This window comes from Streptomyces sp. WM6378 (assembly GCF_001279695.1).
Taxonomy (GTDB): Bacteria; Actinomycetota; Actinomycetes; order Streptomycetales; family Streptomycetaceae; genus Streptomyces.
Genome location: NZ_LGDD01000328.1, coordinates 1 through 115,110 on the forward strand (window position 1 = coordinate 1; position 115,110 = coordinate 115,110).

Sequence of the window (115,110 nt, forward strand, 5' to 3'; positions counted from 1 at the left end):
CATCCGCAGCAGCCAACGGGAGGTGATCTCCTGCATCTGCGGGACGGACTTGGTGGTGGTCGCCAAGTTCCGCGCGGCGGCTGTGCCGAGACTCTGCTGGGCGCGGTTCTCGGGACCTGCCTCGACCGACATGTGACTCCTTCTGAGCTCTTACGATCTTGAAGCTGGACTGCCCTGAGAACACTTCCAGCACGGAGAGTCCCCGCGCCATTACTCAAATGAGTGGGATTAGAACAACAGCGGCCGGGCAGCCGCCCCGAAGCGCTCGAACACGCCCCGCACGCCCCCCGCTTCGCACACCTCGAATACACCGGCCGATAACCGGCCCATTGGGCAACCTTTAATTTGCACACAAGATGCAAGTTATCTACGGTGGGTCTCATGCGGCTGACGAGATTCACCGACCTGGCGCTGCGGGTGCTGATGCGGCTCGCGGTCATCGAGAGCGCGGACGACCAGACCCCGCCCACCACGCGGGAGGTGTCGGACGCGATGCACATCCCGTACACGCACACCGCGAAGGTCGTCGCCCGCCTCCAGCACCTCGGGCTCGTCGAGGCACGGCGCGGCAGGGGCGGCGGACTCACGCTCACCCCGGCGGGCCGTCTCGCCTCCGTGGGCGGCCTGGTGCGCGAGCTCGAAGGGCCGGGCGACGTCGTGGAGTGCGAGGGGTCCACACCGTGCCCGCTCGCCGCGGCCTGCCGGCTGCGCCGGGCGCTGCACCGTGCGCAGGAGGCGTTCTACGACTCCCTCGACGAGGTCACGGTGGACGACCTCGTGGCCTCACCGACCGGCCCGCTGCTGATCGGCCTGACCGGTCGCTGACGATCCGTCAGCTACTCCCCACTTCTTCCGCACACCCTTAAATACGAATACTAAATGCTAATTTAAGGAGCCAGTAGATGCTGTCCGAGAAGTCGACCGCGACCGTACGCGCCACGCTCCCCGCCGTCGGTGCGGCCATCGGCACCATCACCGAGCGCTTCTACGAGCGGCTCTTCGCCGCCCACCCCGAGCTGCTGCGGGACCTGTTCAACCGCGGCAACCAGGCCGCCGGACTCCAGAAGCAGGCGCTCGCGGGCTCCATCGCCGCATTCGCGACGCACCTCGTGAACCACCCCGAGGACCGGCCGGACGTGCTGCTGAACCGCATCGCCCACAAGCACGCCTCGCTGGGCGTCACCGCGGACCAGTACGAGATCGTTCACCAGCACCTCTTCGCCGCGATCGCCGAGGTGCTCGGCGAGGCCGCGACGCCGGAGGCCGCCGAGGCCTGGGACGAGGTGTACTGGCTGATGGCGAACGCGCTGATCGCCATCGAGGCCCGCCTCTACGAGGAGCAGGGCGTGCTCGCCGGGGACGTCTGGCGGGAGTGGACGGTGGCGGGCCGCACCGAGGAGACCGCCGACTGCGCCACCTTCCGGCTGCACCCCGCCGACGGCGCGCCCGCCCCCGCCTTCCGGGCCGGCCAGTACGTCTCCGTCCAGGTCGAACTCTCCGACGGTGCCCGCCAGATACGCCAGTACAGCCTGACCTCGGCGCCGGGCGGCGAGCTCCGCTCGATCACCGTCAAGCGCGTCCAGGGCGACCCGGACGGCGAGGTTTCCGGCCACCTGCACGCCCGCGTCCGCGAGGGCGACCGGCTGCGCGTCTCGGCCCCGTACGGCGATCTCGTCCTCGACGCGGGTCCCCATGCGGGCGGGGCCCCGCTGCTGCTGGCCTCCGCGGGCATCGGCTGCACGCCGATGCTGTCGATGCTCGAACAGCTCGCGGCCACCGGGCACCGCGCCCCGGTGACCGTGGTGCACGCCGACCGCTCCCCCGCCGAGCACCCGCTGCGCGACGCCCACGCGGCGCTCACCGCCAAGCTCCCGGACGCGGCCGCCCACTTCTGGTACGAGACCCCGGAGCCGGGCCACCCGGCCGACCGCACGGGCCGGGTCGACCTGACGACACTGCCGGTGCCGTCGGGCACCCGCGCCTACCTCTGCGGCCCGCTCCCGTTCATGCGCGCGGTCCGCACCCAGCTGCTTGCCAAGGGGGTGGCGGCGGCCGACATCCACTACGAGGTGTTCGGCCCGGATCTGTGGCTGGCCCAGAACTGACGGGCTCGGCCCGGCGGGATGTCCGGATCAACTCGCTCAACAAACCGAACAGTTCACCCCATAGCGTCCAAATAGCACCTTCCTGGGGTGAGTTGGGGTAAAAGCGGTACGACACACATCCGTACCGCTCTGGAAGGAGGCGGCCATGGCCCCTCCCATGTCCGCAGACCAGTTCCTCGCCGCGCTGCGCGCCGAGGGCCTCGCCGTCGTCGAGGTCGACGGGTGGCGCACCCACAACCGGGCCGGTCACGGCGGCTGGGGCCCCATCAACGGCGTCGTGATCCACCACACCGCGACCAGCGGCGCCGACGCGACGGTCCGCATCTGCTACGACGGCTACGACGCCCTGCCGGGCCCGCTCTGCCACGGCGTGATCACCAAGGACGGCACCGTGCACCTCGTCGGCAACGGCCGCGCCAACCACGCGGGCGCGGGCGACGGCGACGTGCTGCGCGCCGCCATCGCCGAGAAACGGCTGCCGCCGCCGGTGAAGAACGACACCGACGGGAACACGCACTTCTACGGTTTCGAATGCGAGAACCTGGGCGACGGCGAGGACCCGTGGCCCGAGGCCCAGCTCGACGCCGTCGAGAAGGCGGCCGCGGCCGTGTGCCGCTTCTACGGCTGGACCGGGCGGTCCGTCATCGGCCACAAGGAGTGGCAGGTGGGCAAGGTGGACCCGCGCGGCTTCACGATGGACTGGCTGCGCGAGCGGGTCGGGGAGCGGCTGAAGTGACACGTGGGGCGTCGCGTGAGGCGCTGCCCGCGGTGACCACGTGACAATGGGGGCATGACCCCCGAAGCGCTCGCCCCCCGCCTCCCCTCCCCCCTGGAGGAGGCGCCGGACGAGCGCTTCGCGCGTCACGGCGTACGCCTGCTCCTGAAACGGGACGATCTGATCCACCCGGATCTGGTCGGCAACAAATGGCGCAAGCTGGTCCTGAACCTGCGGGCCGCCGCCGACCGCCCCGTCCTCACCTTCGGCGGCGCCTATTCCAACCACCTCCGCGCGACGGCCGCCGCCGGGCGGCTGCTCGGCTTCCCCACGATCGGCGTCGTACGGGGCGACGAACTGGCCGGCCGCCCGCTCAACCCGTCCCTCGCGCAGTGCGCGGCGGACGGCATGCGGCTGCACTTCGTGGACCGCTCGACGTACCGCCGCAAGTCCTCGCCGGACGTCCTCGCGGGCCTGTTGGAGCTGCTCTGCTCCGACGCGTACGTCGTGCCGGAGGGCGGCAGCAACTCCCTCGCGGTGCGCGGCTGTACGGCGCTCGGCGAGGAGCTGCGCGGGGCGGCGGACGTGGTGGGCGTGGCCTGCGGCACGGGCGGCACCCTGGCGGGCCTGGCGGCGGGCCTCGCCCCCGGGCAGCGGGCGCTGGGCGTGCCGGTCCTGAAGGGCGGCTTCCTGACCGAGGAGATACGCGCCCTCCAGCGGGCGGCGTTCGGCGAGGTGCGGGGGGCCTGGACCCTGGACGACCGCTTCCACTTCGGGGGCTACGCCCGCGTCCCCGCCGAACTGGACGCCTTCGCGCGGGACTTCGAGGGGCGGCACGGGGTGGGAGTGGAGCGGGTGTACGTGGCGAAGCTGCTGTACGCGCTGCTGAGGTTGACGGAGGAGGGGGCGTTTGCGCGGGGCGCGAAGGTGGCGGCGGTGATCACTGGCCGCCCTTGAATCCCCCCTGGGGCTCCGCCCCCGGACCCCCCTCCTCAAACGCCGGAGGGGCTGGATGTGCGGATGGTTTTTGGCTGCGGGCCGTGGGTGGCTGGTCGCGCAGTTCCCCGCGCCCCTGGCAGCATGCGGTACGGGCAACCCCAGCCCGTCATGGGGGTCCCCCCTGGCCCTTAAGGCCTTGGGGGAGTTTGAGGACGAGCGCCCTCAAGGCGCGAACGGGGTCTGGGGCGGAGCCCCAGGAAACCCGGCTTCCCCCCTTACCAACCCCCGGCGGGTCTCGGGAAAGGGCGGGGTGGGGGTCTCCGGGGCTTGGGGCGGAGACCCAGCACCCGCCCAGCCCTAACCCTCGCCCTCGCGGTACGCCGCCGCCTCCTCCAGATCCAGCCTCCGCAGCAGCGTCCGCATCATTTCGTCATCGATGCGCCGCTCGTCCCGCAGGGACACGAACACCTGCCGCTCCGCGTCGATCATCGCCCGGGACAGCCGCCGGTACGTGTCGTCCGCCGACTCCCCCGTCACCTCGTTCACCGCCCCGAGCCGCTCCCACACCGCGTTCCGCCGCCGTTCGAGGACTGTCCGCAGCCGGTCGGCCAGCGGTGGCGGCAACGCGTTGCGCGAGTCGGTGAGGAGCTCGTCGAGGCGGGCCTCGGCGGCCCGGGACGCCTCGCTCTGGGCCTGCGCCTCGGCCAGCGTCTCGGCCTGCGCGTCCCGTCCCGGGAGCCCCAGCAGCCGGATCAGCGGCGGCAGCGTGAGCCCCTGCACCACCAGCGTGCCGATCACCGTCGTGAACGTGAGGAACAGGACCAGGTTGCGGGCCGGGAAGGCCGAACCGTCCTCCATCGTCAGCGGGATCGAGAACGCGATGGCCAGCGAGACCACGCCCCGCATCCCCGCCCACCCCACGATCACCGGCGCCGTCCAGTCGACCTCCGGCTCGCGGCGCCGGATCCTCTCGGACAGCGCGCGCGGCAGGAACGTGGCCGGGAAGACCCAGACGAAGCGGGCCGCCACCACCAGGACGAACACCCCCACCGCGTACCAGATCGCCTCGCCGACCCCGTACTCCCCAAGTCCCTTGAGCACCACCGGCATCTGGAGTCCGATCAGCGCGAACACCGCCGATTCGAGGACGAAGGCGACCATCTTCCAGACCGCCTCCTCCTGGAGCCGCGTCGCGAAGTCCACCTGCCAGGAGTGGTGGCCGAGATAGAGGGCCACGACCACGACCGCCAGTACGCCCGACGCCCCCACCTGCTCCGCCGCCGCGTACGCCACGAACGGGATGAGCAGCGACAACGTGTTCTGGAGCAGCGCCTCGTGGAGATGGCGGCGCAGCCAGTGGATCGGCAGCATCAGGACGAGCCCCACCCCGATCCCGCCGATCGACGCGAGCGCGAACTCCTTGAGCCCGCCGCCCCAGGTCGCCCCGGCCCCGACGGCCGCCGCGAGCGCCACCTTGTACGCGGTGATCGCGGTCGCGTCGTTCACCAAGGACTCGCCCTGGAGGATGGTGGTGATCCGGCTCGGCAGCCGCAGCCGGCGTGCGATGGCGGTGGCCGCGACCGCGTCCGGCGGCGCGATCACCGCGCCGAGCACGAGCCCCGCGGTCAGCGGGAGATCGGGCACGAGCAGATACGCGAGGTAGCCGACCACCACCGTCGCGAACAGCGTGTAACCGACCGAAAGCAGCGCCACCGGCCGGAGGTTGGCGCGCAGATCGAGGTACGAGCTCTCCAGCGCGGCCGTGTGCAGCAGCGGCGGCAGCACCAGTGGCAGCACGACGTGCGGGTCGAGGGTGTAGTCGGGGACGCCGGGCACGTACGCCCCGATCAGCCCCACCGCCACCAGGAGCAGCGGCGCCGGCACCGGCGTCCTGCGGGCGGCTCCCGCGACCGCCGCGCTCGCCGCGATCAGCGCCACCAGCGGCAATGCATCCATCAGAACCGTCCGTCCCCACTCACCCGCGCCGCGTTCTCCGTCGTAACCTGGCCATCATGAGCGAGTGCCCGCACGTTGCAGAACTGCCGCGCCCCGAGCCGGCCCCGCTGAGCGACACCTGCCCGGAGTGTCTGAAGGACGGCACGCACCCCGTGCAACTGCGCCTGTGTCTGGTCTGCGGGCACGTGGGGTGCTGCGACTCCTCGCCGCACCAGCACGCGACGGGTCACTTCAAGGAGACCGGGCACGCGGTGATGCGGACCTTCGAGCCCGGCGAGAGCTGGCGCTGGTGTTTCGTGGACGGCCTGCTGGTGTGAGAGTGGCACCCCAAGCGCTTCGTCCAGAGCGTGAGGAAAGGTTCGAAGCCCTCGACGCCTGGGTACGTCAACCCGGGCTCGGTTCACAGCAATTGGGCACTGCAAACCTCTAGCCACTGTCCGTACTCATAGGCTTACCATGAGTGACAGCCGCCGGGAGAGCTTCCGGCGACAGGGCACCATGGATCGCGATAGCGTCGCCAGTCCAGGTACGGACCCCGTACCCACGGCCCCGGGACCTCCCCTCTCCCCGGGCCTCGATAGAGCTTGTGCCACCTTGGAGGTGAGGGTGTCCCAGATCGCAGGCGAGCCCGGGAATCAGGACTTCGTGGAAGTCCGGCTGCCGGCTGCGGGTGCCTACCTGTCGGTGCTGCGTACGGCCACGGCCGGACTCGCGGCACGTTTGGACTTCACCCTCGACGAGATCGAGGACCTGCGCATCGCGGTCGACGAGGCCTGCGCGATCCTGCTCCAGCAGGCCGTTCCAGGTTCCGTACTGAGCTGCGTGTTCCGCCTCGTCGACGACTCGCTGGAGGTCACCGTCTCGGCGCCGACCACCGACGGGCGGGCCCCGGAGCGCGACACCTTCGCGTGGACGGTGCTCTCCGCCCTGGCCGGCAAGGTCGACTCCTCGGTGGCCGAGGACCGTACGGTCTCCATCAGCCTGTACAAACAGCGCGGCGCGGGACCCGGACCGGCGTGAGCGGGGAGGGTCCGGTGCGGGACGACAAGCGCATCCCCGAAGCGGTGCGCTCCGCGGGCATCCCGGAGCAGCAGGCCCGGCCGCACCCGGTGGACAGCCCTGTGGATGGCCCAGATGGCGTTTTGTACGCGGCGGAGCAGGCAGAGCGGGCGACCCTTATGAGCGAGCACATCGAGCACAGGCAGCACGATCCACACGATCGCAGCGGGGCGCGGGCGATGTTCATCGAGCTGCGCAAGCTGCCCGACGGATCCCCGGAGAAGTCCGAGCTGCGCAATCAGCTGGTACGGATGCACCTGCCGCTGGTCGAGCACCTGGCGCGGCGCTTCCGCAACCGGGGCGAGCCCCTCGACGACCTGACCCAGGTCGCCACGATCGGTCTGATCAAATCGGTGGACCGGTTCGACCCCGAGCGGGGCGTGGAGTTCTCGACGTACGCGACGCCCACCGTCGTCGGCGAGATCAAGCGGCACTTCCGCGACAAGGGCTGGGCGGTGCGGGTGCCGCGCCGGCTCCAGGAGCTGCGGCTCGCGCTCACCACGGCGACGGCGGAGCTGTCCCAGCAGCACGGCCGCTCGCCGACGGTGCACGAACTGGCCGAGCGGCTCGGCATTTCGGAGGAGGAGGTCCTGGAGGGCCTGGAGTCGGCCAACGCCTATTCCACACTGTCCCTCGACGTGCCGGACACCGACGACGAGTCGCCGGCGGTGGCGGACACCCTGGGTGCGGAGGACGAGGCGCTCGAAGGCGTCGAGTACCGCGAGTCCCTCAAGCCGCTCCTTGAGGACCTGCCGCCGCGGGAGAAGCGGATCCTGCTGCTTCGGTTCTTCGGCAACATGACCCAGTCGCAGATCGCGCAGGAGGTCGGCATCTCGCAGATGCACGTCTCGCGCCTGCTGGCCCGCACGCTGGCCCAGCTCCGCGAGAAGCTGCTCGTCGAGGAGTAGGCCGGGTCCGGGGGCGCGCCTCCGGACCCCTCTCGTTACGCGTCCCGCATCGGCCCGCGGATTCCGAGCGCCTTGGTCGTGGCCGGGTTCACCAGGAGTACGAGGCCGGTGACGGCCACCGCGGCGAGGGCTATGCCCGCCGGGATCCACGGGGCGCCGTCGGAGTTCAGGAACATCCAGGCGACCGGCAGCGCCATGATCTGGGTGATCATCGCGGGGCCCCGGCTCCAGCTGCGGCGGCGCAGCAGGCCGCGGGCGGCGATCAGCGGGATCAGGCCGAGGACGACCAGGGTCAGGCCGCCCGTCTCGGCCTGGGTGGGCCGGTCGGGCTTGCCGGTCAGGCCCATCACGAGCATGTAGAGGCCACCGGCGACCAGGGCGAGGCCTTCCAGCGCGGACAGCGCCGCCGCGGCGGTCAGCCGGCCGGGGCGCGGTTCGGCGGGGGCTTCGGGGGTCTGCTCAGTACTCACCCGGCCAGGGTAGCCCGCGTACGGGGCCCGGCCCGGGCCTGGGCGGTCCGGCCCAAGTACACCCCGATACCACCCGGTAGGTAGTCTGGCGCCCATGCGTGCACTTCTCGTGGTCAATCCGGCGGCTACCACCACCAGTGCGCGCACGCGTGACGTCCTCATCCATGCCCTCGCCAGCGAGATGAAGCTGGAGGCCGTGACCACGGAGTACCGCGGCCATGCCAAGGACCTCGGGCGGCGGGCGGCCGAGAGCAACGACATCGATCTCGTGGTGGCGCTCGGCGGCGACGGCACGGTCAACGAGGTCGTGAACGGTCTGCTGCACAACGGGCCGAGCCCCGAGCTCCCCGAATTCGCCGTGGTTCCCGGCGGTTCGACGAATGTGTTCGCGCGGGCGCTCGGCCTGCCCAATGACGCCGTGGAGTCGACCGGTGTCATTCTCGACGCGCTGCGCGAGAACCGGCACCGCACCGTGAGCCTGGGTCTCGCCTCCGGGGTCCCGGGCAGCGTGGACGAAGGCGTTCCTGAACGCTGGTTCACTTTCTGTGCCGGGTTCGGATTCGACGCGGGTGTGGTCGGCCGGGTCGAACAGCAGCGGGAGCGCGGAAAGCGCTCGACGCACGCGCTCTATTTGCGCCAGGTGGCGCGCCAGTTCTTCGGCGAGCCCCATCGCAGACACGGCCAGATCACGCTGGAGCAGCCCGGCGCCGAGCCCGTCGAGGACCTCGTCCTGTCCATAGTCTGCAACACCTCCCCCTACACCTACCTGGGCAATCGTCCGCTGTACTCGTCCCCCGAGGCCTCCTTCGAGGCGGGCCTTGACGTGCTCGCGCTCACCAAGATGACCGCGCCCTCGGCGACCCGTTACGCGACCCAGCTGCTCACTTCGACCCCTGACCGGGGTCCGCACGGCAAGCACGCCGTATCACTGCACGACCTGACGGACTTCACCTTGCATTCCAAGGCCCCGCTCCCCTTCCAGATGGACGGCGACCACCTGGGCCTGCGTACCAGCGTCGCGTTCACAGGCGTACGCCGTGCACTGCGTGTGATTGTGTGAGTGGAAGGGCCCAAAGTCCTTTCACTCGAACGTTTAGGCTGGCATCCACCCCATGGAAGTACGACTGTGACCCAGTCGACACCGAGGAATCCAAAAAAACTTTCCTGAAGGGGTTGTATCCGCCGCCGAGGTTTGCGAATCTCTACATGGCGATCGGGACGGCCCGCAACACCGGCCTCCACTGAAAGCCAGAACCCCTCCTCAAACCAGGACCACCACCAGTCCAACTGGAAGATGGCCCTTCCCTTGTTGAGGGATTCGTGAAAGCGTTCACATTCACAAGCACCCCCCCTGCACGTAACACCAAGAGAGGTAGCAGCCATGGACTGGCGTCACAACGCCGTTTGTCGTGAGGAAGACCCCGAGCTGTTCTTCCCCATCGGCAACACCGGTCCTGCGCTGCTGCAGATCGAGGAAGCCAAGGCCGTCTGCCGCCGCTGCCCCGTCATGGAGCAGTGCCTGCAGTGGGCGCTTGAGTCCGGCCAGGACTCCGGCGTCTGGGGTGGCCTCAGCGAGGACGAGCGCCGCGCGATGAAGCGCCGTGCCGCTCGCAACCGGGCGCGCAACGCGACCGCCTGAGCCCCCACCTTCTGCCTTAGCACCGCGCGGCGCGTACAGAGCGTACGCACTCACCGCCCCCCGAGCCGCAGCGCGCAGCAGTAACCCACAGCATTCGAGCCCCGAACCGTGACTCACGGTTCGGGGCTCGCTGCTGTTGTGTGCGCCGCCGGGCGCGAAGCACCCGCTACTTCTCGGGGCCCACCGGGATGTCGAGCACGACCTTCGTACCGCGCTCGGGCGCCGGCACCATGTCGAAGCCGCCGCCCAACTCGCCCTCCACCAGGGTCCGTACGATCTGCAGGCCCAGGTTTCCGGTGCGCTGCGGGTCGAAGCCCTCGGGCAGGCCCCGGCCGTCGTCCCGCACCGTGATCAGCAGCCGGGCGTCCTCGCGGGTGCCGCCGCGCAGTGCCGCGACCTCCACCGAACCCTGCTCCCCCGGCGCGAACGCGTGCTCAAGCGCGTTCTGCAGCACCTCGGTCAGGACCATGGACAGCGGGGTGGCGACCTCGGCGTCGAGGATCCCGAAGCGGCCGGTGCGGCGGCAGTTGACCTTGCCGGGCGAGATCTCGGCGACCATGGCGAGCACCCGGTCGGCGATCTCGTCGAACTCGACCCGCTCGTCCAGGTTCTGGGACAGCGTCTCGTGCACGATCGCGATCGAACCGACGCGCCTGACCGCCTCGTTGAGCGCCTCGCGGCCCTGGTCGGAGTCCATCCGGCGGGCCTGGAGCCTGAGCAGCGCCGCGACCGTCTGGAGATTGTTCTTCACCCGGTGGTGGATCTCCCGGATGGTGGCGTCCTTGGTGATCAACTCCCGCTCGCGGCGGCGCAGTTCGGTCACGTCGCGCAGGAGCACCAGCGAGCCGATGCGCGTGCCCTTCGGCTTGAGCGGGATGGCGCGGAGCTGGATCACCCCGTCGTTGCCCTCGACTTCGGCCTCCCTCGGCGCGTACCCGCTGGCGAGCTTGGCGAGGGACTCGTCCACCGGGCCGCGCGGCGGCGCGAGGTCGGCGGTCAGCTGGCCCAGGTGCTGGCCGACGAGGTCGGACGCGAGCCCGAGCCGGTGGTAGGCGGAGAGTGCGTTGGGCGAGGCGTACTGGACGATGCCGTCCGCGTCGAGCCTGATCAGGCCGTCACCCGCGCGCGGCGAGGCGTCCATGTCGACCTGCTGACCGGGGAAGGGAAAGGACCCGGCGGCAATCATCTGGGCGAGGTCGGACGCGGACTGGAGGTAGGTGAGTTCGAGCCGCGAGGGTGTACGCACAGTGAGCAGGTTCGTGTTCCGGGCGATCACGCCCAGGACGCGCCCTTCGCGGCGTACGGGAATGGACTCGACGCGGACCGGGACCTCCTCGCGCCACTCCGGGTCGCCCTCGCGCACGATGCGGCCCTCGTCAAGGGCGGCGTCGAGCAGCGGGCGCCGGCCGCGCGGCACCAGGTGGCCGACCATGTCGTCCTGGTAGGAGGTGGGGCCGGTGTTGGGCCGCATCTGCGCGACCGACACGTAGCGCGTGCCGTCCAGGGTGGGGACCCAGAGCACCAGGTCGGCGAAGGACAGGTCGGAGAGCAGCTGCCACTCCGAGACCAGCAGATGGAGCCACTCGAGGTCGGACTCACTCAGAGCGGTGTGCTGGCGTACGAGGTCGTTCATGGAGGGCACGCTGTTGAGCGTACCCGCGGGCACCGACAGAGAATGACTGCGGGCCGCGGCGCCTGGACGGGACCCTCAGCCCGCCCGGGCACCGCAGCCCGGTTGCCGGCCGACGGGTGTGCGGTCCCCCTCGGCCTTCAATGGAGGTCACGGCGCGGTCAGGGCAGAGAGCGCCGGGGCCTCGGTTCCGCCCGCCTGTGCGGGGTGGGCGGAAGTCTCGGTGTGTTCATTGTGGACTAGACCATTCTGCCATGTCCATCCATCTGCACGGCACAATCTTCCCCGTCCGCAAGGCGACCGCAACCCTCAACGGCCGTCCGGGGGCCAGGCCAGCATGGCCGCCTCGGCGACGGCTTCGAGCTCGGCGCGGGTGGCGCCGTCGCGGGCCTGCTGGGACATGCCCTGGAAGACGGCGCCGCTGAGGCGGGCGAGCGTGCCGGCATCGGCGCTCTTGGGGAGGTGGCCGGCCGCGATGTCCGCGGCGATCCGGCTCTCGATGGCGGCGAGGCTGGCGTTGCGCCGATCGCGCAACGTGGTGCTGACGCACTCGCTGGTGCAGTTGGCCGCAGCGCTGATCACCAGGCAGCCGTAGGGATGCGCCGGGTCGGTGAACTCGGACGCGGCCTCGCGCAGCAGCCGGGCGACCGCGGCCCGTGCGGTCGGCTCCTCGGCGAGCGCCCGCGTCGCGAAGGCGCCATGGGTCGCCCCGTACGTGCGCAGGACCTCCTCGAAGAGGGCCCGCTTGTCGCCGAAGGCGGCGTAGAGGCTGGGCGCGCCGATGCCCATGACCCGGGTCAGATCGGCGACGGAGGTGACCTCGTAGCCGTGGCGCCAGAACTCCATCGTGGCCTGCTCAAGTGCCTTGTCCCGGTCGAAGGAGCGGGGGCGGCCGCGCTGTTTCGTCGCCATGGCGTCGAGTCTACAGGGGTTTCTGTAGCGGCCATTAGAGAATGTGTTACGTTCTTTCCGTAGCGACCGCTACAGAAATCTTCGGGGTGGAAGGGGCGCGGCCATGGGCACGCTCGACGGGAAGACGGCGCTGGTCACGGGCGGCAGCAGGGGCATCGGGCGGGGCATCGCCGAGCGGCTCGGCCGGGACGGGGCGCGGGTCGCCGTGCACTACGGCGCGAACGAGACGGCGGCCAAGGAGACGGTCGCGGCCATCGAGGCGGCGGGCGGCTCGGCGTTCACCGTCGGCCAGGAACTGGGGGTTCCGGGGGATGCGGCCGCCCTCTGGGAAGCCTTCGACCGGCAGGCCGACGGGCTCGACATCCTGGTGAACAACGCGGGGATCGGCTACCCCATACCGTTCGGCGAGGTCTCCGAGGAGGCGTACGACCGGTTCTTCGCCGTCAACGCCAAGGCGCCGTTCTTCGTGACCCAGCTCGGTCTGAGCTGGCTGCGCGACGGCGGGCGCGTCGTCAACATCTCCAGCGGGCTCGCGCGTGCGGCCGTGATGCCCGAGACACTCACGTACGCCATGACCAAGGGCGCGCTCGACGTGTTCACACGGAACCTGTCCAAGGTGCTCGGGCCGCGCGGGATCACGGTCAACTCGGTGGCACCCGGGGTCATCGACACGGACATCAACGCGAGCTGGCTGCGCGCCAGCGACGAGGCCCGGGCCGCGACGGCGGCGAGCTCGCCGCTCGGCCGGGTCGGCGAGCCCTCCGACATCGCGGACGTGGTGGCGTTCCTGGCGTCCGACGACGGCCGCTGGATCACGGGCCAGTGGCTGGACGCCACGGGCGGCGCGCTCCAGTAGGGCCCAGCGCGTCTCGGTCACCTCGGCCAGGGCCCTCGGAGGATCGGGTCCTGGCCGAGGCGACCGAGACGCCGCTCGCTCGAAGAGAAATGCGGCCGCGTCATGTTCCATGCCGCCGAATGGCCGTCTCCGTATGCGTTCCGGCAACCCGTCCGGTCGACGATGGGAGCAGGCGCGACCGCCAGCCGACGGGCCATCGCTCTGCTAGATTGGTCTATACCACGCCCGTTGTAGTTTCACGTCTCCAGATCGGCAGGCCCACGTGGAAGTTGTCATCGTCCCGGACGCCAAGGCAGGCGGCGAGCTCATCGCGGAGTCGATCGCCGCCCTGTGGCGCCGCAAGCCCGACGCCCTGCTCGGCGTGGCCACCGGCTCGACCCCGATCCCGATCTACGACGCGCTGACCGCGAAGGTCGCCGCCGGTGACGTGGACGTCTCGCAGGCCCGCGTGTGCCAGCTCGACGAGTACGTCGGCCTGCCCGCCGGGCACCCCGAGTCCTACCGGGCCACCGTCATCCGCCAGGTCGTCGAGCCGCTCGGGCTCGGCCCGGACTCCTTCATCGGCCCGGACGGTTCCGCCGAGGACGTGCAGGCCGCGTGCGAGGCCTACGACCTGGCGCTGGCCTCGGCCGGCGGCGTGGACCTGCAGATCCTGGGCATCGGCACCGACGGGCACATCGGCTTCAACGAGCCCTGCTCCTCGCTCGCCTCGCGCACCCGGATCAAGACGCTCACCGAGCAGACCCGGGTCGACAACGCGCGCTTCTTCGGCGACGACATCGACCAGGTGCCGCACCATGTGATCACCCAGGGCATCGGCACCATCCTGGAGGCCCGCCACCTGGTGCTGCTCGCCACCGGTGAGGGCAAGGCCGAGGCGGTCGCGCAGACCGTCGAGGGTCCGGTCGCCGCGGTCGTGCCGGCCTCGGCGCTCCAGCTCCACCAGCACGCGACGGTCGTCGTGGACGAGGCGGCCGCGTCCAAGCTGAAGCTGGCCCCGTACTTCCGGCACACCTTCACCAACAAGCCGGTGTGGCAGGGGCTCTAGCTCCACGAAGGGGCGGGGTCTGCTCAAGCGCGGGCCAGCGCCTGAAGGGGCGCGGGGAACTGCGCGGCCGGCCGACCACGGCCCGAGGCCGGACCGCACAGCCACGGGAGCGCACGCGAAAGTGCCGGGCACCTCGGCGAAAGGGTGCCCGGCGCTTTCGTATGCGCAAGCCCTACGCGTCCGCCAGGACCGGGAAGCGGATCCGGGTGCTGCACAGAGACACGACCAGCGCCGAGACGGCCACCGCCCCCATCCCCCACACCAAGCTCGTGCCGTTCGCGATGAAGCCGATCACCGCGGGCCCGGCCAGCAGGCCCGTCGTGCCCATGGCGGCGACCAGCGCCAGCGCGTCCGAACCCTGGCGGGCGGCCGCCACGTACACGCACGGGGTCACCGCCGCGATGCCGAGTCCGACGCAGGCGAACCCGAGCAGCGCCGGGACCACCCCTCCGGCGAGGAGGGCGACGGCCAGGCCCACGCCCGCCAGCGCACTGCCGACCCGGACGACGCGTTCGTCGCCCCACTTGGTGCGCCAGCCGTCGGCGAAGAGGCGGGCAAGCACCATCATCACCGAGACGACGGCGATGCCCAGCGGAGCGAGTTCGGCCGCCGCGCCCGCGCTGTCCTTCAGGTAGAGCGCCGACCAGTCGTTCATGGCGCCCTCGGTCACGGTGCCGAACGCCATCGCGAGGCCCATCCAGATCGTCACGCGGGTGGGGAGGGTCAGCCCACGGGCCTTCTTTCCGGTGGGCTCCACCGGCTCCGCCGCTTTCTGATCCTCCGTCAGCAATCCCGCGCGCGCCGCGAGGACCAGTACCACCAGCAGCACCGTCGCCGTGCCGAAGTGGGCCGGGAGGGCCGAGGACAGCGAGGTGACGCCGGATGCGAGCAGCGCCGCGAACAGCGAACCCGCGCTGAACGTCGCGTGCATCCTGGCCATCGTGGTCCGCTGGTACTTGACCTCAAGGGCGGCCGCCTGCGCGTTCATCGCGACGTTCAGACAGCCGACCGCGACCCCGTCGAAGAACACGATGAGCAGCGTGACCGGATAGTCCGGCGTGACCGACAGGGCAAGCAGGACCACGCCCAGGCCCAGCGCCGAGAGGACGGCGAGGCGCCGCGAGCCGAGCCTCTTCGTCAGGATCGCCACGAGCGGGAAGGAGACCGCCGCGCCCGCCCCGCAAACCATCAGGAGCAAGCCGAGTTCCGCCTCGGACAGGTCGAGCCTCGTCTTCAGTGCGGGAATCCGCGAGACCCAGGTGGCGTACTGGAAGCCGAGGCAGCAGAACAGCGCCGCGATCGCCACTTGTGATCGACGGTATTCATCGGAAGCGCGAAACATGCGCAATTCAGCCTACTTCCATGGACATGTACACCGCGTTCGTGCCGTAGCTCGCCGGCAGTTCGACCTCCGGGTGGGCCCGGTAGCCCAGCTGTGCCCATAGGACGTGGGCGCCCCGGACCGCCACCATGGAGATCCGCTCGTACCCCAACTCCCTCGCGGTGGACAGGAGATGGGTGAGGAGTCGGGGGCCGAGACCCCGGCCGCGCAGGTGCTCGGCTATGACGAGGTCGTGAGCGTGCAGGTTGCGGGAGGGGTGATCCGCATCCTCCGCGCGGCTGAGGTCGGGACTGGCGAAGGGCGGGTAGGGCAGGGCTAGGAGGTAGCCGCCGACGTGCCCCGCGTGCTCCAGGACGAAGCAAGTGCCGGACGAATGGCGGGACTTGAGGGCTTCGCGGCCTTCCGACAGGCCGTCCTGCTCGTAGGCGCCCGCTTCCAGGGCCACGATCGTGTCCCAGTCACGCTCGGCCAGCGGGCGGATGCGGACGTCGGTGTCCAGCAGCGGGTCGGTGTCCAACAGGGGCATCTACTTCGAACCTCCGATGCAGGTGTACGGCAGCGGGTCGAAGCCGTTGAAGCCCTGGGTCGTGTAGCCGACGGCGTACGCGCCGCAGGAGTGGACCCAGACCGGGTCGCCGGACGCCGCGCCCTCAGGGACCTGGACGAGTCCGGCCTCGTAGTCGTACGCGTCGTCGCTGTCGCAGGTGGGGCCCGCGATCACGGCCGGAACGTACCGGCCGCCCGCGTGGCCGGGGAACTCCAGGCGGTACTGCAGCTCGTCCATCTCGTAGAGGCCGTTGAACTTTCCGCAGCTCAGGTACAGCCAGTGCTGCCGCTCGCCGTCGCGCTGACGCCGGGCCGAGAGCCGGGACACGCGGGCCCGGATGGCGCCGTGGTCGGCGACCAGGTGACGGCCGGGCTCCATCAGGAACTCAAGGGGTGACGCCGACTGCTCACCGAGCCGCTGCATGCCTTCGCGCAGGACGGCGAAGATCTTGTCCAGTGGGGGGTCGAGCGGGCGGCCGTGCTTGTCGAGGCATCCGAGCGCGGGCAGGCCGCCGCCGAGATTGACCGTGTCGAGCAGGATGCCCCGTTCGTTCAGGACCGCCACCAGGTCCGCGAGCTCGTCGAGCGCGCTCTGCCAGGCCTCGGACGTCATCTGCTGCGAGCCGACGTGCACGGACAGACCCGACGGAGTCAGGCCCGCGGCCCGCGCCGCCTCCAGGACACGTACGGCGTCGTCGGCCGAGCAGCCGAACTTCTGGCTGAGGCCCCACAGCGCGCCGTCCCCGCTGGTGGCGAGGCGGCAGAACACCCGGGCCCCCGGGGCGAGTCGGGCGATCGCGGCGACGTCTTCGACGCTGTCGGTGGCGAAGTCGCGGATGCCCATGCGGTAGGCGTCGGCGATGTTCTCGTCCGACTTGATCGTGTTGCCGTAGTGGATCCGGTCGAGCGGCACGCCGGTCCTGATGGCCTGCTCGATCTCGCGGGGGCTCGCCGCGTCGAAGCCGGCGCCCCGGCGGGCGAGGCAGTCGAGCACCTCGTCCACCGGGCACGCCTTCATGGCGAACCGGACCTGGATACCCGGCAGTTCGCTGATCAGCTTCGCGTACTGGGCCGCGATTCCGTCGAGGTCGAAGAAGATCCGGTCGTCGGTGGCGTCGGCCAGCGCGGCCCGGATGGCCGTGCCCTCACGCATCGTCGACACCCCGGACCGGAGCCTCGGCTCTGCTCGCCGCCACCAGCGGACCCCACGCCTCGATGAGCAGGGCGAAGTCCTCGATGTCGGCCTGCGCCTCGTCGAGCAGGCGCTCCCGCAGCGGCACCAGATGGTCGGCGAACTCGGCGTACTTTCCGCCCAGTTGGCGATAGCAGCGGTCAATCACGGCCAGCCTGCGGACGTTCTCCGCCCGGTCCGCGCCCGCGCTGCTCGCGGCGAGTTCGGCGATCGTGGCGGCGCGTACGTGGTGCCGCTCGTCGAGCAGGGCTCCGCGCGCCTCCTCCATCGCCGTATAGACCGGGTAGAGGTAGAGCATCGACAGGAGGAACTTGGTGAACCGCAACTGGTAGGCGGTAAAGCCGGGGCCGGTCCGCCGCTCGGGGGTGTAGTAGTTCACGATGTTCCGGTTGTGCACCACGCCGGGCAGTGTCGCGTCGCGCACCAGGTGCAGCAGGAAGTAGTCGCTGCCTATGGTGCTTGTCGCGGGCGGCAGCGGCACGCGCTCGTACACTTCGCGGTCGAGGCCGATGTTGCACATGTCGACCCGCCAGATGTCGGGGGCGCCAAGCGTCGACTCGTCGTGGGTGAACGGGTCGGTGCCCGCCCCGACGAACGAATCCTCGACGAGCTCGCGCCGCTTGTCGGGCGGGGTGCCGGCCTCGGCCCACAGGCCGACCACCTCGTAGTAGATCCCGGGGTCGAGGTCGCGCATCTCGCCGATGTCCACCGACAGCTCGCCCACGAACGAACTGCCCACCATCGCGACCGGCTTGTGGATGTCCGCCGGGTCGAGCCGGGTCCGCGTGACATCGGGAACGGCGTCCACGGCCCGCTTCCCGAGCGAGAGCAGTTCGTGGTGGATGGGGAAGACGGGCTCGCCGTCCAGGATCTGGTAGCTGCTGTCGGAGTCCCTGCGGTGCACGGAGTCGCAGCCGAGCGAGCTCGCGATGAGGAACGCCCGGTTGGTGCAGGCGCCGTACGACACGTCGGCCGGCAGCATGAGGTCGAGCATCAGGTCGGGCTTGGCCGGCGCGGCCCGGGCGATGACCCGCTGGAGGAAGTCCCGCTGCCGCGCCTCGTCGAGGTGGTGCACGAGGACCTTCTCGACCGGCGCCAACTCCCGTACCGCGCGGGCGTGTTCGGCGCGGGCCGGCTCGTCCGAGGAGTCCAGGATCAGCAGCCGCACCTCGACGTCGAAGTGTTCGGCGGCGTACGCGGCCTCCTCGTGCACCGCCGCGATGGTGTCCGCGCAGGCCCGGTTGGTGGGCAGCGTCAGGCAGATGCGTCGCACGCGGGCTCCTCGGTCGGCGTCGCGGACCCGGTGGTGCCCCAGGATTCGAGGCCCAGCAACTTGGCGCCCAGGTCGGTGAGTTCGGCGGTCGGGTACCTGAGGGACTCGTGCCTGCGGGCATCGCCGACCAGCGTCTTGTTCCAGTCCGGGGTGCTGAGGCTGCGCCAGGATTCGACGCGGGACTTCCGCACCTCGTGGTCCGACTCCAGGGCGGGCATCATCGAGAGGTACTGGACCGCGCGGACACCGTTGTCGGAGGTGTTGCGGGCCACGCCGTGCGCGAGCAGCCCGTTCCAGATCAGCAGGTCACCGGCCTTCAGTTCGGGCCGGACGACGGGGAATTCGGCGCGGTCGGTGTTCGGCCTGATCGGGTCACGGCCGGCGGGCTGGGCGACCTTCCACTCCTCGAAGCGGCGGAACAGTTCGGGCGAGCACTGGAAGCCGCCGTGGTCGTCCTGGGTGTCGTTGAGCGCGATGATCCCCTGGACGCGCTGCGGCAGCACGCCGAGCGTGGTGTCGACGTCCCAGTGCAGCTCGATGTCGAAGCCCTTGTCGGTGGGTTCGATGTGCGCGCGGTCACGGTCCTTGATGTTGGGCGGGTTCAGGTTGAGCCGGTCGAGGGTGACCCAGAGCTCCTCGCAGTCCCACACGTCGGCGAACGCGTCGTAGACCCGCTGGGTCTGCCGGCTGTCCCAGAGCAGCTGGTGGTGGTACGCCTCGACGAAGCCGTAGACGTGCAGGTGTTGTTCGAGCTCGGAGGCGAAGTCGCGGTCCTCCGCGTACCAGGTCTCCGGCCGCTCGGGGTCCAGGCCCTGGAAGTCCCAGGTGAAATCGAGGAGGCGCTTGGCGGCCGCGGCCGGGATCGCCTCCTTCACTATGACGTAGCCGTACGTCTGCCAGAACGCGAAGTCGTCCTCGGAAAGGACGCGCAGCGGGCGCGACTTCTCGATGTCCCGCAGCGGGGTGCGGGCCAGGTAGGTCTCGCCGCCGTCGGAGCTGAAATAGGGGATGCCGGAGGCGGCTCGGTAGAGATATCGGTCGGGTGCCGACATGCGATCACTCCAGGGTGCAGATGGCTAGGTGGCTGAGCGGATCCCCTGGGCACAGGGACATGGCCCGGGCGCGGGCGTCCTGTTGGGCGGGGATCGAAGGGTGCGGCGGCCGGAGCGGTGCGCGCGGCCGGCCCGGTGAGATCACGGTCGGCGGCGAAGCGCTGCGGCTGATGGGTTCGGCATACGGTCGTGCTCGCGTCCGGCGTGCACCTTGCGGCCGTCCGGGGCCGGGGATGTGCGGTGTGCCGGGCGATGCGGGGCCCTCGGCGTGGTCCTTGCGCCGACCGGTTCCCAGTCGGGCATTGCTAGGGCAAACAGGCGCGTGGCAACCGGACTTGGCAAGCTCGGCGCGTCCTCGCGCCGGCCGGTCACCCGGTGGAGAACGTACGTCTCCACGAAGACAGGGCCGGGGTTGCCACCTCCTTGCGCTCGGTGCCGCTCATGGGACGGGGGCACCTACACCGATCTTGCGTACCTCCAAGGTGGACTAGACCAACTTCCGGTGTCAAGCCCCAAGTTGGGGCGGTAGCGAGACCCAAAACGGACGGGTTCACGCACCGGACACGGGGAGGACACGTACTGTCAAGTAGACGCCCCCACAGCCGAGTTGACGGGTCCTCAAGGGAAGGACCGGAACGCTCCGCTCCGGCGGACCGTACAAGTTGGCCCTCGCGGACACCGAAAGTCGGCCCCATCGTACATGTGGCCTCGGGCGTGCCCGCACATGCAAACGTGGCGGGTGACGGTCCGCCGACCGTCACCCGCCACGTGGTTCGTTGGCGGTATCAGACCCCCGCGATGGCCTCCGCCGCGGCCCGCCCGCACACCCGGGCCGCGCCGTGCGTGGCGACGTGCAGCGCGCCGCGCGGGGTCGCCCGCGGCACGCCCATCTCGACCACGACCGTGTCCGGACGGGCCGCGAGGAGGGCGTCCAGGGCGGCCGCCATCCAGGGGTGGCGGTGTTCGTCGCGTACGACCGCGACGATGCGCCGCTCGCCCGCGGCCGCCAGCACATCGGCGGCGGCGCTGTCCGTGCCGTAGGTGCCGCTCTCGGTGCCGGGCAGCAGGGCGGCGAGCTCGCCGCCGATGCTCCAGGGGGTCTCGCTGCTCACCGCGATGTTCATGACGGGGGTGAACGTGGCCACATACGGGGCCGCGGTCAGCGGGCGCCAGGACGGCGAGGCGGTGATCCGGGCGGCCCGGCGCGCGGCCACCAGTCCGATGTCGCTGCCGGTGCCGGGCGCGGTCCCCTCCTGCACCGCCGCGCCCGGCGCCGCCACATCCCCCCTGGCCCGCCCGGTCCACGCCGCCAGCGCACGTACCCGCGCGGCGGCGTCGGCCAGGCGTTCCTCGGCGAGGTCGCCGTCCCGTACCGCCTTGACCAGCGCGTCGCGCAGCCGCAGTACGGTGCCCTCGTCGGCCAGGCCGCCGCCGACGCACAGGGCGTCGGCGCCCGCCGCGATCGCGAGGACGGAGCCTCGCTCGATGCCGACCGTCCCGGCGATGGCCTGCATCTCCACCGCGTCCGAGACGATCAGCCCGTCGTAGCCGAGCTCCTCGCGCAGCAGTCCGGTGAGGATGCGCGGGCTGAGCGTGGCGGGACGTGCGGGGTCGAGCGCGGGAAGAAGGATATGCGCACTCATGACCGACTTGGAACCCGCCGCGATCGCGGCGCGGAAAGGCACCAGCTCACGGGCGTGCAACGTGTCGAGGTCCACATCGATGCGGGGCATCGCGTGGTGCGAGTCGACATTGGTGTCGCCGTGGCCGGGGAAGTGCTTGGTGCAGGCGGCGACCCCGGCGGCCTGGAGGCCCTCGATGTAGGCGGCGGTGTGCCGGGCCACCAGGTCGGTCTCGGCCCCGAAGGCCCGTACGCCGATGATCGGGTTGTCCGGGTTGGAGTTCACGTCGGCGGACGGCGCCCAATTGAGGTTGACGCCGCACTCGGCGAGCCGGCGGCCCAGCTCGCGGGCGACCTCGCGGGTCAGGTCCACGTCGTCGACCGCGCCGAGCGCGAGGTTGCCGGGGAAGGACGAGCCGGTGCGGACCTCGATGCGGGTGACGTCACCGCCCTCCTCGTCGATGGCCACCAGGAGGTCGTCCCGCTCGGCCCTCAACTGAGCGGTGAGAGCCGCCACTTGGGGCGCGGAGACGATGTTGCGGCCGAAAAGGCCGACGGAGGCGAGGCCTTCACCGATGCGGCGAAGGAGCCAGTCCGGCGCGCTGGTGCCGGTGAACCCGGGCTGGAGGACGGCGAGGGCGTCGCGGGTCAGCGTGTCGGAACCCGTGGTCATAGTCGTCATGGGGCGGGGTTATCCCTTCACTGCGCCGGCCGTCAGACCCGCGGCCATCTTGCGCTGGACGAGGAGGAAGAGAATCACGATGGGAACGGCCATCATGGTCGATCCGGCCATCATCGGGGCGTACTCGGTGCCGTGCTGGGTGGTGAAGTTGGACAGCCACACCGTGGCCGTCTGGTGGTTCTGGCTCATCAGCATGAGGGCGTAGAGGTACTCGTTCCACGCCTGGATGAAACCGTAGACCGAGGTCGCCACCATGCCGGGCGCGAGCAGCGGGAAGACCACGCGGATGAAGGCGCCGGTGCGGCTGCAGCCGTCGACCATGGCCGCCTCCTCCAGCTCCTTGGGCACGTTGACGATGAATCCGCGCAGCGTCCACACCGTGAAGGGAAGGATGAAGGTCAGGTACGTGATGATCAGGCCCGAGAGCTTGTCGTACTGACCGAGGTCGTTGAGCAGCAGGAAGACCGGGATGATCATGGCGACCAGCGGCACCATCTGGACCGCGAGGATGCCCACGATGACGATCTTGCGGCCGCGGAAGGCGAACCGGGAGATGGCCAGGGCCGCGAGCAGGCCGACCGCGATGCCGATGACGACCACGACGACCGAGACGGTCAGGGAGCGGCCGATCGAACCCCAGAAGTCGCCGATCTGGAGCGCCCGCTTGAAGTTGTCGAGCGTGAAGTTCGTCGGGAACAGGTGCGGATCGGGGTCGATCGCGTCCTTGGCCGGCTTGAACGCGGTGTTCAGCATCCAGTAGACCGGGAAGCCCGCGGTGACGAAGACGAGCAGGCCGAGCAGGTTCCAGCCGAGCTTGGTCTTCTTGCGGGTGGGGCGGGCCGGCGCAACGGTTGAGGCAGCCATCGTTACTCCCCTGTTTTCGTTCGCGATGCTCACTCGACGTCCCCGATCTTGAGCATCTGGCGCATGTACACCGCGATCACACCGAGCAGCAGGAGCACGGTGAGCAGGGCGATCGCGGAGCCCTGCGAGTAGTCGTTGACGACGAAGGCCTTGTCGTACGAGTACGTGGTGAGGAGTTGGTACTCCGGCTCGGGGTGCCCGCCGCGCATCACGAAGACCTGCGGGAAGACACCCATGTCCCAGATCACCGAGAGCGTCGCGAGCATCACGATGATGGGCTTGAGGATCGGCAGCGTGACGTGCCGGAACACGCCCCAGGAGCCGGCGCCGTCGAGCCGGGCGGCCTCTTCCAGCTCCTTGGGGACCTGGGTGAGACCGGCGCTGAGGGTGATGACCACGAACGGCACCGCGCCCCAGACCACGAGCAGCATGATCACGGCGAGGCCCTGGGTGCTGCTGATGAACCAGTTGTGTCCGGTGACGTCGACCCCGGGCAACTGGCTGAGCAGCCAGTTCAGTACGCCGTAGTCGCTGTCGAACATCCACTTGAAGACGGTGATCGCGACGACGATGGGCATGCCCCAACTCGCCACCAGGGCAATGTTGATGAGCGTCTTGACCCACCCCGAGACCCGCTGGAGCAGTAGGGCGATCAGCATGCCGATGACCATGGTCAGGACGACCGCGGTGGCGGCGAAGACGATGGTGCGTACGACGACGCGCCAGAACTCGGCGTCGCCGAGGACGGTGGCGAAGTTGTCGAACCCGACCGACTCGGCGGCCTTGAAGCCCCACAGCTGCGGCTGCCCGAACTTCTGGAAGGACAGGGTGACGAGCCGTACCAGCGGATAGCCGAGGACGAGCGCGAGGACGAGCAGACAGGGCGCGAGCAGTGCCCAGGGCACCGCCGCTCCCCCGCCCGTGCCGCGCTTCTTCCCCGGCTTGCCGGGCTGACCGGATCCAGCACCCGGTAGTGGGTCGCGCCGCGCCGGCGGCACCTTGGCGGTGGTTGTCTCTGCGGCACTCATCGCGCGCTCCTGGTGATCCCTCTCTGGAACTGGCCAGGCAGGGCCCCGTCAGCGTGACGGGGCCCTGCCCAAAGGTCACTTGGTGTTGATGACCTTGTCGATCGCGGCGTCCGCGTCCTTCGCGGCGGCCTCGACCGTCTTCTTACCGGTGCCAATGGCCTGGAGCATGTCCTGGAGGGTCTTGGCCTTCTCGACCTGGCCCCAGCCCGGCGCCATCGGGACGAACCAGCTGGACTCGGCCGCGGTGGCCGGGACGGCCGTCTTCGGGTCCGACTTCAGCGGCGCGAGGTCCGTCTTGTTGTTGGGCAGGTTGCCCTTGGCGATCAGGCCCTTCTGGCCCTGGGTGCCGGTGAACGCGTTGATCCACTCGGCGGCGAGCGCCTGCGCCTTGGACTTGACCGGAACCGCGAGGTCCGAGCCGCCGAGGAAGACCGGCATGGCCTTGCCTGACGGGGCCGGCATCACGAAGCTCTCGATCTTGTCGGCGAGCTTGCCGACCTTGTCGTTCTCCGGCAGGGCGGCGTTGGCGCCCTCCCAGGCCGGGCTGAAGACGAGGGCCGACTTGCCCTGGCCGTAGACGATGGGACGGTCGGACTCGTCCTTCGTCTTGTCGCCCTTCATGTACTTGTCGACGACGTTCTTGAACTCGGTGAGGCCCTTGATGGACTCCGGCGAGGACAGGTTGGCCTTGAACTTGTCGCCGTCCTGCTTGGCGATGGAGCCGCCGGCGTCGTACACGAAGGACATGGCCGCGTACCAGTCACGGGTGGGCTGGTACCAGGCGCTGAACTTGTCGCCCTGCTTCGCCTGGATCTTGTCCAGGTCGGCGGTCAGCTCGGTGTACGTCTTCGGGGTCGCGGTGATGCCCGAGTCGGCGGCGATGTCCTTGCGCCAGGTCGCCGTGCGGCCACCGGCGTAGTAGGGGACGCCGTAGGTCTTGCCGTCGTACGAGACCGAGGCCTTGAGGCCGTCCAGCCAGGCGGCGGAGTTGTCGAACTTCGACGGGTCGATCTCGGCGAACGCGCCCTTGACCGAGTAGGCGAGCATCTCGGTGTTGCCCATCTCCACGACGTCCGGCGCCTTGTCGGTGGCGAGGACGGCGTCGAGCTTGGCGTTCTTGTCCGGCCAGCCGTAGTACTCGTGGTTGATCTTCAGGCCGGGGTGCTTGGCGACGATCGCGTCGTCGGCCGCCTTGACCAGCTCGGGCCAGTTCTTCTGCGCGTCGACCGTCAGCCAGACGGTGAGCTCCTTGGCGTCGCCCCCCGCGGCGCCGTCCTTCTTGTCGCTGCCGCCGCACGCCGCGGCGCCGATCATGATGCCCGCGACGCCGATCGCCGCGATGAGCTTGCGCTTCACGCCACTCTCCTCAGGGATGACTGACCCCGTTGTCTTCTTCGTGGCCCCGCCCACCGCGATGCCGCATACGACGAGTACTGCCCGTGGGGCTGGGTTCTGGTCTTTAATGGTTTAGACCAGTACCGGGAGCTTGGCCTAGACCTTTAGGGGTGTCAAGAGTCGATAAGAACGCTGAGACCGTCCGTTATCGGACCGACACCTCACCGCCCGGCCCGCCCCACAACTCCGCCCCCAGCGGCCCGATCCGGCCTGCGCCGGGCTGCCCGCGGAAGGCCCTCTGGGCTTTAATGGTTTAGACCAACTTGCACACTTCCCCGCACGTCCGCCGCGTGGCGGTGTATAAGAAGGGCTGTCGATCGCGTTACCGGACCGACACCCTGACGGAGGGCGACGACCCGTGACCGGTCCGTGCCACCATGTGAGCCGCGACAGACGGAGGAGCCGGTGACGGCAGCAGCGCAGCACTCGGGAAGGCAGGCCATGGCCGACGGGAGCGGGAGCGAGACAGAGGCGGGCGCCGGCGCCCGTACCGCTCGCGTGCCCAAGTACTACCGCCTCAAGCGTCACTTGCTGGAGATGACGGAGACCCTGCCGCCCGGCACCCCGGTGCCGCCCGAGCGCACCCTCGCCGCGGAGTTCGACACCTCCCGCACCACCGTGCGCCAGGCCCTCCAGGAGCTGGTCGTCGAGGGCCGCCTGGAGCGCATCCAGGGCAAGGGCACGTTCGTCGCCAAGCCGAAGGTCTCCCAGCCGCTCCAACTCTCCTCGTACACCGAGGACATGCGCGCCCAGGGCCTGGAGCCGACCTCCCAGCTCCTCGACATCGGCTACGTCACCGCCGACGACACCCTCGCCGGGCTGCTCGACATCACCGCCGGCGGCCGCGTCCTGCGCATCGAGCGGCTGCGCCTGGCCAGCGGCGAGCCGATGGCCATCGAGACCACCCACCTGTCCGCCAAGCGCTTCCCGGCGCTGCGCCGCTCGCTGGTCAAGTACACCTCCCTCTACACCGCGCTCGCCGAGGTGTACGGGGTGCACCTCGCGGAGGCCGAGGAGACCATCGAGACGTCGCTGGCCACCCCGCGCGAGGCCGGGCTGCTCGGCACCGATGTCGGCCTGCCGATGCTGATGCTGTCGCGGCACTCCCTCGACGGCCAGGGCGAACCCGTGGAGTGGGTGCGGTCGGTGTACCGGGGCGACCGGTACAAGTTCGTCGCCCGCCTCAAGCGGCCGGCCGACTGAGCGCGCCCTCCCGGCCGCCCAGCCGTCCGGAATCCGGACGGGGGTTCCCTTGACCGAATCTCTCCCCTAGATTTCCTGCGCATTACCAAGTGATCCAACGCACAGGTGATCGTGAGGGGACGGAGCCACCCAATGCCGGATTCGACAGAAGTGAGGAGACCGGTGATCACGCCCTTGCGCGTGGTCATCGCGCTCTGCCTGATCGCGCCCTTCGTGGCGATGCTGTGGGTGAGCTCGTACGCCAAGACCGACCCGGCGCTCGGCGGCATCCCGTTCTTCTACTGGTACCAGATGCTCTGGGTGCTGATCTCGACCGCACTCACGATGATCGCGTACAAGCTGTGGCAGCACGACCAGCGCTCGCGCGCCGCCTCCGCCCCGCACACCTCCGACGACGACAAGGGGGGTGCGTCCAAGTGAAGGACGGCGTGAACGGCGTCGCGCTCGGCGTCTTCATCTTCTTCTTCCTGGCCGTCACGGTCATCGGCTTCATGGCGGCCCGCTGGCGCAAGGCCGAGAACGAGGCGAGCCTGGACGAATGGGGCCTGGGCGGGCGGTCGTTCGGCACCTGGGTCACCTGGTTCCTGCTCGGCGGCGACCTCTACACGGCCTATACGTTCGTGGCCGTACCGGCGGCGATCTACGCGGCGGGCGCGGCGGGCTTCTTCGCGGTCCCGTACACGATCCTCGTCTACCCGCTGATCTTCACGTTCCTGCCGCGCCTGTGGTCGGTCTCGCACAAGCACGGCTACGTCACCACCTCGGACTTCGTGCGGGGCCGATTCGGCTCCAAGGGCCTGTCCCTCGCGGTCGCGGTCACCGGCATCCTCGCGACGATGCCGTACATCGCGCTCCAACTCGTCGGCATCCAGGCCGTGTTGGACGTCATGGGCGTGGGCGGCGAGTCCAACAACTGGTTCGTGAAGGACCTGCCGCTGCTCATCGCGTTCGCGGTGCTCGCGGCGTACACGTACTCGTCCGGCCTTCGCGCGCCCGCGCTGATCGCATTCGTGAAGGACGGCCTGATCTACCTGGTGATCGCGGTGGCGATCATCTACATCCCGATCAAGCTGGGCGGCTTCGACGCCATCTTCAGCGCGGCGCAGCACAAGTTCGCGGGTCCGCCCGGCGGCAAGCCGACCGGGGCCATCGCACCCGGCGAGTCGAGCCAGTGGACGTACGCCACGCTCGCGCTCGGCTCGGCGCTGGCGCTGTTCATGTACCCGCACTCGATCACCGCGACGCTGTCCTCGCGCAGCCGCAACGTGATCCGCCGCAACACCACGATCCTGCCGCTGTACTCGCTGATGCTGGGCCTGCTCGCACTGCTCGGCTTCATGGCGATCGCGGCGGGCGTCAAGGTCAGCAACGGGCAGCTCGCCATTCCGCAGCTCTTCGAGGACATGTTCCCCGACTGGTTCGCGGGCGTCGCCTTCGCGGCGATCGGCATCGGCGCGCTGGTCCCGGCGGCCATCATGTCGATCGCGGCCGCGAACCTTTTCACCCGCAACATCTACAAGGACTTCCTCAAGCCGGACGCGTCGCCCGCGCAGGAGGCCAAGGTCTCCAAGCTGGTCTCGCTGGTGGTGAAGGTCGGCGCCCTGGTCTTCGTCCTGACCATGGACAAGACGGTCGCCATCAACTTCCAGCTCCTGGGCGGCATCTGGATCCTGCAGACCTTCCCGGCCCTGGTCGGCGGCCTGTTCACGCGCTGGTTCCACCGCTGGGCGCTGCTCGCGGGCTGGGCGGTCGGCATGGCGTACGGCACGCTCGCCGCGTACGGGGTGGCCTCGCCCACCCAGAAGCACTTCGGCGGCTCCTCGAAGGAGATCCCGGGCATCGGCGAGATCGGCTACATCGGCCTCACCGCGTTCGTCCTGAACGTGGTGGTGACGGTCGTCCTCACGGTCGTCCTGCGCGCCCTGAAGGCCCCCGACGGCGTCGACGAGACCTCGCCCGCCGACTACACGGCGGACGCGGGCGACCCGGGCGTGGCCACGGAACTCCCCCCGGCGACGGCCGGCTCGGCCCACTGAGTTCCCCTGTCGGTACGCGAAAGGGCCGCCGCATCCCGGGAGGGTGCGGCGGCCCTTCTGCGTAGGCCGTCAGTGCGCCCACGTAGGGATCAACGGCGAAGCCGTGCCCCGCGCGACACAACATGTGGGGGGTGCCACGCACAGCGCCCCCCACATGTATGCTCGTCCTCGCTGTCGCCGCAGGGGAATCCGGTTCGAATCCGGAACTGTCCCGCAACGGTATGACCCGTACCCCTTTGTACGGGCCGAGTCCGATGACCTGCCGATGGCGCGTCCGGGTCGACCGAACCGGATGCCAGACGTCCGGGCCTCGCGGTTGGGCCGGTGGACGACGCGCTCAGGGCTGCCCCGACGCGCGCCGACGCCTCCTCCGAAAGGCCCCGTGCCGAGCGAGGGAGTGCCCCCACGTGACCATCGCCCCTGCGGATCCCGCTTCAGCGATCACCGAAGAGTTGGCCGATGCCCCGGGGACCGCGCTGCTGCGGACCCTGACGGACCTCACCGCCGACCTCGCGGACACCGACCCCGGCCGGGTCGCCGCCGCCGCGCTGCGGGGCCGCAACGCCCGTTCCGACGAGGCCGAGCTGCGCGAGCTGGCCACCGAGGCGGCCGCGGGGCTCATCTCCGAGGACCCGGCGTACTCCCGCCTCGCCGCCCGGCTCCTGACCATCACCATCGCCGAAGAGGCCGCGACCCAGGGCGCGGTGTCGTTCTCCGCCTCGGTCGCCGTAGGCCACCGCGAGGGCCTGATCGCCGACCGCACCGCCGACTTCGTCGACGCCCACGCCGACCGCCTCGACGCGCTGGTGGACGCGGCCCTCGCCGACGGCGCCGACGACCGCTTCGGCTACTTCGGCCTGCGCACCCTCTACTCCCGCTACCTGCTGCGCCACCCGATCACCCGCAAGGTCGTCGAGACCCCCCAGCACTTCATGCTGCGCGTGGCGTCCGGCCTCGCCGAGGACGAGTCGGTTCGCGCCCTGGACGAAGTGGCGTCCCTGTACGGCCTGATGAGCCGCCTGGACTACCTGCCGTCCTCCCCCACGCTCTTCAACTCCGGCACCCGGCACCCCCAGATGTCGTCGTGCTATCTGCTCGACTCGCCGCTGGACGAGCTCGACTCGATCTACGACCGCTACCACCAGGTCGCCCGGCTCTCGAAGCATGCGGGCGGCATCGGCCTCTCGTACTCCCGCATCCGCGGCCGCGGTTCGCTGATCCGGGGCACCAACGGCCACTCCAACGGCATCGTCCCGTTCCTCAAGACCCTTGACGCGTCGGTGGCCGCGGTCAACCAGGGCGGCCGGCGCAAGGGCGCGGCCGCGGTGTACCTGGAGACCTGGCACTCCGACATCGAGGAGTTCCTGGAGCTGCGCGACAACACCGGCGAGGACCAGCGCCGTACGCACAACCTGAACCTCGCGCACTGGATCCCCGACGAGTTCATGCGCCGGGTCGACGCCGACGGCCAGTGGTCGCTGTTCTCGCCGGCCGACGTGCCCGAGCTCGTCGACCTGTGGGGCGAGGAGTTCGACGCCGCCTACCGCAAGGCCGAGGCGGCCGGGCTCGCCCAGAAGACCATGCCGGCGCGGGACCTGTACGGCCGCATGATGCGCACCCTCGCGCAGACCGGCAACGGCTGGATGACGTTCAAGGACGCCTCCAACCGCACCGCCAACCAGACGGCCGAGCCGGGACACACCGTCCACTCCTCCAACCTGTGCACCGAGATCCTGGAGGTGACGGACGACGGCGAGACGGCCGTCTGCAACCTCGGCTCGGTCAACCTCGGCGCGTTCGTCGTGGGCGACGGGATCGACTGGGAGCGCCTGGACGAGACCGTCCGCACCGCCGTGACCTTCCTCGACCGGGTCGTCGACATCAACTTCTACCCGACCGAGCAGGCCGGCCGCTCCAACGCCAAGTGGCGCCCGGTGGGCCTGGGCGCGATGGGTCTGCAGGACGTCTTCTTCAAGCTGCGCCTGCCCTTCGACTCCCCCGAGGCGAGGGCGCTTTCCACCCAGCTCTCCGAGCGGATCATGCTCACGGCGTACGAGGCCTCCACGGACCTCGCCGAGCGCAACGGCCCGCTGCCCGCCTGGGACAAGACCCGCACCGCGCGCGGCGTGCTGCACCCCGACCACTACGACGTCGAGCTGACCTGGCCGGAGCGCTGGGCGGCCCTGCGGGAACGTATCGCCAAGGTCGGCATGCGCAACTCGCTGCTCCTCGCGATCGCCCCGACCGCGACCATCGCGTCCATCGCGGGCGTGTACGAGTGCATCGAGCCGCAGGTCTCCAACCTCTTCAAGCGCGAGACGCTGAGTGGCGAATTCCTCCAGGTGAACGGCTACTTGGTGGAGGAGCTCAAGAACCTGGGCGTGTGGGACGCGCAGTCCCGCGAGGCGCTGCGCGAGGCGAGCGGCTCGGTGCAGGACTTCGGGTGGATCCCGGCCGACGTGCGCGCGCTGTACCGCACGGCGTGGGAGATCCCGCAGCGCGGCCTGATCGACATGGCCGCGGCCCGCACCCCCTTCCTCGACCAGTCGCAGTCCCTGAACCTGTTCCTGGAGACGCCCACCATCGGCAAGCTGTCGTCGATGTACGCGTACGCCTGGAAGCAGGGCCTGAAGACGACGTACTACCTGCGCTCGCGCCCGGCGACGAAGATCGCCCGCGCCGCCCAGGCCACCCCCACCATCCTCCCCCGGCCTTCGGCGGGGGGACCCCCAGTCCAGCAGGCGGCCCCCGACGCCGACGCGATCGCCTGCTCGCTCGAAAACCCCGAGTCCTGCGAGGCCTGCCAGTAATGAGCAACACCGAAAAGAACCTTCTCGACCCGGGCTTCGAGCTGACCCTGCGTCCCATGCGCTACCCGGACTTCTACGAGCGCTACCGGGACGCGATCAAGAACACCTGGACCGTCGAGGAGGTCGACCTCCACTCCGACGTCGCCGACCTCGCGAAGCTCACGCCGGGCGAGCAGCACATGATCGGCCGCCTGGTCGCGTTCTTCGCGACGGGCGACTCGATCGTCTCCAACAACCTGGTGCTCACCCTCTACAAGCACATCAACTCCCCCGAAGCGCGGCTCTACTTGAGCCGTCAGCTCTTCGAGGAGGCCGTGCACGTCCAGTTCTATCTGACGCTGCTCGACACCTACCTCCCCGACCCGGAGGACCGCGCGGCCGCGTTCGACGCGGTCGAGGAGATCCCCTCGATCCGCGAGAAGGCGCAGTTCTGCTTCAAGTGGATGGACTCGGTGGAGAAGATCGAGCGCCTGGAGACCAAGGCCGACCGCCGCCGTTTCCTGCTCAACCTGATCTGCTTCGCGGCGTGCATCGAGGGCCTGTTCTTCTACGGCGCCTTCGCCTACGTCTACTGGTTCCGCAGCCGGGGTCTGCTGCACGGCCTCGCGACCGGCACCAACTGGGTGTTCCGCGACGAGACGATGCACATGAACTTCGCCTTCGAGGTCGTGGACACCGTCCGCAAGGAGGAGCCGGACCTCTTCGACGATCTGCTTCAGGAGCAGGTCACCGACATGATCAAGGAGGCGGTCGAGGCGGAGCTCCAGTTCGGCCGCGACCTGTGCGGCGACGGCCTGCCCGGCATGAACACCGAGTCGATGCGCGAGTACCTGGAGTGCGTCGCCGACCAGCGCCTGACCCGGCTCGGCTTCCCGGCGGTGTACGGCTCGTCGAACCCGTTCTCGTTCATGGAGCTCCAGGGCGTCCAGGAGCTGACGAACTTCTTCGAGCGCCGCCCGTCCGCCTACCAGGTGGCGGTCGAGGGCTCGGTGGGCTTCGACGAGGACTTCTAGTCCCCCACATACGTAAGGCGTGAGGCTCCGCTGCCACGGGGGGAGCGGAGCCTCACGCCTTACGGTTTTGCGCCAACTGCCTTACGGGGAACGTCAGTTGTTGGGCACGGTCTCGTAGCGGGCCGCGCCCTCCGCCATCTGCTTCAGCGCGTCCTTGCGGTCGCGCTTGGAGAGGCGGTCGATGTACAGGTACCCGTACAGGTGGTCCGTCTCGTGCTGGAGGCAGCGCGCGAAGTAGCCGGTGCCGCGCACCTTGACCGGGTTGCCCTCGGCGTCCTGGCCGGTGACCACCGCGTAGTCGGGGCGGGCGAGCTCGGCGTACGCGGTCGGCACGGACAGGCAGCCCTCGTTGGACTCGTCCAGGACGCGCAGCTCGGACGGCAGCTCTTCGAGGACCGGGTTGCAGACGACGCCGACGTGCCGGACGCCCTCGTCGTCCATGCAGTCGTAGACGAAGACCTTGAGGTCCACACCGATCTGGTTGGCGGCCAGGCCCACGCCCTCGGCCGCCTTCTGGCTGGCGAACATGTCGTCGATGAGCTTCGCGAGCTCGCCGTCGAACTCGGTGACGTCCTTGCACTCCTTGTGGAGCACCGGGTTGCCGACGACCGTGATCGGGCGGGCGGTGCCGCGCTCGCGGTAGGCCAGCTCGCGCGCCTCGCAGTCCTCCGTGTCCACGACGAACCCGTCGTTCTCGACCTGCTGGTCCGTCTCCTGCTGCGCCATGTCCGCCGTAAGCCTTCCTGAAAACCCGATTCCGATCCCATACAGACTAAGGCGTGGCTCAGCAGACTTCTTCTAGATCCCGCCACTCCCGGCTGTCCGGGTTGTCGGCCACCCAGCCGTCGAGGAGGCCCCGGACCAGACCGGCGGGGGCCGCGATGCCGCATTCGCGCTCCGGCACCCACAGGTCGCCGGAGGTGCGGTGGCCGAGCGGGCCGGGGTGGCCGGGCTCGCTGTGATCGTGCGGGTCGAGGTGCTCGCCGTCGCCCTCGTCGCTGGGCATCTGGGACTCGGAGCAGGCCCGGCACAGCAGGCGTACGGAGGAGGACCAGTCCTCGGCGGCGAAGCCGGCGTCGGCGGCGAGCCGCTCCAGGGCGTCCCGGTCGGCCTCGGTGGCCGCCTCCAGGAGGACCACCCAGGTCGGCACGGGCGAGGGCGCCCACAGCTCGATCTCGTCGAAGACCGGGAAGGACGGGCCGGCGGCGGTGGTGCGCTCGCCGTGCGGGACGCCGTCGTGCAGCACGACCTCGCCCCAGCGCCGCCCCGAGGACGGCAGCGGGATGGACAGGACCTCCATGCGGGCCGGGTCGAGCCGGCGGCCCCACACCACCTCGGCCTCGCCCTCGGGCGAGAGGCGGACGGCGGCACTGCCCAGCTCCATCCCGACGGGTTCGCCGCTGCCGGTGGCCTCGCCCGGCACCTTCAGGCCGTACGCCTGCCAGGCCCGGCGGGCCAGCGGCCAGTCCTGCAGGGCGGTGGCCGCGATGCCGACGTTCCACCAGTCGGGGGCGCCGGTCTCCTTGTCGAGCAGGGCGACGGCGCGCAGCCCGGCGGCCCGCGCCTGCTCCCAGTCGTGCCGGAACTTGTGCAGGAGCGCCAGGTTGAACCAGGACTCGGACAGCCACGGTTCCAGGTCCGCGGCGCGCGTGAGCAACGCCCCGGCGTCCTCGTACCGGCCGTCGCCGATCAGCGTGAACGCACGGTCTGTGGCCTGCCGCCACGAGGCGGAGGGCCGGTGCCGTCCCTTGCCGAAGATCCTCACGATTCCCGCCTGCCCAGACCGGCCCCGACTACCGGGTCGGTCTTACGGTCTCCCAGTTTTCTGGGTTCTTTTCGCATCCAACCATGCCCAGCCGGAAGGCCGCTCATTACTCCTGGGTTACCCAGGCGGCACCCGGGTCAGACAGCCTCGGGCGAGCACGCGTGCCAGGGATTCGACAACCTGGGGATGGTAGTCACGGCCGGTGCCGAGACGCAGCTGTTCGAGTGCGTTCAGCGACCGTCCGGGGCCCGAGGAGCCCTCCGCGAGATCGTCGTAGGCGTTGACCGCGCGGACGATCCTGGCGGGCAGCGGCTGCTCCCGGTACGGGTCGGCCTGGCGCTCGACGACGACCGCCACGTCGGCGGGCACCCCGGTCTGGCGCACGACCGCGCCGCCGAGCAGCGCGATGCGGCGCTGCTCGGCGGCGGGCAGCGTGGCGGTGGCCCCGGCGGGGACCGGGTCGAGCAGGGACAGCTGGCCGATGTCGTGCATGAGCGCCGCGTACTCCAGGACGGTCAGCTCGCTCTCCGAGAGCCCCAGCTCGCGCCCGACGGCCCGGCTGAGCTCGGCGACCCGGCGGGCGTGGCCCGCCTTGGTGTATCCGGCGATCTCGGTGGCGCGGGCCAGTGAGGTGATGGTCTGGCGGTACGTGGTGCGTACGGCCGCGTACCGCCGGAAGGCCAGCTGGGTGAGGAGCAGCGGCACGCAGAACACGGGCAGCGCCCACAGCCCGGCGACGGCGACCGCGAGCGCCATCACGGTGCCGGTGGCGCACACGGCGGACCCGATGCCGACGAGCCCGCGCAGTTCGTCGCGCAGGAGCGGCCCGAACGGGTACCGGGTGCGGGCGTGCAGCAGCAGGGCGGCGACCACCGCGTCGCACAGCGCGGTCAGCACGAGCAGCAGCAGGAGAACGAACGCGAAGTACGCTCCGTGCCCGAACCAGGCGTCGAGGTGCCCCGAGTTGTAGAGCGGCTGAAAACAGACGGCGGCGAAGGCGACGGTGAGCACCCGCCGGGCCGCCTGGTCCAGGCTCGGCCCGCGCCCTACGGCCACATGCGGTACGGACCCGAGCAGCGCCGCGGCCACCACCACGGCGATCACCTGGAGCACCCCGTGCCGGGTGGCGTGCCCGGCGTTCTGCCCGAGCAGCGCGTAGGCCAGCGCCCCGGCCGAGGCGAGCGGCGCCGGGTCCCGCTCGCCGTCCCTGGCCCCCCACCGGGCCAGCTCCCCCAGGGCTATGAGCGCGCCGAACGCGGCGGCGGTGCCGGGTTCGACGAGGCCGTCGTGCAGGGTCGACGCGAGCGCCCAGGCGGTGAGCAGCCCGGCGAGGGCGTAGGCGCCGAGCACGGGGGCGGTGGGCCGGGCGGCCATGTCAGGCGCCTTGGGCGTTCGAGGGGCGGGGGTCGGGGAGCGGCCCCGGTTCGGGGGCGGGCGCCCCGACCGGGGCGGCGGGCGTCCCCACCGGTCTGGACGGAGGCACGTTTCCGCGCGCCCCACCGGCCCCCGGCTCGTCCGCGGTGACCTCGACGTGCCACCCGTACCGGGACAGCGCCCGCACCAGGCCGCCGACCATCCGCGGGTCGAACTGCGCGCCCGCGCACCGCTCCAGCTCGGTGACGGCCGCCGCCACCGGTCTCGCCCGCCGGTAGGAGCGCGTGGACGTCATCGCGTCGAAGGCGTCGGCCACCGCCACCACGCGGGCCGCCTCGGGGATCTGGCCGCCGGCGAGCCCGTAGGGGTAGCCACTCCCGTCGAGCCGCTCGTGGTGGTGCAGGATCGCGGCGCGGGCCTCGCCGAGGAAGCCGATGCCGCGCACCATCTCGTGGCCGTACTCGGGGTGCAGTTCGATCACCGCCCGCTCCTCGGGGGTGAGCGGCCCGTCCTTGCGGAGCACCCGCGTCGGCACCCCGAGTTTGCCGACGTCGTGCAGGATCCCGGCGAACCGGATGACCTCCAGCCGGCCTTCCTCCATGCCGAGTTCGCGCGCGATCATCTCCGAGGCCCGGCCGACCCGTTCGCTGTGGCCGCGCGTGTACCTGTCCTTGATGTCGACGGCCTGGACGAGGGCGCGGATGGTGGCCTGGTGAGCCGCGCGCTCGCGCTGGTACTGGGCGAAGACCCAGCACGAGATGTACATCGGGAGCAGCACGAACAGCGCGGCGGGCGGTCCGAACCGGCTGCGCCACAGCACGGCCATCATCAGCCCCGCGAGGCCGTGCACACAGTGCGGGGCGAGCGAGCGCAGCAGGAGCCCGCGCCAGGCGGTGCGGGGCGGGCGCCGTTCGGCGGTGGCCAGGATGAGGCCGTCGAGCGCGGTCAGGACCAGGCAGAAGACCAGGGCGGTGGCTCCGGCCGGCAGCAGCGCGTACGGGAAGTCGGGGGCACCGGCGCCCCGCCCGCCCAGCGCCTCGCGCCCGCCGAACAGCACATGGACGCCGGCCGCGGCCGACGCCGCGATCGCGAGCTGCGCGGCCCGCCAGATCCGCCGCACCTGGCGCGGCTCTTCCTCGACGTACGCGATGAGCGCGCCCGGCACCGCGACAAGGGCGGCGGCGGCCGGCGGGAGCAGGAAGGCGGCGGCGAGCAGCACCGGGAAGAACGAGCCGGAGGCGATCGGCACGCTCACCCGGCCGGCGAGGACCGGGCAGCGCGGCGGCCATTCGCACAGCGCGTACAGGCCCGCGAGGAGCGCCACGGCCGCCCAGGGCACGCCGGGGCGCAGCACGGGCAGCGCGCATGCCACCGCGCCCACTACGGCGCCCAGGACGGCGATGCGCGCCCCCGCCGGAATGTCCCGCAGTCCCCGCGGCTCCGCCATGGCCCCCACCTCCCCATCCGCCCGGGCAGCCCGTTGCGTACAGCTTGGCGAGGATAGGCCCGTGTGCCGTGGCGGTCAGGCGCATGGTCGGAATAGGGCGTTTCGAGCCGCCCGGATTAGCACCTTCGGGTGACGCCGGGCGCCCCACGGGCGGCCAGACACAGCGGAGCGGCCACGACGCATGGTCGTGGCCGCTCTCAACTGCCCTGCCGCGGGCGGCAGTTCACTTCTGGATCAGCCGGGTCACTCGGGCCGGAGCGTCGGCACCTCTCCGGTGACGACGTCCTGTTCGGGCACCGCCTGGCCGGAGCGGATCAGGTCGATGCGGCCCATCACCTTGGAGCGCAGGTCGCTCGGCACGTCGTCCGAGCCGCAGCAGCGCTTCACCAGCTTCTTCACGGCCTGCTCAAGGCCGTACTTCTCCAGGCACGGCGAGCACTCCTCGAAGTGCACCTCGAACTTGTTGCAGTCCGTAGGGGGCATCTCGTGGTCCAGGAACTCGTAGAGATGGTCCAGGACCTCAGAGCAGTCCGTCTCGTGCGGCTCTCCGCAGCTCATGAGCCCGAGCCTTTCGCTTCGTCCGACTCTCCGGCGCCGGCCGGGACGAGCCCGCGGTCACGGGCGTAGTCCTCCAGCATTCCGCGCAGTTGGCGGCGGCCCCGGTGCAGCCGGGACATCACCGTACCGATGGGTGTACCCATGATGTCCGCGATCTCCTTGTACGCAAAGCCCTCTACGTCCGCGAGATACACGGCGATGCGGAACTCTTCGGGAATGGCCTGAAGGGCCGACTTCACGTCCGAGTCGGGCAGGTGGTCGAGCGCCTGCGACTCGGCGGAGCGCAGGCCCGTCGACATGTGCGACTCGGCGCGCGCGAGCTGCCAGTCCTCGATCTCCTCGGCGGCGCTGCGCTGGGGTTCGCGCTGCTTCTTCCGGTAGGAGTTGATGAAGGTGTTGGTGAGAATCCGGTAGAGCCAAGCCTTCAGGTTGGTGCCCTCGCGGAACTGGTGGAAGGACCCGTACGCCTTGGCATACGTCTCCTGGACCAGGTCTTCCGCATCGGCCGGATTGCGCGTCATGCGCAGTGCGGCCGAGTACATCTGGTCGAGGTAGCCGAGGGCATCCCGCTCGAAGCGCGCATTGCGCTCGGCGGTGGTCTCTTCCACGTGGCCGTCGTCGGTCCCTGTGACCGGACCCACCTCCTCGAACGGTGTGCTGAGCCCGAATGCGGACCCACTCGAATCGGAGGATAGACGACGATCCGCTCCGCCCGCCGCTCGAATAGGAGCGGTCCTGGCCGCGGAAAGCACCGTCCACTCCAGGTCAGAGGCGGCCTTGCGGCTCGGGCAGATGGTCGAACCCATGCGACGGACTCCCTCTCCACAGCTGGTCTGCATATCCCTTACGTCGGCCATAACAGTGGGCCCGCATTCCGCATTCCCGGCGGCATTCCCGGCGTCAGATCTCCAGCGCGCCGAGCCATTCACCGACGGCCGCGGTGATCACGTCCAATGCCTCCTGCTGGGTGAGGGAGGCCCGCTTCGGGACCGCGAACCCGTGGTCGCCGAACGGCACTTCCACGAGCCCGTACGTCCCTTCGGGGAATTCGGCGGGCTTCCCGAAGGGGTCGTTCCCGCCCTGCACCACGAGGGTGGGCACGCCCGCCCCGAGCAGCTCCGGCGCCCTCGACTTCTCCGGCCTGCCCGGCGGGTGCAGCGGGAAGCTCAGGGCGAGGACCCCGGCCGCGCCGAGCTCCGTCGCCGTGCGGCAGGCGACCCGGGCCCCGGCGCTGCGGCCGCCCGCGACGACGGGCAGCCCCTTCTTCGCCACGGCCGGCCACAGGTCGCGCCACCCCGTGTCCAGCGTCTTCGGCGCCGGTGCCACCTTCTTGCCGGCCACCCGCCAGGGCTGCTCCACCAGGGCCACGCTCACTCCGAGCGGCGGCAGCGCCCCGGCCAGCGCCTGAAGGTCCCGGGCCTCGATCCCGCCGCCCGCCCCATGGCTCACGGCCAGCACGAGGCGGGCCTTCCTGGCGGTGTGCCAGGTGATGCGCGCCTCGCCGGCGCCGGTCTGGATGATCTCGCTGTCGCTCACCGGGCCATCCTGCCGCCGGGCAGGGCGGGGAGGGCGAACGACATGGGCGAGGTCACCGTCAGAACAGCGTGCCCTCCTCGGGCCCCTCCAGCTCCGTCAGAAGCTCCGGCCCGTTGTTGCGAACGTTGCTCACCGCCGTCGATACGGGATACGCCCGCATCAGCCCGCCCGGCGGCGGCGCAAGCAGGTCCCGCAGCGACTCGGTGTCCGTGTGGGCCGGGTCGAGCCATGCGCCCCACCGGTCCGGCAGCAGCATCAGCGGCATGCGGGGATGGATGTCCGCGAGCGAGCCTGGGCCCTCCGCCGGGGCCACGCCCAGCGGGCCCGTCTCGGCCTCGGTGGTGACCACCGAGCAGGTCACCCACCAGGCCGAGGGGTGGTCGTCGGGCAGCGTGCGGTCGCGCCAGAACTCGTACAGGCCGGCCATCGCGAAGACCGAGCCGTCCGCCGGGGTCACGAAGTACGGCTGCTTGCGCGGCCGCTTCTTCCTGCCCTCGACCTCCAGCTCGCGCTCGCCGGCGCCGGTGACCCACTCGTAGTAGCCGTCCGCCGGGATGATGCAGCGGCGGGCGGCGAACGCCTTCTTGAAGGAGGGCTTCTCGTGGATCGTCTCGGCGCGCGCGTTGATCATCCGGGCGGCGCCCTCGGGCGATTTCGCCCAGGAGGGGACGAGTCCCCACTTCAACTTGCGCAGCTGCCGAACCGGACGCGGGGAGTCGGCGTCTTTAAGAGGGCGCTCCAGGACGACGTAGACCTCTTTGGTCGGCGCCACGTTCCAGTCGGGCTCCGGAGCCTCCGCCGGATCCCACTTCTCTATCTCAAAGACTCCTGCGAGATCCTCGGGCCTGCGACTCGCTGCATACCTACCGCACATAGGTGCCACACTGCCACGGCGCCCGTACCCCATGAGGAGCCGTCCCAGAAATGTCCGCGCTTGAAGACTTCCAGCTCTTCGGCACCCAGAGCGCGCCAGCCCAGTGGCTGGTCGTCGCGACGGGCATAGCCGCGCTCGCCGTCGTCGTCCCGCACAGCCTCTGGCGCCTCTCGCGCAACGCCATCACCATCGCCCACGAGGGCGGCCACGGCCTGGTCGCACTGCTCACCGGCCGCCGCCTCGACGGCATCCGGCTGCACTCCGACACCAGCGGCCTGACCGTGAGCCGGGGCAAGCCGCACGGCCCCGGCATGATCCTCACGGCCGCCGCCGGATACACCGCTCCCCCTCTGCTCGGCCTCGGCGGCGCCTGGCTCCTCGCCGCCCACCACGTCACGCTCTTCCTGTGGCTGGCCACGGCCCTGCTGGTCGCCATGCTGGTGATGATCCGCAACGCGTACGGCGTCCTCACGGTCGTGGTGACCGGCGCCGCCTTCCTGCTCGTCTCCTGGCTGACCAGCCCGGACGTCCAGTCGGCTTTCGCGTACACGGCCGTGTGGTTCCTGCTGCTCGGCGGCGTGCGCCCCGCGTTCGAGCTGCAGAGCAAGCGCCGCCGCCACAACGACGGCGACTCGGACGCCGACCAGCTCGCCCGGCTCACCCACGTACCACCGGCGCTCTGGCTCTTCCTCTTCCACGCCGTTTCTGTCTGCTCCCTGATCGGCGGCGGCCGCTGGCTGCTCGGCCTCTAGGTGGCGGCCCCACTAAAGTGAGGGCCATGACCGAAACGCCCGTGCACCCCGCCCTCTGGCCCGCCCCCCTCGCGAGCGGAGCCGTCGACGCGACGGTCACCGTGCCCGGATCGAAATCGGTCACCAATCGCGGGCTCGTCCTGGCGGCGCTCGCCGCCGAGCCCGGCTGGCTGCGCCGCCCCCTGCGCTCGCGCGACACCCTGCTGATGGCGGAGGCCCTGCGCACCCTGGGCGTCGGCATCGAGGAGGGCGTGGGTCCGGACGGCTCGGGCGAGGCCTGGCGAGTGATCCCGGCCGGTCTGCACGGCCCGGCCACGGTCGACGTCGGCAACGCCGGTACGGTCATGCGCTTCCTGCCCCCGGTCGCGGCCCTGGCCGACGGCCCGGTCCGCTTCGACGGCGACCCGCGTTCCTACGAGCGCCCGCTCGGCGGCGTGATCAACGGCCTGCGCGCACTGGGCGCCCGCATCGACGACGACAACCGCGGCGCGCTCCCGATGACCGTGCACGGCGCGGGCGCCCTCGAAGGCGGCCGGGTGGAGATCGACGCCTCCTCCAGCTCCCAGTTCGTCTCGGCCCTGCTGCTCTCGGCCCCCCGGTTCAACCAGGGCGTCGAGGTGCGGCACGTGGGCTCCGCGCTGCCGTCCATGCCGCACATCCGGATGACGGTCGACATGCTGCGCTGCGTGGGCGCCCAGGTCGACGAGCCGGAGACGGGCGGCGAGCCGAACGTGTGGCGGGTCTCGCACTCGGCACTGCTCGGCCGCGACCTGACCGTCGAGCCGGATCTGTCCAACGCCCAGCCGTTCCTGGCGGCCGCCCTCATCACGGGCGGCACGGTCGTCATCCCCGACTGGCCGGTCCGCACCACCCAGCCCGGCGACCAGCTGCGGCAGATCTTCACGGAGATGGGCGGCACCTGCCAACTGACCGACCGCGGGCTCGTGTTCAACGGCTCCGGCCGCATCCACGGCATCGACGTGGACCTGAGCGAGGTCGGCGAGCTGACCCCCGGCATCGCGGCCGTCGCGGCGCTCGCCGACTCCCCGTCCACGCTGCGCGGCGTCGCGCACCTGCGGCTGCACGAGACGGACCGCCTGGCCGCGCTCACCAAGGAGATCAACGAGCTCGGCGGCGACGTCACGGAGACCGCCGACGGCCTGCACATCCGCCCGCGCCCGCTGCACGGCGGCGTCTTCCACACCTACGACGACCACCGGATGGCCACCGCCGGCGCGATCATCGGCCTCGCCGTGGACGGCGTGCGGATCGAGAACGTGGCGACGACGGCCAAGACGCTGCCCGACTTCCCGGACATGTGGAGTTCGATGCTGGCAGGGTCCGGAAGCTGAGCGGGGCTTAGATCATGCGCCGCTACGGCAAGAACCCCGACGAGGACGACATCCGCGTCCGCCCCAACCCCAAGGGCAACCGCCCCCGCACCAGCATCCGCCCCAAGCACGAGGACGCCGCCGAAGGCATGGTCCTCACGGTCGACCGGGGCCGCCTCACCTGCCTGGTCGGGGATCGCACGATCCACGCCATGAAGGCCCGCGAACTGGGCCGCAAGGCGGCCGTGGTGGGCGACCGGGTCGACATCGTGGGCGACCTGTCCGGCAAGAAGGACACGCTCGCGCGGATCGTACGGATCGGCAAGCGCAGCTCGGTCCTGCGGCGCACGGCCGACGACGACGACCCGTACGAGCGCGTGGTCGTCGCCAACGCCGACCAGCTCGCCATCGTCACCGCCCTCGCCGACCCCGAGCCGCGGCCCCGCCTCATCGACCGCTGCCTGGTGGCGGCGTACGACGGTGGCCTGGAACCGCTCCTGGTCCTGACGAAGTCGGACCTCGCCCCGGCCAACGAACTCCTGGAGATGTACGGCGCGTTGGGCGTCCCGTTCGTGGTCACCTCGCGCGAGGAGCTGTACGAGGGCAACGCGGCGGACCGGGTGCGCGAGCAACTGCACGGCCGGGTCACCGCGTTCGTCGGCCACTCCGGCGTCGGCAAGACGACCCTGGTCAACGCGCTGGTCCCGGAGGCCCAGCGGCGTATCACCGGGCATGTGAACGCGGTCACCGGACGCGGCCGCCACACCACCACCTCGGCGCTCGCGCTGCCTCTGGACAGCGCGGACGGCGGCTGGGTCATCGACACCCCGGGCGTACGGTCCTTCGGCCTTCACCACGTCGACCCGTCAAGGGTGATTCTGGCCTTCCCCGATCTCGTACCGGGCACCGAGAACTGCCCGCGCGCGTGCAGCCACGACGAGGCGGAGTGCGCGCTGGACCAGTGGGTGGCGGACGGGCACGCCGATCCGGCCCGGCTCTACTCGTTGCGCCGACTGCTCGCGACGAGGGAGCGACGCGAGGGCGACTGACCTGTTTCCACGGGCGTGTGCATGCCCTCCGTTGCATAATCGCACCAAGTGTTGACCATGCAGTCAGCGACGACGATGCGTTGTGGGAGGCCCTGGACATGGCGTGGCTGCTGGTCGTGGTGGCGGGAATCCTCGAAACGGGCTTCGCCGTCTGCCTGAAGCTGTCGCACGGTTTCACCCGGCTCTGGCCGACGGTCGCCTTCGCCGCGTTCGCACTGGGCTCGTTCGGCCTCCTCACGCTGTCGCTGAAGAAGCTGGACGTGGGTCCGGCGTACGCGGTGTGGACGGGCATCGGGGCGGCCGGCACCGCGATCTACGGCATGGTCTTCCTCGGTGACGTGGTCTCCACCCTCAAGCTGGTGTCGATCTCACTGGTCATCGTGGGTGTGATCGGCCTGCAGATCTCCGGCTCGGCCCACTGACCCACGCCCCGAGCCCTTTTGGCGGACCGTCACGCAACGGTCCCGGCTACCCCACCGCGCGCACCGGCAGCCGGGCGAGCACCGAGCGGATGTACCCGGCCTGCCCCTCGCCCCTCCCCGGCGGCGCCACCACGCAGGACAGGCCGAGCCGCACCGCCGTCTCGCAGTACCGCCCCAGCTCCACCGGATCCGCGCCCGGCACCTCCTTCTCCAGCGCGGCGAGCGCCCGGTCCCGTACGGCGGCGACGAGTTCGGCGGGCCCGGGCACCCCGGCGTCGGCGCGGCGCTGGGCGGGCACGGCCGAGACGGCGGCGGTGGTACGGATCGAAGGCGCGGGCAGGCGTTCGCTCCAGCAGCCCGTGAGCAGGGCCCGCACCAGGGCGCTGGAGCGGGCCGAGCCGACCATCCACTCCGCGACGCGGACCAGGCGGTCGGCCGGGCCGATGGGGGCCCCCGCTGCATCGGCGCCTGTCGGAGATGCCTGGGGGCGCTCGGCGAGCGCTCTGTCGACGCCCCGCAGATAAACATCGGCCTCCCGGCGCACGAGCGCGCGGGCGAGGCCGTCTTTGCTTCCGAACTCGTTGTAGAGGGTCTGCCGCGAGACCCCGGCGGCGGATGCCACGTCCACCATCCGGACCCCCGACCAGGGCAGTCCCGCGAGCGCCGAGAGAGCGGCGTCCAGTAAGGATTCCCGCGCTGTGGGCATGGTCGCCTCCCGAGCCCCCGAGACCTTGCGAGCGGCTCCGAGTTCAGAGTTGACGCGCTCGAAGGGACTGTCAATAGCCACCGTGGGCGGCGCGCGGGGCGTCCGGAGTGCGGGCACTGTGGTCCGCACCGCGGGCGATCGCTACGGTGGTGACCATGCCCGACTATCACGATGACCTCCGCCTCGCCCACGTCCTCGCGGACGCCGCCGACGCGGCCACCATGGACCGGTTCAAGGCCCTCGACCTGAAGGTCGAGACCAAGCCGGACATGACGCCGGTGAGCGAGGCCGACAAGGCGGCCGAGGAGGTCATCCGGGGGCATCTGCAGCGGGCGCGGCCGCGCGACGCGATCCTCGGCGAGGAGTACGGCCTGGAGGGCACGGGCCCGCGCCGCTGGGTGGTCGACCCGATCGACGGCACCAAGAACTACGTCCGCGGCGTGCCGGTGTGGGCGACCCTGATCTCGCTGATGGAGGCGGGCGAGCACGGCTTCCAGCCGGTGGTCGGCGTCGTCTCGGCGCCCGCCCTGAACCGGCGCTGGTGGGCGGCGAAGGGCCACGGCGCGTTCACCGGCCGCAGCCTGACCTCGGCGACCCGCCTGAAGGTCTCCAGCGTCTCGAAGCTGGCCGACGCGTCGTTCTCGTACTCCTCGCTGAGCGGCTGGGAGGAGCGGGGCAAGCTGGACGACTTCCTGGACCTGACCCGGGAGTGCTGGCGCACCCGCGCGTACGGCGACTTCTGGCCGTACATGATGGTCGCCGAGGGTTCGGTGGACTTCTGCGCGGAGCCGGAGCTGTCCATGTGGGACATGGCGGCGAACGTGATCGTGGTGCAGGAGGCCGGCGGCGTCTTCACCGGCCTCGACGGGCGGCCGGGCCCGCACAGCGGCAACGCGGCGGCCTCCAACGGCCTGCTCCACGAGGAGCTGCTCGGCTACCTCGGCGACAGCGCGCAGGCGTAAGCAGCGCCGGGAGGGCCGCGCCTGAGGCTCACGATGGGCGTGAGTCGTACTTTTACGCGCCCCTCGACTGACCTCTACCAGCCCCTTGTTGACGGGCGGTCCGGATGCGACTCTAGGAGTCCCCCCACTTGTGAACTTGTGAATTCTTTCCGGAGCGGGCTGCGTCAGCCGTGCCGGGAACCGAATCCACCAAGGAGGTGGCTCCATCCATGCTCGTCCGTGACGCCATGAGCACGATGGTCCTCACCATCGGACCTGCCCACACCCTCCGCCAGGCGGCCCGGCTGATGTCCGCACGCCGGGTCGGCGCGGCCATCGTCCTCGACCCCGACACCAGCGGCATCGGCATCCTCACCGAGCGCGACATCCTCAACTCCGTCGGCCTGGGCCAGAACCCGGACCACGAGACGGCGAGCAAGCACACGACCACCGACGTCGTCTTCGCGGCGCCGTCCTGGACTCTCCTGGAAGCCGCCGAGGCCATGACGCACGGCGGCTTCCGGCACCTGATCGTGCTCGACGGCCACGGCCCGGTCGGCGTCGTCTCGGTCCGCGACATCATCCGCTGCTGGGCCCCGGCGCGGCGCGAGGCCGCGATGGCCGGCTGACCACCGGGCTCCGGCCCCGGAACGCCAGAAGGCCGGACTCCCCGCAGGGAGTCCGGCCTTCTGTTCATCTTCGGCCCGCGGGCCCGAATCAGCCGCGAAGGGCCTGGACCGCGGCTTCGAGCCGCTTGCCGAAGTCACCGTCCGCCTGGCGGAAGTTGTTGATCGCACGCTCTGCGATGTCGTCGCGCGAAACCTTGGCGATGAAGCCCGCCAGGTTGTCGATCAGCCGGGCCTTCTCGTCCTCCGAGTACAGCCGGTAGAGGTTTCCGGCCTGCACGAAGTCGTTGTCCTCGGCGTGGGAGGGCGCCTCGGTGCTGCCGGTGACACCGGCGACCGGGCTGCCCTGCCACAGCGGGCGGTCGGTCTGGAAGGGGCCGCCGAAGCTGTTGGGCTCGTAGTTCTTCGCGCCCTTGTGGCGGCCGTCGTACAGGTAGCCGTCACGGGAGTTGGTACGCGCCTCGGTGGCGTGCGGGCGGTTCACCGGCAGGTGGTCGGCGTTGATGCCGACGCGGTAGCGGTGCGCGTCGCCGTACGCGAACAGGCGGCCCTGGAGCATCTTGTCCGGCGAGGGACCGATGCCCGGCACGAAGTGCGCGGGGCTGAAGATGGACTGCTCGACCTCGGCGAAGATGTTCTCCGGGTTGCGGTTGAGCTCCAGCTTGCCGATCTCGATCGGCGGGTAGTCCTCGTGCGGCCACACCTTGGTGAGGTCGAACGGGTTGAAGCGGTAGGTCGCCGCGTCCGCGTCCGGCATGATCTGCACCTGCACGGTCCAGGACGGGAAGTCGCCGCGCTCGATGGCCTCGCGCAGGTCGCGCTGGTGGCTGTCCGGGTCCTCACCGGCGAGCTTGTTGGCCTCGTCCTGGGTGAGGTTCTTGATCCCCTGGTCGGTCTTGAAGTGGTACTTGACCCAGAAGACCTCGCCGGCCTCGTTGTTCCACTGGAACGTGTGCGAGCCGTAGCCGTTCATGTGGCGCAGGGTCGCCGGGATGCCGCGGTCACCGAAGAGCCACGTCACCTGGTGGGTGCTCTCGGGGCTCAGGCCCCAGAAGTCCCAGACGTTGTCGGCTTCCTGGCTGCCCGAGTACGGGTCGCGCTTCTGGGTGTGGATGAAGTCGGGGAACTTGATGGCGTCCTTGATGAAGAAGACGGGCGTGTTGTTCCCGACCAGGTCGTAGTTCCCCTCCTCCGTGTAGAACTTCAGCGCGAAGCCGCGGGGGTCGCGCACGGCGTCGGCGGAGCCGAGGTTGCCGGCCACGGTGGAGAAGCGCAGGAAGGTCTCCGTCTGCTTGCCGACCTCGGAGAGGAACTTGGCACGCGTCCACTGCGAGACGTCACGGGTGAGCGTGAAGGTGCCGTACGCGCCCGCACCCCGCGCGTGGACGATGCGCTCCGGGATGCGCTCGCGGTTGAAGTGGGCGAGCTTCTCCAGGAGCGACTGGTCCTGGACCAGGACCGGACCGCCCGCGCCCGCGGTCGCGCTGTTCTGGTTGTCGGCCACCGGTGCGCCGGCCTCCGTGGTGAGCGGTCCCTGTGTCACGTGCGCCTCCTGCGTCATGTCCTGCAAGTCCTGTCCCTTGGTGTCTGCCTGACCCGATCCTACAATGGACATTGTCTAAGTCAAGCAAGGTTCCAAAGCCACACCTGTTCGGAACTGGGCCCCCTACCCTGTTAGGCTGGTCCTTATGAGTGACCTGTTGGAGCGACTGCGCGGCCGCGGCTGGCGCATGACCGCACAGCGGCGCGTCGTGGCCGAGGTCCTCGACGGCGACCACGTCCACCTGACGGCGGACGAAGTGCACGCACGCGCGGTGGAACGGCTGCCCGAGATCTCCCGGGCGACGGTGTACAACACCCTGGGCGAGCTGGTGACGCTCGGCGAGATCCTGGAGGTCTCCACGGACCGCCGCGCCAAGCGCTACGACCCGAACGCGCACCGACCGCACCAGCACCTGGTCTGCGCCCAGTGCGGCGCGATCCGTGACGTCCACCCGCAGGGCAACCCGCTGGCCGACCTCCCCGACACCGAGCGCTTCGGCTTCACGATCGCGGCCGTCGAGGTCACCTACCGCGGCACGTGCCCGAACTGCGCGGCGGCCTGATCCGGCACCCCGGAACACGAAGAAGCCCTCCGGCCACTACTTGGCTGGAGGGCTTCACTTCTGTCTACAAGGGCTCAGAAAACGACTGAGGCCCGAATCCCCCAAAGGATTCGGGCCTCAGCCTGCAAGTAGCGGGGACAGGATTTGAACCTGCGACCTCTGGGTTATGAGCCCAGCGAGCTACCGAGCTGCTCCACCCCGCGTCGGTGAACACAACCTTACGGGACGACCCCGACCAGCGCAAATCTGTTCCAGACCTGCGGAAACGCCCGGGGTCACTAGGCCGTGAGCTCCTGGTGGAGTGCCTCGCGCAGCCGGGCGGCCCGCTCGGCGACCTCCGCCGGGCCCAGCTCGACCGCCTTCGCGCACCAGCGCTGTCCCTCGGCCAGCTCGCCGTGGCGGGCGGCGAGCAGGGCGAGGCGCAGCGCGGCCCGGCCGTGTCCGGCGTGGGCGGCACGGGTCCACCACAGGGCGGCCTCGCGCTCGCGGCCCTCGCGGGCGAGCAGCAGCCCGAGGTTGAAGGCGCCGTTGCGGCTGCCCGCCTCGGCCGCCTCCCCGTACCAGCGTGCGGCCGCCACCAGGTCGCCCCGGGCCGCGGCCAGCATGCCGACCCGGACCTGGGCGCGGCGGTGGCCCTGCTGCGCGGCCCGCTCGTACCACTCCTCGCACTCGGTCTTCTCCGCCATCGGCTCGCCGAGCGCGGGCGGGCCCGGCGGGGGCTGACGCGCGTCGAGGAGGGTGGCCAGGCGGAAGGCGGCCTCGGCGCTGCCGCCGCCCGCCGCGCACCGCAGATGACGCTCGGCGGCCTGCTCCTCACCGTCCCGCAGCAGCGCGATGCCGACCTGGAGGGCCGCGTCGGTGTGCCCGGCCGCGGCGGCCCGCTCGTACCACTTCAGGGCCGTACGGTCCTCGTCGCGGCCGGCGAAGAGGATGCCGAGGTTGAAGGCGGCGTCCACGCTGCCGGCCTCGGCGGCCTTGGAGAACCAGGGCTCGGCGCCGGTCGCATCCCCGGCCTGGAGCAGCAGGATGGCGAGCGCGTTGGCCGCCTCGCGGTGTCCGGAGTAGGCGGCCCTGCGGTACCACTGCTCGGCCTGGGCGGTGCGGTTCTGGGCGGCGCAGAGCAGCCCGAGGTTGTACGCCCCGTTCACGTCCCCGGCGCCCATCGCCTCGCGGTACCAGCGCTCGGCGGTCTGCTGCTCGCCCCGCGCCGCGTGCAGCGCGCCGAGGGCGTTGGCCGCGTTGCCGTCGCCGTCCTGGGCGGCGCGCAGCCACCACACGGCGGCGCTCTCCTCGTCGCCCGCGTCGCGCAGCAGGAAGCCGAGCGCGCAGGCGGCCTTGGCCTCGCCGTCCTTGGCGGACGTCAGGTACCAGCGGCCGGCCTCCTTGAGTTCGCCGCGCTTCTCCAGGATCGCGCCGAGGTGCAGGGCGGCCCGGCGGTGGCCGCGGGCGGCGGCCTGCCGGTACCAGGGCTCGGCCTCGTCGGCCGCCCCTTCACCTTCTGGCGCCTGGTCGACAGCGATGTCACCGGGGCCTTCGCCGGCGGCCTCGCCGTCACCACGCCCGTCGAGGAGGCGGGCAAGACGGTAGGCGGCCTCGCGGTGCCCCTGTTCGGCGGCGGCGCGCAGCCAGCGCTCGGCGCCGACGTCGCTGCGGTGTTCCAGGAGGTCGGCGAGCGCGTACGCACCCAGCGCGTGGCCCTGTTCGGCGGACTGGCGCAGCCAGTACTCGGCGGCGGGCTCGTCGCCGCGCTCGCGGTAGTGCCGGCCGAGCGCGTGCGCGGCGGCGGCGGATCCGGCGACGGCGGCGATGCGCCACCAGCCGGCCGCCTCGTCCGCGTAGCCGCGCTGGTGGAGCAGGACGCCCAGGTTGTTGGCGGCGGCCCGGTCGCCCTCGGCGGTGGCGCCGCGCAGATAGGGCTCGGCGCTGTCGAGGTCGCCGCGGCGCAGCAACAGGGAGCCGAGCACGCTCATCGACTCGGCGTCGCCGCCGTCGGCGGCACGCCGGTGCCGCGCCTCGGTCTCGGCGTCAGCGGTGTCAGCATCCTCATCGGAGCGTGTCTGCACAAACCGCCCTGTCTCCAACAGAGTTGCCCTGTCCCCCATAAATACCATCGTCGCACCACCCGCAACCCGCGTACACCTGGTATACCGCAGCCAGTGAGGTCACTTCAGCGTTTTGTCGACATGCCCACAGAGAGACAAGCCAAACCCGTTGTACCCAACTCCCCCCGGGAAGACCAGTTTTCACACCGGAAGGTTCCGGCCACCGGTAATCGGACAAGCTCGGCGGACCCCGGCGCACACACAACGAGGGCCCGGATCCTTGAAAGGATCCGGGCCCTCGTCAGTGAGTAGCGGGGACAGGATTTGAACCTGCGACCTCTGGGTTATGAGCCCAGCGAGCTACCGAGCTGCTCCACCCCGCGTCGGTGAACACAACGCTACCACGGTGCGGGGTACCCCCCTGACCAGCGCGGACCGGAGCCGACCCGGTCTGTCCGGGTCGGCTCCGGTCCCGCCGGGTCAGCTCTTCGGCTGAGTCGCCTTCGCCTCCGCGTCGGCCGCCTGCTGCAGGGCGTTCTGAAGCGCCTTCTGGGCGTCGCCGTAGGCCTTCCAGTCACCCTTGGCGAGCGCCTTCTGGCCGTCGTCGTACGCCTTCTGCGCGTCCTTGATGGCCTGGTCCACCGTCGCGTTGCCGGAGGCCGGCGGCGTGGTGGTGGGTGGTGTGGTCGGCGGTGTCGTCGTGGGCGGCGGGGTGGCCCCGTCGGCTCCGAAGACCGCGCTGAGCGCGTCCGCCAGGTTGTCCTTGAAGACGGTCTTGTCGCCGTAGGAGACGCCGACCTTCTTCAGGAGCGGGTAGTTGGCGCTGCCACCGCGTGCGTACACCGGCTCGATGTAGAGGAAGCCCCCGCCGAGCGGCACGGTCAGCAGATTGCCGTAGTCGATCTCGGAGTCGGTGCCTCTCAGGTTCCGTACGAACTCGGCGACTTCGGGCAGGCCGTTCAGCTTGCTCTGCACCTGCTGCGGGCCCTGCACGTTGTCGGTGACCCGGAGCAGCCTGATCTTGCCGTAGTCCTTGCTCGCGGCATCGGCGTCGACCGCCATGAACCCGCCCAGGTTGGGCCGGCCGTTGGGCGTGAACGTCGTGGTCAGCGAGAACTTCTTCCCCTCGGCCTCGGCGCCCGGCATCTTCATGGACAGGTAGTACGGCGGAACCGCGCTGTTGTCCTTGTTGGTCGGGTCGTCCGGCACCTGCCAGGCGTCACTGCCGCTGTAGAACTGCGCGGGGTTGGTGACGTGGTAGCGGGTGAGCAGCTCGCGCTGGACCTTGAACATGTCCTGCGGGTAGCGCAGGTGCGCCTTGAGGTCCTCGGGGATCTGGGACTTGGCCTTCACCGTGCCGGGGAACGCCTTCATCCACGTCTTGAGGACCGGGTCCTTGTCGTCCCACTGGTACAGCGTGACCGTGCCGTCGTACGCGTCGACGGTCGCCTTCACCGAGTTGCGGATGTAGTTGACCTGGTTCTGCTGGGCCATCACCGCGCGCTGGTTGTCGGTCAGCGAGTCGGTGGTCGTCTCGCCGAGCGTGGTGCGCGAGGCGTAGGGGTAGCCGTTGGTCGTCGTGTACGCGTCAACGACCCACTGGATGCGCTTGCCGACGACCGCCGGGTAGGCGTCGCCGTCGATGGTCAGCCACGGGGCGACCGCCTCGACGCGCTCCTTGGGGGTGCGGTTGTAGAGGATCTTCGAGCCCTTGCCGATGGCTCCCGAGTACAGGATCTGCGGCTCGCTGAAGGTGACGGCGTACGCGGCCCGGTTGAACGGGTTGGACAGGCTCACCCCGCCCTTGCCCTCGAAGCTCGTCGTGACCTGGCCCTTGCCCTCGCTCTCGTAGTCGAGCTCCTTCTGGGGCCCGCCGACGATCGAGTACTGGTCGGTCTTCTCTCCGTAGTAGATGCGCTGCTCGTAGCCGGAGGCGAGCTGGCCGCTGGTGGGCAGCCCGGACTCGGTGAAGTCGGGCGCGCCGTTGACGTCCACGCTGGTGCCCTTGGCCGCGATCGCGCCGAAGCCGTGGGTGTAGGTGAAGTGGTCGTTGATCCAGTTGCGCTTGTCGATGCCCTTGAGGTTGAGCTCGCGCAGCCCGATGACGGTGTCCTGCTCCTTGCCGTCCTTGTCGGTGTAGCGGTCCACGTCCAGGGTCGAGGGAAACTGGTAGTACTTGCGCTCCTGCTGGAGCTGCTGGAAGGCGGGCGAGACGACGTTGGGGTCGATGATCCGGTAGCTGGCCGCCGTGTCGGCCGCCGAGCGCAGCTTCGGGTTGTCCTTGGCGTCGGTGGTGCCCTTGTAGTCCTGCACGTCCGCGTTGTCGATGCCGTACGCCTTGCGGGTGGCGTCGATGTTCTTCTGGATGTACGGCGCTTCCTTGGCCTGCTCGTTGGGCTGGACCTGGAACTTCTGCACGATCGCCGGGTAGAGCCCGCCGATCAGGATCGCCGAGAGCACCATCAGGCCGAAGCCGATGACGGGCAGCTGCCAGGTGCGGCGCCACAGGGTCGCGAAGAACAGCACGGCGCAGATGACCGCGATGCAGAACAGGATGGTCTTCGCCGGGAGGTAGGCGTTGGCGTCGACGTACCGAAGGCCCGTCCAGTTGTTGGTCGCCTTGAAGTCACTGGACTTGACCGCGAGCCCGTACCGGTCCAGCCAGTACGCCACGGCCTTGAGGACCACGAAGACGCCGAGCAGCACCGAAAGGTGCCCGGTGGCCGCTCCCGTGGCGCGCGCGCCGGGGCTGGTGATGCGCAGGCCGCCGTACAGGTAGTGCGTCAGAGCGGCGGCGATGAGCGACAGGACGGCGGCGGCGAAGCCGAAGCCGAGCATGAAGCGGTACCAGGGCAGGTCGAAGGCGTAGAACGACACGTCCAGATGGAACTGCGGGTCCTTCTGGCCGAACGGCACCCCGTTGACCCACATCAGCCAGGTGCGCCACTGACCGGAGGCGGAGGCGCCGGCGATGAGGCCGACCAGCGCGGTGATCCCGAGCAGCATCCACTTCTTGTACGGGGCGATGCCCATCCGGTAGCGGTCGAGGCTCTGCTGCTCCAGGGACATCGCGCTGAGCGGCGGCCGCAGCCGGTGCGCCAGCCAGATGTTCAGGCCGACGGCCACCGCCATCAGCAGCCCGAAGACGCAGAAGAGTCCGATCTTGGTCCACAGCTGGGTGGTGAAGACCGACGAGTAGTGGACCGAGCGGTACCAGAGCCAGTCGGTCCAGAACCCAGCGAACATGACGAAGGCCATGGCAAGCACGGCCAGGATGCCCAGTGTCATGAGCAGGGTCCGGACGCGGCGGGACGGCCGGCCGACTCTGATCCGTGGCCCGGACGGGCCTGAGCCGCGGTCCGGCATCTGGAAAGCCAAGGTGCGCACCTCGAAGTTCGCTGTCGTATGGGCGGGCCCCGCGATCGTAGGGCCCACTCATGCAACTTACTGAGGCTTTACTCAGTTCCCGGTCGAGGGGTGAAAGAGGGCAGGATGTTGTTCATGTCCAACGTTTCCCCCTCCGGCCCTCCGATGGCCGCGAGCCCGCTCACCCGCGCGGTGCTCGAAATCGACGAGTACGCATCCGGTCTGGGCTGGGACAAGCCGGCCCGCCTTTTCGCACTCGTCGACACCGCGAAGCTCCGTGCCCAGGCGCCGGGCCTGGTCTCCACCGCCGACGACGCCCAGGTCTCCGGACTGACCCCGATCGAGCAGGAGGAGATCCCGCGGAACAAGCCGCTGGACAAGTTCCTCGGCACCATCGCCTGGCCCGACTCCGTGGCCGGCTGCGCGCTCACGGTGGAGCGCCTGATGCTCCCGCCGTCCGCCGAGACCTCCGTGCCGGAGGGCCTCGGCGACAAGGAGCTCGCCAAGTGGGTGGCCACGCACCCGGACCGTCAGGAGGTCCGGATGACGGTGGCGGTGCTGCGCGGAGGCGCCCGCGAGTCCGCCATCCGGCTCCGCGAGAAGGACTCTCCTACGGAGGTCCTGACCGGCCCCGACCTGGTGCCGGGCCTCGCCGAGGCGCTGGCCGCGACCTTCGCCTAGCGGCCGGGCCCCTCAGGGGCGCGGCCGGCGTCACTTGGCCGAGCAGCTCGGCAGTCCGGCCGTGTCCCCCGCGCGGATCTTGTCCAGGGACTGCCGGGCGTCGTGGATGGTGTCGACCTTCACCAGCGTGAGGCCCGAGGGGATGTCGGAGGCGGCGGCCTGGCAGTTGTCCTTGGGCGTCAGGAAGTAGCGGGCGCCCGCCTGGCGCGCGCCGATCAGCTTCATCTCGATGCCGCCGATCGGGCCGACCTTGCCGGTGTCGTCGATCGTTCCGGTGCCGGCGACGAACTTTCCGCCGGTCAGATCCTCGGGCGTCAGCTTGTCGACGATGCCGAGCGAGAACATGAGCCCCGCGCTGGGCCCGCCGACGTCGGCGAGCTTGATGTCGACGGTGAACGGGAAGGCGTGGTCGGTCCCGGCCTGGATGCCGACGATGGCACGGTCGCCGTCCGACGCCTTCTCGGTGGCGATGGTGATCTTCTCGCCGCCCTCGGGCGCCTTGCCCGCCTTCTTGGCGGCCGCCGCCTCCTTGGCGGGGATGATCGTGAAGACCACGTTCTGGCCGGGCTTGTGCTTGGTGACGAGGGTCGCGACGTCGGCCGGCTTGGTGACCGGGGCGCCGTCGACGGCCTTGATGGCGTCACCGGCGTGCAGCTTGCCCTCGGCCGGGCTGCCCTTGACCACCGAGGAGACGATGACCCAGCTCTTGACCGGGATGGACAGCTCGTTCAGGGCCGCCACCTTGGCGCTCTCCTGGGACTGGCTGAACTCCTCGGCGTTCTCCTGGTTGGACTGCTCGTCGGTCTTGCCGTCCGGGTAGAGCGTGTCGTGCGGGACGACCACGCTGTCGTGCGCCAGCCAGCCGTAGACGGCCTCGAAGATGTTCATCCGGTAGTCCGCACCGGTGACCCTGACCGTCGTCATGTTGAGGTGACCGGTCGTCGGGTAGGTCTTGTGACCGGAGATCTGCAGCACCGGCTCGCCGCCGGAGTCGCCGAGCGTGTTCACGGTGGGCCCGGGAGACATCTCGGAGTACGGCACTTTGATGAGCACCCCGGCGCAGAGCAGCGCGATCAGCACGAGGGTGGAGGCGAGCATCGTCGCGGTGCGGCGTGGCATGGAACGACAGTACGGGACCGATCTGTGCGCCCACCCCTGGGGCCGGTCCGTACGGGGGCCGTTGGCGATCGCGTACGAAACGAAGGCGCCTCGCGCCGGTCGGGAACGCTCAGACGGCGTCGGTTCCGGAGTGCGATTTCGCCATCGCTTCACGGAACCGGCTGTACCCGGCGAGTTCGGCAACATCGCCGGACGTGCGATCACGGGCTGCCCAGCTCGCCCATATCGCCGCGCCGACAGCAGCGAAAAGCGGAATCAGCAGCCACAGGAGTGCAGCCATTCCGTCCTCCCGTCCCCAATGAGCGACCGCAACTGACAGATCAGCAGATTAGTCATCTGCCAGTCCAACGCTCACGCCAGGGGTGCGGTTACGCAAATCGGGGCGCAAGGCACCCGACAGGGTTTCAGACGAGGAGACCGCGTCAGCAGGCGCGCGCGAGCCCCTCAGCAGGCCCCTACCCACTCCTCCGTGCCGTCCGAGAACTTCTGGTGCTTCCAGATCGGAACCTCGTGCTTGAGGTCGTCGATCAGCTTGCGGCAGGCCTCGAAGGCCTCCCCGCGGTGCGGGCAGGAGACCGCGACGACGACCGCGATATCGCCGACGGCCAGATCGCCCACACGGTGGACGGCGGCCAGCGCGCGGACCGGATAGTCGGCGACGACCTTCTCGGCCACCCGGCGCATCTCCGCCTCGGCGCTGGGGTGGCAGGAATACCCGAGCGTGTCGACGTCCGAGCCGCCGTCGTGGTTGCGCACGGTGCCGACGAAGAGCGTGGTGCCGCCCGCCGCGAAGTCGCCCGAAGCCGCGAAGACCTCGTCGACGGAGATCGGGGTGTCGCGGATCGCGAGCAGCCGGATCGGGTCCTGCGCCGCCTGCTCACCGGGGTGGTCGGGGTACGTGCGTGCCATGTTCCCATCGTGCCGTACGGCACCGACATCCCGGAATAGCTCTTTCGACCGGGTGCCGTGCGCCTGGATAGGAGGGTCCTACAGCCCCCGGCGCTTGCGGGCCCTGCGCACCACCGCGGCCGCGCCGAGGAGCGCGACCGTGGCGCCCGCGGCACCCGCGGCGGTGGCGTCCTTGCGGCCGAGCCTGCGGCCGGCGACCGTGTGCCGGCCGGCGACCTCTTCGAGGAGCTCGGCGAGCACCTCCTCGTTGGTCCAGCGCGGCCGCCAGCCCGCTTCGTGCAGGCGCCCGACGCTCACGACCCACGGGTGCATCGTGTACGCGAGATCTCCGGCGGGCGACGGGGTGAGGCCGATCCGGTGCAGCCTGGCGGCCGCGCCCAGGGCGACCGCCGAGGGCAGCTCCATGCGGCGGATGCCGCTGAGCTCCTCGACCTCCTCCTGCTCCAGCCACCCGTCGCAGCCGACCGCGAACTCTCCGTCGACCTTCTCCAGGGCCGCGTACTCCAGCGCGCTGCACAGGTCGTCGACATGGCAGAACTGCCAGGTGGGACGGGATCCGGCGACGACCAGGAGGCGGGGCGACTCGAAGTACCGGGTGAGCGCGGTGTCGGTGCCGCCCACCAGGACGGCGGGCCTCACCACCGTGACGTTGAGCCCGGGGTGGGCGCGGGGTGCGCGCCGCCCCAGGCGTTCGATCTCCAGGAGGTCGCCGACGCCGGTCGCCTCGGCGGTGGCCCGCAGCTCGGCGTCCTCGGAGAGCGGGATGTCGTTGTCGGGCAGCGCCCCGTAGACCATCGCCGAGGTGCACAGGACGACCCGGTGGACGCCGGCCGCGGCCGCGGCGGTCAGCACGGTCTGGGTGCCGCGCACGTTGTAGGCGGTGCGGGCCGCCGAGTCGGTCTCCAGGTCGAGGTCGAGCGCCAGGTGCACGACGACGTCGGCGCCCCGCAGCTTCTCGGCGATCGCCGGGTCCCGTACGTCCAGGATGTGCCAGGTCGCCTCGGAGACGTCCCCTCGGCGCTCGTCGATGGCGACGACCTGCTTGACCTCGTCGGACGCGGCGAGCCGCGAGGTCAGCAGGGCGCCGATCCCGGACGCCGCACCGGTCACGGCGACGACGGGACCGCGCGATGTTGAGGTTGAGAGGTTTCGCGCTGCGCGAACCTGTGGATCTGGGGAACTCACCGGGCGTCTCCAGCGGTTGTCTTCAGTACGTACGTTAATGACGCGTACGTACCAGGTGGCGTCCATCCTGCCGCAGGCCGCGAGGCTGCGGAGCACCGAGCCCTTATCCGGTTCGGATGTCTACGCTGGTCTTGTTGTGGGGAAGCCGCCGTCGGCAGTAGCCGGCGGCCTGACGAGCCGAGGAAACCCGTGAGTGACACCCCATTCGGATTCGGCCTTCCGCCGGAGGAGCCGGACAACGGCGACGGCAAGAAGAAGGACCCTGCCGGAGGTGGTCAGGGTGCCGGCGGCCAGGGCGGCATCCCCTTCGGCTTCCCGAGCGCGGGCGGCGGGGACAACCCGTTCGCCGCGATGTTCGGTTCGATGAACCCGAACGATCTGGGCGCCGCCTTCCAGCAGCTGGGCCAGATGCTCAGCTACGAGGGCGGTCCCGTGAACTGGGACATGGCCAAGCAGATCGCCCGCCAGACGGTCGCCCAGGGCACTGCGGACGGCACCAAGGACGAGAGCGTGGGCCCCGCCGAGCGCGCCGCCGTCGAAGAGGCCGTGCGCCTCGCCGACCTGTGGCTGGACGACGCGACGTCGCTGCCCTCGGGCTCCACCACCGCCGTGGCGTGGAGCCGCGCGGAGTGGGTCGAGGCCACCCAGCCCGCCTGGAAGGAGCTGGTCGACCCGGTCGCCGAGCGCGTCGGCGCGGCCATGGGCGGCGTCCTTCCCGAGGAGATGCAGGCCATGGCGGGCCCGCTGATCGGCATGATGCGCTCCATGGGCGGCGCCATGTTCGGCCAGCAGATCGGGCAGGCCGTCGGCACGCTCGCGGGCGAGGTCGTCGGCTCGACCGACATCGGGTTGCCGCTCGGCCCGGCCGGAAAGGCCGCGCTGCTGCCGCTGAACATCGAGGCGTTCGGCAAGGACCTGGGCGTCCCCAAGGACGAGATCCGGCTCTACCTGGCCCTGCGCGAGGCCGCCCACCAGCGGCTCTTCGCCCATGTGCCGTGGCTGCGCTCGCATCTGTTCGGCGCGGTCGAGGGCTATGCGCGCGGCATCAAGGTCGACACCGCGAAGCTGGAGGACGCCGTCGGCCAGCTCGACGTGTCGAACCCCGAGCAGTTGCAGGAGGCCCTTCAGCAGGGCATGTTCCAGCCCGAGGACACCCCCGAGCAGAAGGCCGCTCTGGCCCGTCTGGAGACGGCCCTCGCGCTGGTCGAGGGCTGGGTGGACGCGGTGGTCCACGCCGCCGCCAAGCCCCGGCTGACCTCGGCCGACGCGCTGCGCGAGATGCTGCGCAGGCGCCGGGCGACCGGCGGCCCCGCCGAGCAGACCTTCGCCACGCTGATCGGCCTGGAGCTGCGGCCGCGCCGGCTGCGCGACGCCTCGCGCCTGTGGGCCTCGCTCACCGACGCGCGGGGTGTGGACGGCCGGGACGACCTGTGGGAGCACCCGGACATGCTGCCGACCGCCTCCGACCTGGACGACCCGGACGGCTTCGTGCACCGCGAGCACCTCGACTTCTCGGAGCTCGACAAGATGCTGGGCGAAGCCGCCGAGCAGAACGGCCCTTCCCTGAAGAAGGACAAGGACGCCGAGACCGACGAGAAGACCGACGGCTCCGACGATGGCAAGGGCGATTCCGACAAGTGAGCCTGCATGACGACGCGGTCCTCGTACTGAAGGCGTACGAGGGCCAGCCCGAGCTGCGCCAGGCCTACCTGGACCATCTGTCCGCACACCCCGACGGCATGTGGAAGGCCTGCGAGGCGGGCCACCTCACGGCCAGCGCCCTGGTCATCGACCCGGAGCGGGGCCGGGTGCTGCTCACGCTGCACAAGAAGCTGAACATGTGGCTCCAGATGGGCGGCCACTGCGAGCCGGGCGACACCACGGTGGCGGCCGCCGCGCTGCGCGAGGCCGAGGAGGAGTCCGGCGTCGCCGGTCTCACCCTGCTCGCGGGCGGCCCGGTCCGCCTCGACCGGCATCCGATCCCGGCGCCCTGTCACTGGCACCTGGACGTCCAGTACGCGGCGCTCGCCCCGGCCGGCGCGGTCGAGGCGATCAGCGACGAGTCCCTGGACCTGCGCTGGTTCGGCTACGACGAGGTGGCCACGGTCGCCGATGCGTCCGTGGTCAACCTGCTGGAAGCGACCCGCGCGCGGTTGTAGCCGGAGACAGGCCCGGCTACAACTGGCGTAAAAGTAAGGGGCGTTCGCCATGGCGAGCGCCCCTTACCGCGAAGCGCCTAGCTCCAGGCGTTGCCCTGGTTCTGTGCGTGGACGCCCTGTTGGCCCATGCCGTACTGGGCGCGCATGCCCTGCCCGATCACCGCGTTCTGCGGCGGCAGCACCTCGCTCGGCTGGACGAGGGCGAAACCCTGGCCCAGGAAGCTCAGTTCCCAGCCCTCGCCCGTGCTGCCGCGACGGCGCCAGACGCCCGTGGAGTGCGTCTGCGCCTGCATCTGGACGCGCAGCGACGTCGACCAAGCCACGATCGCGTCCGCGTCCGCGTTGACGTACTTGTCGGGCGTGACCTGGAGCATCAGCGGCTGGCCCGAGGTCATCAGGACGACCTTGCCGGTGCCGGTGATGTTGAGCTGGTACTTGCCGGTGCCGGAGACCCCGTACTGGCTGTCCACGGCGATGACCTCGTAGTGCAGCGAGGAGTCCATCGCGAGGACGTAGCCGCTGTCGACGGTCAGCCCGTCCCGGTCGACGTCCACCACGTGGACGTGCTGGGCCAGGTTGGCGAGGTAGACCGTGCCCTGGCCCGAGACGCGCATCAGGTCCAGGCCCTCGCCGGTGTGGGCGCGGGCGCGCTGCTGGCCGTTCGACTGGTACTCGCCGTCGAACTCCATCAGCCCCTGGTAGGCGACCATCGAACCCTTGCGGGCCAGCAGGTCGTCGTGGCCGGTGAGCACGGCCCGCAGCAGCTGCGGGTTCTGCGCCGTGTACCGCTCCTGGGACTGCTGCTCGGTGTAGCTGAAAAGCGGGCTCTGCATGGTGTCTCTCCCCCTAGCCCCGGGCCCGCAGGCGGTCCGTGCTGTCCTCACTCGGCTGTACGACGACGATGCCCTGGCCCGAGAAGGCCATCTGGAACGCCTCCCCGCTGCCCCGGCCGATCAGCGAGGACGCCTTGAAGCTGCGCTTGCCCTTCACCTTCAGGTTCGGGGACCAGGCGACAAGCGCGTCCGGGTCGACGTACGTCTCGTCCTCGCCGCTCCCGCAGTCGACGACGACCGGGGTGCCGCGCGAGGTCAGGGCGACCCAGCCGGTGCCGGAGATCTTCACGTTGAACAGGCCCTGGCCCGCGAACTTGGCGAGCCCCTTGACCCGTTCGACGCCCCACTGGAGGCTCGCGTCGAAGGCGAGCACATTGGTGCCGTTGACGGAGATCGCGTCGTTGTTGAGGTTGACGATCACGACGTTGGCGCCGTAGTCGGCCAGGTAGAGCAGCCCGTCGCCGGTGCACTTCATGAGGGGCGCGCCCTCGCCGGTGATCCAGTCCCGGGCCATCTGGCGCACGGCGGGCGGGTTGGGCTCGTACTGGATGAAGCCCTCGTAGGCGACCATCGAGCCGACCCGGGCGAGCAGGTCCTGGCCGGTGGCCATGGCCACCTTGAGCATGGCGCTGCCGTGGTTCTCCATCCGGGCCGCGACGGGGGTCGGGGCGTAGCCCGCGAGTTGCTGGTTCATTGTTCGGGCTCCCTCAGACCTCGTACGGCTGAACGACGATGAAGTTGCCGGGGGCGCCCCGGAACTGGAGATTGACGGACTCGCCGCTGTGCCCGGGATAGGCGTTGCGGCGCAGCCGGACCTGGCTGGAGACGATCACCTGGGACGCGGCGGACCAGGCGACGATCGCGTCGCTGTCGGCGAACGTGGTCGGCGTGACCGGCAGCACCACCGGGGTGCCGTGCGTCATGACGACGACGGTGCCGGTGCCCTGGAAGAGCATGGTGAACAGGGCACCTCCGGGGATGCCGTGCCCCTCGATGCGGCGGACCTCGTACTGGAGCGACTCGTCGAAGGCGAGGACGTTCTCGGCGGAGACGCAGATGCCGTCGCCCTGGAGCTCGATGGGGTGCAGATAGGCGCTGTTCTCGGCGAGGAAGACCTGGCCGCGGCCGGAGCAGCGCATCAACTGCATTTCCTGGCCGGTCGCGTTGCCGACGATCCGGCCCGCGAAGCCTGCTCCCTTGTAGCCGAAGTCGACCTTGCCCTGGTACATGACCATGCTGCCCTGGCGGGCGAGGACCGGCTGGCCGCCGGCGCCGAGGTCGACCCGGACCAGCTGCTTGTTCTGCGACGTCCAGCGCTGGCCGGTGGGCAGTTCCTTGTACATCTGGATGGCGGCGTGGAGGCCGCCACCGCCCTGGGGCACGGCCTGCGGCTGCCCATAGGGCGCGGGCTGCCCATAGGGCGACGGCTGACCGTACGGGGCGGGGGCGCCCGGCGGCGGGACCTGGCCCGGAACGTGACCGGGCTGCTGGCCGAACTGCGGCTGCTGCGGCGGCCGTCCGTACTGGGGCTGGGGCGGCTGCCCGTACGGAGAAGGCGCGGGCGGCGGCGGCACGGTGCCGGGCACCAGGTGCATGGGCGCGGCGATGGTGGGGGCCGCATGGATCTGCGGGCTGGGCGCGGGAGGCGGCGGCGGAGGAGTGGATCCCTGCGGCGGCGGCGCGTAGTGCTGCGGGGCGGCCGGGGCAGGCGCGGGCGCCGGCACCGGTGCCCCGAAGGAGGGCGCGGGCTGCGGGGCAGGCACCGGGGTGCCGAACTGTGGGGCCGGGGCGGCGGCTTGGGGCGGCGGCGCGAAACCGGGCGTCGCACCCTGCGGCTCGGGCTGCGGCGGGGCCGCGGGCTCCTCCTCCAGGACCTCGCCGCCGAAGTTCTTCAGGAGGGCTTCGAGGCCACCGTCGAAACCCTGGCCGACGGCGGCGAAGCGCCAGACGTCCTTCAGGTAGAAGTCGCCGAGCATCACGGCCCGCTCGGTGCTGAACTCCGCGCCGGTGAAGGCGTACCGGACGACTTCCTCGCCGCCGGCGACGACCCGGATGTAGCCCGGGCCCACCTGCGACATCTGGCCCGCGCCGTCGAGCGTCGCAGTGAAGGAGAGCTTGTGGATGTTCGCCGGGACGCGGTCCAGGGTGACGCGGAACGACTCGGTGTCACCGGACTGGGCGCCGAGGAGCTGGATCGACTCCTCAGGGGATTTCGGCTGGTTGAAGAAGACGAAGTAACGGTCGTCGGACAGCTGCTCGTTGGCGTCGAGCCCGAAGCAGCTGATGTCGAAGGCCAGCCCGGGACCGCCGATCTGCACGCCTACGTACAGATCCGTCCCTGCCGTGAGATCACTGACCTTGGCCTTGTGGCCGCGCTGGAATTCCCTGGCCATGCGTACCGACCGTCCCCCATCCCGAGGTGATTGCGTCGCGCCAGGCTAACGGCTGCCTCGGACAATCGGCGAAGCCGCTACACATTCGGTACAGAACAGCCGACGCTCACTCTCCGCGAGCGGCGGGCAGGTGCGGAAGGCGGTCGGCGGCCACCACGCCTTCGAGGTAGCCGCGGGCCCGTTCGGTGCGCGGATAGGCGTCAAGGAGCCGCCAGAACCGGGGTCCGTGGCCGGGCACCAGCAGGTGGGCCAGCTCGTGGACGAGCACATAGTCGACGACGTACTCGGGCATGCCCTGGAGCCGGTGCGAGAGGCGGATGCTGCCCTCGGCCGGGGTGCACGAGCCCCAGCGGGTGTTCTGATTGGTCACCCAGCGCACCGACGCGGGGCGGGCCCGGCCCTCGAAGTACTGCTCGGAAAGACGCTCGGCGCGCTCGGTGAGTTCCGCGTCGCCCAGCATGCGCTTGCTCTCCTGCGCGGCCAGTTTGTCCAGCATCACCGTGACCCAGCGCTGCTCCTCCGCCTCGGACATCCGGGCCGGGATCAGCACGATGGTGCGGTCGCCCTCGCGGTACGCGGAGACCGTTCTGCTGCGCCGGGTGCTGCGGCGGACCTCGACCGCGCTCGTCGCCGAACCGCGTGGCGGCAGGCTGGTGGGGCTGCGCGGCGGGCTTCCGGCACTCTGGAGTGGGTCGGCGGGCACGCCCCGACGTTACCCGCTGTCAGTGGAGGAAGTCCCGCCTCCGGGACGGTTGAGCCATGATCCATCCGCCGGGGTGCAGCATTTGAATGACTAATACCCCTCGCCTGTGGACAACTTTTCACGCCCTTCACCGCAGCGGTGCATTCTGGCCCCATGCCGCGCGACGGCCTGCGATCGGGCAGGTTCCGGGGACGCGCGGAAGTGCGGGACAACGGGGGTTCGACCATGCATCCGATGCTGAAGCCGGCACTGCGCCGGGCCTGGCGGGACCGGCAGACCGTGCAGTTCGGGATCACGCCCGCGCAGGCGGTGGTCGTGTCTCCGGTGGACCCGGCGACGGGCCATTTCCTGGAACTGCTCGACGGCACCCAGGGCCTGCCGCTCCTGTACGAGCGGGCGCGTGCCCTCAATCTGCCACCGGGTCAAGTGGACGAGCTGGTGGCCCGGTTGACGGCGGCGGGCGTCGTGGACGATCCGACGGCGGGCGGCCCGGCGGCCGATGCGTTACGGATTCGGTCGGATGCGCTGGAGCGACTACGGCCGGATCTGGCTTCCCTCTCCCTCGTCCACCCGGAGCCGGGCGACGCGGCGCGCAGGCTGGCGGCCCGCAGGGCCATACGGGTTCAGGTGCGCGGCGCCGGGCGGGTCGGCGCGACCATCGCCGCGGTGCTGTCGGGGTCCGGGGTGGGCCGGGTCGACGTCCTCGACGGGGGCGTCGCGCAGCCGGGCGACGTGGCGCCGGGCGGGCTGCCCGAACGGGCCCTCGGCGAGCGGCGGGCGACGGCGGCGGGACAGCTGGTGCGACGGACCGCGCCGGGCGTGCCGCCGCGCCAGGGGCGGGACGCGGAGCAGGTCCCGCTCTCCCTGATCGTGGTCGCCCCGCGCGAGGCACTCGATGTGTACGCGCCGAACGCGGCGGACGCCGAGGACTGGATCGGCGCCGGAATTCCCCATCTGTACGCGGGAGTTGTGGAGACGACGGGGGTGGTGGGGCCGCTGGTGCTGCCCGGCGGCACCGGGTGCGCGGGATGTCTCTCGCTCGGCCGCACGGAGCGCGACCCGGGCTGGCCGCGGCTGCTCGCGCAGTGGCGCTCGGGGCGGCGGCGCACCGCCGTGCCGGCCTGCGACCTGGCGCTCGCGACGGCGGTCGCGGGTCTCGCCGCCGGGCACGCGCTGGCGTTTCTCGACGGTGATCTTCCGGCGAGCGCGGGCAGCCGCTGGGAGGCCTCGCTGCCCGGGCTCGACTGGCGGTCCGCACCGATCGAGCCACACCACGACTGCTTCTGCGGCGCGGTCGGGAACACTCAGGGGGAGCAGGTCTCAAAGGCGGTGGGGCCACACGACACAATGTCCCGGTAACGCCTCCGAGGGCGCTGCTGTCTGGGATTTGGAGGGGCGCATGTCTGATCTTCCCCGGAAGGCGGTCACCCGGACCGCCAAGCTGGCCGCGCTGCCACTTGGCTTCGCCGGCCGGGCCACCTGGGGCCTGGGCAAGCGGATCGGCGGGAAGTCCGCCGAGCTGGTGGCGCGCGAGCTCCAGCAGCGCACCGCCGAGCAGCTCTTCAAGGTCCTGGGCGAGCTGAAGGGGGGCGCGATGAAGTTCGGGCAGGCGCTGTCCGTCTTCGAGTCGGCTCTCCCGGAGGAGGTCGCAGGGCCCTACCGGGCCGCCCTGACCAAGCTCCAGGAAGCGGCGCCGCCGATGCCCACCCGCACGGTCCACGCCGTACTGGAGGAGCGGATCGGCGCCGACTGGCGGGAGTTGTTCCTGGAGTTCGAGGAGAAGCCGGCGGCGGCCGCCTCGATCGGGCAGGTGCACCGGGCGGTGTGGCACGACGGGCGCGAGGTGGCCGTCAAGGTGCAGTACCCGGGGGCGGGCGAGGCGCTGCTCTCGGACCTGACGCAGCTCAGCCGGTTCGCCCGGCTGCTCGGCCCGCTGATTCCGGGGATGGACATCAAGCCGCTCATCACCGAGCTGCGCGACCGGGTCTCGGAGGAGCTGGACTACGAGCTGGAGGCGCGGGCCCAGCGGGAGCACGCCGCGGAGTTCACGGGCGACGGGGATGTGCTGGTGCCCGATGTGGTGCACCAGTGCGACCAGGTCCTGGTGACCGAGTGGATCGAGGGGATACCGCTCTCGGACGTGATCAAGGACGGCACGCCGGAACAGCGGGACCGGGCCGGGCAGTTGCTGACCCGGTTCCTGTTCTCGGGCCCGGCCAGGACCGGGCTGCTGCACGCCGATCCCCACCCGGGCAACTTCCGGCTGCTGCCGCCCGAGAAGGCGGGCGGTCAATGGCGGCTCGGCGTCATGGACTTCGGCACGGTGGACCGGCTCCCCGGCGGGCTGCCCGCGACGATCGGCGAGTCCCTGCGGATGACGCTGGAGGGCGAGGCCGAGGCCGTGTACGAGCTGCTGCGCGGGGAGGGCTTCGTCAAGGAGTCCATCGACCTCGACCCGGACGCCGTCCTCGACTATCTGCTGCCGATCATCGAGCCGGCCCAGGCCGAGGAGTTCACCTTCAGCCGGGGCTGGATGCGCGGGCAGGCGGCCCGGATCGCCGATCCCCGCTCCCCCGCCCACCAGTTGGGCAAGCAGCTCAACCTGCCGCCGTCGTATCTGCTGATACACCGCGTGACGCTGTCCACCATCGGCGTGCTGTGCCAGTTGGACGCGACGGTGCGCATGCGGGACGAGCTGGAGGAGTGGATGCCCGGGTTCCTGGCGGAGGCCCCGGGCGAGTCAGAGCCGGAGGCTGCCGAGGAGGCGTGAGAACGGGGCCGGGAGGCCTGGGGGCGGGCTCGGGCGCTACCACCAGGAGGCGTCGAGCCTGCCTTCGATGGCCCTGATGTTGGCGCGGGAGCAGTCGTCGCAGTAGTAGCGTCCGGTGCCGTTCTCGACCGAGTAGGTCCAGGTCGGCGGTGGGCCCTCGGCAGGAGCCGGGGTCCCGCAGTGGGAGCACACGATGGTTTCGGCCACCGGCCGATTCTGGTCGTCCACCTCGCGACGATACCGCCGTGCCCGGCCCTTTGAGGCCACAACGCACCGCGGGGGCCGGTCCGTTCGGACCGGCCCCCGCGTCTGATTGCTTACTTCCTGGTCGCGCGACCTGGCGCCGACCGTCAGTGCATGACGGCCATGGCGAGGGCACGGCGGGCGCGCATCGACGCGCGCTCGGCGCGCCGCTGCATCCGCCGGGCGGCGACCATGCGTACCGCCTGGCGCTCCACCTCGGCTTCCTGCAGCCGCTGGTTCATATGCGCACGGGCCAGGGCTTCTGGCATGAGTTGCATTTCGAGGGTCCTGTTCTGGCGCGACTCGTTCGCGCCGGTGGTGGTGAAGTCTGGGGTCGCGGAGCCGGTGGGCTCGCTGGCGGACGTCGTCATCGGGGCCTGCTTCTGGGGGTCGTTCGTTCGGGGGTGGTCGATGGTTCCCGGGCGGTTCATGCCGCGACCGGGTTCTTGCGCGGGCGACCACGCGGCCGCTTGCGGGCAACGACCACACCCTGGACGAAGAGCTCGCCGCCCCAGACGCCCCACGGCTCGCGCCGCTCCTTGGCGCCCGCGAGGCACGCGGCCATCAGGGGGCAGGTCTGGCAGAGCGACTTGGCGTACTCGACATCGGCCGGCGACTCGGCGAAGAAGACCTCCGGGTCGAAGGAACGGCAGGGGACGGGTACGCCGAGGTTCTCGATGGCGTCGTCGAGCGCGGTGAGCGCAGTGAGGGGAGTCAAGGCGGGGTCCTCCGTGAGACCGGGCGGGGGGAGAGTCGGGGCGGGCGGTACGGACGGGGCGTGCGCTTCGAGTTGCACGGTGATTTCTTCCTCGTCTTGTTCGGCTGTGTCGGTCCGGCCGGTTGGCCGGGTTTCGGCTGGCACCGAGGCCCCCTTCACTCCGTCCGTCCCGTTCGGGACAAACAGAAGGGCCGCGGATCCCTGATGGGGTTCCGCGGCCCTGAAGGCGCCTGCCTGATCTGGATCAGGCTGGATCACTCCAGGGTTCGAGCCCACGGAAGGCCCACATCGTGTGGTGCTGGTAGTGCTTCGTCTGCTTTTCGGCTCCGGCACCGGTCGCCGCAAAGGCGTGGGCCTGAGCCCGTCCCTTCGCTACTGCTGCTCCCGGCGCCTGGATCGGTCGCTCATTGCGCTCATCACGCACGGGGAGGCTCGCCAGGGAGGCCGGAACGACGGCGGAGATGCCGACGAGACCGAAGGCGCCGGCGGACAGACCGGTGCCCTGGAACGAAGAGCCGAGCGTGCAGGTGGCGGCGACCGAGCGGTCCGTCACTTTGGTGCTGATGAAGCTGGTGGTGATCTCGATGTAGCTGGCCACTGGTCTCGCCTCCTCTCGGCGTCTCGGGGACTTCGGCCTCGCGGCCTGATCCCATGCGTATTCGGATAAGTACAGCTAAGTACAGCACGGAGACCGGGCTTCGGAGAAGCTCTCGTTTCCGTGGTTAAGAACCTATGGGGATTCCTGGGGCGGGCGCAAACTATTTTTTCGACGAGTTTTCATGAACCTGTCTCGTCGCCTCCTCCAGGCTCCTCACCTGCGCAGATGGCCAGGACGTCGGTGCCGAACCGATCCAGCTTGCGGGCACCCACGCCGGAGATCACCGCGAGCTCGTGCCCGTTGGACGGCACGGCCTCCGCGATCGCCATGAGCGTCTTGTCGGTGAAGACGACGTACGGGGGCATGCCCAGCTCCTTCGCCTGATGGGAGCGCCAGTCGCGGAGCCGCTCGTACAGCGCCTCGTCCATGTCCGAGGGGCAGTCCTCGCAGCGCATCAGCTTCATCTCACCGGCTTCGGTGAGTGTTTTCCCGCACACCCGGCACAGCACCGGTCCCCGGCGCACGCGCTTGCGGACGGCGGGGCCGCGCTCGATGCCACCCGCGCCACCCGCCGCCGCCCGGGCGGCGCGGGATCCGGAGCCCGGTCGCAGACCGTCCAGGAACTGGCTGGCGCGACGGTGGGCCCGGCCGCCGGGAGAGCGCGACAGCGACCAGGAGAGCCCGAGGTGGAGCCGGGCGCGCGTGACGCCGACGTACAGCAGCCGGCGCTCCTCCTCGATCTGCTCGTCCGTCTTGGCGTACGTGATCGGCAGCATGCCCTCGGTGAGGCCGACCAGGAACACGGCGTCCCACTCCAGGCCCTTGGCCGCGTGCAGCGAGGCGAGGGTGACGCCCTGCACGGTCGGGGCGTGCTGGGCCTCTTCCCGGGCGCGGAGCTCGGCCGCCAGGTCGGACAGCTCGGCGTCGGGCTTCGCCCGCGCGTAGTCCTCGGCGAGGCGGACGATGGCGGCCAGCGACTCCCACTTGTCGCGCATCGCTCCGGAGCCCTTCGGGGGCACGGCCGTCCAGCCCTTGGTGCCGAGCACGGCCCGCACTTGGGAGGGCAGGTCCACGGCGTCGTCGAGCAGCGAGTCGTTGCGGCCGGCCACGGAAGCGCCTCGGATGGCGGTCGTCGCCTCGCGGACCTCGGGGCGCTCGAAGAACCGCTCGGCGCCGCGCAGCTGGTACGGCACGTCGAGGTCCGCCAGGGCCTGCTCGTAGATCTCGGACTGGGCGTTGATCCGGTACAGCACCGCGATCTCCCCGGCCGGAACCCCGGAGCGGATCAGGTCGCGGATGCGCCGGGCGACGCCCTCGGCCTCGGCGGGCTCGTCCCCGTACTCCGTGTAGACGGGCTCGGGGCCCTTCTCGCGCTGCGAGACCAGTTCGAGCCGGTGCTCGGCGGCGCGGCCGGTGGCCTGGTTGAGCAGCCCGTTGGCGAGGTGCACGACCTGGGGGGTGGAGCGGTAGTCCCGGACCAGCTTGACCACCGTCGCGTTCGGGTGGCGGGTGCGGAAGTCGAGGAGGTAGTCGGGGGTGGCGCCGGTGAAGGAGTAGATGGTCTGGCTCGCGTCGCCGACCACGCACACGTTGCCGCTGTCGCCCACCCACAGGTCGAGCAGGCGCTGCTGGAGTGGGCTGACGTCCTGGTACTCGTCCACCACGAAGTGCTGGTACTGGCGGCGCACCTGCTGTGCGATGTCCTCCCGGTACTGCAGGATGCCGACCAGGAGCAGCAGCACGTCCTCGAAGTCGATCACCACCCGGTCCTGCTTGAGCTGCTCGTACGTCCGGTAGATCTGGGCGATCTCGGCCGGGTCGCGGGGCGGTTCGCGGTGCGACTTGGCGACGGCCGCCGCGTAGTCGTCGGGCACCCGCTGGGTGACCTTCGCCCACTCGATCTCGCCGGTCACGTCGCGCAGCTCGTTGCGGTCGAGGCGGAGACCGCTGCGGGCGGCCGCCTCGGCGACCAGCTGGACCTTGCGCTCGACGAGCCGGGGCGGGTACTCGCCGCCGACGGCTCCCCGCCAGAAGAACTGGAGCTGGCGCAGGGCCGCCGAGTGGAAGGTCCGGGCCTGGACGCTGCCGACGCCGAGCTCACGCAGCCGGCCGCGCATCTCGGCGGCTGCCCGGTTGGTGAACGTGACGGCCAGCACGCCCGACTGCGGGAGGATCCCCGAGCGCACCCCGTACGCGATCCGGTGGGTGATCGCGCGGGTCTTGCCCGTGCCCGCGCCGGCCAGCACGCACACCGGGCCGTGCAGGGCCGTCGCGACCTCGCGCTGCTCGGGGTCGAGCCCGTCGAGCACCGCGTCGGCCGTGTCCGGGACCGGCGGGAAGAGAGTGGAGTGCGTTGCTGATGTCACCCCGCCATGCTGCCAGGTCGCCCGGGGCCGGTGCGCCGCGTTGTCCACAGGGGGCGCCCGCAGTCGTACTAATGCGGGCCGCGCCGCCTCCACCGTGCGCCGGGCACCTGGCCGAACAGCCACGAGGGCGGCCGTGGTGGCGATTCGGTCACATACCGGCCCGGTGCGGGAATGGTGATCGGCCCTCGTACGTTCCAGAGCGTGCGGAACCGCATTCGGCGGGGCGCGCACGCCAGTCAGCGATACAGAGGAGCGCGAAGACATGCCGGGCACTGTGACGATGTACAGCACCACTTGGTGCGGCTACTGCCAGCGGCTGAAGAAGCAGATGGACCGCGAGGGCATCGCGTACACCGAGGTCAACATCGAGCACGACCCGGCGTCGGCGGAGTTCGTGGAGAAGGCCAACGGCGGCAACCAGACGGTCCCGACCGTGCTCTTCGGCGACGGCTCGACGCTGACCAACCCGTCGCTCGCGCAGGTCAAGCAGAAGATCGGCGTCTGAGAGCGCCGTACCCGCAGCTGAACCGGAAGGCCCCCGTCCTGCCTCGGACGGGGGCCTTCCGTATATAGACATAGGGATACCGCAGACGGATCCGGGTCAGTGCGTCGGCTTCGGCAGGGGCTTGCCGTACCAGAGCTCGATCAGGCGGGCCGCGATCGAGATGCCGTACGGGGGCAGGACCTCGCCGGACTCGAAGGCGGCGGCCAGGTCCTCGCGGGAGAACCAGCGGGCCTCGTGGATCTCCTCGCCGTCCACGTTGATCTCGGACGAGGTGGCCTTCGCCATGAAGCCGAGCATCAGGCTGGACGGGAACGGCCAGGGCTGGCTGGCGACGTACTCGACCGGGCCGACCGTGACGCCGGCCTCCTCGAAGACCTCGCGGCGCACCGACTGCTCGATGGACTCGCCGGGCTCCACGAAGCCCGCCAGGGTGGAGAAGCGGCCCTCGGGCCAGTGCACCTGGCGGCCGAGCAGCGCCCGGTCGTGCTCGTCGGTGACCAGCATGATCACGGCCGGGTCGGTGCGCGGGTAGTGCTCGGCTCCGCACGCGGGGCAGCGGCGGATGTGGCCGGCCGCCGCGATCACGGTGCGCTCGCCGCAGCGGGAGCAGAAGCGGTGCAGGCGCTGCCAGTTCTCCAGGGCGACGGCGTGCGTCATCAGGCTCGCGTCGCGCGGGGACAGCAGGAGGCCGGCCTCGCGCAGTCCGGCCGGCCGGGCCGACTGGTCCATGCGGCCGGGCAGGGCGTCCTTCTGGAGCGCGAAGTAGCTGACGCCGTCCTCGTCGGTGCCCAGGAAGTAGCGGTGGGTCTCAGTGACCGGGGCCTCGAAGGCCGGGGTCATGACGAGCTCCGTACGCCCGTCCGGGGCGTCGTCGATCAGCACTTGGCCGCCGGAGACCACGAAGACCCGGGTCGACGGGTGGCTCCAGGCGGCCGCCAGCCACGCCTCGTCGAGGCGGTGGTGGGCCGCCCGGTCGATGCCGCTGGGCGCGGTGAGACCGATCGGTGTGGCGAGCCCGATCGGCTGGTCCGTGATGGCTTCACTGCTGGTGGTGCTCACAGGTGCTTCCAACTCCCCCGGGTGGATGGTGTGTTCAGCGATTTCTGTCAGCCGGTGGTCAGGCTGGCGGATCAGGCTGTCGTGGCGGCGAGGTCGCTCCACAGGTGGGCCGTGGTCTCGACGCCCTTGAACAGCAGATCCAGTTCGACCTTCTCGTTCGGCGCGTGCCAGCCGTCGGAGGGGACCGAGATGCCCAGGAACAGGACGGGCGCCGCGAGTACGTCCTGGAGGTCGGCGGCGGGTCCCGAGCCGCCCTCGCGGGTGAAGCGGACCTTCGTGCCGAACGCCTCGCCCATCGCCCGCACGACGGACTGGAGCGCCGGGTGGCCGAGCGGCGTCAGGCACGGCCGGGTGCCCGCGCTCCAGGTGATCTCGTGCCGGATCCCGGCGGGGATCCGCTCGGCGGCCCAGTCGGTGACGAGCTTCTCGATGCGCTGGGGGTCCTGGCCCGCGACCAGGCGGAAGGACAGCTTCACCATGGCCGACGACGGGATGATCGTCTTGCCGCCGGGGCCCTGGTAGCCGCCGCCGATGCCGTTGACCTCGGCGGTCGGGCGGGCCCAGATCCGCTCCAGCGTGGAGAACCCGGCCTCGCCCTGGGTCGCCCGCGACTTGGCGGTGCCCAGCCACTCGGCCTCGTCGAAGGGCAGCTCGGCGAAGAGCTCGCGCTCGGCGTCGGTGAGCTCCGCGATGCCGTCGTAGAAGCCGGGGACCGTGACGTGCTCGTCGGCGTCGTGCAGGGCCGCCACCAGGCGGGCCGCGGCCGTCGCCGGGTTGGGGACGGCACCGCCGAAGGAGCCGGAGTGGATGTCCTGGCCGGGTCCGTACAGCTGGATCTCGCACTCGGCGAGGCCGCGCATGCCCGTGCACACGGTGGGGGTGTCCTCGGACCACATGCCGGTGTCGGAGACGATCACGGCGTCGGCCGCGAGGCGCTCGGCGTGCTGCTCCACGAGGGCCCGGAAGTGCGGCGAACCCGACTCCTCCTCGCCCTCGATCAGGAGCTTCAGGTTGACGGCGGGGGCGGTGCGGCCGGTGGCCGCGAGGTGCGCGCGGACACCGAGGGTGTGGAAGAACACCTGGCCCTTGTCGTCGGCGGCGCCGCGCCCGTACATCCGCCCGTCGGTGATCACCGGTTCGAACGGGTCGGTGTCCCAGCCGTCCTCGCGGGCCGCGGGCTGTACGTCGTGGTGGCCGTAGACCAGCACGGTCGGGGCGGCCGCCTCGCCCGAGGGCCATTCGGCGTAGACGGCCGGGGCGCCCGGGGTGTCCAGGATCTCGGCGACCGGGAAGCCGGTCTCACGGAGCTTGGCGGCGAGCCAGTCGGCGCTGCGCCGTACGTCGGCGTCGCGGTCGGGCTGGGCCGACACGGACGGGATGCGCAGCCACTCCGCGAGGTCGTCGAGGAAGGCGGCGCGGTGCTGCTCGATGTACGTGCGCACCGTCTCGGTGGCGGTCTGGACGGCGCTGTCCGGGGTCTCGCTCATGTCCTTGAGCCTATCCGGCCGGGGGCGGTGGCCGGTCCGCCGGTCCGCCCTGCGGACGCTGCCCGAGCAGGATCGCCTCCAGCTCGGCGCGGTCCGGCAGCCGGGCCGGGCGGACCGTCTCACCTGTGCGTACGTACACGAACGCGGCCTCGACCGACTTCAGCGGGACGCCGAGCTGCTCGGCCCAGGCGACCCGGTAGACCGCCAGCTGGAGCGGGTCGGCGGTGGCCTGCCGGCCGGTCTTCCAGTCGACGATCTCGTACGTGGCGAGGGCGCCGTCGCCCTCCTTGTAGACGGCGTCGATCCGGCCCCGGATCACCCGGCCCGCCAGCGTCAGCTGGATGGGGGCCTCGGTGCGGTACGGCGTGCGGGCCGCGTAGGGGGTGCGCTCGAAGGCCTCCTTGAGGACGGCCAGATCGCGCTCGTCCGCGATGTCGGCGTCGGTGTCGTCCGCCCCGGGCAGCTCGTCCGGGCCCAGCATGGGCAGCGGGAGTTCCTCGAAGCGGGACTCCACCCAGGCGTGGAACCGGGTGCCCCGGCGGGCGGCCGGCTGCGGGCGGCGCGGCATGGGGCGGGCCAGGTCCCGGGCGAAGCCGTCGGGGTCGGCGGCCAGCCTGAGCAGCTCGGACGCGGTGAGCGAGGCCGGCACCTCGACCTCGCGGGTGGTGGCGCGGGCCCGGCGGAGTTCGGTGGTGAGCGCCTCCAGGTCGCGGTCCCAGGAGTGCAGGGTGCGGCGGTCCTCGGGGGTGAGGCGGGGGGCGGGGATGCCGGCCGGGGTCCGGGCCAGGGTGTGGTCGCGGGCTCCGGTGTCGGTGCGGGGGGCGCTGCGGGTGTGCTCGGCGTGGTCGACGGGTGCGGGCTCGGCCGGCGCGGGCTGGATCTCGGTGTCGGCGGACGGCGGGGTGGTGACCGGGCGCTCCGTGGGCAGCAGGTCCCAGTCCTCGGCCAGGTCGAGGGGACCGCCCAACTCCCCTTCTCCGTAAGGCTCTCCGTAAGGCTCATCGTAAGTTTCTCCGTAAGGAGGGAACGCCTCGTCCGAAGGGAACGGCTCGTCCTCGTACGGCTCGCTCTCGTAAGGCGCGTCTTCGTAGGGCGCGTCCTCATAAAAGGAGGACGCTTCGTCGTGGGGAGGAGCCTCTGCGACCGGGGTCGCCATGTGGGCCAGGACGCGTTCCGCGGCGGCTCGGCGGCGGGCCAGGGAGTCCGGGTCCAGCGGGAGCGGCCAGGCGCGGGTGGTGGCGGACTCGTGGAGGGCGGGGTTCTCGGCGTCCTCGTCCGGTTCGTCCGCCCACGCCTCGATCTCGCCGTGGCCCGCCGCGCAGTGCTCGTACAGCGCGTGCAGGAAGGCGGAGGGGCCCCGGGGCTTCTTCTGGCTCGGGCCCCACCAGTGACCGGAGCCGAGCAGCAAGGTGCGGGGGCGGGTGAACGTGACGTACCCCAGGCGCAGTTCCTCGGTGTGCTGGTGGTCCTTCATCGCCTCCTTGAAGGACTTGAGGCCCTTCGCGTCCCACTCCTCGACGACCGGCAGCGTCGGGGCGTCGCCGCGCAGCGCGTGCGGCAGGACCTTCGCCTGGGACGTCCAGGACTCCCTCGACTGGGTGGAGGGGAACGTTCCGGTGACCAGGCCCGGGACGGCGACGACGTCCCACTCCAGGCCCTTGGACTTGTGCGCGGTGAGCACCTTCACCGTGTTCTCGCCGCCGGGCAGCGCGTTGTCCAGGCCCTTCTCGTACTGGGCGGCGGTGCGCAGGAAGCCGAGGAAGGCGAGGAGCGAGGCCTCGCCGTCGAGCGCCGCGAAGCTCGCCGCGGTGTCGAGGAAGCCGGAGAGCGTCTCGCGGCGGCGGGCGGCCAGGGCGTGCGGGGAGGCGGAGAGTTCGACTTCGAGGCCGGTGACGCTCAGGACGCGGTGCAGTACGTCCATGAGCGGATCGGCGAGCGAGCGGCGCAGGTCGCGCAGTTCGGCGGCGAGGCGGGCGAAGCGGACGCGGGCCTCGGCGGAGAAGGGCAGCTCGTCGTCCTCGGCGCCTTCGAGGAAGGTGTCCAGGGCGTCGGCGAGCGAGATCACCTCGGCCGGGTCGACCCCTTCGACGGCGTCGGCGAGGCGCTGGTCGGGGTCGTCGGCTCCGCCGGTGACGCGGCGTACGAGATTGCGGGCGCGGCGGCCCAGCAGCGCCAGGTCCCGGGGGCCGATGCGCCAGCGCGGGCCGGTCAGGATCCGTACCAGCGAGGCGTTGGCGCCCGGGTCCTGGAGGACTTCGCAGACCGCCACGAGGTCGGCGACCTCGGGCAGGTGGAGCAGCCCGGAGAGGCCGACGACCTCGACCGGGATGTCGCGGGCCACCAGGGCGCCCTGGATCTGCGGGAAGTCGCCCGCCGTACGGCACAGGACGGCGATCTCGCCGGGTGCCTTGCCGGTGCGCACGAGGTGGGCGATCGAGTCGGCGAGCCATTCGATCTCCTCCTGGTGGGTGTCGAGCAGGGCTATGCGCACGCTTCCGTCGCGCTCGGCGCCGGGGGCCGGGCGCAGCGCCTCCACCCCTTCGTGCATCGAACGCAGCGGCGCGGCAAGGGAGTTGGCGAGGTCGAGGAGGCGGCCGCCGCTGCGGCGGTTCTCGGAAAGCGCGTAGCGGGTGGCGGGGCGGCCGTCGGCGTACGGGAAGTGGCGGGGGAAGTCGTCGAGGTTGGCGACCGAGGCGCCGCGCCAGCCGTAGATGGCCTGGCAGGGGTCGCCGACGGCGGTCACGGCATGGCCGGTGCCGCCGCCGAAGAGCGCGGCGAGGAGGCGGCGCTGGGCGACGGAGGTGTCCTGGTACTCGTCGAGGAGCACCACCTTGAACTCCTCGCGCAGGATCCGGCCGACCTCGGGGTGGGTGAGGGCGAGCTCGGCGGACAGCGCGATCTGGTCGCCGAAGTCCAGCAGGTCGCGGCTCTTCTTGGCGGCGCGGTAGCGAGTGGTCAGGTCGAGCAGTTCGAGCCGGGCGGCAACGGCCTCGGGCACCTTGCGCAGCTCGGCGTTGCTGAGCTTGGCGCCCTCCAGGGCCCGCAGCAGGTCCCGGTCGTACGCGGCGAGGCGCTCGGGTCGTACGAGGTGTTCCGCGAGCTCGGCGTCGAGCGCGAGCAGGTCGCTGACCAGGGAGGCGAACGACTTGGTGAGCGTCGGGTACGGCCCGGGGGCCTCGCGCAGCACGCGGGCGGCGAGCTGGAAGCGGGTGGCGTCGGCGAGCAGCCGTGATGTGGGCTCCAGGCCTATGCGCAGGCCGTGGTCGGTGAGCAGCCGCCCCGCGAAGGCGTGGTACGTGGAGATCCCGGGCTCGCCCTGCTCCGGCTCGGGGGCGTCCGGGTCGGTGATGCCCGCCCTGATCAGCGCGGTGCGCACGCGCTCGGCGAGCTCGCCGGCCGCCTTGTTGGTGAAGGTCAGGCCCAGGACCTGCTCGGGTGCGACCTGGCCGGTGCCCACCAGCCACACGACCCGGGCGGCCATGACGGTCGTCTTCCCGGACCCGGCCCCGGCCACGATGACCTGCGGGGCGGGCGGCGCGGTGATGCAGGCCGTCTGCTCCGGGGTGAACGGGATGCCGAGGAGCTCTTTGAGCTGCTCGGGGTCGCTGAGGGGGGTGGGCACGGTTGAAAGGGTAGTGGGGGGTGCTGACAGTGGCGCTGCCGTGCAGGTGGGGGCGGCTGCGGCGGGCTCTGCCTCTCGTAAACCCGGGGTTACTCCACCACCTGCCGACCCTCCGGCTGGGCCGTGCACGACGCCCGGAACGTGCAGTGCGTGCAATGCGTGCCCGCGGTCGGGGTGAACTGTTCGTCCAGGACTCGGCCTGCCGCCGTGGCCAGTAGGTCGCCGACCCACTCGCCCGTCAAGGGCTGCTGGGACTGGACCTTCGGGTACGCCTCGCCGCCCTCGCGTTTGGGGGCGGGCTGGCGCAGGTGGACCAGCTCGGCGCCGCCGGGGTCGGGGCGGCGGCCGTCGAAGGCCTCGTCCAGGGCGCCCTCTCGCACCGCCAGCTGGTAGACGGCCAGCTGCGGGTGGGCGGCCACCTCCGCGGCCGTGGGCGACTGCTTGCCCGTCTTGAAGTCGACCACGTACGCGCGGCCTTCGACGTCCTGCTCGACGCGGTCCATGGAGCCCCGGATGCGCACCTCGTACTCCCCGGCCTCCAGGGTCACGTCGAAGCCGTGTTCCGTGGCGACGGGGGTGCGGCCCGCGCGGTCCAGGGTGTGCCACTGGAGGAAGCGTTCCAGGGCGGCGCGCGCGTTCTGCTTCTCCTGGACCGACTTCCAGGGTGCGTCGAAGGCGAGCGCGTCCCAGACCGAGTCCAGGCGTTCCATCAGGACGGCCAGGTCGGCCGGGGTGCGGCCGGAGGCGACCTCGTCGGCCAGGACGTGGACCACGTTGCCGAACCCCTGGGCGGCCGTCGCGGGCGCGTCCGCCTTGACCTCGCGGCCCAGGAACCATTGCAGGGCGCAGGTGTTGGCCAGCTGGTCCAGGGCGCTGCCCGACAGCGCGACGGGGACGGCGCGGTCGCGCAGCGGGACCTCCGAGCGGGTCGGCTCGTACAGGCCCCACCAGCGGTGTGGATGCGCCGCCGGGACCAGCGGCTGGCCCTCGTCGTCGGCCAGCGCGGCCAGTCGGCCCAGGCGTTCGGCGGCGGCCTCGCGCAGCGCGTCGGAGGCCGCCGGGTCGACGGTCGTGGCGCGCAGCTCGGCGACCAGCGCGGCGACGGCCAGGGGGCGGCGGGGGCGGCCCGTCGTGTCCCGGGGCTCGACGCCCAGCTCGGTGAGGAAGCGGGACGGCTGGTCGCCGTCGTCGGCCGGGGCCTTGACGGCGGTCACCACGAGGCGGTCTCGGGCTCGGGTCGCCGCGACATAGAAGAGGCGTCGTTCTTCGGCGAGCAGCGCGCCCGGAGTGAGCGGTTCGGCCAGGCCGTCGCGGCCGATCCGGTCGGCTTCGAGGAGCGAGCCCCGGCGGCGCAGGTCGGGCCAGAGTCCTTCCTGTACCCCGGCGACCACGACGAGGCTCCACTCCAGGCCCTTGGAGCGGTGGGCGGTCATGACGCGCACCGCGTCGGGGCGGGCGGCCCGGCGGGTCAGGGTGTCGGCCGCTATGTCCTGCGCGTCGACCTCTTCGAGGAAGTTGAGCGCGCCCCGGCCGCCGGTGCGTTCCTCGGCGCGGGCCGCGGTGTCGAACAGGGCGCAGACGGCGTCCAGATCGCGGTCGGCGGCCCGCCCGCCGGCCCCGCCGCGCAGCGCCGCGCGTTCCAGGCGCTGCGGCCACGGGGTGCCGTTCCACAGCTCCCACAGCGCCTCGGCGGCGGTGCCGCCACCGGCCAGGAGCTCGTGGGCCTTGCGCAGCAGCGCGCCGAGCCGCTGGGCGCCGCGGGCGTACGAGGGGTCGTGCGCGACGAGCCGCTCGGGCTCGGTCAGGGCCCGGGCCAGCAGAACGTCCGAGGGGGCCGGGACGCGGTTGCCCGCGGCCCGCTCCTCGTCGCGCAGGGCCCGCCCGAGGCGCCGCAGGTCGGCGGTGTCCATGCCGCCCAGCGGCGAGGTGAGCAGGGTGTGCGCGGTCTCGGGGTCGAGCCGGGCGGGGGATGCGGCGGGGCTGTTCGCCGTGTCCCTGCCAGGGTGGACGAGGCTGACGGGCGCGGAACCCCCGGCACCCGCCCCGTCCTTCTCACCACCCTCGCCTGCGGCCCCCTTCCCCGCGGGCGCGGGCACCCCGCCCCCCGTAGAGCCCTTCAACGCCGCCTCCGCCACCACCCGCAGCGCCGTCAACAGCGGCGACACCGCCGGCTCGTCGCGCAGCGGCGTGTCGGCGCCCGACGTGTCCACGGGGATGCCCGCCGTCGTCAGGGCGCGGCGCAGGGCCGGGATCGTGCGGGTGCCCGCACGGACCAGGACCGCCATCTCCTGCCAGGGGACGCCCTCTTCGAGGTGGGCGCGGCGCAGCAGGTCCGCGATGTTGTCCAGCTCGGTGGAGGCCGTGGGGTATGTGTACGTCTCCACGCGGCCGCCGGTACGGGTCGGCGACAGGTCCCGGTGCGCGCGGACCCGCTCGGCGGGCAGCCGCGGCAGCGGCATGCGGCGGGTCAGCAGCCGGGTGGCGGCCAGCAGGGCCGTGCCCGAGCGGCGGGACGTGGTGAGGACCTCGACCGGCGCCGGGCTGCCGTCCGTACGCGCGAACGTGTCGGGGAAGTCGAGGATGCCGTTGATGTCGGCACCCCGGAACGTGTAGATCGACTGGTCCGGGTCGCCGAAGGCGACGAGCGTGCGGCCACCCCCCGCCAGCGCCTTCAGGAGCCGTACCTGCGCCGGGTCGGTGTCCTGGTACTCGTCGACGAACACCGCCTCATAAGAGGGCAGCTCGATGCGTTCGGCGAGCAGCACCGCGCGGTGCACGAGTTCGGCGTAGTCCAGGACGCCCTGGAGGTCGAGGACGTCGAGGTACTCGGCGAGGAACGCCGAGGCCGCCTTCCAGTCCGGGCGGCCGGCGCGCTCGGCGAAGCGGGCCAGGGCGTCGGGGCCGAGGCCCAGTTCCCGGCTGCGGGCGAGCACCGCGCGCACCTCGTCGGCGAAGCCGCGCGTGGTCAGGCAGGCCCGCAGCTCGTCGGGCCAGCTCACGTGCGCGAGGCCGGTGCGCTGGAGGTCGATCTGCCCGGCAAGCAGGTCGCGTACGGCCACGTCCTGTTCGGGGCCGGACAGCAGGCGCAGGGGCTCGCGGAACAGCTCGGCATCCTGGTGCGCGCGGACCAGCGCGTAGCAGTACGAGTGGAACGTGGTGGCCTGCGGGCTCTTCGCGCCGGCGCCCAGGCGCAGCGCCATCCGGTCGCGGAGCTCGACCGCCGCCTTGCGGCTGAAGGTGAGGACCAGGACGCGTTCGGGGTCCGTGCCGGCCGCCACCTTGGCCGCGACCGCCTCCACCAGGGTGGTCGTCTTGCCGGTGCCGGGCCCCGCGAGCACGAGAAGCGGACCCGAGCGGTGGTCAACCACCCTGCGCTGGGGTGCGTCAAGGAGGGGGGGATCCACCGGGTCCGGCGGGGTACGCACCAGTCGGTACGCGCCGGGGGACCGCCGACGTACCTGTTGGTACGTCTGACGCCCGGTGGAAGAGGAGGAGCTCACGTGGATCGCCGGTCCTGGTGGGTGTGCTGGTCGTGATGGTGGTTACGAGGCCTGCGCGGCCGGCGCAGACCCTCGACGGTACGCCGAACCGCGCCCGGAACGCAGCGAGTCATCCGTACGGTCCTCAGGCCGCCCCCGGCATTGCCGGATGGCGGAAGCTGTCAGGTATGAGCCGCCCCGCCGCCGAGCCCGCCGACCGCGCCGCCTTCGGCGCCGTCCCAGCGTGCCCGCCGCATGTCGAGGCGCGGCAGGTGGCCCGCGGCGGACCGGCCCGCCTCGCGCAGCGGGGTGGCCTCGTCTCGGTAGTGCGCCAGGGCCCGCAGCTCGTGGCCGGGCAGCAGCGCGCCGTCCGACCGCACCACGCGCCACCACGGCACCGCGCCGCCGTAGAGCGCCATGACCCGGCCGACCTGGCGCGGCCCGCCCTCGCCGAGCCATTCGGCGACGTCCCCGTACGTCATCACCCGGCCCGGCGGGATGTGCTCGGCGACCTCAAGGACCCGTTCCGCGTATGCGGGGATCTCGGGCAGCACCTCGCCCGCCCGGTCCCGCTGCTCCTCGCTCATCCGCTCCATCCTGCCGTACGCCACCGACAGCCGCCCCGGGTCGGGCCGTATCCGGTCGCAGCCCGGTCTCGGAGCGACAAAGGGGCGCAACTCACACAGCGCACGCCCTGGCAATGCACCCTGATGCCCCCCTGGGATCTCTGGACATGCCACCATCATGCGGGCGGTGAGCGGTGATACGAGACAGAGACAAGTCGGACGAGGCAGCGAAGGAGCGGGGCGTGCAGCCACCCGAGGCGGCGGCGAGCAGCACCCCTGAAACGGGGCGGCAGCCCGCCGCACCCGAAGCTTCCGGGCCGACGGGCGACGGCTCGGCACCCGGCGCGGAGTCCCACCCAGGAACCCGGCCCGAAGGCTCCGCGGGCCACGCGGACGGCGAGCGCTACGAGGCCGCCGAAGACGCCGCGGACCACGAAAACCCGGAGAGCCACAAGGGCCCCGACCGCCCCGCAGGCCACGAGCGCTCCGAAGGATCCGGCGCCCGCGAGGGCTCCCCGAGCCCCGAAGGCGACCGGCGCCCCGAAGGCTCCGACGGCACGGACTCCGGCCGGTGCGACAAGGGCGGCAAGGGCGGCGGCGCCCTGTGCGACGACGCCTCGGGCTCCATCGAGCGCGTCTCCGTGGACGAGCCTCTGCTGCCCGCCCGCGTGCACCGCCCCTCGGACCTGCTCCGGCTGCTCACCGGTGTGCTCGCGATCGCCGTCGTCCTCGCCATCGCCGCGTTCGCGCACGGCACGACGTCCGGCCTGGAAAACGACATCACCAACGGCACCACCGGCACCCCCGACGTCCTGATCCGCCTCGCCGGGCTCGCCTCCAGCATCGCCGTCCTCGTACTGCCCGTCGCCTTCGCCATCGAGCGGCTGATCAAACGTGACGGACTGCGGATCGCGGACGGCGTACTCGCCGCGGTGCTCGCGCACGGCGTCGCCCTCGCCACCGACCTGTGGGTCGCCAAGTCCGCCCCGGGCTCGATCACCGAGGCGCTGACCCGGATGTCGCCCTCGGGCTCCCTCACCGACCCCGTGCACGGCTATCTCGCCCCCGTCATCGCCTATATGACGGCCGTGGGAATGGCCCGCAGACCCAGGTGGCGGGTCGCGCTGTGGGCGGTGCTGCTGCTCAACTCCTTCGCCGTACTGGTCGGCGAACAGACCACCCCGTTCTCGATCATCGTGACGATCCTGATCGGCTGGACGGTCGCCTACGGCACGCTCTACGCGGTCGGCTCTCCCAATGTGCGGCCCACCGGGCAGACCCTGCTCGCGGGGCTCCGCCACGTCGGCTTCAACCCGGTGACCGCGCTGCGCGCCGAGGACGTACCGGACTCGATGGAGCAGGGCGAGCGCGGCCGGCGGTATCTGGTCACGCTGCAGGACGGCCCGCCGCTCGACGTCACGGTGGTCGACCGCGAGCAGCAGGCGCAGGGCTTCTTCTACCGGGTGTGGCGCCGCCTGACGCTGCGCTCCATCACCACCCGCCGATCGATCCAGTCGCTCAGACAGGCCCTGGAGCAGGAGGCGCTCCTCGCGTACGCGGCGATCGCGGCCGGGGCGAACGCGCCCAAGCTGATCGCCACCTCCGAGCTCGGCCCGGACGCCGTGATGCTGGTGTACGAGCACACCGGCGGCCGTTCCCTGGACTCCCTGGAGGACGCGGAGCTCACCGACGACCTGCTGCGCGAGACGTGGCGGCAGGTCGAGGCGCTCCAGTCGCGGCGGATCGCGCACCGCAGGCTGGCGGGCGACGCGATCCTGGTGGATCGTTCCGGCAAGGTGATCGTGACCGATCTGCGCGGCGGCGAGATCGCGGCCGGCGACATCGTGCTCCGCATGGACGTCGCCCAGCTCCTGACCACCCTCGGCCTGCGCGTCGGCGCCGAGCGCTCGGTCGCCTCCGCCCTCGACGTGCTCGGCCCGGACGCGGTCGCCGACAGCCTCCCGCTGCTCCAGCCCATCGCGCTGAGCCGCTCCACCCGTGCGACCCTGCGCAAGCTCGGCCGCGAGCAGGCGCAACGCGAGCGCGAGGCGGTTCTGGAGGCGTCGGACGCGGCGAAGGAGGCGAAGGCCGCGGAGGCCGCCGCCGCCAAGGAGGCCGCGGCGCACCCCGAAGCGGTCCCGGTGCTTGACGACCGCAAGGCCGTCAAGGCCGAGAAGAAGGCCGAGAAGCTGGCCATCGACGAGGCCCTGGACGAGGCGAAAGAGGACGATCTGCTCACCCAGATCCGCCACCAGGTGCTGCTGATCCGCCCGCAGGCCCCGGTCGAGCCGGTACGCCTCGAACGCATCAAGGTGAAGACCTTGATCAGTTTCGTGGCGGGGGCCTTCGCCGCGTACTTCCTCCTGGTGCAGCTCACCAACATCAAGTTCGGCGACCTGATCGCGAACGCACAGTGGGGCTGGGTCGCGGCGGCCGTGCTGTTCTCGGCGCTGTCCTACCCGGCCGCGGCGGCCAGCCTGCTCGGCTTCGTGCCGGAGCGGGTGCCGTTCTGGCGGGCCGTGATCGCCCAGGTGGCGGGCTCGTTCGTGAAGCTGGTGGCGCCGGCGGCGGTCGGCGGTGTCGCCCTCAACACGCGGTTCCTCCAGCGCGCGGGGGTACGCCCGGGGCTCGCGGTGGCGAGCGTCGGCGCGTCGCAGCTGTTCGGGCTCGCCTCGCACATCTCGCTGTTGCTGATCTTCGGCTACGTGACCGGCACCGAGCAGACCTCGGAACTCTCGCCGTCCCGCACGGTGATCGCGGGTCTGCTCACGGCGGCCGTCCTGATCCTGGTGGTCACCGCGGTCCCGTTCCTGCGGAAGTTCGTGGTCAGCCGGGTCCGCTCGCTGTTCGCCGGGGTGGTGCCGCGCATGCTGGACGTGCTCCAGCGGCCGCAGAAGCTGATCACCGGGATCGGCGGCATGCTGCTCCTGACCGGCGTGTTCGTGATGTGCCTGGACGCGTCGATCCGTGCCTTCGGTACGGGCAGCGAGCACACGCTGAGCTACGCGAGCGTGGCGGTGGTCTTCCTGACCGCCAACGCGCTGGGCTCCGCGGCGCCGACGCCGGGCGGTGTGGGTGCGGTCGAGTTGGCCCTGTCAACGGCGTTGACAATCGCCGGCATGACGGCGGAGACGGCCACCTCTGCGGTGCTGCTGTACCGCCTCCTCACCTTCTGGCTCCCTGTCCTGCCGGGCTGGCTGTGCTTCAACTACCTCACGCGCAAGGGGCAGTTGTAGGGGGCTGCGCTTCGACTTCCGGTAGTCGGTGGCTGATCGCGCAGTTCCCCGCGCCCCTAGCAGGATGCGGAACGCTCAGAACGCGGCCAGCACCGTCCCCAGCAGCGCCAGCGAGCACAGGATCTCCAGCGCTCCCACCACCCCCACCTTCAGGCCCCGGCCGGGCAGTACCGCCGCTCGTAGCAAGTAGACGGCGAACGGGGCTGCCAGCCACGGGGTCAGCAGCGCCGTCGGCACCACCGCCACCCCGTGGTACCCCACCGAACCCCCGTAATACGCCCGCGAGTCCCGCTCCCTGATCATCGTCTTCACGTACGGGACCGTCCCCGCGAAGTACAAGAGACAGGCCAGCATCGGGGCCAGGCCGGCGCTCCACGACCCGCCCCCCAGCCGCAGCGTCACGAGCAGCATGCCGCACGCCGGGATCACCGCTGCGAGGCCGTTCCACAGCGCCCGCTCCCGATTGGCGTACGCGTAAAGGAAGTTGACCAGGACGAACGGTGCCGCGCACGCCGCGGCGATGAGCAGCCACGGGTGCGGCACGGCCGGCGGAAGGCCGAACAGCGCGGCCCCCGCACCGAAGCACACCGCCGGGCGGACATGGCGGCGCGGGGCCTTCGGGTTGCGGGAGAGCCGGTTCAGGCGCAGCCACTGCTGGGCGTGGTACGCCGCGAGGTAGCCGAGGAGCCAGGCCGCGAGCAGCGGCAGATGCGCCCAGCGCGGGTGGCCCAGGAACGTACCGGCGAGGAACGGGACGGCGAGCATCGCCCATGCCCCGTGCTGGTTCGGCAGCCAGCGGTTCCGGCTCACTGCGGCCCACCTCTCCGATGCCGTGAAGCTTCCCTGGCGCCTACTCGAAATATGCGAAATACCCGAAAGTACTAGACGGCATACGAACGCGGCGCCTTTCCAGTTTCTCAGCCCACCCCCGGGACATTTGCGGAATTTGGTCACCGCCCACCGGGACCAAAGTCCCCGGGTTCCAAGAAATGGCGGGCGTAAGGTCGTTGATGGCCGTCCGGAGGCGTCCGCATTTCCCGACACCTCGTCCGGAAAGGCCCGCTCACATTCTTTTTCCGGGCCACAGGAGTTTCCGTTGCAAGAGAAGGCGCGACAGAAGGCGCAGCACCCTCGCGGCGTTGCCGACGCACTCGTGCGGGCGGGCAGCTTCTTCACCCGCGCCGAGGTCTCCGACGATCTGCGCACCGTGCACCGCACCGGCGGCCGGCAGGCCGAGTCCTTCTACCGGGACCGCTGGAGCCACGACAAGGTCGTGTACTCGACGCACGGCGTGAACTGCACCGGCTCGTGCCGCTGGAAGGTGTACGTCAAGGACGGGATCATCACCTGGGAGACCCAGGCGACCGACTACCCCTCCGTCGGCCCCGACCGCCCCGAGTACGAGCCCCGCGGCTGCCCCCGCGGCGCCTCCTTCTCCTGGTACAGCTACTCGCCGACCCGGGTCCGCCACCCGCACGTACGCGGCGAGCTCCTCAAGATGTACCGGGAGGCCAAGGCGCGCCTGGGCGATCCGGTGCTCGCCTGGGCCGACATCCAGAGCGACCCCGAGCGGCGCCGCACGTACCAGAAGGCGCGCGGCAAGGGCGGTCTGGTGCGGGCGAGTTGGGAGGAGGCCGTCGAGATCGTCGCGGCCGCCCACGTCCACACCATCAAGGAGCACGGCCCCGACCGGGTCGCCGGGTTCTCCCCCATCCCCGCGATGTCGATGGCCTCGCACGCGGCCGGCGCCCGCTTCCACTCCCTCATCGGCGCGCCGATGCTCTCCTTCTACGACTGGTACGCCGACCTGCCGGTCGCATCCCCACAGGTCTTCGGCGACCAGACCGACGTACCGGAGTCCGGCGACTGGTGGGACGCGGCCTATTTGATGATGTGGGGCTCCAACGTCCCCGTCACGCGCACCCCCGACGCACACTGGATGACCGAGGCGCGGTACCGCGGGCAGAAGGTCGTCACCGTTTCCCCGGATTTCGCGGACAACACCAAGTTCGCCGACGAATGGATGCATCCGCACCCGGGCACGGACGGCGCCCTCGCCCTCGCCATGGGCCATGTCATCCTCAAGGAATTCTTCGTAGAACGCGAGACTCCTTTCTTTGTCGACTACGTCCGCACGTACACCGACCTGCCCTTCCTCGTCTCCCTCAAGGAAACCGAGGACGGGCTCGTGCCGCACAAGTTCGTCACCGCGGCCGACCTCGGCGAGGACACCGAGAACGCCCGGTGGAAGACCGTCCTCATCGACGACGCCACCGGTGAACCCACCGTCCCGGGCGGGACGTTGGGCCACCGCTGGGGCACGACGCCCGAGTGGAACCTGGACCTGGGCGACACCGTGCCCCGGCTCAGCATGCTCGGCTCGGGCGAGAGCGCCGAGGTCGTGCTGCCCCGCTTCGAGGAGACCTCCGAGAACGCGGAGGGCGTCGTACGCCGTGGCGTTCCGGTCCGCCGCGTCGGCGGGCGCCGCGTCACCACCGTGTACGACCTGATGCTCGCCCAGTACGGAGTCGGCCGCGAGGGCCTGCCCGGGGCGTGGCCGACGTCGTACGAGGATGCTCGGACGCCGGGCACGCCCGGCTGGCAGGAGACGCTCACGTCCGTACCGGCGGCCCAAGTGACGCGGGTGGCACGGGAGTTCGCGGAGACGGCCGAGAAGTCCAAGGGCCGTTGCATGATCCTGATGGGCGCCGGCACCAACCACTGGTTCCACTCCGAGACCATCTACCGGGCCTTCCTCGCGCTGCTCACCCTGACCGGCTGCCAGGGCCGTAACGGCGGCGGCTGGGGGCACTACGTCGGGCAGGAGAAGTGCCGCCCGGTCACCGGCTGGGCGACACTCGCGAGCGCGTCCGACTGGACCCGGCCGCCCCGGCACATGATCGGCGCGGGCTGGTTCTACCTGCACACCGACCAGTGGCGCTACGACACGCTGCCCACCGAGGCGCTGGCCTCGCCGCTCGGCGACGGCCGCTTCGAGGGCATGACCGGCGCCGACTGCCTGGCCGCCTCGGCCCGCATGGGCTGGATGCCGTCGTACCCGACCTTCGACCGCAACCCGCTGGAGCTCGGCGAGGCCGAGGACCCCGTCCAGCACGTGGTCGACGAGCTCAAGGCGGGGCGGCTCGGCTTCGCGGGCGAGGACCCGGACGCGCCGCGGAACTGGCCGCGCGTACTGAACGTATGGCGCGCCAACCTGCTCGGATCGTCCTCCAAGGGCAACGAGTACTTCCTCAAGCACCTGCTCGGCACGCACTCCAACCTGCCCGAGGACGGCCCGCGTTGTGCGCCGCGCGATGTGGCCTGGCACCAGGAGGACGTCGAGGGCAAGCTCGACCTGCTGCTCGCGATGGACTTCCGCATGACGTCGACGACACTGCTCAGCGATGTCGTGCTGCCCGCCGCCACCTGGTACGAGAAGCACGACCTGTCCTCGACCGACATGCACCGGTTCCTGCACGCCTTCACCCCGGCCGTCGATCCGCCGTGGCAGGCCCGCTCCGACTACGACGCCTTCCGCGCGATGGCCGAGCGGTTCGGCGAACTGGCCAAGGAGCACCTCGGGGTGCGCAGGGACGTGGTGGCGACCGCGCTCCAGCACGACACCCCGGGCGGCGAGATGGCCCAGCCCGGCGGGGTCGCGCTCGACTGGTCGAAGGGCGAGTGCGAGCCCGTGCCGGGACGCACCATGTACAACCTGACCGTCGTCGAGCGGGACTACGGCGCCGTCGGCGAGAAGTTCGCGGCGCTCGGCCCGCTGGTGGACAGGCTCGGCGTCACCACGAAGGCGATCACCTTCGACGCCGCCGAGGAAATCACGTATCTGGGTGAGAAGAACGGTCTCGTACGAGGAGGAGTGGCCAAGGGGCGGCCTCGTCTCGACACCGCCCAGCGCGCCTGCGAGGCGATCCTCGCGCTGTCCGGCACCTCCAACGGGCGCCTGGCCACCCAGGGTTTCGAGACCCTGGAGAAGAAGACCGGGCAGCGCATGGCCCACCTCGCCGCCGAGGCCGAGGGCAAGCGCATCACGTTCGCGGACACCCAGGCCCGGCCCGTACCGGTGATCACCTCGCCGGAGTGGTCGGGCAGCGAGTCCGGCGGGCGGCGCTACACCGCCTTCACCGTCAACACCGAGCACCTCAAGCCCTGGCACACCCTCACAGGGCGCCAGCACTTCTTCCTGGACCACGACTGGATCCACGAGGTCGGCGAGGCGCTGCCCGTGTACAAGCCTCCGCTCGACATGCACCGCCTGTACGGGGAGCCCGAGCTCGGCTCCACCGACGGCAAGCAGGTCGCGGTCCGCTATCTCACCCCGCACAACAAGTGGGCGATCCACAGCCAGTACCAGGACAACCTGTACATGATGACGCTGGGCCGGGGCGGCCAGACCATCTGGATGTCCCCGCAGGACGCCGAGTCGATCGGTGTGCGGGACAACGACTGGATCGAGGCGGTCAACCGCAACGGCGTGGTCACCGCCCGCGCGATCGTCTCGCACAAGATGCCCGCCGGCACGGTCTACATGAACCACGCGCAGGAACGCACGGTCGGCGTGCCCAGGACCGAGAAGACCGGGAAGCGCGGCGGCATCCACAACTCGCTGACCCGGATCATGCTCAAGCCCACCCATCTGGTGGGCGGCTACGCCCAGTTGACCTGGGCGTTCAACTACCTCGGCCCGACCGGCAACCAGCGCGACGAAGTCGCCGTCATCCGCCGCCGCGACCAGAAGGTGGAGTACTGACATGCGCGTCATGGCCCAAGTCGCCATGGTCATGAACCTCGACAAGTGCATCGGCTGCCACACCTGCTCGGTCACCTGCAAGCAGGCGTGGACCAACCGGCAGGGCACCGAGTACGTCTGGTTCAACAACGTCGAGACCCTCCCCGGCCAGGGCTACCCGCGCCGCTGGGAGGACCAGGAGAAGTGGAGGGGCGGCTGGGAGCGCACCCGGTCCGGCAAGCTGCGCCTGCGGGCGGGCGGCCGCCTCAAGCGCCTCGGCCGGGTCTTCGCCAACCCCGAACTCCCCGAGATCGACGACTACTACCAGCCCTGGACCTACGAGTACAAGAACCTGATCGACGCCCCCGCGGGCGACGACCTGCCCGTCGCGCGGCCCGTGTCCAGCCTCACCGGCGAGCCCGTCGACAAGATCGAGTGGGGCCCGAACTGGGACGACAACCTGGGCGGCGCGCCCCAGAACGCCCCGCTCGACCCCATCGTCGAGAAGATCCGCGACGAGGTCGGCGAGAAGATCCGCTTCGAGTTCGAGCAGAGCTTCATGTTCTACCTGCCGCGCGTCTGCGAGCACTGCCTCAACCCCGCGTGCGTCTCGTCGTGCCCGTCGGGGGCGATGTACAAGCGCGAAGAGGACGGCATCGTCCTGGTCGACCAGGACGACTGCCGCGGCTGGCGGATGTGTGTGACGGGCTGCCCGTACAAGAAGGTCTACTTCAACCACTCCACCGGCAAGGCCGAGAAGTGCACGTTCTGCTTCCCGCGCATCGAGGTGGGTCTGCCGACCGTCTGCTCGGAGACCTGCGTCGGCCGCATGCGCTACCTCGGCGTCATGCTGTACGACGCCGACAAGGTGGCCGACGCGGCGGCCGTCGAGGACGAACACGACCTGTATCCAAGCCAGTTGGAGTGCTTCCTCGACCCGGACGACCCGGCCGTGGTCGCGGCCGCGAAGGCCTCGGGCCTCACCCACGAGTGGATCGAGGCGGCCCGCCGCTCCCCCGTGTACGACCTGATCGCCACCTACCAGGTCGCCCTTCCGCTGCATCCGGAGTACCGCACGATGCCGATGGTCTGGTACGTGCCGCCGCTGTCGCCGGTCGTCGAGGCGGTCGCCGCGAGCGGCCGCGACGGCGAGGACGCCGGGAACCTGTTCGGCGCGATCGACGCCCTGAGGATCCCGGTGGAGTACCTGGCCGAGCTGCTCACGGCGGGCGACACCTACCCCGTGGCGGCGGTCCTGCGCCGGATGGCCGCGATGCGCTCGTACATGCGGCGCGTCAACCTCGGCGAGCCCCGTGACGAGTCCATCGCCGGGGCCGTGGGGCTCACCGGCACCGAGATGGAGGACCTGTTCCGGCTGCTCGCGATCGCCAAGTACGAGGACCGCTACGTCGTGCCGAGCGCGGCCCGCGCCGACGCCGACGCCCTCGCCGGAGCCCACCCGCTCGACGACGCGTGCCCCGTCGGCGAAGTGGCCCAGAGCCGTGTCCTGTTGAACCTCTCCCCCACCCGGAGGAGCGCATGACCCCCGAGAGCTCAGCCGTCCTGCGCTTGGTGGCGGCCCGCTGCCTGCACTACCCGAACGACGCCTTCTACGCCCAACTCCCTTTGCTGCGCGAGGCGTTGCGAGAGCACCCGGGTTCCGCGGCCGAGCGGCTCCAGGACTTCGTGGACGTGGCGGCGGCCACCGATCCGCTGGACCTGGCCGCGCATTACACCTCCACGTTCGACACCCGCAACCGCCGCTGTCTGTATCTGACGTGGTGGACCGACGGCGACACCCGGCGCCGGGGCCTCTCGCTGGTCCGCCTCAAGCGGATCTACCGCGACCACGGCCTGGAGTTCAGCCACGAGGAGCTCCCCGACTTCCTGCCGGCCGCGCTCGAATTCGCCGGGCGCCACGAGGAGTCCGGCACCGAGCTGCTCCAGGAGCACCGCGCGGGCCTCGAACTGCTGCGGCTCTCCCTGACCGAGACCGCCACCCCGTACGCCGAGGTCCTCGAAGCGGTCTGCGCGACCCTGCCCGGCGCCTCCCCCACGACGAAGGCCGAGGCGAAGGCGCTGGCCAAGGCGGGCCCGCCGCGGGAGACCGTCGGCCTTGAGCCGTTCGGGCCCGGCGTCGAACTCCCCTGGCCCGGCTTCCCCGAGCGGAAGGCATCCTGATGGACCTGCTCCTGTGGGGCGTGCTGCCCTACGTCTCGATCGCCCTCCTGATCGCGGGCACCCTCTGGCGGGCCCGCTACGACCGGTTCGGCTGGACCACCCACTCCACCCAGGTCCACGAATCGCGGCTGCTCCGCATCGGCTCGCCGCTCTTCCACTTCGGGATGCTCTTCGTCGTGCTCGGCCATGTGGTCGGCCTGGTGATCCCGCGGAGCTGGACGGACGCGGTCGGGGTGAGCGACCACACCTACCACCTGCTCGCCGTGTCGACGGGCGCGGTCGCGGGCGTCGCGGCGGCGGCCGGCATCGCCATCCTGGTCTTCCGCCGCTTCAAGGTCCCGGCGGTGCGGAAGGCGACGCTGCGCGGCGACCACCTGATGTACACGTTCCTGCTCGGCGCGATGGCGCTCGGCCTGACGGCGACGATCCTCAACTCCACAGGCGCGACCGGGGATTACAACTACCGCGAGGGCATCTCGATCTGGTTCCGCTCGCTGTTCACCTTCCGGCCGGACTACCACCTGATGGGCGCGGCCCCGCTCGCCTTCCGGCTGCACATCCTGTTCGGCTTCACGCTGTTCGCGCTGATCCCGTACTCGCGTCTGGTCCACATGTTCAGCGCGCCGGTCCAGTACCTGTTCCGCCCGTACGTCGTCTACCGGCGCCGCGATCCGGAGCCGACCGCCAACCGCGAGGACCGGCGCGGCTGGGAGCGGGTGCGATGAGCGGGCGGACCCTGGTGCGCAGGCCCCGGCACGCCGTGGCGGAGCGGCCCTTCATCGTCATCTTGGAGGCCACCCGGGCCTGCCCGCTCGCCTGCCTGCACTGCCGCGCCGAGGCGCGCCCGGACCGCGACCCGGGCGAGCTCGACGGGGTGGACGCCCGGCGTCTGACTACCGTGACCCGCACCAGCCTGCCTGCACCACGCGGCCGGCCCGATCGGCGAACCGGTCGCGGCCCGCGTCACCCGCTGGGACCGCGGCCTCCCCCAGTACACGGTGGGCCACGCCGCCCGCCTTGCCCGCATCCGCGAGGACGTCGCGCGCCCGCCCGGCCTGGAGGTGTGCGGCGCCGCGTACGAGGGCGTGGGGATCGCGGCGTGCGTGGCGACGGGGCTCGCGGCGGCGGAGCGGGTGCTTGAGGTGGAGCGGGCGGGCGTTCCGGGCTGAGCGGGTGGCGGGAGCCGGGCGGGGCGCCACCCTGATGGGCCGCTCCGCCCGCGCGCGCTCCCTCTTCCCGACGCAGGATGGAGGGATGGAACACCACCGCGCCCCGCGCAAGCGGACCCGGGCCGCCGCGTTCAGCGCCGCCGCCGTACTGCTCGCCGCCGTCGGCTGTTCCAGCGGGGCCAAGGACGACGGCGGGCTCACCGCAGGCACCGCCGACGCGGCCGATCTCGCCACCCAGAAGCTGAACTGGAAGGCGTGCTCGGCGCCCACCGCGGCCGAGGGCACCGGCTCCGCGCCCTCCCCGCTGCCCGGCGGCGCCCAGTGGAAGTGCGCCACCATGAAGGTGCCGCTGGACTACGCGAACCCCAAGGCCGGCACGCTCGACCTCGCCCTCATCCGCACCGAGGCCACCGACAAGGCGCACCGCATCGGCTCGCTCGTCTTCAACTTCGGCGGCCCGGGCGGCTCCGGCGTGACCACCCTGCCCGCCGCGGCCAAGGACTACGAGGCCCTGCGCGGCCGCTACGACCTGGTCGGCTTCGACCCGCGCGGGGTCGGCGCCAGCGCGCCCGTGCAGTGCGAGAACGACTCCCAGCTCGACACCTACTTCGCCCAGGACGCCACCCCCGACGACCCCGCCAAGGAGCAGACGTACATCGAGGGCCTCAAGTCGTTCGCCACCGCCTGCCAGGACAACTCCGGCAGGGTCCTCCCCCACGTCGGCACCACCGAGGCCGCCCGCGACATGGACCTGCTGCGCCAGGTCCTCGGCGACCAGAAGCTGCACTACATGGGCATCTCCTACGGGACGGAGCTCGGCGGCGTCTACGCCCATCTGTTCCCCAAGAACGTCGGGCGGGCCGTCTTCGACGGCGTCGTCGACCCCACCAACGACGTCGAGCAGGGCGCGATCGGCCAGGCCAAGGGCTTCCAGCTCGCTCTCGACAACTTCGCGCAGGACTGCGTGAACCGCGGCGACAAGTGCCTCCTTCGCGGCGCGAACGTGAAGGAGGTCGAGGACGTCATCGTCAAGCTGCTCGCCCAGCTCAACACGAAGCCCATCCCGGCCGGCAACAGCGGCCGCCAGCTCACCCGGACCCAGGCCACCAACGGCATCGCCCAGGCGCTGTACTCCAAGGAGTACTGGCAGCTCCTGGAGCAGGGTGTCGACGAGGCGGAGGGCGGCCAGGGCGCGCTGCTCCTTGCCCTGTCGGACGCCATGAACGGGCGCGGCAAGGACGGCACGTACAGCAACCTTCAGGCCGCCAACGTGGCCATCAACTGTGCTGATTTCAAAGAGCGTTACTCACTGGAGCAAACGAAGGCCAAGCTCCCCGAGTTCCGCAGGGCCTCGCCCGTCTTCGGCGACTTCATGGCCTGGGGCCTCATGGGCTGCACCGAGTGGCCGGTCGCCGGCCAGTGGACCACTCCGGACGTGAGCGCACCGGGCGCCGCCCCGATCGTGGTCGTCGGCAACACCGGCGACCCGGCGACGCCTTACGCGGGCGCGAAGAACATGGTGGACAAACTGGGCCCGGGGGTGGGCGTGGAGCTCACGTACAAGGGCCAGGGGCACGGGGCGTACGACAGCGGCGACAAGTGTGTGCAGAACACGGTGAACGCTTACCTCTTGGACGGAAAGGTTCCCTCTGCGGGGGCGGTTTGCCAGTAGCGCGGCGCCGTTTGGGAAGTGCTGACATTCGACTGCGGGCCCGTCGTGGCTGGTCGCGCAGTTCCCCGCGCCCCTTAAAGGCCAATGGGGTCGGCCCGCACTTCTCGTGCGGGCCGACCCCTTCGAAGTACCCGGCGCTTAATAAATGGGCTTCTCCGGCTCGATCTGGTTGACCCAGCCGATCACGCCGCCGCCCACGTGCACCGCGTCGGCGAACCCCGCCGACTTGAGGACCGCGAGGACCTCCGCCGAGCGCACGCCCGTCTTGCAGTGCAGGACGATGCGCTTGTCCTGGGGCAGGTCCTGGAGGGCGCTGCCCATCAGGAACTCGTTCTTCGGGATCAGCTTGGCGCCCGGGATCGAGACGATCTCGTACTCGTTCGGCTCGCGGACGTCGATGATCTCGATCTTCTCGTCGGCGTCGATCCACTCCTTGAGCTGCTTGGGAGTGATCGTCGAGCCCATGGCCGCTTCCTGGGCCTCCTCGGACACGACGCCGCAGAAGGCTTCGTAGTCGATGAGCTCGGTGACCGTCGCGTTCGGACCGCAGACCGCGCAGTCGGGGTCCTTGCGGACCTTGACCTGGCGGTACTGCATCTCCAGGGCGTCGTAGATCATCAGGCGGCCGACCAGCGGCTCGCCGACACCCGTGAGGACCTTGATCGCCTCGGTGACCTGGATCGAGCCGATCGACGCGCAAAGCACGCCCAGCACGCCGCCCTCGGCGCAGCTCGGGACCATGCCCGGCGGCGGGGGCTCCGGGTAGAGGCAGCGGTAGCAGGGGCCGTGCTCGGACCAGAAGACCGAGGCCTGGCCGTCGAAGCGGTAGATCGAACCCCATACGTACGGCTTGTTCAGGAGCACGCACGCGTCGTTCACCAGGTAGCGCGTCGCGAAGTTGTCCGTGCCGTCGACGATCAAGTCGTACTGGCTGAAGATCTCCATCACGTTCTCGGCTTCGAGCCGCTCTTCGTGCAGGACGACGTTCACGTACGGGTTGATGCCGAGGACGGAGTCGCGCGCGGACTCCGCCTTGGAGCGGCCGATGTCGGCCTGGCTGTGGATGATCTGGCGCTGGAGGTTCGACTCGTCGACCTCGTCGAACTCCACGATGCCGAGCGTGCCGACACCGGCGGCGGCCAGGTACATCAGGGCCGGGGAGCCGAGGCCGCCGGCGCCCACGGCGAGCACCTTCGCGTTCTTCAGCCGCTTCTGCCCGTCCATCCCGACGTCGGGGATGATCAGGTGGCGCGAATACCTGCGGACCTCGTCTACGGTGAGCTCAGCTGCTGGCTCGACCAGGGGTGGCAGCGACACGGAAACTCCGTCGGTCGGTATGTCAGTACGGTTGTTCTCTCCGTAACACTGCCACGCGCCCCCTCATTCCGAGATACCGGGTCCGATCCGCGAGACGATTTCATCCCAGTAGCCGGGCAGCGTTTCAAATGGGTCGGTATGCCCGTTTCCCTGCCGGGACCTGGCGCGGTCCGTGAAGTAGATCGTGCCCGCGCCCTGCCACCGGGCGATCCGCAGCGCCTCCTCCAGATGCGTCCTGGGCACCCCGTGCACCAGGTGGCAGAAGCGCTCCGGCGGGTAGTCGGCGGTCCATTCGGCCACCTGCGACCAGCGGTAGTCGGTCCACGGGCCGGTGTACGTGATCAGCTGGTCGGCGGCCTCCGCATAGCCGGGGTACGGGTGCGTCCCGTGCCCGAAGACCAGGTGGGCGCCGTCACGCAGGGCCCGCAGCGTGTCGGTGGTGCGCCGCATTTCGGGAAGCGCGTCTCGCTCTGTGGGACAGCGGTCGAGCAGGAAGCCGTCGACGCGGTACCAGTCGAGGTAGCGGTGCGCCTCGGAGATCTGCTCGCCGAAGGGGCGGGTGCCGTACGCCGTGTCGAGGTGGCCGAGCACCCGGATGCCGGCGTTGCGGAGTCTGCCGACGGCTTCGAGGCAGTGCGGGTCGGGCCGGCTGCCGGGGCCGCCGGGAGTTCCGCCGGACACATTGAGCACGGCCCAGTGCAACGGCGTTCCGGGGCGGGTGAGTTCGGCCCATTCGACGGGGGCGACGAGCGGGTGGGCGTAGCCGGGGACGCCGAGGCCGAGCCGGTCGGCGCCGGTCGCCGCGCGCTGCCCGAGGAGCCGGGTCAGATTCGGCATGCCGCCTCCATCCAGATGTCGGCGAGGGATTCCTCCAGGTTGATCCGGGGCCGCCAGCCGAGCCGGTCGCGGGCGGTGCGCACGTCGGCCTGCTGCCAGCTGCCGCAGCCGTCGGGGTACGGGGCCGGCGTGGCGAGGTGTTCGAGGCCCTCGCCGTTGCGCGGGGAGCCGATGAGGCCGGGGCGCATGACGGGCGGGCCGTCGAGTTCGTGCAGGGCGCCCGCGTAGCCCGCGACCCTGGCGAGGACGGCGGCCGCGTCGCGGAGCTTCACCGAGCGTCCGGTGCCGATGTTGACCACGCCCTGGGCGGCGGAGAGCGAGGCGGCGTGTACGGCCCGCGCCACATCGCGTACGTCCACGAAGTCCCGCTGCACGCCGAGCCCGCCGAGCTTCAGCTCGCCGTCGCCGGACTGCATGGCGCGCCGCATCGCCTCGGCGAGGCGGCCGAGCGGGGAGCCGGCGGGGGTGCCGGGGCCGACGGGCGAGAAGACGCGCAGCACGATCGCGTCGAGTCCGGAGCCGAGGACGAGCTCGGTCGCGGCGAGCTTGGAGACGCCGTACGGCCCGCCGGGGCGCGGCACGGCGTCCTCGGCGGTGGAGGAGCCGGGCTGCGAGGGCCCGTACTCCGAGGCGCAGCCGATCTGGACGAGGCGGGCGCCGCAGCCGCTGCGCCGCAGGGCCTCGCAGACGGTGGCGACGGCGACGGTGTTGTGCCGGGTCAGCTCGCGGGCGCCGCCCCGGGTGGCCCCGGCGCAGTTGACGACGACTCCGGGGTGCACGGCGTCGAGGAAGCGGGTCAGGGCTCCCGGGCTGCCGGTGGCGAGGTCGAACCGTACGTCCGCGTCGTCGCCGCGCCCGAGGGCGGTGAGCTGCACGGCGGGGTCGGCGAGCAGGCGGTCGGCGACGAACCGGCCGAGGTATCCGTTGGCTCCGAGCAGCAGCACCCTCATCGCGCGGTCCTTCCGTGCGGGCGGCGGGAGGCCGATGGCAGGGCGGTCATGTGTCGTTCTCCTTCAATGCCGTGTCGCCCGCTCCGTGAGGTGGCCGGGCGATCGCGGCGCTTCGGTGGGGTGGGCGCGTCGGTCGTCGGGCGCCTCACTGGTCACAGTGGGCCGAGGCGCGGGCCAGCACGGCGGCGGCTCGGGCGAGCAGGGCGAGGGCGGCGGCGCCGCACACGGCGGCGGGCAGCGCCCCGGCGCCCCAGGTCTGGACGGCGGCTTCGACGGGGTGGCCGAGGGCGGCGCAGCCGGGCAGCCGACCGGCGAACACGGAGGCGAGCGCGAGCAGTTCGGCGCCCGCGGCGGCGGCGAGCATCTTCGTGGCGGCGCCGGCGAAGCCGTGCGCGGCGAGCAGCCGGCCGAGCCAGAGCAGCGCCCCGAGCGCGGTGCCGGCCGCGAACACATCGGTTCCGTAGGCGAGTTGAGCAACCGTCAGACAGGCGGCGAGGCAGCCGAGGAACAGGGCCACGGTGGCCAGGAGCAGCGGGCGGGAGCGCCCGGCGAACTCGGCGAGGCCCCGGCTGGAGGCGAGCTTGCGGCGGGCCCCTACGGAGAAGAGGTGCGCGCACCACATCGCGGGGGCGACGGCGAACGCGAGGCCGGTGGCGGCCGCCGGGTCGAGCGGCCAGCCTCCGTCGGGGCCGCCGCGCACGGCGTCGGCGAGTAGCCCGTCGCCGCCGATCGCGTACGCCATGAGCCAGGCGGCGCAGAGGCGGGCGACGGGCCGGGTGCGGTGGTCGGCGCGCAGGGGGCCGCGCCGCAGGGACAGGGTGAGCGCCACCGCGAAGGCGACCGCCCCGACCGCGCCGGCCACCAACCGGATCCCGCCAGGGGCGAGCCGAACGCCCTCGACGACGAGTGCGCAGACGACGCCGGGCAGCAGCGCCCAGAGCGCCCATCCGGCGGGCTGTGGGGTCAACTCCCTTGTGGCGGATGGGGTTTCGGTGTCGCGTGGCACTCGGGCGTAGAGCTCTTCGGCGAGCGAGAAGACGTCGCGGTGGCGGAAGCGGGCGGCGGTGCGGTCGGTGACGCCGTGCGCCTCAAGGCCTGCCGCGATCTCCAGCGGGTCGACGGCGCGCTCGCAGAGTTCGCGGTGGCGGTGCATGAGGGCTTTGACGGGGTCGGCGGGGCCGCGCCGGGGGGTGGCGGTGCGGCCCGCGCCGCTCTGGGCGGGCGTCGAGGAGAGGGCGCCCTCGGAGCGGGTGTCCCAGGCGGCGCCGGTGGCCGGGGCGGAGGGGGTGTCGGTCACGCGCCCGCCCCTTCCGCTTCGGCTTCGAGGCGTTGCTGCAACAGGACCGCGATCGGGCTGCCTGCCCAACTGGGCCCGCTCGACGGCGAGTTGGACGGCATGCGAGCTGCGGTCGGGGCCGCCCAGCGGCCCGGCACATGGGCTTCGGCGGGGTGCGCGAAGGGCTGCGGGGCGGCCGTCTCGTCGGCGTTCTCGCGATGGACCGGGTTGTGCGACATGAGCTCCAGGTAAATGCCGCGAAATGCCGCGAGGTTCTGCTCGACGGTGAACAGTTCGAGGGCGCGGGCGCGGGCGGCGGCGCCCAGGCGCGAGCGCCGCTCGGGGTCGCGAAGGAGCGCGACGCAGGCGTCGGCGAGCGCTCGGGGATTGCGCGGCGGCACCACCAGGCCGGTGCCGCCGATGACTTCGACGACCGCGCCGGTGTCGGTGGACACGGTGGCCCGGCCGCAGAACATGGCCTCGACGAGGCTGATCGGGAAGCCCTCGACGACGCTGGACAGGACGACGACGCTGCCGGCGGCGTAGGCGTCGGCGGGTTCGGGCGCCTCGGGGCCGCCGATCTCCTCGAACGAGACGGGGTTGTCGCCGACCGCATGGGCGTCGGCGGCCTCGTCGGGGAAGAGCTGGGCGGCGAGCGCCCGGCAGTGCGCGAGGTAGGTGACGGCGTCGGGGCCTTCGGCGGGCGCGGCGATCAAGCGCAGCCGTGCCTCGGGCTCGGCCTTGCGGACCTCGGCGAAGGCGTGCAGCAGGGCGATGAGGTCCTTGGCGGGCTCGATCCGCCCGACCCACACCAGGGTGTTGGGGTCCCCGCCGTACGCGCCTTCCCCGACCGCGTGGAACCGGTCGGCGGACATGCCGGGATAGACGGTGCGCAGCTTGGCGCGGTCGGCTCCGCAGCGTTCCTGCCAGCGGCGGGTGTGGGTGTTGCCCGGGGTGACGAGCTCGGCCTGCCCATACACCTCGGCAGCGAGCCGACGCTGAAACCCTGCCTGCAACGCCCTTACCGGGACGGAGAGTTGGGCGTTGGCGAGGTACTGGGCGCGGAGCTGGACGCCGTATTCGGTGACCAGGAGCGGGACCCCGCAGAAGCGTTTGGCCAGGAGCCCGGGCAGGGCGGCGCGGCCGCCGGAAGCGGCGTGGGCGAGGTCGACCGCGCCGAGCGCGTCGTCGCCGTACCAGTCGAGGGAGAGCGGGCGCAGGGCGCGTTCCAGGAGGCTCGCGAAGGCGAGATGGTCGGGCACCCGGGCGGCCTGGACGGCGCGGTTGGCGCCGGGGGTGCGACAGGCGGCTTCCAGAATGCGGACGGCCGTCTCGGAACGGAGCTCGCCCGCGATCCCGCCGTGCTCGCGGGCGAGGGAGGCGAGCCCGTACAGCCCCTCGGCGAAACTGTCGCCGTCGGCCCGTTCGCTGCAGATCGAGGCGGCCAGGCGCCCGAAGTGGAGGGCGAACTCCCGGCGTTCACGGCGCCCGTACCCGCGCTCGGTACGCCTGCGGCCGGTGTAGTGGGTTTCGGGCGCGGCCCGGAGCGGCGCGGTACGCACCTGACGCACGTGGGGAGGCAGGGCGAGCAACCCCTGTTGTTCCTGCTCGGCACTGCGGCTGAGCGCGAATATGTCGAACTCGTGCCGCGCGAGCCCGCGCACGAGCCGGTCGCACCACAGCCTGGCCTCACCGGTCGTGTACGGATAACCGCCATCCGTGAGCAGTCCGATCCGCATGTGCGCACCCCCGATCTCCCTTGTGGGCGGCCACCGTTGGCAACGGCGACTCGCAGCGGGACGAACGTAAGCGGTCATGCCGGTGGCGCGACGGACGGTTGTCCATCGCGCCACCGGAAGGGGTGAATGCACGTAACTTTCCCGACCCGGTGGCGTTCGGTCGCGCTACGGGTCGGTCCGGTCACCCACGGCTACGCTACGGCCACCTCCTCGCGGGCGGTCTCCCGGGATGCCTCGCGCAGCTCGCGGCGGGCCGCGCGGCGGGTGGCGGCCAGCGCCGGGTCCAGCGAGGGCACTGCGGCGAGCAGCTGCCGGGTGTACGGGTCCTTGGGCGCCCCGTACACGACGTCGACCTCGCCCTCCTCCACGATCCGCCCCTGCCGCATCACGGCGACCCGGTCGCTGACCTGCCGCACCACGGCGAGGTCGTGCGCGACGAAGACGAGCGCGAGGCCGAGCTCGCGCTGCAACTGGCCGAGCAGCGCGGTGACTTGAGCCTGTGTCGTCACATCGAGCGCGGACACGGGCTCATCGCACACGATGAGTGTCGGCTCGGCGGCCAGCGCGCGGGCGATCCCCACGCGCTGGCGCTGACCGCCGCTGAACTCGTGCGGGTAGCTGTCGTAGCGGTCCGGGTCGAGGCCGACCCTGCGGAGCAGCTCGCCGACCCTGGTCCGGATGCGGCTGTCGTCGCGCTCCCCTCTCGCCCTCAGCGGGTCGGCGACGGATTCGCCGATGGACCGGCGGGGGTTGAGGGAGGAGACGGGGTCCTGGAAGACCATCTGGACGTCGCCGGTGCGGGTCACGGTGCCTTCACTGGGCTCCAGCAACCCGACCAGCATGCGGCCGAGGGTGGTCTTGCCGCTCCCGCTCTCGCCGACGATGCCGAGGGTTTCACCGCGGTGGACTTTCAGGGAGACCCCATCCACGGCGGTGAACGCGGCTCTGCCACGCCCGAAGGTGTGGCGGAGGTCGCTGGCCTGGAGCACGAGGCCGCCTTCGGTGGAGGTCTCCCCCACCCCGCCCCTTCCCGCAACCCTCCGGGGGTGGGCATGCGGCCGAGGTCCGTTCGCGGACCCCCGCTCCTCAAACGCCGGAGAGGCTGAGAGCGGCTGAGGCTCGGAGGGCCCGCCTACGACCGCGGACCGTGCGTGGCCGATCGCGCAGTTCCCCGCGCCCCTGGCAGGACCGGACACCGCAGCATGGCCACCCTGTGGCCCGCTCGCGGTCCGCGAACCGCCCTCGGCGGCATCCCCAGCCGGCCCGGCACTTGCGCTTCGCGCCCCGCCCTCGCCCGCATCCCCAGCCCGTCCGGCGTTTGAGGACGAGCGCCCTTCAGGCGCGAACGGGGTCTGGGGCGGAGCCCCAGCAGTGTCTGCCGGGTCGCAGCCGGGCGCGCTCCCCCGGAGGGTCTTGGGGAGGGGCGGGGTGGGGGAGATCCTCGGGACCGCCGACAGCAGCGCCCGCGTGTACGGCTCCCGCGGAGCGCCAAGGACCGCCCCCACCGGACCCCGCTCCACCGCCCTCCCCGCCCGCATCACCAGCACCTCGTCCACGCTCTCCGCCGCGACCCCCACGTCGTGGGTGACCAGCACCAACCCCAGCCCCGTCTCGCGGCGCAGATCGTGCAGCAGGTCCAGGATCTGCGCCTGGACGGTCACGTCCAGCGCCGTCGTCGGCTCGTCCGCGATGAGCAGGCGCGGCTCGCACGCCAGCGCCATGGCGATAAGGGCCCGCTGTCGCATGCCCCCGCTGAACTCGTGCGGACGGGAGCGGGATTTGCGGGCCGCGTCGGGAATGCCCACCCGGTCCAGGACCGAGACCGCGCGGGCCCGCGCGGCCCGCCGGGAGCCACCCTTGTGCACCCGGTACACCTCCGCGATCTGGTCGCCGATCGTGTAGTACGGGTCGAGCGAGGACAGCGGGTCCTGGAAGACCATCGCCGCCAACCCGCCACGCAGGGAGCGGAGTTCGGCGTCGGAGGCGGCCATCACATCCACCCCCGCCACCCTGATCGCGCCGGTGACCCGCGCCCCCGTACCCCGGTGCAACCCCAGCAACGCGTACGCCGACGCGCTCTTGCCCGAGCCGGATTCGCCGACGACACCCAGCGCCGCGCCGGGCCGGAGCGTGAAGGAGAGGCTGTCCACGGCGCGCACCTCGCCGAAGGAGATGCCGAGGTCGGCGACCTCGACCAGCGGCGCCTCTGCAGGAACCAGCGTCATGAAAGGACCACCCGTCGATCCGCCATCGCGTACAGGACGTCCGCGACCGCATTGGCAAGCACCACGAAGAATCCGGTGGTCAGGACCACCCCGACCACCACCGGCAGGTCGACCGTGCGCACCGACTGCACGAGCTGCTGGCCGATGCCCGGGATGCCGAAGAGCGTCTCGGTGAGCACCGCGCTGCCGAACATGGTCCCCGCGTCGAGCGCGCTGAGCGCGATGACCGGGGCGACCGCGCCGCGCAGCGCATGGCGCCCGACGATGGCCCGCTCGGTCAGCCCGTATGCCCGGAACGTCCGTACATGGTCCTCGGCGAGCGTCTCCAGCATCGAACTCCGCGTCAGGCGCGCGTACTTGGCCGATTCGATCAGGGCGAGGGAGAACCAGGGCAGCAGCAGACCCCAGAACCACTGCTCCGGGTCGTCCGTGAACGGCACGTACTGCGGGAACGGCAGCCATTGCAGCGTCGAGCACAGGATGATGATCAGCAGCAGGCCGATGACGAACACCGGCGTGGACGTGCCCGCCAGGGTCAGCCAGGTCAGCAGCCGTTCGATCATCCCGCCGCGCTTCCACGCGGAGAGCACCCCGGTGCCGACGCCGATGAGCAGCCACAGCGCGAACGCGCCGACCACCAGCGAACCCGTGACCGGGAGCTTGCCGAGGATGAGGGCGGTGACCTGCTCGTCGGTGCGGTAGGACTGGCCGAGGCAGGGCGCCGAGCAGTGCACCACTCCCGTGCCGGACGAGAAGTCGCGGCCGGCGAAGATGCCCTGGATGAAGTGGCCGTACTGGAGGTACAGCGGGTCGCCGAGCCCCAACTTGTCGTGGACCAGGGCGACTTGCTGCGGTGAGCAGCGTTCGCCGCAGACGATCTGGGCGACGTTGCCGGGGGCCACGTAGAAGACGGCGTACACGATGACGGAGAGGGCGAGGAGCACGAACACGGCTCCGGCGATCCGCCTCAGCAGAAAGCCCGTAAAGCCTGTCAACTTGCCTTCTCCTTACGGGACTTGCTCGTGCCCACCCGCAGCCTTGACGCCGCTCGCGGGTCCAGGGCCGTGCGCACGCCCTCGCCGATCACCGTCAGCGAGAGGACCGTGATGAAGAGCAGGCCGGCCGGCAGGAGCAGATAGGTCGGGGCCGCCTGGTACCAGGTGTTGGCGTCGGTGAGCATCTGGCCCCAGGACGGGGTCGGCGGCTTGATGCCCACGCCGAGGAAGGACAGCGCCGCCTCGGCCACCACGTTGGTGGGGACGAGCAGGACCGCGTACGTGATCACGGGTGCGGCGAGCGCGGGCAGCAGCTCGCGGCGGGCGATCGCCCAGGTGCCCCAGCCGCTGAGCCGTGCCGCCGAGACGTGGTCGAGCGTCTTGAGCGAGAGGGCGCCCGCCCGCACGATCTTCGACGTGCCGAACCAGCCGAGCCCGGCGATGATCAGCGTGATCAGGACCGGCCGCGGGATCGAGGCGGGGGCCACCGCGAGCAGTCCGAGCGTGATGACGAGCATCGGCAGGGCGGCCGCGACATCGGTGACGCGGCTGACGATCTGGTCGGCCCAGCGGCCGCCGAGCGCGGCGAACAGGCCGAGGGCGACGCCGAGCGCGACCTGGATGAGGGTGGCGACGAAGGCGACGCCGAGCGAGACTCGGGCGCCGTAGACGATCCGGGCGAACAGGTCACGGCCGGTCTGCGGTTCGACGCCGAGCCAGTGCTCGCCGCTGATCCCGCCGAACGAGCCGATGGGGACGCCGCCGCTGGCGGAGTCGACGAGCGTGGGGTGGAAGGCGTTGGGGTCCTGGCCCTCCAGGGCGGTGAGCAGCGGGGCCGCGAGCGCGACCAGGACGAGCAGGGCGAAGACGGCCGCCGCGGCGGTGACCGCGCGCTGGGCGCGCAGCCGCCGCCAGAAGAGGCGGCCGCCGGGGGCGGGCGCGGCGACGCCCGCCCCGGTGGTCAACAGGGCTTCGGACATGGCTACTTGACCGCGACCTGCGAGATGTCGAGCACACCGGTCCAGTCGCTGATGACGACGTTCTTGACGTCCTTGCCGACGAGCCGCTTGTAGACGGGGTGGAACAGCGGCACGACCACGGCCTGCTCGCCGATCTTCTTGTCGAGCGCGCCCCAGCGCGGGGCGGCCGCGGTCAGGTCGGTCAGCTTGTTGATCTCGTCGATCTCGCTGTTGACGGAGGGGTCGTTCAGGAAGCCGGTGTTGAAGTTGGCGCCGTCCTGGACGATCTGCCGGCCGTCGAAGATCGGCGCGAGGAACGGGCCGCCGGAGGGCCAGTCGGCGCCCCAGCCGCGCAGGAAGAAGCCGGGCTCCTTCTTGGCGCTGGCCACGGTGTCGTTGTAGTCGTTGCCTTCCAGGCCCTGGAGCTTGACGGTGATGCCCGCCTTCTTCAGGGCGTCCTGGAGGGCGGTGGCGACCTCGGGTCCCTTGGGGCCGCCCTTGGCGTTGGAGTGGGTGAGCGTGACGGTGAGCCCGTCGGCGTAGCCCGCCTCCTTCAGGAGCTCCTTGGCCTTGGCCGCGTTGCCGGAGGCGCCCGCCGGGAACGGGTCGTACGGGGTGTACCCGAAGGCCTTCTGGTTGGGCAGGAAGGTGGTGGCGGGCTCGGCGAGCGAGGAGCCGCCCACCGCGTTGACGGCCGAGGTGCGGTCGACGGCGTACGCGATGGCCTGGCGGACCTTGGGGTTGTCGAAGGGCTTCACGTTCGGGTTGAACGCGATGTAGTTGGTGTAGCCGAAGTGCCCGGTGCCGACGCGCGCGGCGAGCTGCTTGTCGCTGGTGACCTTGGCGAGTTCGGCCGGGCCCAGGTTGGTGTCGGTGGTGACGGCGGCCGCGTCCGGGCCCTGGGAGGCGGAGAGCCGCTGGTTGATGACGGCCTGGTCGAGCCCGGAGCGCACGTCGATGGTGTCGGGGTAGGCCTTGCGCTCGCTGTCGGTCGCCTCGGACCAGTTGGGGTTGCGCGCCAGGACCAGGTGCTCGCCGTCGTTCTCGTTCTTGACGACCTTGTACGGGCCCGAGGACACGGGGTGCTCCTCGTACTTGGTGCCGTCGTCCTTGGCCTTGGGGACCGGCGCGAACTGCGTCTGGGTGGCCAGGAACGGGAACTCGCCCTCGGGCTTGTTCAGGTGGAACACGATGGTCTTGGCGTCGGGCGTCTCGATCGAGGCGAGGCCCTTGCCGCCGTCCTTGTACGGGCCCGGATACTGCGCGCCGCCGACCAGCCAGTCCCTCAAGTACGGTGCCCCGCCGGAGAGTTCGGCCGCGAAGGAGCGCTCGATGCCGTACTTGATGTCGGCGGTGGTGATGGGGCTGCCGTCCTCGTACTTGAGGCCGTCCTTGAGCGTGTACGTCCATACGGTGGCGTCCGCGTTGGGCTTGCCCGTGTCGGTCGCGAGGTCGGGCACCACCTTCGTGCCCTCGGCGCCGTTCTCGCGGTTGCGGGTGGTCAGGGTGCGGAAGACGAGCGAGGGGACGTTTCCGCCTCCGGAGGTGTAGAGCCGCGCGGGGTCGAAGTCGGTCTGCGCCTCGTTGTTGAGCACGCTGAGCGCGCCGCCCTTGTGGGGCGTGCCGGACGCGCCGGACCCGGCGTCCTTGGCGCCGCTGCCCTCGGGGCCGCAGGCGACGGCGCCCACGGCGAGAACCACGGCTATCGCTGCCGCTCTGGCGACATTCCCCGACGAAATGGACGTGTGACGCATCGGAAGTAGACCTCTCGGTGACTGCTGGGCAGGGCGGGAAATGCGGGCGCCCACAGCACCAAAAGGGAAAAGGGGTGGCTGCGCCCGCATGCGGAAACCGTGCGAAAGCACGGAAATGCCCGGGCGCAAAAAGGGAAAAGGGAAAGTCGAACGCGCTCGGGACGGCGTCAGCTACAGAGAATGTCGGCCACGCTGTGCCCGGTCACGCCGATGAGCGCCAGCTCGATGGCGGCGCGTTCGGGGGTGGCGTGACGGTGCGACATGCCGAGAAATATGAACGACCCGCCGTTCACTGTCAATCGAGAACGAGACGGTCGTCCCACATCGTGGACATGTCGCACCGTGTCCGGATCAACCCTGGGGATACACCCACGGGTTGGGCAGGCACTTGATCCCGTCGATGTCCAGGGACTTGGTCTGCTGCTGCATCACCGGGGCGAGCGCGCCGGGCGTGCGGCAGCTCACATGGTTGTGGCCGAGCCGGTGGCCGACCTCGTGGTTGATGAGCATCTGCCGGTACGCGAGCATCGCCTTGCCCCAGCCGAAGGTCACGGAGCCCTGCGCCCAGCGGTAGGCGTTGATCATCACGCGGTCGGTGGCGGCCGAGTCGCAGGAGACGTTGTCCTCATTGGTGTCGAGCCCGGACTTGGCGCACCAGGTGCCGGTGGTCCCGGGGCTGGCCAGCGTGATGATGAAGTCCGGCTGGCCCGACGAGATCCGCTCGAAGGTCATCGTGCCGCCGTGGCCCCAGCTGCGGTCGTCGTTGAGGGTCTTCTGCACGGCCTCGGCGAACAGGGCGCCGTCCAGGCCGAGCCCCTGCTCGACGTCCACCCGGTAGCGGTACTTGCGCCCCTTGCCGGGCGCCGCTTCGAACCCGGGCACGGCGTCGAACTTGCCGGACGCGGTGAGCTTGGGGTCCAGCGGGAACTGCTGGGCCATCTTCTGGTCGTACGTCTGGACCGCGGGGGCCGCCTGCGGGGTGGCCCGCCCGCTGCCCCGGGAGGCCGAACTCCCGTCGGTGTCACGGTCGTTGTCGCCGGTGGACCGGCCGGCGACGTCGTGCTTGTCGCCGTCGGAGGTGACCTGCCCGGCGACGACGACCGCGAGCACGGTGGTCACCGCGGCCGCCGCGATCCCGGTGAACGTCCGCCCCTTGGACCCCTTGGACTCTTTGGCCCCCTTGGACCCGGTGTCGGGTTCGGGCGCCGATGGCCCGTCCCGCAGCGGGGCCGGGGCGGCGACGGTGCGGTTCGCCCCGGTGTCGGCCGGCCCGGGTCCGTCGAAGGCCTCGGTGTAGGAGCGGCGGGGGCCCGGAATGCGGGCCGCGGCGCCGTAAGGATTCTGCTGGACGGTGTGCGGCCTGCCCGGCCAGTCGCCGTGGCGGACCGAGGCGTCGCGTCCGCCCTCGGAGTGCTGCGGGTGCCCGCCGCGCACCTGCGGGGTGCCGAAGGCCGGGGTGCCGCCGCCGTGGTGCGGGGCGGGGCCGTCGTCGCCCGGGGCCTGCCGTCTGCGTCGGCCGCCGCCGGAGGCGACGGCCGGCTCGGCCTGCGGGGCCGGGGGCGCTTCGGATATCGGCGCCTCTCCGCTGGAGCCCTTGGGTCGGCTGTGTCGTCCCACGCCCCGGATCAGCTCCTGTTTTCTCGGTCGTCGGTTTCCCGGTCGGCGCGGTGTCCGTCGGCGCTCTCGTCGATCAGTTCCCGCACGGCCTGGGCGACCGTCTCGGGGTACTCCATCATCGCCACGTGCCCGGCATCGGGCAGCGTGAGGAGCCGCGAGTCACGGAAGGCGGCCGCGGCCCGGCGGGCCATCCGGTACGAGACGAGCTGGTCGCGCTGTCCGTAGACGAGCAGCGTCGGCGCGAGCACCCGCTCCGCCTGCCGCCACAGTCCGTGCTGGCCGCCCAGCGTGTACGCGTCCACGATGCCGCGCGCCGAGCGGGTCATCGCGTCCCAGAAATACGGGAGCTGGAGGCGTCGCTCCATCTCCTGGACCGCGGCCTCGAACCCCTCGGGGCTCACCCGCCCGGGGTCGCCGTAACAGAGCGCCATCACGCCCCGGGTGCGGTCCTCCGCAGTCCAGTCCCGGCTCAGCTTCGCGAACAGGGAGGCGACGCCGGGCAGCGCTATCAGCGCGGTCGGCCAGGCGCTGCGCTGCACGCGGATCTCCGGCAGCGCGGGCGAGATGAGGGTGAGGGTGCGCACCAGGTCGGGGCGTACGGCCGCGACGCGGGTCGAGACGGCGCCGCCCAGCGAGTTGGCGATGAGGTGGACCGGGCCGCGGCCCGCCGAGTCGAGCAGGCGGATCACGGCGCGGGCGTGGCCGGTGACCGAGTAGTTGCCGTCGTCCGGTGGCGGGGAGTCCCCGAACCCGGGCAGATCGAGCGCCTCGCCGTCCAGGCGGTCGGCGAGCAGCGGCATCAGCGTCGACCAGTTCTGCGAGGAACCGCCGAGCCCGTGGACGTACAGCGCGGGTTCGAGGCCAGGGCCGGTGCCGGGACGCGACCGGATGGTCAGGGTGAGGCCGGGCAGGCTCACGGAGCGCAGCTCCTCGCCCTCAGCGACCCTGACCGCGCCCACCCGTGGTGCCAGGGAGGCGGCGGCGAGGGTTTCCGGCAGCTCGGTCGAAGACATGCGGCAATGTTACGAGACGATCACACCGTGGTTCATGTGTTCGCCGTCACAGGCCGTATAGCGCCTTCCCCGGGGAACTCCTAGGCTCATAAGGGAGCCCCCGAATCACTCGAAGTGTAGGAAAAGGGAGCAGCCATGTCCGTCGATCCCAGCGATCCGGAAACCTTCCAGGACGAAGACGACGACACCGCGGAACTGTCCGAGGAGACCAACGAGGCGGACGCGGCCGAACAGCACAAGGACGTACGGCAGGACCACGACGACCCGCTGACCCGCGTCGACCCCGGCGCCGCCAACGAGGCCGACGCCGTCGAACAGGCGCGCGTGGTCGCCCTCGACGAGGACGACTACCGATGATTTGTTCGGTTTCCCGCGGGTATCTCCGGCTACCCAGCGCGTCCGGTCCGTGAAATTCTGCGTTCGCACCGCGCACAGCCGGGTTACCCAAAAGTACGATGGCGGCGCGCGTACATCGCGCACCAGAACAACTTTGGGAGGCGGCGTGACAGCCATCGAGCAGACCGAGGCGGCGCGCCCGCGAGGCACGCGCCTGCCGCGCCGGGCCCGCCGCAATCAGCTTCTGGGCGCGGCCCAGGAGGTTTTCGTCGCACAGGGTTACCACGCGGCCGCGATGGACGACATCGCGGAGCGCGCGGGCGTCTCCAAGCCGGTGCTCTACCAGCACTTCCCCGGCAAGCTGGAGCTCTACCTGGCCCTGCTTGACCAGCACTGCGAGTCACTCCTGCACGCGGTCCGCACCGCTCTGGCGTCGACCTCGGACAACAAGCTCCGCGTCGCCGCGACCATGGACGCCTATTTCGCGTACGTCGAGGACGAGGGCGGCGCGTTCCGGCTCGTCTTCGAGTCGGACCTGACCAACGAGCCCGCCGTGCGCGAGCGCGTGGACCGGGTCAGCCTCCAGTGCGCCGAGGCCATCTCGGACGTCATCGCCGAGGACACCGGCCTCTCCAAGGACGAGTCGATGCTGCTCGCCGTGGGTCTGGGCGGGGTTTCCCAGGTGGTGGCCCGCTACTGGCTCTCCAGCGAGTCGGCCATCCCCCGCGACCAGGCGGTCCAGCTCCTCACCTCGCTCGCCTGGCGCGGTATCGCGGGCTTCCCGCTGCACGGCACCGAGGGCCACTGAGCGGCCGGCGCGCGTTCATTCCTGAATTCTGTTCGCTCCTGGCGTTCTGCGACCGGCCATTTCCTGTCGCCTCCCCGGGCTAATGTGTGCAGCGTACGGCGCGGCTGACCGCGCACCGCACGAGGTCGGAGGGACATAGCCGTGGAGGTCAAGATCGGCGTGCAGCACGCACCCCGGGAGATCGTTCTGGAGAGCGGGCAGTCCGCCGAAGAAGTCGAGAGCGCGGTATCCGACGCCCTCGGCGGCAAGGCGCAGCTGCTCAGCCTCACGGACGACAAGGGCCGCAAGGTCCTGGTACCGGCCGACAAGATCGCATACGTGGAAATCGGCGAGCCGGCGGTCCGCCGCGTGGGCTTCGGCGCGCTGTAGTACACAAGGACACCGAAGAAGGGGTGTCACCAGTGATCACTGGTGACACCCCTTCTTTTTCCTTTTCGAAGGATCTTGCTCAGTGGACCCCCGCACCGTGCAGGGGCCGCCGCTCTTCGGGAGCCCCCGGAAGCGAGGGCCCCGGCCGGTCCTGCCGACGGGCCGGAGAGTTGAGGCGTACGTCTTGGATGCCGCGCTTCATGGAATCGCGGACCCACTTGCCGACGGGGCGCTCCACATGGCGGTGGATGAGCCAGGCGGTGGCCGTCATCAGCGCGATCACCGAAGCCACCAGGACCGGGGCGGGGAGCCGGTCGCGGAAATGGTGGATCAGCGTCATGCCGATGAACATGTGGATCAAATACAGCGGATAAGTGATCGCTCCGGCGATGGAGAGCCACCTCCACCGCACCTTGTCGAAGACGCCGAGGGCGATAGCACCGACCACCGCGAACCCGGCGATGATGATCAGCCGGACCGGCCAGGTCGGCAGGTGCTCGGCGGCGACGTGCCCGAGGTTGCTGGCCATGCGGTAGCCGATGTACCGCTGCGCGAGCAGCAGTTGGAACAGGACGATGCCCCAGAGCAGCGCGTTCGGCCCGAAACGGCGCATCAGGTAGAAGGCGATGCCCGCGATGAAGAACGGCGCGTACTGCGGCATCGCGAACGCCGCGAGCGCCGGGAAGCCGAGGCTGGGGGCCAGGGCCGCCGCCACCGTCCACACCCCGCAGAAGACGAGCAGGTTGCGATAGGTGACCCCGCAGAGCACCACGATCGCCATCAGGACGTAGAACTTGAGCTCCACGAAGAGCGTCCAGTACACGTCGTCGACGTTGGTTGACGATCACGTCGTCCCAGCCACGTATCGACGTGATCTCCGGCCATTCGTCGACGACCAGCGCGGTCAGCGGTACCGCGACCCAGTAGGCCGGAAACAGCCGGGAAACCCGCGATACGGCGAAGTCGCCGAGGCTGCGGCCCCACACGCTCATACAGATGACGAAGCCGCTGACCAGGAAGAAAACCTCGACACCGAGCCAGCCGAACTCGGCGAACCTGTGCAGCGTCGGGAAGACCGTCACCGGGTCGTGTCCCCAGGGTCTGCTCAGCGCGAGGTAGTGGTAGCAGACCACCATCAGGGCGGCGACGAGCCGGAGCCCGTCCAACGCTGCGAGTCTGGGCACCGGCCGACGCTGGCTCATGGTGTGACCGTAAGCACATAAAAATCGGGTCCGGCCAAGGACACGCCCGCGTTGCTTCCTCCCAGTGAGGGGAGGGTTGCGTTCCGCGAGGCTCGGGTAGGACGGCTGTGACTGGATCCGCCCTGGCCGACCCATGGGAGGCGACGCACATGCTCCTTGAAGCCCTTGGCTCCGTACTGCTGGGATTCGCCCTCGCGTGGGCCGCCGCGGCCCGGCTGTCCCACCGGCTGCCCGACCGCCGCATCGTTCTGTCCGTCGGCCCGCTCGCCGGTCTTTTCGGCGCGTTCCTGACCCACTCGGCGATCGGCCCGGGGCACGGGGTGACGACGGTGCTCGGCGCGACCTTCGTCGCGTCCGTCCTGCTCTCGCTGCTGCTGCGGCCGACGCGCCGCCTGCGCCGGTCAGCGGCGTAGGCGGCGGTTCGGCGACTCGTCGGGCGTCGGCTCGTCAGGCAGGTGACCCTTCGGCGCTACGGATCAGGCCGCGAGACCCAGCGCCGCCATCCGCTTGGTGTGGGCCTTGGTGATCCGGGTGAACATCTCGCCGACCGCCGCGAGGTCGAAGCCCGCGGCCACCCCGTCGACCCCGCCGACCAGCATCGTCGAGAGCGCGTCGCGCTCGGCGACCACGCGCTGGGCCTGCGAAAGGGCCTCGCCCATCAGACGCCGCGCCCACAGCGCGAGCCGGCCGCCGACCCGCGGGTCCGCTTCGATCGCGGCCCGCACCTTCTCCACGGCGAAGTTGCCGTGCCCGGTGTCATCGAGGACCGACAGGACCAGGGAGCGGGTGTCGGAGTCCAGGTGATTGGCGACCTCGCGGTAGAAGTCACTCGCGATCGAGTCGCCCACATACGCCTTGACCAGGCCTTCCAGCCAGTCCGACGGGGCGGTCTGGTGGTGGAAGTCGTCGAGCGCCTTGGCGAACGGCTCCATCGCGGCCGTCGGCTCGGCGTCGATCTGCGCGAGCCGGTCCCGCAGCCGCTCGAAGTGGTGGAACTCCGCGGAAGCCATCTTCGCCAGCTCCGCCTTGTCCGCCAGGGACGGCGCCAGCTTCGCGTCGTCCGCGAGCCGCTCGAAGGCCGCGAGCTCTCCGTAGGCGAGGGCGCCGAGGAGGTCCACGACCGCGGCGCGGTACTGGGGAACCGCGGAGGCCGTCGCCCAGTCCTGGGCGGCGATCCCGGTGCGCTCGGGCTCCGGGGTGGTTTCTTCGGCTGCAGTGGCGTTGTCAGACGTCTCCATAAACCGCACAATAGCCCGCCGGGGACGGGCTGTAAGGGCCTCCTTGCTCACACCCGTCGCACCGGTCCCGCGAATTCTCCCAACACACATGCGCGAATCCGGGGTACAGTGGTAATGCGCCCGCCGAGTATTTCGACGGGCTGCACGAATGAGGATGCCCGGTCGGTTGCTCCGGTCGGCTCCGACCCGACAGCCCTCCGCCGGGCACGTTTCAGTACGTGCCACAGAAGAGGGATCCCTCAGCGGCACGAGCGCTTGAGCGACGGCAGTGGTCCCGCGCCACCCGGCAACACGATCGAATCTGATCCCCGCCGGACGAAATGGGCACGGTACGACCCGCCGCGTTCGCCTCCGTACCGCGTCTCACAGAAGAGGCAGCACCCTGACTACGTTCCGAGAGCTCGGGATCCTCCCCGAGACCGCCGAAGCCCTTGAAGCCGTCGGCATCGTGTCCCCGTTCCCCATCCAGGAGATGACGCTCCCCGTAGCGCTCTCCGGCACCGACATCATCGGGCAGGCCAAGACCGGCACCGGCAAGACGCTCGGCTTCGGTCTGCCGATCCTTGAGCGGGTCACCGTCCCCGCCGACGTCGAGGCGGGCCGGGCCACGCCCGAGCGGCTCACCAACACCCCGCAGGCCCTCGTCGTCGTACCGACGCGCGAGCTGTGCCAGCAGGTCACCAACGACCTCCTCACCGCGGGCAAGGTCCGCAACGTGCGCGTGCTCGCCATCTACGGCGGCCGGGCGTACGAGCCCCAGGTCGAGGCGCTCAAGAAGGGCGTCGACGTGATCGTCGGCACCCCGGGCCGCCTGCTCGACCTCGCCGGGCAGAAGAAGCTCGACCTCTCCCACGTCAAGGCGCTCGTCCTCGACGAGGCCGACGAGATGCTCGACCTCGGCTTCCTGCCCGACGTCGAGAAGATCATCCAGCTGCTTCCGCCGAAGCGGCAGACGATGCTTTTCTCCGCGACCATGCCGGGCGCCGTCATCGGCCTCGCCCGCCGCTACATGTCGCAGCCGACGCACATCCGCGCCACCTCGCCGGACGACGAGGGCACGACCGTCGCCAACACCGAGCAGTTCGTCTACCGCGCCCACTCCATGGACAAGCCGGAGATGGTCGCGCGCATACTGCAGGCCGAGGGCCGCGGGCTCGCGATGATCTTCTGCCGTACGAAGCGGACCGCCGCGGACATCGCCGAGCAGCTCGCCAAGCGCGGCTTCGCCTCCGGCGCGGTCCACGGCGACCTCGGCCAGGGCGCCCGCGAGCAGGCGCTGCGCGCCTTCCGCAACGGCAAGGTCGACGTGCTGGTCTGCACCGATGTCGCGGCCCGCGGCATCGACGTCGACGGTGTCACGCACGTCATCAACTACCAGTCGCCGGAGGAGGAGAAGACCTACCTCCACCGCATCGGCCGCACCGGCCGCGCGGGCAAGAAGGGCATCGCGATCACGCTGGTCGACTGGGACGACATCCCGCGCTGGCAGCTGATCAACAAGGCGCTCGACCTGAAGTTCCCCGACCCGGTCGAGACGTACTCCACGTCGCCGCACCTGTTCGAGGAGCTGAAGATCCCGGCGGGCACGAAGGGCGTACTGCCCCGGGGCGAGCGCACCCGCGCGGGCCTCGCGGCCGAAGAGGTCGAGGACCTCGGCGAGACCGGTGGGCGCGGACGCAGGTCCGCCGCCGCGGCTCCCGTCGTCACCGAGGAGCGCCCGGCCCGTACGCGTACGCCGCGTCAGCGTCGCCGCACCCGCGGCGGCTCGCAGGCGGACGGCGTCGAGACCGCGGCCACAGCTCCCGTCGCGGCTCCGGTCGCCGAGGCCGCCGCAGCCACCGAGACGGTGGCCGAGCCGCGCACGCCGCGTCGTCGTCGCCGTACCCGTGTGGGTGCGCCGTCGGCCGTGCCGCAGGCCGCTGCCGCCGCGCCGGTGATCGAGACGGCTCCGGTCGCGGTGGTCGCCGAGCCCGCCACCGTCGTCAAGGCCGAGCCGCGCCGTCGTTCCGCGCCGGTCGCCGCCGCGCCCGTCGTCGAGCCGGTCCAGGCCAAGGCGCGCCGTCGCCCGGTGCGCAAGGTCAAGCCGGCCTCCGAGGTCGGTTTCGTGACGCCGGAGTCGGCCGCGCTGGAGCTGGCCAGGGCCGCGAAGGCCAAGACCACCGCCGCGATCACCGAGGTCGCCGCGGCTCCGGCCGCCGCGGTCGCGGTCGAGGAAGCGCCGGTCAAGCCGCGCCGTACGCGGGCGAAGAAGGCGGCGGAGATCGTCGCCGAGACGGTCGAGGCCGCTGCGGTCGTCGAGACCGAGGCCCCGGTCAAGCCCCGCCGCACCCGCGCCAAGAAGGTCGCCGAGGTCGCCCCCGAGGCGGTCGTCGAAGCGGCCGTCGAGGCGGAGGCTCCGGTGAAGCCGCGCCGCACGCGCAAGAAGGCGGCGGAGGCCGTCGTCGAGACGGTCGAGGCCGTCGTCGAGGTCGAGGCACCCGCCAAGCCCCGCCGCACCCGGGCCAAGAAGGTCGCCGAGGCTGCCCCCGAGGCAGCCGAGGCTCCGGCCGCGCCGCGTCGGACCCGGGCCAAGAAGGTCGCCGAGGTCGCCCCCGAGGCGGCCGTCGAGGCGGAGGCTCCGGTGAAGCCGCGCCGCACGCGCAAGAAGGCCGCCGAGCCCGTGGTCGAGGCCGTCGAGACCGAGGCCCCGGCGAAGCCGCGCCGCACCCGCGCGAAGAAGGCGGCGGTCGCGCCCGAGGCGTAACCAGCACCACCCGAAACGGCCCGGTTCCCCTGTGGGGGTGCCGGGCCGTTCGCGCTGCCTTGAACAGGTTGGCGAACCAGGCTCTCGGAGGCAGGCCGGATACGCTCTACTCATGAGTAAGCCGCGCTCCCTCGACCTTCCGGCGCG

The 115,110-nt window shown here is 71.1% G+C and carries 100 protein-coding genes, 2 tRNA genes, 1 pseudogene and 1 riboswitch (1 of these 104 only partly in view); of the genes and pseudogenes, 42 read left to right on the top strand and 61 right to left on the bottom strand.

The window, feature by feature from the left end; translation table 11 throughout:
• Window positions 1-381: 381 nt before the first annotated feature.
• From ADK54_RS35085 to ADK54_RS35100, 4 genes are all read left to right on the top strand, one after another.
• A complete protein-coding gene (locus tag ADK54_RS35085; RefSeq protein ID WP_053729841.1) occupies window positions 382-825 on the top strand; it encodes an RrF2 family transcriptional regulator in 444 nt (147 codons plus the stop codon).
• Window positions 826-902: 77 nt separating this feature from the next.
• Window positions 903-2,105 (top strand): globin domain-containing protein, encoded by a 1,203-nt coding sequence (locus tag ADK54_RS35090; RefSeq protein WP_053729842.1) that lies wholly within the window; start codon window positions 903-905, stop codon window positions 2,103-2,105.
• 145 nt (window positions 2,106-2,250) lie between these two features.
• Window positions 2,251-2,841 (top strand): N-acetylmuramoyl-L-alanine amidase, encoded by a 591-nt coding sequence (locus ADK54_RS35095; protein WP_053729843.1) that lies wholly within the window; start codon window positions 2,251-2,253, stop codon window positions 2,839-2,841.
• A 54-nt stretch (window positions 2,842-2,895) separates the two neighbouring features.
• A complete protein-coding gene (locus tag ADK54_RS35100) occupies window positions 2,896-3,777 on the top strand; it encodes a 1-aminocyclopropane-1-carboxylate deaminase/D-cysteine desulfhydrase (RefSeq protein ID WP_053729844.1) in 882 nt (293 codons plus the stop codon).
• A gap of 339 nt (window positions 3,778-4,116) precedes the next feature.
• On the opposite strand, the gene ADK54_RS35105 is transcribed toward ADK54_RS35100, so the two are convergent.
• A complete protein-coding gene (locus ADK54_RS35105) occupies window positions 4,117-5,715 on the bottom strand; it encodes a Na+/H+ antiporter (protein WP_053729845.1) in 1,599 nt (532 codons plus the stop codon).
• 56 nt (window positions 5,716-5,771) lie between these two features.
• On the opposite strand from ADK54_RS35105, the gene ADK54_RS35110 reads away from it, so the two are divergent.
• The 3 genes from ADK54_RS35110 (at window position 5,772) to ADK54_RS35120 (ending at window position 7,682) form a co-directional block, all read left to right on the top strand.
• A complete protein-coding gene (locus ADK54_RS35110) occupies window positions 5,772-6,032 on the top strand; it encodes a UBP-type zinc finger domain-containing protein (protein WP_053729846.1) in 261 nt (86 codons plus the stop codon).
• A gap of 289 nt (window positions 6,033-6,321) precedes the next feature.
• Complete coding sequence (locus ADK54_RS35115) at window positions 6,322-6,735, top strand: anti-sigma regulatory factor (protein ID WP_053729847.1); 414 nt, start codon at window positions 6,322-6,324, stop codon at window positions 6,733-6,735.
• A gap of 14 nt (window positions 6,736-6,749) precedes the next feature.
• Window positions 6,750-7,682 (top strand): RNA polymerase sigma factor SigF, encoded by a 933-nt coding sequence (locus tag ADK54_RS35120; protein ID WP_053729848.1) that lies wholly within the window; start codon window positions 6,750-6,752, stop codon window positions 7,680-7,682.
• 35 nt (window positions 7,683-7,717) lie between these two features.
• Here the strand turns inward: ADK54_RS35120 and ADK54_RS35125 are convergent, their stop codons facing one another.
• A complete protein-coding gene (locus tag ADK54_RS35125) occupies window positions 7,718-8,152 on the bottom strand; it encodes a hypothetical protein (RefSeq protein WP_053729849.1) in 435 nt (144 codons plus the stop codon).
• A 94-nt stretch (window positions 8,153-8,246) separates the two neighbouring features.
• Between ADK54_RS35125 and ADK54_RS35130 the strand changes: the two genes are divergently transcribed.
• A complete protein-coding gene (locus tag ADK54_RS35130; protein WP_053729850.1) occupies window positions 8,247-9,212 on the top strand; it encodes a diacylglycerol/lipid kinase family protein in 966 nt (321 codons plus the stop codon).
• Window positions 9,213-9,533: 321 nt separating this feature from the next.
• Entirely contained in the window at window positions 9,534-9,791 is a 258-nt protein-coding gene (locus ADK54_RS35135) for a WhiB family transcriptional regulator (protein WP_004937597.1), read from the top strand.
• A 166-nt stretch (window positions 9,792-9,957) separates the two neighbouring features.
• Here the strand turns inward: ADK54_RS35135 and ADK54_RS35140 are convergent, their stop codons facing one another.
• Both ADK54_RS35140 and ADK54_RS35145 read right to left on the bottom strand, forming a co-directional pair.
• Complete coding sequence (locus ADK54_RS35140) at window positions 9,958-11,424, bottom strand: sensor histidine kinase (RefSeq protein WP_053729851.1); 1,467 nt, start codon at window positions 11,422-11,424, stop codon at window positions 9,958-9,960.
• A 306-nt stretch (window positions 11,425-11,730) separates the two neighbouring features.
• Window positions 11,731-12,333, bottom strand: coding sequence for a TetR/AcrR family transcriptional regulator (locus ADK54_RS35145; protein ID WP_053729852.1), 603 nt, complete (start codon window positions 12,331-12,333; stop codon window positions 11,731-11,733).
• A gap of 103 nt (window positions 12,334-12,436) precedes the next feature.
• Here ADK54_RS35145 and ADK54_RS35150 point away from each other — a divergent pair, with 103 nt between their 5' ends.
• Window positions 12,437-13,189, top strand: coding sequence for an SDR family oxidoreductase (locus ADK54_RS35150; RefSeq protein WP_053729853.1), 753 nt, complete (start codon window positions 12,437-12,439; stop codon window positions 13,187-13,189).
• 262 nt (window positions 13,190-13,451) lie between these two features.
• A complete protein-coding gene (gene nagB / locus ADK54_RS35155) occupies window positions 13,452-14,237 on the top strand; it encodes a glucosamine-6-phosphate deaminase (protein ID WP_053729854.1) in 786 nt (261 codons plus the stop codon).
• Window positions 14,238-14,409: 172 nt separating this feature from the next.
• Here the strand turns inward: nagB and ADK54_RS35160 are convergent, their stop codons facing one another.
• From ADK54_RS35160 to ADK54_RS35200, 9 genes are all read right to left on the bottom strand, one after another.
• Window positions 14,410-15,579 carry an MFS transporter gene (locus ADK54_RS35160; protein WP_053730035.1) on the bottom strand — a complete coding sequence of 390 codons (1,170 nt, stop codon included), beginning with the start codon at window positions 15,577-15,579 and terminating at the stop codon, window positions 14,410-14,412.
• A 7-nt stretch (window positions 15,580-15,586) separates the two neighbouring features.
• The gene (locus ADK54_RS35165; protein ID WP_053729855.1) at window positions 15,587-16,105 is read right to left on the bottom strand and encodes a GNAT family N-acetyltransferase; all 519 of its coding nucleotides are present in this window, start codon (window positions 16,103-16,105) and stop codon (window positions 15,587-15,589) included.
• Window positions 16,106-17,278 carry a type III PLP-dependent enzyme gene (locus ADK54_RS35170; RefSeq protein WP_053729856.1) on the bottom strand — a complete coding sequence of 391 codons (1,173 nt, stop codon included), beginning with the start codon at window positions 17,276-17,278 and terminating at the stop codon, window positions 16,106-16,108.
• Window positions 17,271-18,590 carry a DUF6271 family protein gene (locus ADK54_RS35175; RefSeq protein WP_053729857.1) on the bottom strand — a complete coding sequence of 440 codons (1,320 nt, stop codon included), beginning with the start codon at window positions 18,588-18,590 and terminating at the stop codon, window positions 17,271-17,273. The genes ADK54_RS35170 and ADK54_RS35175 overlap by 8 nt, the downstream gene beginning before the upstream one ends.
• A complete protein-coding gene (locus tag ADK54_RS35180) occupies window positions 18,572-19,642 on the bottom strand; it encodes a phytanoyl-CoA dioxygenase family protein (RefSeq protein ID WP_053729858.1) in 1,071 nt (356 codons plus the stop codon). The genes ADK54_RS35175 and ADK54_RS35180 overlap by 19 nt, the downstream gene beginning before the upstream one ends.
• 785 nt (window positions 19,643-20,427) lie before the next feature.
• Window positions 20,428-21,945, bottom strand: coding sequence for a glycoside hydrolase family 3 protein (locus ADK54_RS35185; protein WP_053729859.1), 1,518 nt, complete (start codon window positions 21,943-21,945; stop codon window positions 20,428-20,430).
• 9 nt (window positions 21,946-21,954) lie between these two features.
• Window positions 21,955-22,809: a carbohydrate ABC transporter permease gene (locus ADK54_RS35190; protein WP_053729860.1), complete on the bottom strand. Its 855-nt coding sequence runs from the start codon at window positions 22,807-22,809 to the stop codon at window positions 21,955-21,957.
• A 29-nt stretch (window positions 22,810-22,838) separates the two neighbouring features.
• A complete protein-coding gene (locus ADK54_RS35195) occupies window positions 22,839-23,837 on the bottom strand; it encodes a carbohydrate ABC transporter permease (protein WP_053729861.1) in 999 nt (332 codons plus the stop codon).
• Between the two features lie 75 nt (window positions 23,838-23,912).
• Window positions 23,913-25,193: an extracellular solute-binding protein gene (locus tag ADK54_RS35200; RefSeq protein ID WP_053729862.1), complete on the bottom strand. Its 1,281-nt coding sequence runs from the start codon at window positions 25,191-25,193 to the stop codon at window positions 23,913-23,915.
• A gap of 480 nt (window positions 25,194-25,673) precedes the next feature.
• Here ADK54_RS35200 and ADK54_RS35205 point away from each other — a divergent pair, with 480 nt between their 5' ends.
• From ADK54_RS35205 to ADK54_RS35225, 5 genes are all read left to right on the top strand, one after another.
• Window positions 25,674-26,435: a GntR family transcriptional regulator gene (locus ADK54_RS35205; RefSeq protein WP_053729863.1), complete on the top strand. Its 762-nt coding sequence runs from the start codon at window positions 25,674-25,676 to the stop codon at window positions 26,433-26,435.
• 132 nt (window positions 26,436-26,567) lie between these two features.
• Window positions 26,568-26,855 carry a DUF3311 domain-containing protein gene (locus tag ADK54_RS35210; protein ID WP_107090692.1) on the top strand — a complete coding sequence of 96 codons (288 nt, stop codon included), beginning with the start codon at window positions 26,568-26,570 and terminating at the stop codon, window positions 26,853-26,855.
• Window positions 26,852-28,471, top strand: a complete 1,620-nt coding sequence (gene mctP / locus ADK54_RS35215) for a monocarboxylate uptake permease MctP (protein ID WP_053729865.1) — start codon at window positions 26,852-26,854, stop codon at window positions 28,469-28,471. Before ADK54_RS35210 ends, mctP begins: the two co-directional genes overlap by 4 nt.
• A gap of 183 nt (window positions 28,472-28,654) precedes the next feature.
• A riboswitch (cobalamin riboswitch) is annotated at window positions 28,655-28,731 on the top strand.
• 147 nt (window positions 28,732-28,878) lie between these two features.
• Window positions 28,879-31,281 carry a ribonucleoside-diphosphate reductase subunit alpha gene (locus ADK54_RS35220; RefSeq protein WP_053729866.1) on the top strand — a complete coding sequence of 801 codons (2,403 nt, stop codon included), beginning with the start codon at window positions 28,879-28,881 and terminating at the stop codon, window positions 31,279-31,281.
• Entirely contained in the window at window positions 31,281-32,294 is a 1,014-nt protein-coding gene (locus tag ADK54_RS35225; protein WP_053729867.1) for a ribonucleotide-diphosphate reductase subunit beta, read from the top strand. Before ADK54_RS35220 ends, ADK54_RS35225 begins: the two co-directional genes overlap by 1 nt.
• Before the next feature lie 93 nt (window positions 32,295-32,387).
• On the opposite strand, the gene def is transcribed toward ADK54_RS35225, so the two are convergent.
• The 8 genes from def to ADK54_RS35265 all read right to left on the bottom strand — a co-directional run bounded on the left by def (window position 32,388) and on the right by ADK54_RS35265 (window position 39,848).
• Window positions 32,388-33,020, bottom strand: a complete 633-nt coding sequence (gene def, locus ADK54_RS35230) for a peptide deformylase (protein WP_053729868.1) — start codon at window positions 33,018-33,020, stop codon at window positions 32,388-32,390.
• A gap of 58 nt (window positions 33,021-33,078) precedes the next feature.
• Complete coding sequence (locus ADK54_RS35235) at window positions 33,079-34,059, bottom strand: tetratricopeptide repeat protein (protein ID WP_053729869.1); 981 nt, start codon at window positions 34,057-34,059, stop codon at window positions 33,079-33,081.
• Window positions 34,060-34,176: 117 nt separating this feature from the next.
• Window positions 34,177-35,433: an HD-GYP domain-containing protein gene (locus ADK54_RS35240; protein WP_053729870.1), complete on the bottom strand. Its 1,257-nt coding sequence runs from the start codon at window positions 35,431-35,433 to the stop codon at window positions 34,177-34,179.
• 1 nt (window position 35,434) lies between these two features.
• Window positions 35,435-36,862, bottom strand: coding sequence for an HD-GYP domain-containing protein (locus ADK54_RS35245; protein WP_420717464.1), 1,428 nt, complete (start codon window positions 36,860-36,862; stop codon window positions 35,435-35,437).
• Window positions 36,863-37,123: 261 nt separating this feature from the next.
• Window positions 37,124-37,438, bottom strand: coding sequence for a mycothiol system anti-sigma-R factor (gene rsrA / locus ADK54_RS35250; protein WP_053729872.1), 315 nt, complete (start codon window positions 37,436-37,438; stop codon window positions 37,124-37,126).
• A complete protein-coding gene (locus ADK54_RS35255) occupies window positions 37,435-38,079 on the bottom strand; it encodes a sigma-70 family RNA polymerase sigma factor (protein ID WP_053729873.1) in 645 nt (214 codons plus the stop codon). Before ADK54_RS35255 ends, rsrA begins: the two co-directional genes overlap by 4 nt.
• 259 nt (window positions 38,080-38,338) lie before the next feature.
• A complete protein-coding gene (locus ADK54_RS35260; RefSeq protein WP_053729874.1) occupies window positions 38,339-38,974 on the bottom strand; it encodes an alpha/beta family hydrolase in 636 nt (211 codons plus the stop codon).
• 58 nt (window positions 38,975-39,032) lie between these two features.
• The gene (locus ADK54_RS35265) at window positions 39,033-39,848 is read right to left on the bottom strand and encodes an SOS response-associated peptidase (protein ID WP_053729875.1); all 816 of its coding nucleotides are present in this window, start codon (window positions 39,846-39,848) and stop codon (window positions 39,033-39,035) included.
• A 50-nt stretch (window positions 39,849-39,898) separates the two neighbouring features.
• On the opposite strand from ADK54_RS35265, the gene ADK54_RS35270 reads away from it, so the two are divergent.
• The 4 genes from ADK54_RS35270 to ADK54_RS35285 all read left to right on the top strand — a co-directional run bounded on the left by ADK54_RS35270 (window position 39,899) and on the right by ADK54_RS35285 (window position 43,402).
• Window positions 39,899-40,600, top strand: coding sequence for a M50 family metallopeptidase (locus tag ADK54_RS35270; RefSeq protein ID WP_053729876.1), 702 nt, complete (start codon window positions 39,899-39,901; stop codon window positions 40,598-40,600).
• Window positions 40,601-40,626: 26 nt separating this feature from the next.
• On the top strand, window positions 40,627-41,952 hold the full coding sequence (gene aroA, locus ADK54_RS35275; protein WP_053729877.1) for a 3-phosphoshikimate 1-carboxyvinyltransferase: 1,326 nt from the start codon (window positions 40,627-40,629) through the stop codon (window positions 41,950-41,952).
• A gap of 14 nt (window positions 41,953-41,966) precedes the next feature.
• Window positions 41,967-42,980 carry a ribosome small subunit-dependent GTPase A gene (gene rsgA, locus ADK54_RS35280; RefSeq protein ID WP_053729878.1) on the top strand — a complete coding sequence of 338 codons (1,014 nt, stop codon included), beginning with the start codon at window positions 41,967-41,969 and terminating at the stop codon, window positions 42,978-42,980.
• 98 nt (window positions 42,981-43,078) lie between these two features.
• Window positions 43,079-43,402 (top strand): DMT family transporter, encoded by a 324-nt coding sequence (locus ADK54_RS35285; protein WP_053730036.1) that lies wholly within the window; start codon window positions 43,079-43,081, stop codon window positions 43,400-43,402.
• Window positions 43,403-43,448: 46 nt separating this feature from the next.
• Here ADK54_RS35285 and ADK54_RS35290 read toward each other — a convergent pair whose 3' ends face one another.
• A complete protein-coding gene (locus ADK54_RS35290; protein ID WP_053729879.1) occupies window positions 43,449-44,108 on the bottom strand; it encodes a TetR/AcrR family transcriptional regulator in 660 nt (219 codons plus the stop codon).
• A 155-nt stretch (window positions 44,109-44,263) separates the two neighbouring features.
• Between ADK54_RS35290 and hisN the strand changes: the two genes are divergently transcribed.
• Window positions 44,264-45,070, top strand: a complete 807-nt coding sequence (hisN, locus tag ADK54_RS35295; RefSeq protein WP_053729880.1) for a histidinol-phosphatase — start codon at window positions 44,264-44,266, stop codon at window positions 45,068-45,070.
• Between the two features lie 209 nt (window positions 45,071-45,279).
• On the top strand, window positions 45,280-45,678 hold the full coding sequence (locus ADK54_RS35300; RefSeq protein ID WP_053729881.1) for a cyclic nucleotide-binding/CBS domain-containing protein: 399 nt from the start codon (window positions 45,280-45,282) through the stop codon (window positions 45,676-45,678).
• 88 nt (window positions 45,679-45,766) lie between these two features.
• On the opposite strand, the gene ADK54_RS35305 is transcribed toward ADK54_RS35300, so the two are convergent.
• Complete coding sequence (locus tag ADK54_RS35305; protein ID WP_053729882.1) at window positions 45,767-47,236, bottom strand: catalase; 1,470 nt, start codon at window positions 47,234-47,236, stop codon at window positions 45,767-45,769.
• Between the two features lie 127 nt (window positions 47,237-47,363).
• Here ADK54_RS35305 and ADK54_RS35310 point away from each other — a divergent pair, with 127 nt between their 5' ends.
• Window positions 47,364-47,780, top strand: coding sequence for a Fur family transcriptional regulator (locus tag ADK54_RS35310; protein WP_053729883.1), 417 nt, complete (start codon window positions 47,364-47,366; stop codon window positions 47,778-47,780).
• 129 nt (window positions 47,781-47,909) lie between these two features.
• Here the strand turns inward: ADK54_RS35310 and ADK54_RS35315 are convergent.
• The 4 genes from ADK54_RS35315 to ADK54_RS35330 all read right to left on the bottom strand — a co-directional run bounded on the left by ADK54_RS35315 (window position 47,910) and on the right by ADK54_RS35330 (window position 53,188).
• Window positions 47,910-47,983 (bottom strand) — tRNA-Met (locus ADK54_RS35315).
• A gap of 75 nt (window positions 47,984-48,058) precedes the next feature.
• The gene (locus tag ADK54_RS35320) at window positions 48,059-49,891 is read right to left on the bottom strand and encodes a tetratricopeptide repeat protein (protein WP_053729884.1); all 1,833 of its coding nucleotides are present in this window, start codon (window positions 49,889-49,891) and stop codon (window positions 48,059-48,061) included.
• Between the two features lie 240 nt (window positions 49,892-50,131).
• Window positions 50,132-50,205: transfer RNA gene (locus ADK54_RS35325), tRNA-Met, on the bottom strand.
• Between the two features lie 97 nt (window positions 50,206-50,302).
• Window positions 50,303-53,188, bottom strand: a complete 2,886-nt coding sequence (locus ADK54_RS35330) for a UPF0182 family protein (protein ID WP_078966869.1) — start codon at window positions 53,186-53,188, stop codon at window positions 50,303-50,305.
• A 135-nt stretch (window positions 53,189-53,323) separates the two neighbouring features.
• On the opposite strand from ADK54_RS35330, the gene ADK54_RS35335 reads away from it, so the two are divergent.
• Window positions 53,324-53,869, top strand: a complete 546-nt coding sequence (locus ADK54_RS35335; protein ID WP_053730037.1) for a PPA1309 family protein — start codon at window positions 53,324-53,326, stop codon at window positions 53,867-53,869.
• Between the two features lie 30 nt (window positions 53,870-53,899).
• Here the strand turns inward: ADK54_RS35335 and ADK54_RS35340 are convergent, their stop codons facing one another.
• The 4 genes from ADK54_RS35340 to ADK54_RS35350 form a co-directional block, all read right to left on the bottom strand.
• The gene (locus ADK54_RS35340) at window positions 53,900-54,988 is read right to left on the bottom strand and encodes a PDZ domain-containing protein (protein WP_053729886.1); all 1,089 of its coding nucleotides are present in this window, start codon (window positions 54,986-54,988) and stop codon (window positions 53,900-53,902) included.
• A 109-nt stretch (window positions 54,989-55,097) separates the two neighbouring features.
• Window positions 55,098-55,268, bottom strand: a complete 171-nt coding sequence (locus ADK54_RS47000) for a hypothetical protein (RefSeq protein ID WP_199827102.1) — start codon at window positions 55,266-55,268, stop codon at window positions 55,098-55,100.
• Between the two features lie 164 nt (window positions 55,269-55,432).
• Entirely contained in the window at window positions 55,433-55,897 is a 465-nt protein-coding gene (locus ADK54_RS35345) for a molybdenum cofactor biosynthesis protein MoaE (protein WP_053729887.1), read from the bottom strand.
• Window positions 55,898-55,975: 78 nt separating this feature from the next.
• Window positions 55,976-57,082 (bottom strand): SDR family oxidoreductase, encoded by a 1,107-nt coding sequence (locus ADK54_RS35350; protein WP_053729888.1) that lies wholly within the window; start codon window positions 57,080-57,082, stop codon window positions 55,976-55,978.
• Between the two features lie 189 nt (window positions 57,083-57,271).
• On the opposite strand from ADK54_RS35350, the gene ADK54_RS35355 reads away from it, so the two are divergent.
• Both ADK54_RS35355 and ADK54_RS35360 read left to right on the top strand, forming a co-directional pair.
• On the top strand, window positions 57,272-58,723 hold the full coding sequence (locus ADK54_RS35355; RefSeq protein WP_053729889.1) for a zinc-dependent metalloprotease: 1,452 nt from the start codon (window positions 57,272-57,274) through the stop codon (window positions 58,721-58,723).
• Window positions 58,720-59,241, top strand: coding sequence for an NUDIX hydrolase (locus ADK54_RS35360; protein ID WP_053729890.1), 522 nt, complete (start codon window positions 58,720-58,722; stop codon window positions 59,239-59,241). Before ADK54_RS35355 ends, ADK54_RS35360 begins: the two co-directional genes overlap by 4 nt.
• A 77-nt stretch (window positions 59,242-59,318) precedes the next feature.
• Here ADK54_RS35360 and ADK54_RS35365 read toward each other — a convergent pair whose 3' ends face one another.
• The 4 genes from ADK54_RS35365 to ADK54_RS35380 form a co-directional block, all read right to left on the bottom strand.
• Window positions 59,319-60,074, bottom strand: coding sequence for an AIM24 family protein (locus ADK54_RS35365; protein WP_053729891.1), 756 nt, complete (start codon window positions 60,072-60,074; stop codon window positions 59,319-59,321).
• Window positions 60,075-60,087: 13 nt separating this feature from the next.
• On the bottom strand, window positions 60,088-60,768 hold the full coding sequence (locus tag ADK54_RS35370; RefSeq protein ID WP_053729892.1) for an AIM24 family protein: 681 nt from the start codon (window positions 60,766-60,768) through the stop codon (window positions 60,088-60,090).
• Between the two features lie 13 nt (window positions 60,769-60,781).
• On the bottom strand, window positions 60,782-62,467 hold the full coding sequence (locus ADK54_RS35375; RefSeq protein WP_053729893.1) for a TerD family protein: 1,686 nt from the start codon (window positions 62,465-62,467) through the stop codon (window positions 60,782-60,784).
• Window positions 62,468-62,573: 106 nt separating this feature from the next.
• Window positions 62,574-63,170 carry a M48 family metallopeptidase gene (locus tag ADK54_RS35380; RefSeq protein WP_053729894.1) on the bottom strand — a complete coding sequence of 199 codons (597 nt, stop codon included), beginning with the start codon at window positions 63,168-63,170 and terminating at the stop codon, window positions 62,574-62,576.
• A gap of 225 nt (window positions 63,171-63,395) precedes the next feature.
• Between ADK54_RS35380 and ADK54_RS35385 the strand changes: the two genes are divergently transcribed.
• Together ADK54_RS35385 and ADK54_RS35390 are read left to right on the top strand one after the other, a co-directional pair.
• Window positions 63,396-64,529: a ThiF family adenylyltransferase gene (locus ADK54_RS35385; RefSeq protein WP_053730038.1), complete on the top strand. Its 1,134-nt coding sequence runs from the start codon at window positions 63,396-63,398 to the stop codon at window positions 64,527-64,529.
• Window positions 64,530-64,569: 40 nt separating this feature from the next.
• Complete coding sequence (locus ADK54_RS35390; RefSeq protein WP_053729895.1) at window positions 64,570-65,940, top strand: ABC1 kinase family protein; 1,371 nt, start codon at window positions 64,570-64,572, stop codon at window positions 65,938-65,940.
• Window positions 65,941-65,976: 36 nt separating this feature from the next.
• Here the strand turns inward: ADK54_RS35390 and ADK54_RS35395 are convergent, their stop codons facing one another.
• From ADK54_RS35395 to ADK54_RS35415, 5 genes are all read right to left on the bottom strand, one after another.
• On the bottom strand, window positions 65,977-66,168 hold the full coding sequence (locus ADK54_RS35395; RefSeq protein WP_053729896.1) for a hypothetical protein: 192 nt from the start codon (window positions 66,166-66,168) through the stop codon (window positions 65,977-65,979).
• 122 nt (window positions 66,169-66,290) lie between these two features.
• Complete coding sequence (locus tag ADK54_RS35400) at window positions 66,291-66,614, bottom strand: hypothetical protein (protein ID WP_053729897.1); 324 nt, start codon at window positions 66,612-66,614, stop codon at window positions 66,291-66,293.
• Entirely contained in the window at window positions 66,611-66,979 is a 369-nt protein-coding gene (locus ADK54_RS35405; RefSeq protein WP_053729898.1) for a WhiB family transcriptional regulator, read from the bottom strand. The genes ADK54_RS35400 and ADK54_RS35405 overlap by 4 nt, the downstream gene beginning before the upstream one ends.
• A 166-nt stretch (window positions 66,980-67,145) precedes the next feature.
• Complete coding sequence (locus tag ADK54_RS35410) at window positions 67,146-67,499, bottom strand: hypothetical protein (RefSeq protein WP_199827103.1); 354 nt, start codon at window positions 67,497-67,499, stop codon at window positions 67,146-67,148.
• A gap of 179 nt (window positions 67,500-67,678) precedes the next feature.
• Window positions 67,679-69,865: an ATP-dependent DNA helicase UvrD2 gene (locus tag ADK54_RS35415; protein ID WP_053730040.1), complete on the bottom strand. Its 2,187-nt coding sequence runs from the start codon at window positions 69,863-69,865 to the stop codon at window positions 67,679-67,681.
• A 262-nt stretch (window positions 69,866-70,127) separates the two neighbouring features.
• Between ADK54_RS35415 and ADK54_RS35420 the strand changes: the two genes are divergently transcribed.
• The gene (locus tag ADK54_RS35420) at window positions 70,128-70,370 is read left to right on the top strand and encodes a mycoredoxin (RefSeq protein WP_053729899.1); all 243 of its coding nucleotides are present in this window, start codon (window positions 70,128-70,130) and stop codon (window positions 70,368-70,370) included.
• A 96-nt stretch (window positions 70,371-70,466) separates the two neighbouring features.
• Here the strand turns inward: ADK54_RS35420 and nudC are convergent, their stop codons facing one another.
• The 5 genes from nudC to ADK54_RS35445 form a co-directional block, all read right to left on the bottom strand.
• Window positions 70,467-71,429: an NAD(+) diphosphatase gene (gene nudC, locus ADK54_RS35425; protein ID WP_234392345.1), complete on the bottom strand. Its 963-nt coding sequence runs from the start codon at window positions 71,427-71,429 to the stop codon at window positions 70,467-70,469.
• 71 nt (window positions 71,430-71,500) lie between these two features.
• The gene (locus ADK54_RS35430; RefSeq protein ID WP_053729900.1) at window positions 71,501-72,916 is read right to left on the bottom strand and encodes a dipeptidase; all 1,416 of its coding nucleotides are present in this window, start codon (window positions 72,914-72,916) and stop codon (window positions 71,501-71,503) included.
• Window positions 72,917-72,926: 10 nt separating this feature from the next.
• Window positions 72,927-76,538, bottom strand: coding sequence for a UvrD-helicase domain-containing protein (locus ADK54_RS35435; RefSeq protein ID WP_053729901.1), 3,612 nt, complete (start codon window positions 76,536-76,538; stop codon window positions 72,927-72,929).
• Window positions 76,539-76,627: 89 nt separating this feature from the next.
• Complete coding sequence (locus ADK54_RS35440; RefSeq protein WP_053729902.1) at window positions 76,628-80,038, bottom strand: ATP-dependent helicase; 3,411 nt, start codon at window positions 80,036-80,038, stop codon at window positions 76,628-76,630.
• A 161-nt stretch (window positions 80,039-80,199) separates the two neighbouring features.
• Window positions 80,200-80,604, bottom strand: coding sequence for an MGMT family protein (locus tag ADK54_RS35445; RefSeq protein ID WP_053729903.1), 405 nt, complete (start codon window positions 80,602-80,604; stop codon window positions 80,200-80,202).
• 173 nt (window positions 80,605-80,777) lie between these two features.
• On the opposite strand from ADK54_RS35445, the gene ADK54_RS35450 reads away from it, so the two are divergent.
• Window positions 80,778-83,819: a lysylphosphatidylglycerol synthase domain-containing protein gene (locus tag ADK54_RS35450; RefSeq protein WP_420717461.1), complete on the top strand. Its 3,042-nt coding sequence runs from the start codon at window positions 80,778-80,780 to the stop codon at window positions 83,817-83,819.
• 75 nt (window positions 83,820-83,894) lie between these two features.
• On the opposite strand, the gene ADK54_RS35455 is transcribed toward ADK54_RS35450, so the two are convergent.
• The gene (locus ADK54_RS35455; protein WP_053729905.1) at window positions 83,895-84,629 is read right to left on the bottom strand and encodes a YwiC-like family protein; all 735 of its coding nucleotides are present in this window, start codon (window positions 84,627-84,629) and stop codon (window positions 83,895-83,897) included.
• 286 nt (window positions 84,630-84,915) lie between these two features.
• Between ADK54_RS35455 and ADK54_RS35460 the strand changes: the two genes are divergently transcribed.
• From ADK54_RS35460 to ADK54_RS35480, 6 genes are all read left to right on the top strand, one after another.
• Window positions 84,916-88,584: a nitrate reductase subunit alpha gene (locus ADK54_RS35460; RefSeq protein ID WP_053729906.1), complete on the top strand. Its 3,669-nt coding sequence runs from the start codon at window positions 84,916-84,918 to the stop codon at window positions 88,582-88,584.
• A gap of 1 nt (window position 88,585) precedes the next feature.
• Window positions 88,586-90,106: a nitrate reductase subunit beta gene (gene narH, locus ADK54_RS35465; protein ID WP_053729907.1), complete on the top strand. Its 1,521-nt coding sequence runs from the start codon at window positions 88,586-88,588 to the stop codon at window positions 90,104-90,106.
• A complete protein-coding gene (gene narJ, locus ADK54_RS35470) occupies window positions 90,103-90,744 on the top strand; it encodes a nitrate reductase molybdenum cofactor assembly chaperone (RefSeq protein ID WP_053729908.1) in 642 nt (213 codons plus the stop codon). The genes narH and narJ overlap by 4 nt, the downstream gene beginning before the upstream one ends.
• On the top strand, window positions 90,744-91,469 hold the full coding sequence (gene narI / locus ADK54_RS35475) for a respiratory nitrate reductase subunit gamma (RefSeq protein WP_053729909.1): 726 nt from the start codon (window positions 90,744-90,746) through the stop codon (window positions 91,467-91,469). Before narJ ends, narI begins: the two co-directional genes overlap by 1 nt.
• A gap of 273 nt (window positions 91,470-91,742) precedes the next feature.
• Complete coding sequence (locus ADK54_RS44185) at window positions 91,743-91,913, top strand: hypothetical protein (protein ID WP_420717462.1); 171 nt, start codon at window positions 91,743-91,745, stop codon at window positions 91,911-91,913.
• A gap of 85 nt (window positions 91,914-91,998) precedes the next feature.
• Complete coding sequence (locus ADK54_RS35480; RefSeq protein ID WP_053729910.1) at window positions 91,999-93,585, top strand: alpha/beta hydrolase; 1,587 nt, start codon at window positions 91,999-92,001, stop codon at window positions 93,583-93,585.
• Between the two features lie 138 nt (window positions 93,586-93,723).
• On the opposite strand, the gene moeZ is transcribed toward ADK54_RS35480, so the two are convergent.
• From moeZ to ADK54_RS35535, 12 genes are all read right to left on the bottom strand, one after another.
• Window positions 93,724-94,902: an adenylyltransferase/sulfurtransferase MoeZ gene (gene moeZ / locus ADK54_RS35485; protein WP_053729911.1), complete on the bottom strand. Its 1,179-nt coding sequence runs from the start codon at window positions 94,900-94,902 to the stop codon at window positions 93,724-93,726.
• A gap of 63 nt (window positions 94,903-94,965) precedes the next feature.
• Complete coding sequence (locus tag ADK54_RS35490) at window positions 94,966-95,739, bottom strand: spherulation-specific family 4 protein (RefSeq protein ID WP_053729912.1); 774 nt, start codon at window positions 95,737-95,739, stop codon at window positions 94,966-94,968.
• The gene (locus ADK54_RS35495; protein WP_053729913.1) at window positions 95,727-96,689 is read right to left on the bottom strand and encodes an NAD-dependent epimerase/dehydratase family protein; all 963 of its coding nucleotides are present in this window, start codon (window positions 96,687-96,689) and stop codon (window positions 95,727-95,729) included. The genes ADK54_RS35490 and ADK54_RS35495 overlap by 13 nt, the downstream gene beginning before the upstream one ends.
• Window positions 96,690-96,834: 145 nt before the next feature.
• Window positions 96,835-97,986, bottom strand: a complete 1,152-nt coding sequence (locus ADK54_RS35500) for a hypothetical protein (protein ID WP_053729914.1) — start codon at window positions 97,984-97,986, stop codon at window positions 96,835-96,837.
• Entirely contained in the window at window positions 97,983-99,704 is a 1,722-nt protein-coding gene (locus tag ADK54_RS35505; protein ID WP_053729915.1) for a DUF3492 domain-containing protein, read from the bottom strand. The genes ADK54_RS35500 and ADK54_RS35505 overlap by 4 nt, the downstream gene beginning before the upstream one ends.
• A gap of 191 nt (window positions 99,705-99,895) precedes the next feature.
• Window positions 99,896-101,929: an ABC transporter ATP-binding protein gene (locus ADK54_RS35510; protein ID WP_053729916.1), complete on the bottom strand. Its 2,034-nt coding sequence runs from the start codon at window positions 101,927-101,929 to the stop codon at window positions 99,896-99,898.
• Entirely contained in the window at window positions 101,926-102,924 is a 999-nt protein-coding gene (locus ADK54_RS35515) for an ABC transporter permease (protein WP_053729917.1), read from the bottom strand. The genes ADK54_RS35510 and ADK54_RS35515 overlap by 4 nt, the downstream gene beginning before the upstream one ends.
• Entirely contained in the window at window positions 102,921-103,904 is a 984-nt protein-coding gene (locus tag ADK54_RS35520; protein ID WP_053729918.1) for an ABC transporter permease, read from the bottom strand. Before ADK54_RS35520 ends, ADK54_RS35515 begins: the two co-directional genes overlap by 4 nt.
• 2 nt (window positions 103,905-103,906) lie before the next feature.
• Complete coding sequence (locus tag ADK54_RS35525) at window positions 103,907-105,637, bottom strand: ABC transporter substrate-binding protein (RefSeq protein WP_053729919.1); 1,731 nt, start codon at window positions 105,635-105,637, stop codon at window positions 103,907-103,909.
• 167 nt (window positions 105,638-105,804) lie between these two features.
• Window positions 105,805-105,900 (bottom strand): Ms4533A family Cys-rich leader peptide, encoded by a 96-nt coding sequence (locus ADK54_RS48625; protein WP_317617795.1) that lies wholly within the window; start codon window positions 105,898-105,900, stop codon window positions 105,805-105,807.
• An 88-nt stretch (window positions 105,901-105,988) separates the two neighbouring features.
• On the bottom strand, window positions 105,989-107,254 hold the full coding sequence (locus ADK54_RS35530; protein ID WP_053729920.1) for a DUF3152 domain-containing protein: 1,266 nt from the start codon (window positions 107,252-107,254) through the stop codon (window positions 105,989-105,991).
• An 8-nt stretch (window positions 107,255-107,262) separates the two neighbouring features.
• A complete protein-coding gene (locus ADK54_RS35535) occupies window positions 107,263-108,267 on the bottom strand; it encodes an alpha/beta fold hydrolase (protein ID WP_053729921.1) in 1,005 nt (334 codons plus the stop codon).
• Between the two features lie 135 nt (window positions 108,268-108,402).
• Between ADK54_RS35535 and ADK54_RS35540 the strand changes: the two genes are divergently transcribed.
• From ADK54_RS35540 to ADK54_RS35550, 3 genes are all read left to right on the top strand, one after another.
• The gene (locus ADK54_RS35540; protein ID WP_053729922.1) at window positions 108,403-108,624 is read left to right on the top strand and encodes a hypothetical protein; all 222 of its coding nucleotides are present in this window, start codon (window positions 108,403-108,405) and stop codon (window positions 108,622-108,624) included.
• Between the two features lie 145 nt (window positions 108,625-108,769).
• Window positions 108,770-109,411, top strand: a complete 642-nt coding sequence (locus ADK54_RS35545) for a TetR/AcrR family transcriptional regulator (protein WP_053729923.1) — start codon at window positions 108,770-108,772, stop codon at window positions 109,409-109,411.
• 141 nt (window positions 109,412-109,552) lie between these two features.
• Window positions 109,553-109,780, top strand: coding sequence for a DUF3107 domain-containing protein (locus ADK54_RS35550; RefSeq protein WP_053729924.1), 228 nt, complete (start codon window positions 109,553-109,555; stop codon window positions 109,778-109,780).
• A gap of 79 nt (window positions 109,781-109,859) precedes the next feature.
• Here the strand turns inward: ADK54_RS35550 and ADK54_RS35555 are convergent, their stop codons facing one another.
• On the bottom strand, window positions 109,860-110,603 hold the full coding sequence (locus tag ADK54_RS35555) for an acyltransferase family protein (RefSeq protein WP_234392346.1): 744 nt from the start codon (window positions 110,601-110,603) through the stop codon (window positions 109,860-109,862).
• A 79-nt stretch (window positions 110,604-110,682) separates the two neighbouring features.
• Window positions 110,683-111,117: pseudogene (locus ADK54_RS48630) on the bottom strand (acyltransferase family protein); the annotation flags it as partial.
• Between ADK54_RS48630 and ADK54_RS35560 the strand changes: the two are divergent.
• Window positions 111,090-111,395: a hypothetical protein gene (locus ADK54_RS35560; RefSeq protein ID WP_420717463.1), complete on the top strand. Its 306-nt coding sequence runs from the start codon at window positions 111,090-111,092 to the stop codon at window positions 111,393-111,395. The pseudogene ADK54_RS48630 and the gene ADK54_RS35560 sit on opposite strands and share 28 nt — an antisense overlap.
• Before the next feature lie 63 nt (window positions 111,396-111,458).
• On the opposite strand, the gene ADK54_RS35565 is transcribed toward ADK54_RS35560, so the two are convergent.
• Entirely contained in the window at window positions 111,459-112,220 is a 762-nt protein-coding gene (locus ADK54_RS35565; RefSeq protein ID WP_053729926.1) for a ferritin-like fold-containing protein, read from the bottom strand.
• Between the two features lie 472 nt (window positions 112,221-112,692).
• Here ADK54_RS35565 and ADK54_RS35570 point away from each other — a divergent pair, with 472 nt between their 5' ends.
• Both ADK54_RS35570 and ADK54_RS35575 read left to right on the top strand, forming a co-directional pair.
• Window positions 112,693-114,963, top strand: coding sequence for a DEAD/DEAH box helicase (locus ADK54_RS35570; RefSeq protein WP_053729927.1), 2,271 nt, complete (start codon window positions 112,693-112,695; stop codon window positions 114,961-114,963).
• Window positions 114,964-115,075: 112 nt separating this feature from the next.
• A protein-coding gene (locus ADK54_RS35575) for an alpha/beta fold hydrolase (protein WP_053729928.1) crosses the window boundary here: on the top strand, window positions 115,076-115,110 show its beginning. Its footprint extends 850 nt past the window's final position; the window shows 35 of its 885 coding nt (coding positions 1-35); the start codon lies at window positions 115,076-115,078; its stop codon lies off the right edge, out of view.

Bases quoted from the DNA above. Each gene is read 5' to 3' on its own strand.
- ADK54_RS35085 (WP_053729841.1), top strand. From the start codon at position 382: ATGCGGCTGACGAGATTCACCGACCTGGCGCTGCGGGTGCTGATGCGG.
- ADK54_RS35090 (WP_053729842.1), top strand. From the start codon at position 903: ATGCTGTCCGAGAAGTCGACCGCGACCGTACGCGCCACGCTCCCCGCC.
- ADK54_RS35095 (WP_053729843.1), top strand. From the start codon at position 2,251: ATGGCCCCTCCCATGTCCGCAGACCAGTTCCTCGCCGCGCTGCGCGCC.
- ADK54_RS35100 (WP_053729844.1), top strand. From the start codon at position 2,896: ATGACCCCCGAAGCGCTCGCCCCCCGCCTCCCCTCCCCCCTGGAGGAG.
- ADK54_RS35105 (WP_053729845.1), bottom strand. From the start codon at position 5,715: ATGGATGCATTGCCGCTGGTGGCGCTGATCGCGGCGAGCGCGGCGGTC.
- ADK54_RS35110 (WP_053729846.1), top strand. From the start codon at position 5,772: ATGAGCGAGTGCCCGCACGTTGCAGAACTGCCGCGCCCCGAGCCGGCC.
- ADK54_RS35130 (WP_053729850.1), top strand. From the start codon at position 8,247: ATGCGTGCACTTCTCGTGGTCAATCCGGCGGCTACCACCACCAGTGCG.
- ADK54_RS35135 (WP_004937597.1), top strand. From the start codon at position 9,534: ATGGACTGGCGTCACAACGCCGTTTGTCGTGAGGAAGACCCCGAGCTG.
- ADK54_RS35140 (WP_053729851.1), bottom strand. From the start codon at position 11,424: ATGAACGACCTCGTACGCCAGCACACCGCTCTGAGTGAGTCCGACCTC.
- ADK54_RS35145 (WP_053729852.1), bottom strand. From the start codon at position 12,333: ATGGCGACGAAACAGCGCGGCCGCCCCCGCTCCTTCGACCGGGACAAG.
- ADK54_RS35150 (WP_053729853.1), top strand. From the start codon at position 12,437: ATGGGCACGCTCGACGGGAAGACGGCGCTGGTCACGGGCGGCAGCAGG.
- ADK54_RS35160 (WP_053730035.1), bottom strand. From the start codon at position 15,579: ATGTTTCGCGCTTCCGATGAATACCGTCGATCACAAGTGGCGATCGCG.
- ADK54_RS35165 (WP_053729855.1), bottom strand. From the start codon at position 16,105: ATGCCCCTGTTGGACACCGACCCGCTGCTGGACACCGACGTCCGCATC.
- ADK54_RS35170 (WP_053729856.1), bottom strand. From the start codon at position 17,278: ATGCGTGAGGGCACGGCCATCCGGGCCGCGCTGGCCGACGCCACCGAC.
- ADK54_RS35180 (WP_053729858.1), bottom strand. From the start codon at position 19,642: ATGTCGGCACCCGACCGATATCTCTACCGAGCCGCCTCCGGCATCCCC.
- ADK54_RS35185 (WP_053729859.1), bottom strand. From the start codon at position 21,945: ATGACGACTATGACCACGGGTTCCGACACGCTGACCCGCGACGCCCTC.
- ADK54_RS35190 (WP_053729860.1), bottom strand. From the start codon at position 22,809: ATGGCTGCCTCAACCGTTGCGCCGGCCCGCCCCACCCGCAAGAAGACC.
- ADK54_RS35195 (WP_053729861.1), bottom strand. From the start codon at position 23,837: ATGAGTGCCGCAGAGACAACCACCGCCAAGGTGCCGCCGGCGCGGCGC.
- ADK54_RS35205 (WP_053729863.1), top strand. From the start codon at position 25,674: ATGGCCGACGGGAGCGGGAGCGAGACAGAGGCGGGCGCCGGCGCCCGT.
- ADK54_RS35210 (WP_107090692.1), top strand. From the start codon at position 26,568: ATGCCGGATTCGACAGAAGTGAGGAGACCGGTGATCACGCCCTTGCGC.
- ADK54_RS35225 (WP_053729867.1), top strand. From the start codon at position 31,281: ATGAGCAACACCGAAAAGAACCTTCTCGACCCGGGCTTCGAGCTGACC.
- def (WP_053729868.1), bottom strand. From the start codon at position 33,020: ATGGCGCAGCAGGAGACGGACCAGCAGGTCGAGAACGACGGGTTCGTC.
- ADK54_RS35240 (WP_053729870.1), bottom strand. From the start codon at position 35,433: ATGGCCGCCCGGCCCACCGCCCCCGTGCTCGGCGCCTACGCCCTCGCC.
- rsrA (WP_053729872.1), bottom strand. From the start codon at position 37,438: ATGAGCTGCGGAGAGCCGCACGAGACGGACTGCTCTGAGGTCCTGGAC.
- ADK54_RS35265 (WP_053729875.1), bottom strand. From the start codon at position 39,848: ATGTGCGGTAGGTATGCAGCGAGTCGCAGGCCCGAGGATCTCGCAGGA.
- ADK54_RS35270 (WP_053729876.1), top strand. From the start codon at position 39,899: ATGTCCGCGCTTGAAGACTTCCAGCTCTTCGGCACCCAGAGCGCGCCA.
- aroA (WP_053729877.1), top strand. From the start codon at position 40,627: ATGACCGAAACGCCCGTGCACCCCGCCCTCTGGCCCGCCCCCCTCGCG.
- rsgA (WP_053729878.1), top strand. From the start codon at position 41,967: ATGCGCCGCTACGGCAAGAACCCCGACGAGGACGACATCCGCGTCCGC.
- ADK54_RS35285 (WP_053730036.1), top strand. From the start codon at position 43,079: ATGGCGTGGCTGCTGGTCGTGGTGGCGGGAATCCTCGAAACGGGCTTC.
- ADK54_RS35290 (WP_053729879.1), bottom strand. From the start codon at position 44,108: ATGCCCACAGCGCGGGAATCCTTACTGGACGCCGCTCTCTCGGCGCTC.
- hisN (WP_053729880.1), top strand. From the start codon at position 44,264: ATGCCCGACTATCACGATGACCTCCGCCTCGCCCACGTCCTCGCGGAC.
- ADK54_RS35300 (WP_053729881.1), top strand. From the start codon at position 45,280: ATGCTCGTCCGTGACGCCATGAGCACGATGGTCCTCACCATCGGACCT.
- ADK54_RS35305 (WP_053729882.1), bottom strand. From the start codon at position 47,236: ATGACGCAGGAGGCGCACGTGACACAGGGACCGCTCACCACGGAGGCC.
- ADK54_RS35310 (WP_053729883.1), top strand. From the start codon at position 47,364: ATGAGTGACCTGTTGGAGCGACTGCGCGGCCGCGGCTGGCGCATGACC.
- ADK54_RS35320 (WP_053729884.1), bottom strand. From the start codon at position 49,891: ATGGTATTTATGGGGGACAGGGCAACTCTGTTGGAGACAGGGCGGTTT.
- ADK54_RS35330 (WP_078966869.1), bottom strand. From the start codon at position 53,188: ATGCCGGACCGCGGCTCAGGCCCGTCCGGGCCACGGATCAGAGTCGGC.
- ADK54_RS35335 (WP_053730037.1), top strand. From the start codon at position 53,324: ATGTCCAACGTTTCCCCCTCCGGCCCTCCGATGGCCGCGAGCCCGCTC.
- ADK54_RS35340 (WP_053729886.1), bottom strand. From the start codon at position 54,988: ATGCCACGCCGCACCGCGACGATGCTCGCCTCCACCCTCGTGCTGATC.
- ADK54_RS47000 (WP_199827102.1), bottom strand. From the start codon at position 55,268: ATGGCTGCACTCCTGTGGCTGCTGATTCCGCTTTTCGCTGCTGTCGGC.
- ADK54_RS35345 (WP_053729887.1), bottom strand. From the start codon at position 55,897: ATGGCACGCACGTACCCCGACCACCCCGGTGAGCAGGCGGCGCAGGAC.
- ADK54_RS35365 (WP_053729891.1), bottom strand. From the start codon at position 60,074: ATGCAGAGCCCGCTTTTCAGCTACACCGAGCAGCAGTCCCAGGAGCGG.
- ADK54_RS35370 (WP_053729892.1), bottom strand. From the start codon at position 60,768: ATGAACCAGCAACTCGCGGGCTACGCCCCGACCCCCGTCGCGGCCCGG.
- ADK54_RS35375 (WP_053729893.1), bottom strand. From the start codon at position 62,467: ATGGCCAGGGAATTCCAGCGCGGCCACAAGGCCAAGGTCAGTGATCTC.
- ADK54_RS35385 (WP_053730038.1), top strand. From the start codon at position 63,396: ATGCATCCGATGCTGAAGCCGGCACTGCGCCGGGCCTGGCGGGACCGG.
- ADK54_RS35390 (WP_053729895.1), top strand. From the start codon at position 64,570: ATGTCTGATCTTCCCCGGAAGGCGGTCACCCGGACCGCCAAGCTGGCC.
- ADK54_RS35400 (WP_053729897.1), bottom strand. From the start codon at position 66,614: ATGAACCGCCCGGGAACCATCGACCACCCCCGAACGAACGACCCCCAG.
- ADK54_RS35420 (WP_053729899.1), top strand. From the start codon at position 70,128: ATGCCGGGCACTGTGACGATGTACAGCACCACTTGGTGCGGCTACTGC.
- ADK54_RS35430 (WP_053729900.1), bottom strand. From the start codon at position 72,916: ATGAGCGAGACCCCGGACAGCGCCGTCCAGACCGCCACCGAGACGGTG.
- ADK54_RS35445 (WP_053729903.1), bottom strand. From the start codon at position 80,604: ATGAGCGAGGAGCAGCGGGACCGGGCGGGCGAGGTGCTGCCCGAGATC.
- narH (WP_053729907.1), top strand. From the start codon at position 88,586: ATGCGCGTCATGGCCCAAGTCGCCATGGTCATGAACCTCGACAAGTGC.
- narJ (WP_053729908.1), top strand. From the start codon at position 90,103: ATGACCCCCGAGAGCTCAGCCGTCCTGCGCTTGGTGGCGGCCCGCTGC.
- narI (WP_053729909.1), top strand. From the start codon at position 90,744: ATGGACCTGCTCCTGTGGGGCGTGCTGCCCTACGTCTCGATCGCCCTC.
- ADK54_RS35480 (WP_053729910.1), top strand. From the start codon at position 91,999: ATGGAACACCACCGCGCCCCGCGCAAGCGGACCCGGGCCGCCGCGTTC.
- ADK54_RS35490 (WP_053729912.1), bottom strand. From the start codon at position 95,739: ATGCCGAATCTGACCCGGCTCCTCGGGCAGCGCGCGGCGACCGGCGCC.
- ADK54_RS35495 (WP_053729913.1), bottom strand. From the start codon at position 96,689: ATGAGGGTGCTGCTGCTCGGAGCCAACGGATACCTCGGCCGGTTCGTC.
- ADK54_RS35505 (WP_053729915.1), bottom strand. From the start codon at position 99,704: ATGCGGATCGGACTGCTCACGGATGGCGGTTATCCGTACACGACCGGT.
- ADK54_RS35510 (WP_053729916.1), bottom strand. From the start codon at position 101,929: ATGACGCTGGTTCCTGCAGAGGCGCCGCTGGTCGAGGTCGCCGACCTC.
- ADK54_RS35520 (WP_053729918.1), bottom strand. From the start codon at position 103,904: ATGTCCGAAGCCCTGTTGACCACCGGGGCGGGCGTCGCCGCGCCCGCC.
- ADK54_RS35525 (WP_053729919.1), bottom strand. From the start codon at position 105,637: ATGCGTCACACGTCCATTTCGTCGGGGAATGTCGCCAGAGCGGCAGCG.
- ADK54_RS48625 (WP_317617795.1), bottom strand. From the start codon at position 105,900: ATGTCGCACCGTCACGCCACCCCCGAACGCGCCGCCATCGAGCTGGCG.
- ADK54_RS35535 (WP_053729921.1), bottom strand. From the start codon at position 108,267: ATGTCTTCGACCGAGCTGCCGGAAACCCTCGCCGCCGCCTCCCTGGCA.
- ADK54_RS35540 (WP_053729922.1), top strand. From the start codon at position 108,403: ATGTCCGTCGATCCCAGCGATCCGGAAACCTTCCAGGACGAAGACGAC.
- ADK54_RS35565 (WP_053729926.1), bottom strand. From the start codon at position 112,220: ATGGAGACGTCTGACAACGCCACTGCAGCCGAAGAAACCACCCCGGAG.
- ADK54_RS35570 (WP_053729927.1), top strand. From the start codon at position 112,693: ATGACGCTCCCCGTAGCGCTCTCCGGCACCGACATCATCGGGCAGGCC.